92 protein-coding genes (2 of these 92 running past the window's edge) are annotated in these 115343 nt (G+C 52.1%); 53 read left to right on the forward strand and 39 right to left on the reverse strand.

Features of this window, described 5'->3' with window-relative positions:
• The 5 genes from ACFE8Q_RS25185 to ACFE8Q_RS25205 all read right to left on the reverse strand — a co-directional run.
• Positions 1 to 1046 carry the 5' portion of a DegT/DnrJ/EryC1/StrS family aminotransferase gene (locus ACFE8Q_RS25185; protein WP_375448215.1) on the reverse strand. Its footprint begins 46 nt before the window's first position, so only the first 1046 of its 1092 coding nucleotides appear in the window; its start codon is at positions 1044 to 1046; its stop codon lies beyond the left edge, outside the window.
• Between the two features lie 82 nt (positions 1047 to 1128).
• A complete protein-coding gene (locus ACFE8Q_RS25190) occupies positions 1129 to 2388 on the reverse strand; it encodes an ABC transporter ATP-binding protein (protein ID WP_375448216.1) in 1260 nt (419 codons plus the stop codon).
• An 11-nt stretch (positions 2389 to 2399) separates the two neighbouring features.
• The gene (locus ACFE8Q_RS25195; RefSeq protein WP_375448217.1) at positions 2400 to 3230 is read right to left on the reverse strand and encodes an ABC transporter permease; all 831 of its coding nucleotides are present in this window, start codon (positions 3228 to 3230) and stop codon (positions 2400 to 2402) included.
• Between the two features lie 2 nt (positions 3231 to 3232).
• Positions 3233 to 4333: a hypothetical protein gene (locus ACFE8Q_RS25200; RefSeq protein WP_375448218.1), complete on the reverse strand. Its 1101-nt coding sequence runs from the start codon at positions 4331 to 4333 to the stop codon at positions 3233 to 3235.
• A gap of 8 nt (positions 4334 to 4341) precedes the next feature.
• Positions 4342 to 7047 (reverse strand): SLBB domain-containing protein, encoded by a 2706-nt coding sequence (locus ACFE8Q_RS25205; protein WP_375448219.1) that lies wholly within the window; start codon positions 7045 to 7047, stop codon positions 4342 to 4344.
• Between the two features lie 255 nt (positions 7048 to 7302).
• Here ACFE8Q_RS25205 and ACFE8Q_RS25210 point away from each other — a divergent pair, with 255 nt between their 5' ends.
• Both ACFE8Q_RS25210 and pheA read left to right on the forward strand, forming a co-directional pair.
• The gene (locus tag ACFE8Q_RS25210) at positions 7303 to 9195 is read left to right on the forward strand and encodes a DNA topoisomerase IV subunit B (protein WP_375448220.1); all 1893 of its coding nucleotides are present in this window, start codon (positions 7303 to 7305) and stop codon (positions 9193 to 9195) included.
• Positions 9196 to 9299: 104 nt separating this feature from the next.
• Positions 9300 to 10373, forward strand: a complete 1074-nt coding sequence (gene pheA / locus ACFE8Q_RS25215; RefSeq protein ID WP_375448221.1) for a prephenate dehydratase — start codon at positions 9300 to 9302, stop codon at positions 10371 to 10373.
• Here the strand turns inward: pheA and ACFE8Q_RS25220 are convergent.
• Positions 10355 to 10765, reverse strand: a complete 411-nt coding sequence (locus tag ACFE8Q_RS25220; protein WP_375448222.1) for a GNAT family N-acetyltransferase — start codon at positions 10763 to 10765, stop codon at positions 10355 to 10357. The genes pheA and ACFE8Q_RS25220 overlap by 19 nt on opposite strands.
• 101 nt (positions 10766 to 10866) lie before the next feature.
• Here ACFE8Q_RS25220 and ACFE8Q_RS25225 point away from each other — a divergent pair, with 101 nt between their 5' ends.
• Positions 10867 to 11607 (forward strand): SDR family NAD(P)-dependent oxidoreductase, encoded by a 741-nt coding sequence (locus tag ACFE8Q_RS25225; protein ID WP_375448223.1) that lies wholly within the window; start codon positions 10867 to 10869, stop codon positions 11605 to 11607.
• A 143-nt stretch (positions 11608 to 11750) separates the two neighbouring features.
• A complete protein-coding gene (locus tag ACFE8Q_RS25230; protein WP_375448224.1) occupies positions 11751 to 13457 on the forward strand; it encodes a GMC oxidoreductase in 1707 nt (568 codons plus the stop codon).
• Between the two features lie 42 nt (positions 13458 to 13499).
• Here the strand turns inward: ACFE8Q_RS25230 and ACFE8Q_RS25235 are convergent, their stop codons facing one another.
• Entirely contained in the window at positions 13500 to 14372 is an 873-nt protein-coding gene (locus tag ACFE8Q_RS25235) for a lysophospholipid acyltransferase family protein (protein ID WP_375448225.1), read from the reverse strand.
• A gap of 791 nt (positions 14373 to 15163) precedes the next feature.
• On the opposite strand from ACFE8Q_RS25235, the gene ACFE8Q_RS25240 reads away from it, so the two are divergent.
• From ACFE8Q_RS25240 to ACFE8Q_RS25250, 3 genes are all read left to right on the forward strand, one after another.
• Positions 15164 to 15574 (forward strand): DUF2147 domain-containing protein, encoded by a 411-nt coding sequence (locus ACFE8Q_RS25240; protein ID WP_375448226.1) that lies wholly within the window; start codon positions 15164 to 15166, stop codon positions 15572 to 15574.
• A 567-nt stretch (positions 15575 to 16141) separates the two neighbouring features.
• The gene (locus ACFE8Q_RS25245) at positions 16142 to 18697 is read left to right on the forward strand and encodes a DUF5686 family protein (protein ID WP_375448227.1); all 2556 of its coding nucleotides are present in this window, start codon (positions 16142 to 16144) and stop codon (positions 18695 to 18697) included.
• Between the two features lie 70 nt (positions 18698 to 18767).
• Positions 18768 to 19343, forward strand: a complete 576-nt coding sequence (locus tag ACFE8Q_RS25250) for a Maf family protein (RefSeq protein ID WP_375448228.1) — start codon at positions 18768 to 18770, stop codon at positions 19341 to 19343.
• Between the two features lie 21 nt (positions 19344 to 19364).
• Here the strand turns inward: ACFE8Q_RS25250 and ACFE8Q_RS25255 are convergent, their stop codons facing one another.
• Positions 19365 to 20273, reverse strand: coding sequence for a mechanosensitive ion channel family protein (locus ACFE8Q_RS25255; RefSeq protein ID WP_375448229.1), 909 nt, complete (start codon positions 20271 to 20273; stop codon positions 19365 to 19367).
• Positions 20274 to 20520: 247 nt separating this feature from the next.
• Here ACFE8Q_RS25255 and ACFE8Q_RS25260 point away from each other — a divergent pair, with 247 nt between their 5' ends.
• The 7 genes from ACFE8Q_RS25260 (at position 20521) to ACFE8Q_RS25290 (ending at position 30259) form a co-directional block, all read left to right on the forward strand.
• Positions 20521 to 20886, forward strand: a complete 366-nt coding sequence (locus ACFE8Q_RS25260; protein ID WP_375448230.1) for a hypothetical protein — start codon at positions 20521 to 20523, stop codon at positions 20884 to 20886.
• Between the two features lie 128 nt (positions 20887 to 21014).
• A complete protein-coding gene (gene secDF / locus ACFE8Q_RS25265; protein ID WP_375448231.1) occupies positions 21015 to 24122 on the forward strand; it encodes a protein translocase subunit SecDF in 3108 nt (1035 codons plus the stop codon).
• Positions 24123 to 24266: 144 nt separating this feature from the next.
• Entirely contained in the window at positions 24267 to 25769 is a 1503-nt protein-coding gene (locus tag ACFE8Q_RS25270) for an APC family permease (protein WP_375448232.1), read from the forward strand.
• 81 nt (positions 25770 to 25850) lie between these two features.
• Complete coding sequence (locus ACFE8Q_RS25275) at positions 25851 to 27206, forward strand: NAD-dependent succinate-semialdehyde dehydrogenase (protein WP_375448233.1); 1356 nt, start codon at positions 25851 to 25853, stop codon at positions 27204 to 27206.
• A gap of 34 nt (positions 27207 to 27240) precedes the next feature.
• Positions 27241 to 27948: a hypothetical protein gene (locus tag ACFE8Q_RS25280; RefSeq protein ID WP_375448234.1), complete on the forward strand. Its 708-nt coding sequence runs from the start codon at positions 27241 to 27243 to the stop codon at positions 27946 to 27948.
• A 21-nt stretch (positions 27949 to 27969) separates the two neighbouring features.
• Positions 27970 to 28767, forward strand: a complete 798-nt coding sequence (locus tag ACFE8Q_RS25285) for a sulfite exporter TauE/SafE family protein (protein ID WP_375448235.1) — start codon at positions 27970 to 27972, stop codon at positions 28765 to 28767.
• Positions 28768 to 28855: 88 nt separating this feature from the next.
• Entirely contained in the window at positions 28856 to 30259 is a 1404-nt protein-coding gene (locus ACFE8Q_RS25290; RefSeq protein ID WP_375448236.1) for a rhodanese-like domain-containing protein, read from the forward strand.
• Here the strand turns inward: ACFE8Q_RS25290 and ACFE8Q_RS25295 are convergent.
• Positions 30256 to 30579 (reverse strand): hypothetical protein, encoded by a 324-nt coding sequence (locus tag ACFE8Q_RS25295; RefSeq protein WP_375448237.1) that lies wholly within the window; start codon positions 30577 to 30579, stop codon positions 30256 to 30258. The two genes, ACFE8Q_RS25290 and ACFE8Q_RS25295, sit on opposite strands and share 4 nt — an antisense overlap.
• Positions 30580 to 30857: 278 nt before the next feature.
• Here ACFE8Q_RS25295 and ACFE8Q_RS25300 point away from each other — a divergent pair, with 278 nt between their 5' ends.
• The 3 genes from ACFE8Q_RS25300 to ACFE8Q_RS25310 are packed head-to-tail and all read left to right on the forward strand — an operon-like array spanning position 30858 to position 34004.
• Positions 30858 to 31388: a gluconate 2-dehydrogenase subunit 3 family protein gene (locus ACFE8Q_RS25300; RefSeq protein WP_375448238.1), complete on the forward strand. Its 531-nt coding sequence runs from the start codon at positions 30858 to 30860 to the stop codon at positions 31386 to 31388.
• Between the two features lie 9 nt (positions 31389 to 31397).
• Positions 31398 to 33119 carry a GMC oxidoreductase gene (locus ACFE8Q_RS25305; RefSeq protein WP_375448239.1) on the forward strand — a complete coding sequence of 574 codons (1722 nt, stop codon included), beginning with the start codon at positions 31398 to 31400 and terminating at the stop codon, positions 33117 to 33119.
• 3 nt (positions 33120 to 33122) lie between these two features.
• Positions 33123 to 34004, forward strand: a complete 882-nt coding sequence (locus ACFE8Q_RS25310; protein ID WP_375448240.1) for a sugar phosphate isomerase/epimerase family protein — start codon at positions 33123 to 33125, stop codon at positions 34002 to 34004.
• A 223-nt stretch (positions 34005 to 34227) separates the two neighbouring features.
• Here the strand turns inward: ACFE8Q_RS25310 and ACFE8Q_RS25315 are convergent, their stop codons facing one another.
• Both ACFE8Q_RS25315 and ACFE8Q_RS25320 read right to left on the reverse strand, forming a co-directional pair.
• Positions 34228 to 35208: a pyruvate dehydrogenase complex E1 component subunit beta gene (locus ACFE8Q_RS25315; RefSeq protein ID WP_375448241.1), complete on the reverse strand. Its 981-nt coding sequence runs from the start codon at positions 35206 to 35208 to the stop codon at positions 34228 to 34230.
• A gap of 149 nt (positions 35209 to 35357) precedes the next feature.
• Positions 35358 to 35930: a hypothetical protein gene (locus ACFE8Q_RS25320; protein WP_375448242.1), complete on the reverse strand. Its 573-nt coding sequence runs from the start codon at positions 35928 to 35930 to the stop codon at positions 35358 to 35360.
• A gap of 387 nt (positions 35931 to 36317) precedes the next feature.
• On the opposite strand from ACFE8Q_RS25320, the gene ACFE8Q_RS25325 reads away from it, so the two are divergent.
• Together ACFE8Q_RS25325 and ACFE8Q_RS25330 are read left to right on the forward strand one after the other, a co-directional pair.
• Complete coding sequence (locus tag ACFE8Q_RS25325; protein ID WP_375448243.1) at positions 36318 to 36635, forward strand: hypothetical protein; 318 nt, start codon at positions 36318 to 36320, stop codon at positions 36633 to 36635.
• An 11-nt stretch (positions 36636 to 36646) separates the two neighbouring features.
• Complete coding sequence (locus ACFE8Q_RS25330; RefSeq protein ID WP_375448244.1) at positions 36647 to 37144, forward strand: hypothetical protein; 498 nt, start codon at positions 36647 to 36649, stop codon at positions 37142 to 37144.
• Between the two features lie 60 nt (positions 37145 to 37204).
• Here ACFE8Q_RS25330 and ACFE8Q_RS25335 read toward each other — a convergent pair whose 3' ends face one another.
• The 6 genes from ACFE8Q_RS25335 to ACFE8Q_RS25360 all read right to left on the reverse strand — a co-directional run bounded on the left by ACFE8Q_RS25335 (position 37205) and on the right by ACFE8Q_RS25360 (position 48849).
• Entirely contained in the window at positions 37205 to 39526 is a 2322-nt protein-coding gene (locus ACFE8Q_RS25335) for a GH92 family glycosyl hydrolase (RefSeq protein WP_375448245.1), read from the reverse strand.
• A 196-nt stretch (positions 39527 to 39722) separates the two neighbouring features.
• Positions 39723 to 41345: a RagB/SusD family nutrient uptake outer membrane protein gene (locus ACFE8Q_RS25340; RefSeq protein WP_375448246.1), complete on the reverse strand. Its 1623-nt coding sequence runs from the start codon at positions 41343 to 41345 to the stop codon at positions 39723 to 39725.
• Positions 41346 to 41356: 11 nt separating this feature from the next.
• On the reverse strand, positions 41357 to 44587 hold the full coding sequence (locus tag ACFE8Q_RS25345) for a TonB-dependent receptor (RefSeq protein WP_375448247.1): 3231 nt from the start codon (positions 44585 to 44587) through the stop codon (positions 41357 to 41359).
• A gap of 262 nt (positions 44588 to 44849) precedes the next feature.
• Complete coding sequence (locus ACFE8Q_RS25350) at positions 44850 to 45980, reverse strand: FecR domain-containing protein (protein WP_375448248.1); 1131 nt, start codon at positions 45978 to 45980, stop codon at positions 44850 to 44852.
• Between the two features lie 106 nt (positions 45981 to 46086).
• Positions 46087 to 46668 carry an RNA polymerase sigma factor gene (locus ACFE8Q_RS25355; protein WP_375448249.1) on the reverse strand — a complete coding sequence of 194 codons (582 nt, stop codon included), beginning with the start codon at positions 46666 to 46668 and terminating at the stop codon, positions 46087 to 46089.
• 273 nt (positions 46669 to 46941) lie between these two features.
• Positions 46942 to 48849 carry an amidophosphoribosyltransferase gene (locus tag ACFE8Q_RS25360; RefSeq protein ID WP_375448250.1) on the reverse strand — a complete coding sequence of 636 codons (1908 nt, stop codon included), beginning with the start codon at positions 48847 to 48849 and terminating at the stop codon, positions 46942 to 46944.
• Between the two features lie 413 nt (positions 48850 to 49262).
• On the opposite strand from ACFE8Q_RS25360, the gene ACFE8Q_RS25365 reads away from it, so the two are divergent.
• The gene (locus ACFE8Q_RS25365; RefSeq protein ID WP_375448251.1) at positions 49263 to 50150 is read left to right on the forward strand and encodes a C39 family peptidase; all 888 of its coding nucleotides are present in this window, start codon (positions 49263 to 49265) and stop codon (positions 50148 to 50150) included.
• A complete protein-coding gene (locus ACFE8Q_RS25370) occupies positions 50147 to 50800 on the forward strand; it encodes a hypothetical protein (protein WP_375448252.1) in 654 nt (217 codons plus the stop codon). Before ACFE8Q_RS25365 ends, ACFE8Q_RS25370 begins: the two co-directional genes overlap by 4 nt.
• Positions 50801 to 50859: 59 nt before the next feature.
• On the opposite strand, the gene ACFE8Q_RS25375 is transcribed toward ACFE8Q_RS25370, so the two are convergent.
• A complete protein-coding gene (locus tag ACFE8Q_RS25375) occupies positions 50860 to 51006 on the reverse strand; it encodes a hypothetical protein (RefSeq protein WP_375448253.1) in 147 nt (48 codons plus the stop codon).
• A gap of 138 nt (positions 51007 to 51144) precedes the next feature.
• Positions 51145 to 52068 carry a LysR family transcriptional regulator gene (locus ACFE8Q_RS25380; RefSeq protein ID WP_375448254.1) on the reverse strand — a complete coding sequence of 308 codons (924 nt, stop codon included), beginning with the start codon at positions 52066 to 52068 and terminating at the stop codon, positions 51145 to 51147.
• 93 nt (positions 52069 to 52161) lie between these two features.
• Here ACFE8Q_RS25380 and ACFE8Q_RS25385 point away from each other — a divergent pair, with 93 nt between their 5' ends.
• Together ACFE8Q_RS25385 and ACFE8Q_RS25390 are read left to right on the forward strand one after the other, a co-directional pair.
• Positions 52162 to 53598 (forward strand): NADP-dependent isocitrate dehydrogenase, encoded by a 1437-nt coding sequence (locus ACFE8Q_RS25385; protein ID WP_375448327.1) that lies wholly within the window; start codon positions 52162 to 52164, stop codon positions 53596 to 53598.
• Positions 53599 to 53674: 76 nt separating this feature from the next.
• The gene (locus tag ACFE8Q_RS25390) at positions 53675 to 53926 is read left to right on the forward strand and encodes a hypothetical protein (RefSeq protein ID WP_375448255.1); all 252 of its coding nucleotides are present in this window, start codon (positions 53675 to 53677) and stop codon (positions 53924 to 53926) included.
• Positions 53927 to 54001: 75 nt separating this feature from the next.
• Here ACFE8Q_RS25390 and ACFE8Q_RS25395 read toward each other — a convergent pair whose 3' ends face one another.
• The 3 genes from ACFE8Q_RS25395 to ACFE8Q_RS25405 form a co-directional block, all read right to left on the reverse strand.
• Complete coding sequence (locus ACFE8Q_RS25395) at positions 54002 to 54838, reverse strand: phytoene/squalene synthase family protein (protein WP_375448256.1); 837 nt, start codon at positions 54836 to 54838, stop codon at positions 54002 to 54004.
• A gap of 45 nt (positions 54839 to 54883) precedes the next feature.
• The gene (locus ACFE8Q_RS25400; protein WP_375448257.1) at positions 54884 to 56362 is read right to left on the reverse strand and encodes a phytoene desaturase family protein; all 1479 of its coding nucleotides are present in this window, start codon (positions 56360 to 56362) and stop codon (positions 54884 to 54886) included.
• 249 nt (positions 56363 to 56611) lie between these two features.
• The gene (locus ACFE8Q_RS25405; protein ID WP_085412864.1) at positions 56612 to 57127 is read right to left on the reverse strand and encodes an RNA polymerase sigma factor; all 516 of its coding nucleotides are present in this window, start codon (positions 57125 to 57127) and stop codon (positions 56612 to 56614) included.
• A 411-nt stretch (positions 57128 to 57538) separates the two neighbouring features.
• On the opposite strand from ACFE8Q_RS25405, the gene ACFE8Q_RS25410 reads away from it, so the two are divergent.
• Positions 57539 to 59878: a TonB-dependent receptor gene (locus tag ACFE8Q_RS25410; RefSeq protein WP_375448328.1), complete on the forward strand. Its 2340-nt coding sequence runs from the start codon at positions 57539 to 57541 to the stop codon at positions 59876 to 59878.
• Between the two features lie 98 nt (positions 59879 to 59976).
• On the opposite strand, the gene ACFE8Q_RS25415 is transcribed toward ACFE8Q_RS25410, so the two are convergent.
• The gene (locus tag ACFE8Q_RS25415; protein ID WP_375448258.1) at positions 59977 to 60606 is read right to left on the reverse strand and encodes an outer membrane lipoprotein carrier protein LolA; all 630 of its coding nucleotides are present in this window, start codon (positions 60604 to 60606) and stop codon (positions 59977 to 59979) included.
• A gap of 216 nt (positions 60607 to 60822) precedes the next feature.
• Here ACFE8Q_RS25415 and ACFE8Q_RS25420 point away from each other — a divergent pair, with 216 nt between their 5' ends.
• Positions 60823 to 61227, forward strand: coding sequence for a response regulator (locus tag ACFE8Q_RS25420; protein ID WP_375448259.1), 405 nt, complete (start codon positions 60823 to 60825; stop codon positions 61225 to 61227).
• 166 nt (positions 61228 to 61393) lie between these two features.
• Here ACFE8Q_RS25420 and ACFE8Q_RS25425 read toward each other — a convergent pair whose 3' ends face one another.
• The gene (locus ACFE8Q_RS25425; protein ID WP_375448260.1) at positions 61394 to 63979 is read right to left on the reverse strand and encodes a DNA translocase FtsK 4TM domain-containing protein; all 2586 of its coding nucleotides are present in this window, start codon (positions 63977 to 63979) and stop codon (positions 61394 to 61396) included.
• Positions 63980 to 64109: 130 nt separating this feature from the next.
• On the opposite strand from ACFE8Q_RS25425, the gene ACFE8Q_RS25430 reads away from it, so the two are divergent.
• From ACFE8Q_RS25430 to ACFE8Q_RS25445, 4 genes are all read left to right on the forward strand, one after another.
• Positions 64110 to 64682 (forward strand): hypothetical protein, encoded by a 573-nt coding sequence (locus ACFE8Q_RS25430; protein WP_375448261.1) that lies wholly within the window; start codon positions 64110 to 64112, stop codon positions 64680 to 64682.
• A 251-nt stretch (positions 64683 to 64933) separates the two neighbouring features.
• Complete coding sequence (locus tag ACFE8Q_RS25435; RefSeq protein WP_375448262.1) at positions 64934 to 67717, forward strand: TonB-dependent receptor domain-containing protein; 2784 nt, start codon at positions 64934 to 64936, stop codon at positions 67715 to 67717.
• A 35-nt stretch (positions 67718 to 67752) separates the two neighbouring features.
• Positions 67753 to 69027 carry a right-handed parallel beta-helix repeat-containing protein gene (locus tag ACFE8Q_RS25440; RefSeq protein ID WP_375448263.1) on the forward strand — a complete coding sequence of 425 codons (1275 nt, stop codon included), beginning with the start codon at positions 67753 to 67755 and terminating at the stop codon, positions 69025 to 69027.
• Between the two features lie 5 nt (positions 69028 to 69032).
• Positions 69033 to 70106 (forward strand): phytase, encoded by a 1074-nt coding sequence (locus tag ACFE8Q_RS25445; RefSeq protein WP_375448264.1) that lies wholly within the window; start codon positions 69033 to 69035, stop codon positions 70104 to 70106.
• Positions 70107 to 70165: 59 nt separating this feature from the next.
• On the opposite strand, the gene ACFE8Q_RS25450 is transcribed toward ACFE8Q_RS25445, so the two are convergent.
• The gene (locus ACFE8Q_RS25450; RefSeq protein ID WP_375448265.1) at positions 70166 to 70747 is read right to left on the reverse strand and encodes a hypothetical protein; all 582 of its coding nucleotides are present in this window, start codon (positions 70745 to 70747) and stop codon (positions 70166 to 70168) included.
• Between the two features lie 126 nt (positions 70748 to 70873).
• Between ACFE8Q_RS25450 and ACFE8Q_RS25455 the strand changes: the two genes are divergently transcribed.
• Positions 70874 to 71254 carry a MerC domain-containing protein gene (locus ACFE8Q_RS25455; protein ID WP_375448266.1) on the forward strand — a complete coding sequence of 127 codons (381 nt, stop codon included), beginning with the start codon at positions 70874 to 70876 and terminating at the stop codon, positions 71252 to 71254.
• A 3-nt stretch (positions 71255 to 71257) separates the two neighbouring features.
• On the opposite strand, the gene ACFE8Q_RS25460 is transcribed toward ACFE8Q_RS25455, so the two are convergent.
• The 7 genes from ACFE8Q_RS25460 to ACFE8Q_RS25490 all read right to left on the reverse strand — a co-directional run bounded on the left by ACFE8Q_RS25460 (position 71258) and on the right by ACFE8Q_RS25490 (position 80029).
• Positions 71258 to 71497 (reverse strand): hypothetical protein, encoded by a 240-nt coding sequence (locus ACFE8Q_RS25460; protein WP_375448267.1) that lies wholly within the window; start codon positions 71495 to 71497, stop codon positions 71258 to 71260.
• An 8-nt stretch (positions 71498 to 71505) separates the two neighbouring features.
• Positions 71506 to 73002, reverse strand: coding sequence for an NADH-quinone oxidoreductase subunit N (locus ACFE8Q_RS25465; protein ID WP_375448268.1), 1497 nt, complete (start codon positions 73000 to 73002; stop codon positions 71506 to 71508).
• Between the two features lie 123 nt (positions 73003 to 73125).
• Complete coding sequence (locus ACFE8Q_RS25470; RefSeq protein ID WP_375448269.1) at positions 73126 to 73944, reverse strand: TerC family protein; 819 nt, start codon at positions 73942 to 73944, stop codon at positions 73126 to 73128.
• 175 nt (positions 73945 to 74119) lie between these two features.
• On the reverse strand, positions 74120 to 74410 hold the full coding sequence (rpmA, locus tag ACFE8Q_RS25475) for a 50S ribosomal protein L27 (protein ID WP_375448270.1): 291 nt from the start codon (positions 74408 to 74410) through the stop codon (positions 74120 to 74122).
• A 115-nt stretch (positions 74411 to 74525) separates the two neighbouring features.
• Positions 74526 to 74843, reverse strand: coding sequence for a 50S ribosomal protein L21 (rplU, locus tag ACFE8Q_RS25480; RefSeq protein WP_207332418.1), 318 nt, complete (start codon positions 74841 to 74843; stop codon positions 74526 to 74528).
• 112 nt (positions 74844 to 74955) lie between these two features.
• Positions 74956 to 79209: an ELWxxDGT repeat protein gene (locus ACFE8Q_RS25485; protein WP_375448271.1), complete on the reverse strand. Its 4254-nt coding sequence runs from the start codon at positions 79207 to 79209 to the stop codon at positions 74956 to 74958.
• A gap of 40 nt (positions 79210 to 79249) precedes the next feature.
• Complete coding sequence (locus ACFE8Q_RS25490) at positions 79250 to 80029, reverse strand: YybH family protein (RefSeq protein ID WP_375448272.1); 780 nt, start codon at positions 80027 to 80029, stop codon at positions 79250 to 79252.
• Positions 80030 to 80246: 217 nt separating this feature from the next.
• Between ACFE8Q_RS25490 and ACFE8Q_RS25495 the strand changes: the two genes are divergently transcribed.
• Both ACFE8Q_RS25495 and ACFE8Q_RS25500 read left to right on the forward strand, forming a co-directional pair.
• On the forward strand, positions 80247 to 82064 hold the full coding sequence (locus ACFE8Q_RS25495) for a 7TM-DISM domain-containing protein (protein WP_375448273.1): 1818 nt from the start codon (positions 80247 to 80249) through the stop codon (positions 82062 to 82064).
• Positions 82061 to 82699 carry a response regulator gene (locus ACFE8Q_RS25500; protein WP_375448274.1) on the forward strand — a complete coding sequence of 213 codons (639 nt, stop codon included), beginning with the start codon at positions 82061 to 82063 and terminating at the stop codon, positions 82697 to 82699. The genes ACFE8Q_RS25495 and ACFE8Q_RS25500 overlap by 4 nt, the downstream gene beginning before the upstream one ends.
• Positions 82700 to 82703: 4 nt before the next feature.
• On the opposite strand, the gene ACFE8Q_RS25505 is transcribed toward ACFE8Q_RS25500, so the two are convergent.
• Positions 82704 to 83141 (reverse strand): PaaI family thioesterase, encoded by a 438-nt coding sequence (locus tag ACFE8Q_RS25505; RefSeq protein ID WP_375448275.1) that lies wholly within the window; start codon positions 83139 to 83141, stop codon positions 82704 to 82706.
• Between the two features lie 130 nt (positions 83142 to 83271).
• Between ACFE8Q_RS25505 and ACFE8Q_RS25510 the strand changes: the two genes are divergently transcribed.
• From ACFE8Q_RS25510 to accC, 9 genes are all read left to right on the forward strand, one after another.
• The gene (locus ACFE8Q_RS25510; RefSeq protein WP_375448276.1) at positions 83272 to 84033 is read left to right on the forward strand and encodes a phosphosulfolactate synthase; all 762 of its coding nucleotides are present in this window, start codon (positions 83272 to 83274) and stop codon (positions 84031 to 84033) included.
• Between the two features lie 46 nt (positions 84034 to 84079).
• Positions 84080 to 84733, forward strand: a complete 654-nt coding sequence (locus tag ACFE8Q_RS25515; RefSeq protein WP_375448277.1) for a DedA family protein — start codon at positions 84080 to 84082, stop codon at positions 84731 to 84733.
• A gap of 90 nt (positions 84734 to 84823) precedes the next feature.
• On the forward strand, positions 84824 to 85378 hold the full coding sequence (locus tag ACFE8Q_RS25520) for a DUF177 domain-containing protein (RefSeq protein WP_375448278.1): 555 nt from the start codon (positions 84824 to 84826) through the stop codon (positions 85376 to 85378).
• An 89-nt stretch (positions 85379 to 85467) separates the two neighbouring features.
• Positions 85468 to 85662 (forward strand): 50S ribosomal protein L32, encoded by a 195-nt coding sequence (rpmF, locus tag ACFE8Q_RS25525; protein WP_375448279.1) that lies wholly within the window; start codon positions 85468 to 85470, stop codon positions 85660 to 85662.
• 207 nt (positions 85663 to 85869) lie between these two features.
• Entirely contained in the window at positions 85870 to 86814 is a 945-nt protein-coding gene (gene plsX / locus ACFE8Q_RS25530; protein ID WP_375448280.1) for a phosphate acyltransferase PlsX, read from the forward strand.
• An 18-nt stretch (positions 86815 to 86832) separates the two neighbouring features.
• The gene (locus tag ACFE8Q_RS25535) at positions 86833 to 87816 is read left to right on the forward strand and encodes a beta-ketoacyl-ACP synthase III (protein ID WP_375448281.1); all 984 of its coding nucleotides are present in this window, start codon (positions 86833 to 86835) and stop codon (positions 87814 to 87816) included.
• Between the two features lie 124 nt (positions 87817 to 87940).
• Complete coding sequence (gene efp / locus ACFE8Q_RS25540; RefSeq protein ID WP_375448282.1) at positions 87941 to 88504, forward strand: elongation factor P; 564 nt, start codon at positions 87941 to 87943, stop codon at positions 88502 to 88504.
• 103 nt (positions 88505 to 88607) lie between these two features.
• Positions 88608 to 89087, forward strand: coding sequence for an acetyl-CoA carboxylase biotin carboxyl carrier protein (gene accB, locus ACFE8Q_RS25545; RefSeq protein ID WP_375448283.1), 480 nt, complete (start codon positions 88608 to 88610; stop codon positions 89085 to 89087).
• Between the two features lie 105 nt (positions 89088 to 89192).
• Complete coding sequence (gene accC, locus ACFE8Q_RS25550) at positions 89193 to 90536, forward strand: acetyl-CoA carboxylase biotin carboxylase subunit (protein WP_375448284.1); 1344 nt, start codon at positions 89193 to 89195, stop codon at positions 90534 to 90536.
• Positions 90537 to 90669: 133 nt separating this feature from the next.
• Here the strand turns inward: accC and ACFE8Q_RS25555 are convergent, their stop codons facing one another.
• Both ACFE8Q_RS25555 and ACFE8Q_RS25560 read right to left on the reverse strand, forming a co-directional pair.
• Positions 90670 to 91494 carry an outer membrane beta-barrel protein gene (locus ACFE8Q_RS25555; RefSeq protein WP_375448285.1) on the reverse strand — a complete coding sequence of 275 codons (825 nt, stop codon included), beginning with the start codon at positions 91492 to 91494 and terminating at the stop codon, positions 90670 to 90672.
• 83 nt (positions 91495 to 91577) lie between these two features.
• The gene (locus tag ACFE8Q_RS25560) at positions 91578 to 92912 is read right to left on the reverse strand and encodes an SGNH/GDSL hydrolase family protein (protein WP_375448286.1); all 1335 of its coding nucleotides are present in this window, start codon (positions 92910 to 92912) and stop codon (positions 91578 to 91580) included.
• Positions 92913 to 93171: 259 nt separating this feature from the next.
• On the opposite strand from ACFE8Q_RS25560, the gene lysM reads away from it, so the two are divergent.
• The 8 genes from lysM to ACFE8Q_RS25600 all read left to right on the forward strand — a co-directional run bounded on the left by lysM (position 93172) and on the right by ACFE8Q_RS25600 (position 102961).
• Positions 93172 to 93642: a peptidoglycan-binding protein LysM gene (gene lysM, locus ACFE8Q_RS25565; RefSeq protein WP_375448287.1), complete on the forward strand. Its 471-nt coding sequence runs from the start codon at positions 93172 to 93174 to the stop codon at positions 93640 to 93642.
• 151 nt (positions 93643 to 93793) lie between these two features.
• A complete protein-coding gene (locus ACFE8Q_RS25570; protein ID WP_375448288.1) occupies positions 93794 to 95974 on the forward strand; it encodes a bifunctional aldolase/short-chain dehydrogenase in 2181 nt (726 codons plus the stop codon).
• A gap of 83 nt (positions 95975 to 96057) precedes the next feature.
• Positions 96058 to 97332, forward strand: a complete 1275-nt coding sequence (locus ACFE8Q_RS25575) for a sugar isomerase (RefSeq protein ID WP_375448289.1) — start codon at positions 96058 to 96060, stop codon at positions 97330 to 97332.
• 120 nt (positions 97333 to 97452) lie between these two features.
• Positions 97453 to 98883 (forward strand): FGGY-family carbohydrate kinase, encoded by a 1431-nt coding sequence (locus ACFE8Q_RS25580; RefSeq protein ID WP_375448290.1) that lies wholly within the window; start codon positions 97453 to 97455, stop codon positions 98881 to 98883.
• A gap of 116 nt (positions 98884 to 98999) precedes the next feature.
• Positions 99000 to 99767 (forward strand): (Fe-S)-binding protein, encoded by a 768-nt coding sequence (locus ACFE8Q_RS25585; protein WP_375448291.1) that lies wholly within the window; start codon positions 99000 to 99002, stop codon positions 99765 to 99767.
• A gap of 2 nt (positions 99768 to 99769) precedes the next feature.
• Positions 99770 to 101134 (forward strand): lactate utilization protein B, encoded by a 1365-nt coding sequence (locus ACFE8Q_RS25590; RefSeq protein ID WP_375448292.1) that lies wholly within the window; start codon positions 99770 to 99772, stop codon positions 101132 to 101134.
• A 96-nt stretch (positions 101135 to 101230) separates the two neighbouring features.
• Entirely contained in the window at positions 101231 to 101833 is a 603-nt protein-coding gene (locus ACFE8Q_RS25595; protein ID WP_375448293.1) for a lactate utilization protein C, read from the forward strand.
• A 111-nt stretch (positions 101834 to 101944) separates the two neighbouring features.
• A complete protein-coding gene (locus tag ACFE8Q_RS25600) occupies positions 101945 to 102961 on the forward strand; it encodes a GntR family transcriptional regulator (protein ID WP_375448294.1) in 1017 nt (338 codons plus the stop codon).
• A gap of 64 nt (positions 102962 to 103025) precedes the next feature.
• Here the strand turns inward: ACFE8Q_RS25600 and ACFE8Q_RS25605 are convergent, their stop codons facing one another.
• Positions 103026 to 103904: a DNA/RNA non-specific endonuclease gene (locus ACFE8Q_RS25605; protein ID WP_375448295.1), complete on the reverse strand. Its 879-nt coding sequence runs from the start codon at positions 103902 to 103904 to the stop codon at positions 103026 to 103028.
• 114 nt (positions 103905 to 104018) lie between these two features.
• On the opposite strand from ACFE8Q_RS25605, the gene ACFE8Q_RS25610 reads away from it, so the two are divergent.
• Together ACFE8Q_RS25610 and ACFE8Q_RS25615 are read left to right on the forward strand one after the other, a co-directional pair.
• Positions 104019 to 106208: a tetratricopeptide repeat protein gene (locus ACFE8Q_RS25610; protein WP_375448296.1), complete on the forward strand. Its 2190-nt coding sequence runs from the start codon at positions 104019 to 104021 to the stop codon at positions 106206 to 106208.
• 246 nt (positions 106209 to 106454) lie between these two features.
• A complete protein-coding gene (locus tag ACFE8Q_RS25615; RefSeq protein WP_375448297.1) occupies positions 106455 to 107681 on the forward strand; it encodes an ATP-binding protein in 1227 nt (408 codons plus the stop codon).
• A gap of 6 nt (positions 107682 to 107687) precedes the next feature.
• On the opposite strand, the gene ACFE8Q_RS25620 is transcribed toward ACFE8Q_RS25615, so the two are convergent.
• The 3 genes from ACFE8Q_RS25620 to ACFE8Q_RS25630 form a co-directional block, all read right to left on the reverse strand.
• The gene (locus ACFE8Q_RS25620) at positions 107688 to 109031 is read right to left on the reverse strand and encodes a S41 family peptidase (protein WP_375448298.1); all 1344 of its coding nucleotides are present in this window, start codon (positions 109029 to 109031) and stop codon (positions 107688 to 107690) included.
• 424 nt (positions 109032 to 109455) lie between these two features.
• Complete coding sequence (gene scpA, locus ACFE8Q_RS25625) at positions 109456 to 111654, reverse strand: methylmalonyl-CoA mutase (protein ID WP_375448299.1); 2199 nt, start codon at positions 111652 to 111654, stop codon at positions 109456 to 109458.
• A 28-nt stretch (positions 111655 to 111682) separates the two neighbouring features.
• Positions 111683 to 113080: a methylmalonyl-CoA mutase family protein gene (locus ACFE8Q_RS25630; protein WP_375448300.1), complete on the reverse strand. Its 1398-nt coding sequence runs from the start codon at positions 113078 to 113080 to the stop codon at positions 111683 to 111685.
• 158 nt (positions 113081 to 113238) lie between these two features.
• Between ACFE8Q_RS25630 and dnaA the strand changes: the two genes are divergently transcribed.
• Entirely contained in the window at positions 113239 to 114645 is a 1407-nt protein-coding gene (gene dnaA / locus ACFE8Q_RS25635) for a chromosomal replication initiator protein DnaA (protein WP_375448301.1), read from the forward strand.
• Between the two features lie 138 nt (positions 114646 to 114783).
• On the forward strand, positions 114784 to 115343 hold the 5' portion of the coding sequence (locus tag ACFE8Q_RS25640; RefSeq protein ID WP_375448302.1) for an AAA family ATPase. It continues 535 nt past the right edge of the window; the window shows 560 of its 1095 coding nt (coding positions 1-560); it begins with the start codon at positions 114784 to 114786; its stop codon lies beyond the right edge, outside the window.

The following is a 115343-nucleotide window of genomic DNA, read 5'->3' on the forward strand; positions in this document are numbered from 1 at the left end:
CGGTCTACATCCTCGGCGGCCAGGCTTGGGTAGAGGGGGAGACTCAACACCCGAACGGCAATATCTTCTGAGACAGGGCAGGGCTGCGCATTTTTCACGAACGGCAGCGTGTTTAGCGATGGGTAGAAGTAGCGGCGGGGAACGATCCCTTCTGCAGTTAGTGCTTCCACCACGTTCAAGAGCACCTGTTCAGAAGCCAGCACTACGGGATAATAGGCGTAATTGTAGCGGGTCATGCCGGGCGAAAGCACCGGGCGGCTGATTCGCGTAAAGTCAAGCAGGCGGTTGTACTGCTCCGAAATGGCTTTTCGGGCGGCAATCAGCGCGTCGACTTTCGGGAGTACGCATAAACCCATTGCCGCGTGGAACTCCGAGGCTTTAGCGTTGATGCCCATGCTGTAATACTCATCACCATGATGGCCGAAGGTGCCGTAATGCTGCATTTTTGCCGCCAGTGCGTCGTCGGGCGTAATCAGGCAACCGCCTTCTACGGTATGGAAAACCTTGGTGGCATGGAAGCTACAGGTACTCACATCGCCGTAATTAAGAACCGCCTTTCCCTTGTATTCGGCCCCGAATGCGTGGGCACCGTCGTAGATAACTTTGAGGTTATGTTTCCGGGCAATGGCTTCGATCTGTTCAACCCGGCAGGCATTCCCGTACACATGGGTAGCCAGGATCGCTTCCGTATTTTTGGTGATCAGCGGCTCGATCAAGTCGGCGTCGATGCAGAAATCATCGGCTCTGATGTCGGCAAAGACGGGCGTACAGCCTTCCCAGAGCAATACATTGGTGGTGGCGCAATAAGAGAATGGCGTGGTGATAACCTCCTTCGTGATGTTCAGGGCTTTCAGGGCCAATTGAAGTACGATGGTGCCATTGGTACAATATTGCAGATGCCGGGTGCCCAGATAGGCCTGCATATCAGCCTCTAATTGACGGACCAGCGGGCCATTATTAGTTAAATGAACCCGTTCCCAAACGCCTTCTAAAAGGCGGGTATATTCAGCGAGATCGGGTAAGTACGATTTAGTGACATTGATCATGAGCAGTGGGCGGCTACGAGTGAACTATAAACAGTGTGGCCCGTAACGCCGTCAAAAATACAGTGCAATCCGGGTAAAATGCCTACCGTATGTCAATGATCGGTTCCAGTGCCTGCACCCGAAACGGAAATTGCGGACGAACGTACCCAGGCCATTTACCATACCAGGCGACTCCTTCCCGGAAGTCTTCCACATCGAAGGTGATACCCTCTTCCATGTTGTACAGCGGGGTAACGGTATCTTTCACAATCATGATGGAGATCGTGTAGGTGCCGTCGTTCAGGAAATAGCCGGGAATGACGCATTCGCCCTGAATAAGGCCTTTTCCGTAGGCGGTTGAGTCGCTGCCGACGTTGAAAATACATTCACCAGTCAGCGAATACAGGTGCAGGCTTAAATTCAGGTTGGCCCGGTCCATCATGTTCCAGAACTCAAACTGAATCCGCATGGGTGTTCGTACGTCGATATGCGTAGCGCCAGCGGGGTATTCAGGAATCAACTCGATGCGGCGCACCCGCACCAGGTCGTTACCGGGTGCTTCTTCGGGGGTCTCCCAGGCCAGCCGCAGGCGGGTTCGCGATACTTTGCTCAGGTACGAGGCAACTACCTGATTGGTCTCTCCCTGCTCGATCAGTTGGCCTTTTTCGAAGTACAACGTTTTGTTACACAGCGCCTGTACGGCTGTCAGGTTGTGACTGACGAACAGAATAGTACGCCCGCTGGCCGAATTGTCGCGCATTTTGCCGAGACTCTTCTTCTGGAAATCAGCGTCACCCACGGCCAGCACTTCATCCACGATCATGATTTCCGGATTCAGGTGGGCCGAGATGGCAAAGCCCAGCCGAACGTACATGCCCGACGAATACCGTTTGACGGGTGTATCCAGAAACCGCTCGACACCGGCAAAGGCGACGATCTCGTCGAACGCCTTACGGATTTCGTCGCGCCGCATTCCGAGCAGTGAACCGTTCAGATAGATATTTTCACGACCGGTCAACTCCGGGTGGAAGCCGGTTCCCACCTCCAATAAACTGGCTACGCGTCCTTTGATCCGAACCGAGCCGTTGGTGGGTTCAACGATTTTGCTCAGGATTTTCAGCAGCGTTGACTTACCCGCGCCGTTATGGCCAACGATACCAACCCGGTCGCCCTGTTCAACGGAGAAGTTTACATCGCGTAATGCCCAGAATTCTTCATGCGTCAGGTCATCGGCAGTTTCGTGAGAGCCAAACCAGCCCTTTACCGTACCGGTAATGGCATCGCGCAGGCTATTCGTTCCTTTGCCCCGTTTGTGGTCGATGATGTAATGTTTACTTATGTTTTCTACCGTGATGACGGACATGACGCGGACAGTTAAATGTCGTCGACAAACGTGTTTTCCCGTTTACGAAAAAAAATGATCGACAAAATTAGGCAGACGAAGGTAATGGCTACCGAATATACTAAACTCTGCGGATTGAGATGTGTTTTGCCACCCAACAGCGACCAGCGGAACCCATCGATAATACCCACCAGTGGATTCATGATGTAGTACTTCTCATACCATTGACCAGCCACGAGCGAACTGCTATAGGCAATAGGGCAGACGTAAAAACCCATCTGCACCAGAAACGGAATGAGTTGCCCCACATCGCGAAACCGTACGTTCAGGGCGGCAAAAAACAGGCCAAAGGCCAGGGCCGCGATTAAAGCTAACGCCATGAACACCGGTACATAGATGATGTGCCAATCAGGCGTGAACTGGTACCAGATCGTGATGCCAATAAACAGCACCAGTGTGATCAGAAAGTCAATCAGGCTCACGGCGATGGCACTGATGGGCATCAGCAACCGGGGAAAATAGACCTTCGTCACGAGGTTGGCATTGGCCGTGATGCTGGAGCTGACCTGCGTAAAGGCGTTAGAAAAGAGAGTCCAGATCGTGATGCCCGATAGAATCATGAGCGGGTAGGGGACACCCGGATCAACCGGCACTTTAATGAGGATACTAAAGACAAACGTCTGTACCAACATAGTAGCCAACGGACGAATCAGGCTCCACGAAGCGCCTAACGCCGTTTGCTTATAACGAACAGAAATGTCGCGAACAGAGAGAATGTATAATAACTCCCGGCTTAGCCACAGGTCACGCCAGTAATACCGCTCTGGTCGTCCTGCCTGAATAATTACTTCGTGGGTTCTCATGGTTAATTCTTCGCCATGTTACGCAACGTTTCCCGAATGAAAATAATGACGATGCCCAATACCAGACCGATGGCGAAACCTGCCTGCATGGCAATTTTAGCGGGAATGGTCGCGTATAAAGGAAGCGTAACGGGTTCTATGATCGTAAACAGGGGTTGCTCCCGAATGAGCGACAACCGCAGGTTATCGAGGCTGGAAACAGCCGTGTAGTACTGCTGAGTCAGGAACGTAGAGCTACGGCTAAGGCGGCTTTGCTTCAACTGGCCTTCAGCTACAACCACCTGCTGGTTTTGGTTCAGGTAACTAGCCAGTTGATTTTCGGTACCGCTAAGCTGCCTGTAGAGCGAATCGACGCGATGAGACAGAAAACGCTCCATTTCGGTTGTCTTTTTCGTCTGCTTCAGCCGGTAATCGTCTTCGATGGTTACGATGTGGTTTTCAACGAACGATTTGGCCAGGTCCACATTCTCCATCGAGGCTATCAAAGCCATGAATGACGATTTGCGGTCAACCTGCTTGATCGACAGTTCGTCGCTTATTCGGGCGTTGATGTCGGCCATAGCCGCAATCTGAAGCTTGTTATAGTCTTTCCGCAGTGTGGGCTGTTTGAACCTGAACTTTTGAAGCGCGGTATCTTCTTCCCACTCTTTATCGAGGATGCCGCTATGCTGAATATAGTAATTCACCAGTAGGTACGACGTATCATTGACAACCACTGTTTTCATCAGTGTTTTTTCAATAACCGGAATCGACTTGCTATACAGCATGAAGTTATCGCCCGTAAACAGACTGGCTTCCGGGGCTGCCTGGCCAAGCCCGAACGCACTGGCCAATGCCCCTAAGTCGGCCATCTGGCTGCTACCGCTACCACCGCCCAGGTTGAAGATGATTTTGGCTGCGTAGACCGTCTTCTTCGTCGACGACGCATCGATCAGGTAACCGATGAGACCGCTGATGACAATCATGCCAGCCAGCAACATCCAGTTACGCTTGATGATGTACTGAAAATTTTTGGCCCGGGCGATTACCTCTTTAGGTGAAAGCTGATCGGGCGGCAACGCGTTATTGGCTGCCAGATTACCGGTTTGATTCGTTGGAGTCATGAGGCTATTTACTTAACGCGAGTGATTAATAAAACCGTCGTGATCAGCGTCAGCAATGACGAAGCAATGCCACCAAACTGTTGCAGCAGTTGTTGCGGCGTCGTTGGCGTGGTTTTTTGTACAGGAATAATCACCTCAGCACCAGGCTCTACACGCGGATAAACGTTGAAGAACATGAATCGGCGCGTACGGTCGACAGATCCGTTGGCATACACGATAAACGATTTCTTACGCTGCGACCGCTCGGTGAAACCGCCAGCCTGTGAGATATAATCCTGAAATGTCTGGCCGGGCCGATACTTCACCGTCGTTGGCAGCAACACTTCACCCTGGATACGAACCGTTTCCAACTTCTTGGGAATGCGTAAGATGTCTCCTTCCTGGAGCAGAATATCTTCCGACGAGCCTGGACGAGAAAGAATACGCTCAAGGTCAATGCCAATGGATTCCTGCTTGTCGGGTGATACGTCTTCGATTTCAACGGCTGTTTTGCGGTTCACATCATTGGCCAGTTCATCAACAGACCGCTGGCGTTGGGCCAGTTCTTCAGGGCTAAGTTTCACCGAGCGAACCAGGGTTGCTCCCCGAATAAAGGCTTGCGGGGTGAGGCCACCAGACACGGTTACCAGATCAGACACTTTCTGATCTTTCGTCCTGATTGGATACCGGCCGGGAAGAATAACTTCACCTTCTACCGTGGCAAATGTCTGAATCTGGTAATTAGGCGACTTACGGACCATTACCTGATCGTAAGGTTGCAGGAAGAATTTGCTTTCGTTGCTTAACTCCAGATTACGGTCGATGCTAAACCGGTATACGTCAGCAATTTGTCCGGTAGTAGAGGTTGGGTCAACATCTTTTTTCCGCCGGATAACCTCCACCTGCGATACGGCCGCCGATTCGCGCAGGCCACCCACCTTAACAAAGGCATCTTCGAGTGTCATGTTCGATACGTACCCAATAGCACCAGGTTTATTCACTTCCCCCTGAATGGTAATATCGCCGAATTCGGCCAGATCAAACTTAGAGTTCAGAATAATCTGGTCTTCACGTTGAAGTGGCAGATCAGCATCGGTGCCGTTCAGAATCTTAGTCAGATCAACCGTAATGTTCTCCGTGGTCATATCCTCGCGGGTCCGAATAATGTTTACGCGGCCCATCAGGGCTTCGCCCCGTGGCCCTTCGGCGCTGGTTACCAGTTCTTTCAGTGTTTTGTTCTGATCGAGCGAGTATACACCGGGGCGGTAAATGGCTCCGCTGATCGTAACCTGGTTTTCGTACCGGTTCAGTACCTGCTCGACAGACGCTACATCACCATCCTGCATAACAAACGATTTGTACTGATCGGCCAATACGTCGATCACTTTCAGTTCGCGGTTGGTCAGACGAGTTACCTTAACGCGGTTTTTGTAGGCATTGGCTGCAAATCCACCGCCGTATGACAGCAGTTTGTCGATCGTTTCGCCAGGCAGCATCTCGAAAATGTTGTTGCGGCGGGTTGTTCCCAGAAGCTCAACGTGCGAGATAAAAGCGGGAATTCTGATATTGTCGTTATCCTGTAGGCGAACGTTATTCCGTAACACGCCGGTCAGCATCAAATCGTACAGGTCGATTGTTGCCACAACCCGATTATTCCGAATTACCTGGATATTTCGGAACGAGCCCAGATCGCTCGGCCCGCCCGATGGGTAGATTACGTTCATCGCCGAAGAGAGCGACGAAACGGTATACGTACCTGGCTTTACGGCTTCGCCAAGGACCGACACCCGAATACTACGAATGTTGCCGAGGGTAACTTCCAGGTACGTGTTTTTGGGGCCGTAGGAACTGTTTTTCAGGCCGACGTAAATTTTGGATAATCGCTCACTGATGCGGGCTTTCGCGGCCTCAATGCTTAGCCCTGATACGTGAACAGGCCCGATACCGCTGGGCAGGTAGATGTTTCCTTCCGGCGTTATCGATTGCTTGATCGCATCCTGCGAATACCCGTAGATATTGATGTCCAACTGATCATTGGTGCCCAGTACATAATTGACTGGCGTGGCAATGTTGAGGTTGGGCTGAAACGTGGTGGCCAGTGCCGGATTGTTGAAAAGCTCATAGCCAAACAACTTACGGCGGGTGGTAGCACGCTCCTGGGCTCTGAGGGCTTCCTGATCGCTCAGTACGTCGGCCGTTTTCTCTTCGGCTTCTTCGTTGGCGTTTAGTGGAACGTCTCCTATCGGCTGACCATTTGCATCAAGCATCACCTGGCCATTCTGCCCGGTACCGTTTTGCCCGGTGCCTGCCTGCTGCCGACCGGTGTTACCCTGCCCTGCGGCCTGGTTCGGGTTTACATTAGCTCCCTGCTGATTAGTGCGGCCCTGTTGGGTAGTACGTCCCGGAACCTGACCACCAGTGCCGTTTTGAATGACACCGTTCTGATTAAGCTGGGAGCCATTAGGTAGCCGTACGCCGCCAGCGGGAATCTGCACGCCTGGCGGTAACTGAATGTTTCCCTGCGAACTCGAAGGCGATGCCGCACCTGGGCGACCTGTTGTGGTGGGTGCGCTGCCGCTACCGGTCGATGGCGCAATTTGCGCAGAAGCAGTAGTAACCGTTCCGAAAAATAACCCGAGGAGTGCGATTGTGCGAGTTGTAGAACGAAGAGACTGGTCGGTAAGGCTGGCAAATAAAGAAACCCGGGAATGTTGGAAATTGGGCAATTTTTGCATATTTTTAAGATGTCAACCTCATGGTAAAGAGGTTAGCTGGATGGTAATTGGTTAACGACGTTTCTTGTTTTTATGATATTTCAGCACAATCAGCGGGCAAAGTAAACGAACTTTTGCCGGATTCTAAATAGTTTTCTAGCAAGTGGAAGGCTAGACGCCCCTGGTAGGTTGGTTATAATTTTTCTAATTTTTCGTCGACATCCGTATTTCAGTTCACAGACCGTTTTTTGCAGAACACCCCCGATTTCGTCCATTATGGCAGAACAAACACAACCGACCGTACAGTATAACGAAGACAGTATCCGCTCACTCGACTGGCGGGAGCATATCCGTTTGCGGCCGGGTATGTACATAGGTAAATTAGGCGATGGCGCCGCCGCAGATGATGGCATTTATGTTCTCCTGAAAGAGACAATCGACAATTCCATCGATGAACATGTGATGGGAAACGGTAAGGTCATCGACATTAAAGTGACCGATCATCGTATTGAAGTGCGCGACTATGGCCGGGGCATTCCGCTGGGTAAAGTCGTTGAAGTGGTATCGAAAATAAATACCGGTGGCAAGTATGATTCCGGGGCGTTCCAGAAGTCGGTTGGGCTGAATGGCGTCGGTACAAAAGCCGTCAATGCCTTATCCGGCTTTTTCCGGATTCAGTCTTTTCGGGAAGGAAAAACCGTTTGGGCCGAATTTGAGCGGGGCATACTCATGCGGCAGGGTGAAGAAGTAACCAATCAGCGCAATGGTACCCTGTCGGTGTTTGAGCCCGATGATACGATCTTCAAAAATTACCATTACCGGGGGCAGTTCGTGTCAGACATGCTCTGGAATTATTGTTACCTGAATGCGGGTCTGGTCATGAATTTTAACGGCCAGAAATTCGTCTCGCAAAACGGGTTGCTCGATCTGTTGCGAAGTAAACACAAAGAAGATGACCTGCGCTACCCCATCATTCACCTGAAAGGCAACGACATCGAACTGGCCGTGAGCCACGGAAGCCAGTACGGCGAAGAATACCATTCGTTCGTCAACGGCCAGTACACGACCCAGGGCGGAACGCACCAGAACGCGCTGAAGGAGGCCTTCGTAAAAACAATCCGTGATCACTTCAATAAAGATTACGATGCCGCCGACATTCGCGCCAGTGTGGTAGCTGCCATCAGCATTCGCGTGCAGGAGCCTGTATTCGAATCGCAGACGAAGACAAAGCTGGGTTCAGTCAATATGGCGCCAGATGATAGTGCCCCGTCGGTGCGCTCATTCGTGATGGATTTTTTAAAAGACCGGCTCGACAATTACCTGCACTACAATCCAGCGGTAAAAGAGGCCCTGAAACGGCGGATCGAGCAGTCGGAGCGGGAGCGCAAAGAGCTGGCGGGGATTAAGAAACTGGCCAACGAACGGGCTAAAAAAGCCAGCCTTCATAACAAAAAACTACGCGACTGCCGGGTTCACCTGCCCGATCCAAAGTCAGACGATCGCCTTAATACGACCTTGTTCATTACTGAAGGCGACTCGGCCAGTGGATCGATCACCAAAAGCCGCAACGTGCAGACGCAGGCCGTATTCAGTTTACGCGGAAAGCCGCTCAACTGCTTTGGGCTGACCAAAAAAGTGGTGTATGAGAATGAGGAATTTAACCTGCTGCAACACGCGCTGGATATTGAAGAAGGGCTTGATACGCTCCGGTACAACCGAATCGTGATTGCCACCGACGCTGACGTAGACGGTATGCACATCCGGTTGCTGATGCTGACGTTTTTCCTCCAGTTCTTCCCCGATCTGGTTCGCAACGGGCATCTGTATATTCTGGAAACACCCTTATTCCGGGTACGTAACCCCAAGAATCACAAGGAAACGGCCTATTGCTATTCGGAAGACGAGAAGCAAAAAGCAACGGCCAAGCTCACAAAAGGAGGCAAGAAAGTCGAGATCACCCGGTTTAAAGGATTAGGCGAGATCTCACCCGACGAGTTCGGCCTGTTTATCGGTGAAGACATGCGTCTGGAGCCGGTAATCATGGAAAAAGACGCCTCGGTGCCTAAGTTGCTCAGCTACTACATGGGAAAAAATACCCCTGACCGGCAACGCTTCATCATCGACAACCTGCGGGTCGAGAAAGACGTTGAAGACGTAGCGCTGGTGTAGAATTAAGAAGGTGGAATTAAGAAGGAGGCTCTGCAAAGCAATCAAATTGGTGCTTTGCAGAGCCTCCTTCTCAATTCCACCTTCTTAATTCTTAATTTTGCGCCATGACCCTCGAATCACTCCGTAACAATATTGATGCCCTCGACGATCAGGTGCTGGCTTTGCTGAATCAGCGAATGGACCTGGTGCGGCATGTGGGCGAACTGAAACGCTCAACCAACTCGATCATTTACCGGCCCGAACGCGAACGCCAGATCATTGACCGCCTGATTGCACAAAACAGTGGACCGCTGAATGAAGCGGCTATCGAAGCTATTTTTCTGGAAGTATTCGCCGTGGCGCGGAACATGGAACTGCCCGAACGGGTAGCGTACCTGGGGCCGGAGGGGAGCTTCACCCATCAGTGTGCCGAGAGTCGGTTTGGGGCGTTGAGTGCGTATACAGCACTGCCAACGATTCGTTCGGTGTTTGAAAGTGTTGAAACGGGCCGGGCCCGGTTTGGGGTGGTGCCGATAGAGAACAATCAGGAAGGGGTTGTCAATGAGACAATTGATCTGCTGAATGAACGGGAAATCAGCATTGCTGCCGAAGCACAGATTCCGGTTCATTTCACGTTTGCCACCCAAACGGAAGACCTGTCGGAGCTAAAATATATTTACTCGAAAGACATTGCATTTAGGCAGTGCAGCAAATTCTTGCAAGACACCTTCGACGGGCTAAAAGTTGAGCTTGTTCCGGTAGAATCGACCTCGAAAGCGGCTAAACTGGCGGCGCAACAGCCCAATTCAGCCGCTATCTGTTCACACATCGCGGCCAAGCTTTTCGGGGTGCCGGTGCTGTTCGATAATATCGAAGACAGTGATTTGAACCGCACGCGCTTCCTGATTTTGGCCAAGAATTTCCAGAATCAGCCGAGTGGCCAGGATAAAACTACCCTGATAGCCCGCCTGCCCGAAACGATGCGGCCGGGGGTACTGGCCACGTTTTTGCAGGAATTCAACGAGCGTAACATCAACATCACCAAGATCGAGAGCCGCCCACTGCGCAACGGAGCTACTTTCCAATACTGGTTTTTGCTGGAATGTGAAGGACATGCTCAGGAACCGGCGTTGCAGGAAATATTGACCAACCACTCGTCGGATCTGAAATGCCTTGGTAGTTATATCCGGGTTTCGTAGCGTTGGTAAGGAATAAGTCCTTTGTAAAAAATAGCGCCGGTCCGTTGCATGCCAAAACGTTGATAAAAAGCTGCCGCGCTTATGCGGGCGTCGCAGCAGATTGTGCGGGCACCCAGTCGACGGGCCTCGGCAAAAACATGGTGGAGTAAGGACGTACCCAGCCCCTTGTTTTGTTGATCAGGCCGAGTGGCGAACTTACGAAAACGGGCCGAGCCGCCGTCTACGAAGAGCGATATAACGGCCACCAGTTCACTGTCCAGGTACGTTCCGTAGTGATGTCCCTGTTCATCGTCGTCGATCCGTACATAGTCGAGGGGTTTATCGGGCCAGAGCACCGAGTGGCGAAGCGGATAGGTATCGGGGGCGGTAATGGGACAAATTCGGGCAGACATGACTCAGGTACGTATATATTCATTGGCAAGTACGGTTAACTGGCCCAACTAAAAAATGGCCGGGCAGTTTGATTGAAAACGGTAACCATAAAACTCATCACATGATTGCTTTAATCACCGGCGCATCGTCGGGCATTGGCTGGGCTACTGCCGAGGCGCTTGCTAAACTCAATTATCAACTCATTTTGTGTGGTCGCCGTCAGGAAAAGCTGGACGAACTAGCCGCGCAACTGCCGGTCGAAACCCATACGCTGACCTTCGACGTGCGTAACAATGAGGCCGTTGCATTGGCCATTAGCTCGCTGCCCGAAGCCTGGCAGTCAATTGATGTGCTGGTAAACAATGCGGGTAACGCCTACGGGATGTCGTCTTTTCAGGATGGCGAAATTGCTGACTGGGATGCTATGATTGACGGCAATGTGCAGGGGCTATTGTATGTGTCGAAGGCAGTAGTGCCGGGTATGGTAGCCCGCCAGCGGGGGCATATCGTCAACATGAGCAGCATTGCCGGTAAGCAGACCTATGCCAATGGAGCCATCTATTGTGCGAGTAAGGCCGCCGTTGAGGCCATCAGTACGGGCATGCGTCTTGACCTAACTCAGCACGGTATTAAAGTGACCAACATCGCCCCTGGTGCCGTAGAAACCGACTTTTCGACGGTTCGCTTCAAGGGAGATACCGCCCGAGCTGCGCAGGTATACGCTGGTTTCGACGCGCTTCAGGCCGTCGATATTGCCGATACGATCGCGTATGCTGTATCAGCCCCAGCCCACGTAACGATTGCCGATATCACGATTCTGGCCGCTGCTCAGGCCGCAGCCACAACGATCCACAGAAAGTGAGTCAGGACAAGAGCAGTGTCTAACGTCCCATGTCCAACGTTCAATGGTCAACGTTACGCTGGGTGGCATAGGCTTATAAACAGGTAGCGTAAATTTGGACGTTAATCGTTAAACCTTGAACTTTAAACATCAAACGTTAAACCATGACTATCAACGGGCCGGGGAAAGAGCAGCACACATACGATGCGATCGTCATCGGTTCGGGAATTAGTGGCGGTTGGGCGGCCAAAGAGCTAACGGGCAAAGGCCTGCGTACACTCGTGCTGGAACGGGGACGTGATGTGAAACATATCGAGGATTACCCCACGGCCATGAATAATCCCTGGGATTTTGCCCATCGCAATCGAATGCCGCTGGCGTTTGATGAGCAGAACCCAATCGCCACCAAATGCTACGCTTTAGATGAAGGAACGCAGCACTTTTTCGTGAAAGACAATGAGCATCCATACGTTCAGGAAAAGCCGTTCGACTGGATAAAGGGCTATCAGGTTGGCGGGAAGTCGCTGATCTGGGCGCGACAAACGCAACGGTGGAGCAAGTACGATTTTGAAGCCAATGCCCGTGATGGAGCTGGTATCGACTGGCCCATTCGCTACGATGAGATCGCTCCGTGGTACAGCCACGTTGAGCGTTTTGCAGGCATTTCAGGTAATAAAGACGGATTGGATACGCTGCCTGATGGTGAATTTCTGAAGCCCTGGGAATTGAATTGCGTGGAAAAAGAAGTGCAGAAAACGGTGGCCGGTCTGTATAAAGACAGGTACGTGATCATTGGTCGGTGTGCGCACCTGACCGAGCCGAAGCAGATTCATTATGATCAGGGCCGGGCGCAGTGCCAGGCGCGACATTTATGCTATCGCGGGTGCCCGTATGGTGGTTACTTCAGCAGTAACTCGTCCACGCTCCCGTGGGCGGCAAAAACGGGTAAGCTGACCCTTCGCCCTTTCTCGGTTGTTGAGTCGATCATTTACGACGACAAAAAAGGGAAGGCGACCGGCGTTCGGGTTGTCGATACGAATACGAAGCAGGTAACCGAGTATTTTGCCCGTATCATTTTCGTGAATGCAGCCGCTCTAAACACGAACCTGGTCCTGCTGAACTCTACATCAGGCCGTTTCCCCAATGGGCTTGGCAATGATAGCGGGTTGCTGGGTAGGTACGTTGCCTTCCATAATTACCGGGGTTCGCTGAATGCTACATACGATGGGTTTCCCGACGGGTATTATTATGGTCGTCGACCCACCACCGCGTTTATGCCCAATTTCCGAAATGTGCATAAGCAGGAAACTGATTTTTTGCGAGGCTATATGGTGGCCTTTAGCGCCGCCCGTAGCATGGGTGTGGAAGGCACAGCCACCTTCGGCGCTGAGTTTAAAGAAAACAGAACCAAGCCCGGCCCCTGGCATACGTATATGATGATGCAGGGAGAAACAGTGCCGCGCTACGAAAATCATGTACGGCTAAGTTCCGACCAGAAAGATCAATGGGGTATTCCTCAACTGGTGACCTCGATTGGCTACACGGATAATGACGAGAAGATGATCCGTGACTTTCTCGAACAGGGCGCGCACATGCTCGAAAAGTCGGGTCACGTCAATATTCGACCGTACGATGATAAACGCAACCCAGGTCTCGACATTCATGAAATGGGTGGCGTGAGAATGGGAAAAGACCCTAAAACATCGTTGCTAAACGCCCATAACCAACTGCACGGTGCCAAAAACGTGTTTGTCACCGATGGTGCGGCCATGACAAGCACGGGCACCCAAAACCCGTCTATCACCTTTATGGCACTCACGGCGCGCGCTGCCGCCTATGCCGTAGCCGAGATGAAGCGGAAAAATCTGTAGACCAAACCACCTATTGGAATGAGTATCAGAGCGATCTGATACTCATTCCAGTTTCGTGTTAATTTTCGGATATTCTTCGCGATGGTGTTTCCACCGCTTATGCGACCAAAGCCAATTTGACGGTTGCTTGAGGATCGTCTCTGTAAGCTGGTCACGGTATCGGTTCAGAATCTCACCGTATGGTAAATCGACATACGGTGGAGCCGCCAGCAAAATAAACGTGGCCGTATAGTATCCCCGTCGGTTTCGAATCAAATCAAGGTAAAATACGGGAAGCTGCTGGCTGCGGGCAAGCCGCTCTGTACCGGGGAAAAAGGGCGTATCACGATTGAAGAAATTGGTCCAGTAGGCCGCTTCAGGTATGTTGGGCATCTGGTCAGCCACCAGGGCAATAATTCTCGGAATGTATCTACGTTTCACCATTTCGCGGGGGAGGCGATTCATCGGAATCAGGTAGGCCCCAAACTGGCTGCGAATCTGCTGCATCACGCGTTCAGAAGAAGGGTTATGGAGCGGCTTGTAAACAGAGTCGACGGCAATACCGTTGACCAGCGTGGCTCCCGGAACCCATTCCCAGTTGCATTGATGCCCCGCAGCGCCCAGTAAGGTTTGTCCCTGACTGAGGTAATGACGTACCTGTTCACCATTGATAACCGTTACCCTTTTTCGCATGTCATCGGCTGTCATCCGGGGAAGCTTAATGGTCTCGACAATCAGATCGCAGAAGTTTCGATAAAATCCACGAGCCAACTGACGTATATAGGTGTCCGACTCATCTGGAAAAGCATGTCGGAGATTGTCAAGAACAACTTGCCTTCGATAACGGATGATATAAGCTGTTACTATAAACAGACAATCAGACAGGCGGTAAAGGACAAAGAAAGGCAGGCGGGCAATTAGGTTCAGTACTATCATGATTGGCAAAGATAGGTAGTATGCCCGCTAGTGTATATGATCGCCCTGGTAGCTGGTTTCATACTTACCATTGGATAGGAGTTATAAAATTTAATACTTTTTTAATTTTTTTATTCCTTTTACTAAGCGTGACAAAATACTTTTGCTTGCTTTTCTTTAAAAGCTGAGCCTGACAATACGTATATGAATTTGTCAGTCTTAAATGGTGTGGATATAGTCGGAAAGCTATTCAGGATTCCTGAGTAGCTTTTTTTAATGGAAATATATATTTGGTTACTTAACAGTATGGTTTTTAGCAATTATTTACCGTTTACTCGTATCAGTTTGTTCTGTACTTTTTTTTGATTCTCTTTATGTGCCGTATGAGGGCCAGATAAATAGATAGTGCAATTTTTAAAGGGAGGTTTGCGTTAATCCAGTAGAATAGAAGACTAATAAAGTGCTTTAGTACTAGTACCTCGTCAGTCATTTAATTTAAGCTTCCTGGTCTCAATACAGGCCGCTCACGTGCAATTGTCATACTTGTAGGCAAGTTCTTAAACGCATTTGCCGATGTATATAGATCCTTTACAAAGGGAAGGTTGAACATCAGAGTCAGGTGCAGCGATGTACCTACTCTGTAATGGTGTGGATAGAAGCGGAAAGCCGGCGGAGTTTCTCCGACGGCTTTTTTGTGTCCTCAAATTTTAATGGGATTAAATCTATAATAATCGTAGACTTTATTATGATTTCAACGAAACTATGTATTTTCGTTAGCTGTTTAAGTGTCAGTATACAACAAACCCGTTCTCATGCTTCTTATCACTAAACTGGGCCTCGGCCTCCTCCTTTGTTTAGTCGTTACAACCGCTGGTCAGTCGACAGACGCCAGTGCCGATCGGATTTTGGGCCGATGGCTATTTCCGAAGAAACAAACATGTGTGGAGATCTACCGGGAGAACGGCCGGTACTATGGTCGTATGGCGGCCATCAGTGCAAGTTGCGCCAGCAGCTATGGTGATATCAATAACCGGGTTGTATTAACAAATCTCTCTTATTCAGATAACGAGTGGAAAGGTGGAACCATGATTCATCCATCGTCGGGCTCTAAGTTCGATGTGGAGATGAAGATGACAAACGCCAATACTCTTGTGGCTACTGTCTATAAAGGCGTCCGGTTCATTAGTAAAGAGCTGGTATTGACCCGTCAGCCAGCTAGCTAAGTTGCTTTGACCTTATTTAGGCTTCCTTAAACTGGCTAGCCGAACTCTGAGTGCATATAACGTAGGTATAAATTACCTGGTAAAAGGACACAATGATACGTTTACGCTTGACTAACAGAACCGACCTTATTACTAATCAGCGTTTAACAACAATAAACTTGTTCCAGCGGGTAGATTAGGTCAACTAACCATCCAATATCAGGTATTTATATAAGGCAATTAATTGATTTACTGCCATCGGAAAAGACTACTCGTGAGGGTGGTCTTTTTTCTTTTCAAGATAAGAGTAAATAACAACTAAACTATTTAAAAAATTTAATGATGCGAATGTATGTAACTAGTAGTAATTTGGTCAATTGATTTTAATGAACTTACTCTGCGTAAAGTGCTTAGTAGCTACTCCGTTCAGGTTGTCGTTTACTCAATTGAAACTCGAAATCTGCCGTTTTAACTAATTGTACTCATCGCTACTTGTTGCCCTACCGTATATTAGCATAAGCATTTAAAACGCACATGTCCAAATTGTACTTTACTAAGTTAAGGATTTCATGCTTACTCTTGCTGTTTGTGTCTATTACAGGTACTTCTGTACTAGCCCAGACGCCAACGTATGTGCTAAGCGGTACGGTCGTTGATGCCCGTTCAGGAGTAGGCGTGCCGTTTGCCAGCATTGCACTGGTGGGTCGTAATGCAGGCGTTACTTCGGACGAGAACGGCCTTTTCACGCTGAAAACAACCCGGTTAACTGATTCAATCTATGTCAGTTCGATGGGCTTCGGCGTGAAGCGATTTGGGATCGACAAAAACAAACTCGTTCAACAACTTTTGTTGAAGTTACCCCCCGCCGGCAGAGTCTTGCAGGAAGTGGTGGTGCGGGCGGGCGAAAACCCAGCCTGGGGGATTCTGCGTAATGTTCGCAAGAATCTAGACAAGAATGACAGAAGCCGTATTCGAGCCTACGAATACGACAGCTACGCTAAAACCAGCATTTCGCTGACGCACATCTCGGATAAGCTGCGTAGTAATCCGCTCATCAAAAAAGTGTTGGCGGCCATGGACAAGAAAGACTCCGTGACCGACGATCTGGGGCGCAAAATGATGCCGCTGATGATGACCGAGTCGGTTAGCAAGTATTATTACCGCGAATCACCCGAACGGCGGCACGAGGATATTCTGAAGACCCGCCTGAAAGGAATGGATGTTGTTGAGCCGGAAATCATCTCGCAGTTTGTGGGAGGAAATGCGCTTAGCTATAATTTTTATCAGAACTACATCCGCGTGCTGGGCAAGGATTTTGCCTCGCCGGTTGGCGCCGACTGGAAAGGGTGGTACTCGATGTATCTGGCCGATACAACCAAAATTGGCAACTTCGTTTGCTACGAAATTCAATTCGACCCCAAGAACAAACAGGACCTGCTGTTTACCGGTAAAATGTGGATCGATACAACCACGTTTGCCCTCACCATGCTTGAGGCCAAGGTGGGCGCAGAGGCAAACCTTAATTACGTGCGTCGGCTGGAAATCGAGCAGGAACTTGAGCCCGCTCTGGATTCGGCAGGTAATAAAATTGGCTGGATGCCCGTGGCCATGCGTACTACCGCTGAATTATACGGCATCGGCAAAAATTCGATTGGCGCAATGGCCCAGCAGGTAACGCGGAATGGGGGATTTGTACTCAATAAACCCAAACCTCTAAGCTTCTACGACCGAACCGTGTCGGTGGCCGATACCGCCAAAACCAATACTGTACCAATTGAGGAACTGGAAGGCGACGCTAAAGAAGATGCCATCGCCGAAGAAATGTACTGGGCCAACGTTCGGAAGAATCTGGGCGCGGGAGATTCGCTCAGCGTGGCTGACCGCAAAGTGCAGGAATTGATCGATACCCTGCGGGCTGTGCCCCTGGTACGCACCACAGAAATTCTGACCCGAATAGCCACAACGGGCTGGTATCGCCGTGGCCCTATCGACTGGGGGCCGTATCCTTATGCACTAGCGGTCAATAATATCGAGGGGCTTCGCTTGCGCGGGGGCTTCCGGACCAATGGAAATTTCAGTAAGTCGATGGTGCTGCGAGCCTATGCCGCCTACGGAACCGGCGACGCCCGGTTTAAGGGCGGACTGGAATATGACTATATCCTGTCGCGACGGAAATGGACGATCATCGGCGCTAAAGTGGCCTACGATCTGGAACGACTGGGCTTCACCCCGGAGCTGATCAACGGCAACAAAGTGTTCTATGCTTTCAGCCGTTTTGGCCAATATCGGGGCGGCTATTACAGCAATAGCCAGGAAATCTATTTCCGTACAGAACCGCTGAAAGGGGCGATGTTTACCGTTGCCATCGGCGATCGGACGTTTATGCCGACCTTCCCGTTCCACTACCGCACTCAGCCTGACCTGGATAACAATTCGCCTACCCGCCCCGATTTCAACGACTCATACTGGTCGGTTGAAGCGCGGCTGGCCCGGAAAGAAACGTACATCATGGACGGAAACGAACGGATTCCAATTGCCACCAAACGTACCCCGGTTATCTGGCTGAAGTACACACGCGGACACCGGGCATTTGGCGGCGATTTTAGCTACGACCGGTATTCACTGCGGGCATTCCAGACGTTGAAGTTCGGTAAACTGGGCCGTTCGTCATACGTGTTGCAGGCGGGCTACACGCCATCGCGGCTTCCTGCTCCACTGCTGTTTACGCATACGGGTAATCCCACGTTCTTCTTTGCGCCAAACACGTTCAACCGCATGCAGTTCTACGAGTTTGTGAGCGATCAGTTCGCAACCCTCCACTGGCAGCACGGCTTCGACGGCTTTATCTTCAACCGGATTCCATTGATCAAAAAGCTTAACTGGCGGTTGTGGGCCAATACCGACATACTATGGGGCAGCCGCCGGGAGCCAAACCGCCGGGTCGACGCACCGCAGGATGTACGTCCCGGCGTGCGCCCTACCGTATTCGGCTCGCTCGACCCCAACATTCCTTATATCGAAGCAGGGTACGGCATCAGCAATATTTTCAAAATATTCCGCATTCAGGTTGTTCACCGCCTCAATTATCTTGGGCCAGGCGTCGACCCGTTTGTTATCAAAGGCGGTATGGAATTTAGCTTCTGATATAACACGGACTAGGCGTCCCCGACTAAAGTCCGTGTTATATCAGAAGCTAAATTCCATTTTCATAGGTATGTTCCCATTAAAATACCCATTAGTCCTGGCGTCGGGTTCGCCTCGGCGTCGGCAACTATTGGCCGATGCTGGCTTTACTTTCACGATCGAAACCCGCCCCACCGATGAGGCTTTCCCCACCGATATGCCCGTCGACGAGGTCGCCGAGTTTCTGGCTCGCCAGAAGGCGGCTGAATTTACCGCTGATAGTGGGCAACGCCTGATTCTCTGCGCCGATACAGTGGTGATTCTGGACAACCAGATCCTGAACAAGCCCGTCGATGCGGCCGATGCGCACCGTATGCTACGCAGTTTAAGCGGTCGGGCTCACCGGGTACGTACCGGCGTTTGCCTGTTAACTCCTAATGGTATAAACTCCTTTACGGATGAAGCCATCGTCTACTTCGCTGACCTTACTGACGAAGAGATCGACTATTACATTCGTATCTGCAAACCCTTCGATAAAGCGGGGGCCTATGGCGCGCAGGATTTTATCGGGCTGGTGGGCGTTCACCGGCTTGAAGGGTCTTTTTACACGGTAATGGGCTTACCAACGCACCGCGTGTATCAGGCCTTGCTGCCATTCCGGTCATAAACCTATCAGGTTTTTGAAACCTTATAGGTTTGGCTCAGGCAACGTACCTGTAAAAGTTCGCTCCTTGCTATCCACTGCACTGAACAGCTTTTGCCTAAGGTCAAACGTGTGACCAGCAAAGACCATCAGAATCTGGTTGCGATTAAATGCGGTATGAATCGCCATCATGGCCTCGCTTTGTGCCGCCGCCGGATTTGTCTTCAATGGGTCGACCCAGAACCAGAGCATAAACTGAATGTTATTGTCGCCAAAAGCCCGGTAATGCAGATCAACCGGCTGGCCTTTTGCAATGAACGGCAGGACTCGAACGGCTTCCTGCGCCACGCGCTTTGCCTTGGCCAGATCATCGATGTAAGATACACCCGATGTGATTTCGATTCGCCGTAAACCGTTTTTAGAGTGGTTGATGATCGGCTTCTGGAAAACGTCTTTGCTGGGAATTTCTACGGTTTGCCCCTGCCCGTTGTCCAGCACAACAGAGCGGATTCGTACGTAAAGCACTTTGCCGGTAAAGCCATTTGTTTCGATGGTATCACCAACCTGAATAGGCCGGGCCAGGGCTATCATAGTCCCTGAAATAAAGTTGGCCGTTAAATCCTGGAAGGCGAAGCCCACAGCCAGTGCAATCACCCCCGCACCAGCCAGCAGGGACGTCACCGTTTTTTCGAGCCCCAGAATACCCAGGGCCATAAATATACCCAAGGCCACAACCACAACCCGAACAACCGATCCGGTAAGAGAGGCAAGCGATTGATTCGTACTTACCCGATTCAGGCCGGCACGTACCCAGCGGCTGATCCAGCGGGCCACAACAACGGCCACAAGCAGGATTATCAGGGCCAGCGCCAATCTGGGAACGAGCCGAACGCCATAACGCGCCCAGCCGATCAGTTCGGTGGAGAGTAGCGAGATTATTTTTGAAAAGTCCATCCGGCAAAGGTCGGAAGAACGCCCTCAATCAGCCCGGTTTTGCCTATTTTCTGCCTGACTGGCCCGCAATGGATGGGCTGTTTTCTGATAGGGTTTGCCAGAAAGACAGGATTATTTATAGGCATACTAGCACATCCTATTGATCTCGCCCAGTCTGTCAGAACCATTTTTAACCACAGCTTCCCCAACTTTCTCTTGCTTAGGGTTGAATTTGGTGCGAAATTTGTGATTCGCATTGCCGATATACATGCCAAATCGTCTGTTACATCGTTTCTTAACCCTCTCGCTGGCCGGGTTGCTGCTTCTGCTTCATAGCGGAATCGGTCCGTCGTTGCGTAAGGCTGAACCGGCGGCAACAGCATCGGCGAAGAAAGCCCGGAAAACGGGTGAGCAGAAAGAGGAAACCGTTATCAAAGCGGCCCTCGACGAAGCGGTGGTGGCCCCGGCCCTGTCGTTTGATTTTTCGCAGGTAACGTACCTGCTGTTTGCCAATGACATTCGGCTTCTTACCCTCGACCGCCCCCTGCTGCGTCGTGTGTTCGATGTTCCCCAGTTTTATTCGTCGTATCTACGACAGGTCTTCGGCCACCTCATCGCGCCGAATGCACCATAAGGAGTTTGCAGTTTTCTGTCTTCAGTCTTCTGTTGCGCTGCTAATACACGCCTGGTGATTTAGTAGCGCAACAGAAAACTGTAACCCTTTTTATTCCTGTTTCATCCAAATTTCCAATTCGTAACATCATGCAAAACAGAACCGTCGTTTTGGTTCTGACGGGTATTATAGCACTGCTGTGCCTGTATTACCTGTCGTTTACCTTCGTTTCGCGCAACATTAAAAAAGACGCCGAGCGATATGCTACCAATGCCAAAGGGCAACTGGACATTAAAGCCAAACAACATTATATCGATTCACTCTGGAAGCAGCCCGTTTACCTGGGCAACACGCTTCAGGAAGTGACCGAGCGTGAGCTTGGTCTGGGCCTTGACCTGCAAGGCGGTATGCACGTAGTACTGGAAGTGTCGCCCGGCGATGTGCTGCGCGGCCTGGCCGGCAATACCCGTGATCCCCAATTCAACGAAGCCATTAAACGGGCTACCAAAGATCAGCAAACGAGCCAGTCGAGCTTCGTTGATCTGTTTGTGAACAACTATAAAGACCTGGTGCCGGGTGCTAAACTCGCCAGTGTGTTTGCTACAAGCTCGAACCGCGCCCGCATTAATTACCAAACGTCGGACGCGGAAGTGAAACGCTTCCTGAACGATGAAGTAAGCGGTGCTATCGACCGCTCATTCCGGGTTATTCAGGCGCGGGTCGATAAATTCGGTGTAACCAACCCGAACGTACAACGCCTGCCAGGTACCGGCAGGATTCTGATCGAACTGCCGGGTGTTGACAATCCAGACCGGGTACGTCGCCTGCTGACGGGTGCGGCTAAACTGGAATTTACGGAAGTATACAAACTCAATGAGATTTCTCCTGGTCTGGAGGCGCTGGGTACGTACCTGGCCAAAGCTGAAGCCGAACGCAAACTGGCTGCTGCCAAAGCGAAGCCAACGGCAACTGTATCTGGAACCGCTAACTCAGGCGATCTGGCTGCTCAGTTGGGTGGTACAAAAAAAACGGCTACAGCCGATACCGCTAAATCAACCGCCGATTCGGCCCAGACGCAGGCCGCGCTGACCAACCTGTTCATTCCTATTTCGCAGGACCAACTGGCCGTTGATCTGAAAGATACGGCGCGGGCCAATGCGATTTTCAACGATCCCGAAGTGCGGGCCGTATTCCCGAATGACCTCGTGTTTGCCTGGGACCGGAAGGCTACCGAAATCGCCGCGCAGGGTGCCAATCCACGCCGCGAGTTGCTGCCTCTCTATTTCGTGAAGAAGCCAAGTGGGAAAGCGCCGCTGGAAGGTGGTGTGATTTCTGACGCCGGTAACGATTACGATGAGCGTGGTCGGCCCGAAGTAACCATGCGTATGAATGCGGAAGGTGCCAAAAAGTGGCGTGCCCTGACGGCCGCCAACGTGAACCGTCCCGTAGCGATTCTGCTCGATAACCTGGTTTATACGGCTCCGAACGTACAGAACGAGATTCCGAATGGTAGCTCGAGCATCACTGGTAACTTCACCGTTGAAGAAACCAAGGATATGTCTAACGTGCTGAAAGCTGGTAAACTGGATGCGCCTGCCAACATCGTAGAAGAAAATATTGTGGGTGCCACGCTGGGTTCGCAGGCTATTCAGGCGGGCGTTGTGTCGTCGCTGGTTGGTTTGCTGATCGTACTTGTGTTTGTAGCCCTTTATTACAACCGCGCTGGTCTGATTGCCGACGTTACGCTGTTCATCAACCTGTTCTTCCTCATGGGCGTGATGGCCGCTGTGCCGGGTACAGTACTGACCATGCCTGGTATTGCTGGTATCGTGCTCACAATCGGTATGTCGGTGGATGCCAACGTACTGATTTACGAACGGATCAAAGAAGAGCTCGAACTGGGTAAGACACTCAGACAGGCAATCACCGACGGTTTCAAAAATGCCCTGTCGTCAATCCTCGACTCGAACGTGACGACCTTCCTGACGGGTATCATTCTGTTCCTGTTCGGAACGGGTCTGATCAAAGGTTTTGCCACTACGCTGATCATCGGTATCCTGACGTCGCTTTTCGCCGCCCTGCTCATCACCCGTCTGATGATCGAGTGGTATGTGAGCAGTGGTCGTACGCTGAGCTTCTCGTCATCATGGGCTAAAAACCTGTTCAAAGGATCTAACTTCGATTTCGTATCGCACCGACGTACCTACTACATCATCTCGTCGACCATCATTGCTCTGGGGGTTATCTCTTTCCTTTTCAAAGGCTTCGGTCTGGGTGTCGATTTCAAAGGTGGCCGGTCGTATGTGATCAAGTTCGAGCAGCCTATTACCACCGACCAGGTACGTGCTTCTCTGGCGCCTGTATTGGGCGGAACTGAGCCGGAAGTGAAGACCTACGGCGGCGCAGGTATCAACGCTGATCAGGTGAAAATGACGACCAGCTACCAGATCGACAATACCGCTCCCGATGCCGACAAGCAAGTATCAGACGCCGTATTGAAAGGGCTTTCGAGCATTAACGGCAATAAAGCCAGCATTGAAAGCTCGCAGAAAGTAGGCCCGACTATTGCCAAAGACCTGATTTATTCGGCCATCTGGTCGATCCTGTTGGCGGTAGCGGTTGTGTTTGGCTACATCCTGATCCGGTTTAAAAAACTGGCTTTCGGTTATGGTGCGGTTGTGGCCCTGTTCCACGACGTACTGATCATCTTGGCCATTTTCACAATTGGTAATGGCTGGTTGCCTTTCTCCCTTGATATTGACCAGGCCTTTGTCGGTGCCCTGCTGACCATCATGGGTTATTCGATGAACGATACCGTTGTGGTATTTGACCGGGTACGTGAATACCTGGCCGAGAACAAAGGCAAGAAAGAAGATATTGCTACCATCATCAACAACGCCCTGAACAGTACGCTCAGCCGCACGGCCGTAACTGGTCTGTCGACAATGCTGGTGCTGTTGGTGCTGTTCATTTTTGGTGGCGCTACCATTCGTGGCTTCTCGTTCGCGATGTTGATCGGGGTAATCGTAGGTACGTATTCGTCGCTGTTCGTGGCTACGCCAATCGTGGTTGATACGCTGAGCAAAGACACGCTCGATGCCGATAAGCCAGTAACCGCCGCACCCAAAACGGGTTACAGCGCCATTCCCGCTGATTTCACTGATAAAGAAGTTGCTACGCCCGATGAGTTTTCGCAAACGGCTGCTGGTAAAGAGAAAAAAGTAAAGACGCCCATCATCAAGCCGTCGCAGAAATAAGCTGATTAGTACCGAAAAAGCCGAATAGGGGTTTCCCTTATTCGGCTTTTTACACTTAATATGTGTGAAAAACGGTATATTTCTGCTACAATTGCCAATTATTACTTCATAGAAAGCTTAAATCACCAAACTTTATTTTCCTGCATGGAAACAGAAACTAACTATTCCGATACCACCAGCGTCTGGCGTCGCAAGCCCATGTACCTCTATGAGCGGGACATGAAAAAGAGCGAACTGAAGCGAGTACTGGGTAAATGGAGCCTGACGGCCATCGGTATCGGGGCTATTATTGGCGGCGGTATATTCGTCCTGACCGGTACGGCTGCCCACTACCATGCTGGCCCGGCTTTGGCTCTTTCGTTCGTGATTGCAGGTATAGGCTGTATTTTCGCCGCCCTTTGCTACGCTGAATTTGCTGCCATGCTGCCTGTAGAAGGGTCTGCTTATGCCTATGCCTACGGCACAATCGGTGAATTATTTGCCTGGGCCATTGGCTGGGGATTAATTCTTGAATATGCGATGGGGGCCATGACCGTAGCCGTGAGCTGGTCGGGTTACTTCAATAAACTGGTTCATTTGTTTGGGTTCGATATTCCGTTCTGGTTGCGCAACGACCCCGTTTCGGCGGCCAAATATGCCACCGACAATGGGTTAGCCGCGCCAGGATTTGCTTTCAATCTGCCCGCTTTCATTATTGTTTGGGTAGTTACGGCCGTACTGGTTCGTGGAATTAAAGAAGCGGCGGGGGCCAATAACGTCATCGTTTTGTTGAAAGTAGCGGCCGTTCTGTTTGTGATCGTCGTCGGTGTGTTTTCGGTGGTACCTGCTAACTGGGAGCCGTTTATTCCGGCCGAACGGATGATCGTTGGCGAAACGGGGGCGCCACATGCCGCCTACGGCTGGGGTGGTATTGTATCGGGTGCATCGGCCATCTTCTTCGCCTACATCGGGTTCGACGCCGTTTCGACGCAGGCAGGCGAGGCGATCAACCCACGGAAAGATATGCCGTTTGCGATTGTAACGTCGCTACTGGTTTGTACCATTCTGTACATCGCCGTATCGCTCGTACTGACGGGTATGATCAACTACAACGAAATCGTTGGTGATGCGCTGAAAGCTCCGGTTGCTGCTGCGTTTGAGAAAGCGGGGAAACCCTGGGCTGTGTTTATTATCACGGCTGCCGCCACGGCTGGTCTGGTGTCGGTAATGCTGGTGATGATGCTGGGCCAAACCCGTATCTTCCTCGGTATGGCTAAAGACGGTCTGCTGCCCAACTTCTTCCGGGTTATTCACCCAACGTTAAAAACACCCCACAAAAGCACGCTGCTCGTAGGGCTGATCGTGTCGGTAGTAGCTGCGTTCACGCCAATTAGTATCCTGGGCGATATGTGTTCATTCGGGACTCTGTTTGCTTTCGCTATGGTTTGTCTGGCTGTACTGCTGCTTCGTCAGCGGGAGCCAAACCGCGAACGCCCTTTCCGGGCACCAGCCCTAAGCGTTATTGCCCCGTTGGGTATGCTCATCAACCTGTACCTGATCGTTAACCTCAGCAAAGACGCGCAGGTGGCTGCCTTTGTCTGGCTGCTGCTGGGTTTGGTCGTGTACTTCCTGTATGGCCGCCGGAACAGTAACCTGAACGATCTGTAACGTACCTACTCACTAATTTATCCGAAGCGCAGGTTGGGGCCAAAAGCTCTAAGCCTGCGCTTTTTTACCTCACCCCCAGCTATGATTTTCACATCCATCAATCCCTATTCCGGAGAGCATTTTGCCGATTATTCGGCACACGCTGAATGGCAGGTAGAAAATCTGTTAAGCACCGCTAACCGGGCTTTTTCTGATTGGTTCATGCGCCCCTTTCCTTACCGGGCCGATTGTTTCCGAAAGCTGGCCGGTCTGCTTCATACAAAACTCGACGAACTGGCTTTATTGATGACCAGCGAAATGGGCAAAACCCTGGCCGAATCGCGGGGCGAGATCGAAAAGTGTGCGGGACAGTGTCTGCACTACGCCGATCATGCCGAGGCCATGCTTCAGCCTGATCCTGTAGCGACGGAGGCAAATTATAGTGGCGTCAGCTACGAGCCGGTGGGCGTAGTACTGGCCATTATGCCCTGGAATTTTCCGTTCTGGCAGGTATTTCGCTACGCTGTTCCGGCACTCATGGCTGGTAATGTAACGCTACTCAAACCTGCTCCGAACGTACCTGGCTGTGCAATGGCTATCGAGCAGGCCTTTCGGGAGGCGGGTTTCCCCGACGGCATAATGACCTGCCTGCTGGTCGACGTACCTGAACTCAAGGCAGTGATCGCCGACGATCGGATCGGTATGATTACGCTCACGGGTAGCGAACGGGCGGGCACCTCAGTAGCTGCCATTGCTGGGGCAAACGTTAAAAAATGTGTGCTCGAACTGGGCGGATCTGACCCGCTGATCGTACTGGCCGACGCTGATCTGGATGCCGCTGCCCGCGCTGCTGTTACCTCACGCATGGGTAACGCCGGACAGGTGTGCATTGCGGCGAAACGGTGGCTGGTCGAAGCACCGGTTGCCGACGAATTTACCCGTCGGGTGGCTCAACTTATCCGTGCAATAAAGCAAGGTAATCCACTCGACCCCACCGTGCAGATGGGCCCGATTGCCCGCCTCGATCTGGCCGATACGTTACGCCAGCAACTGGCTACAGCCCGTCAGCAGGGCGCAACCGTACTTGTTGGCGGACAGAGCGAAGGCACCGCTTTCGCCCCGACATTGCTCACCCATGTGCAGCCCAATAATGTTGTATTTCGGGAAGAAACCTTTGGCCCTTTAGCTGCGCTCACAACCGTGCGCAACGCCGACGAGGCCATCCGATACGCCAACGAATCGCGCTATGGCCTTAGTGCGGCACTCTGGACAACCGATCTGGACCGGGCAACGTACCTGGCGCGGCAACTACGTGTAGGTAGTGTGTTTGTCAATGCGGTGGTTCGCTCGGATAGTCGCTTACCCATCGGCGGTGTGAAGAAATCTGGTTTCGGGCGGGAGCTAGGTTATGTAGGTATTCGTGAGTTCTGTACCACAAAAACGACATATATCGCGTAGAAATGGGTAGTATTGTAGACAACTCAAGATCCTCATGCGCGTACCTCTATTTGTTCTTCCCGCTTTTCTCTGTCTTGTTTGTCTCACTACCGCTACGGCGCAGAATGGCGACGCCACCGTTCATGCTGGTCTGGATGCGTTCGCTGGCGGATTATTCGCTAATTACAATCCCATCAATGCAGTGCTTACGGCAAATGGATATAACGCCCTTAAGCCTAATAGTGCCCGATTTGGCGTTGGCGGGGCGCTCTGCGGTCCGCTGACAAGTAAATTGCCCTTGCGGATTGGATTACAGGCGATGTTTAATGAAAACGAGAACATTTCTGGCAATAACCGCACAGCCATCAACAGCCTGAATATGCAGTTCGCGCTGGAGCTTGATGTGATCAATAAAGGGGCCTTCCTTGCTGGGCCTCTGATTGGCGTAGGTGTGCTGACCTCTACTATCGATGCATCGAAAGATAATCAGGTGGGGAGTTTCAACGGCTACGTGTCGGGCAATGCGCGGGCTATCTCCCTCAATCACCTTACATTCCCGCTCACCTTTGGTGGCCGGATGTGGGTACGTATAAAAAACAGCAGTACCAAGCAGTACAAGCGTCAGGGCTTCGCATTGTCGGGCGGGTATTTACTGCCACTCGACGGCCAAAACTGGTACTGGGCCAACAACGTTGCCCTGCCCAATGGCCCCAATCAAAACACAGGTAGCTGGTTCCTCCAGGTTGGTTTTGGGGTAAGGTGAAACTGACGTTGTTTACGATCAATGACAATCCAGGAGCTTTTCGGGTATGGGGCTGCCGTGCTGGTTGGGCTGGTAATTGGCTTAGCCGGCGGCGGAGGCAGCATTCTGACCGTGCCCATCTTCGTGTATATCTTCGGCATTCCAACCATGATGGCAACGTCCTACTCCCTCTTTGTGGTAGGCACCACATCGTTGATTGGGTCGATTAACCACATTTGGAAAAAACGTGTCGATCTGCGCATAACGGGCACGTTTGCTGGCCCTTCGTTCATTTCGGTTTACCTGAGCCGCCGGTATCTGGTGCCCGCCCTGCCCGATCCGCTGCTCCGACTGGGCGACTGGAACGTACCCAAAAGCGACGCTATCCTCTTCTTTTTTGCCATTATCATGGTGCTGGCTGCCAGAGCCATGATCCGCGACAAGCGGCCCAGTGAAGGGCTCGCCGCCGACGGTCGCCCGCGGTACGGAACCCTGGCGCTCGACGGGCTGGCTGTTGGCCTGCTAACAGGTATTATTGGCGCTGGCGGTGGCTTCCTGATCGTGCCCATGCTGGTTTTACTGGCGGGCTTGCCCATTCAGCGGGCCGTGGCTACGTCGGTCCTGATCATTGCGGTAAACTCGTTTATCGGCTTTTTGGGCGATGTGCAGCATACTCATCTGAACTGGAATTTCCTGTTGCCCTTCACCGGCTTGTCGATAGCTGGTATTTTTCTGGGCATGTATCTGGCCAGGTACGTGCCACCCAATGCCCTCCGGAAAGGATTTGGCTGGTTTGTGCTCGCCGTCGCAACGTATATGATAGCCAAGGAGTTACTATAAATGATTGGTGTAGCATCCGGCCGCTGGACCAAAAGGTGCATAAATCGTGTTCCCCGGATTAACTGGTAGGTACGTTAATAGATAAATTATGTTTGTTGAACAGTTGTATACAGGTTGCCTGGCGCAGGGAGCCTACTATATTGAAAGCGAAGGCGAAGCGGCCATCATTGACCCCCTGCGCGAAACCACGCCGTATGTGCGGAAAGCCGATAAAGCAGGGGCAAAAATTAAATATATTTTTGAAACCCATTTCCACGCCGATTTTGTATCGGGACACCTTGACCTGGCCAGAAAAACCGGCGCAACAATCGTTTACGGACCCAATGCCAACACGGCCTACGAAGTGCACAAAGCGACTGATGGCGAAGTGTTTAAGCTGGGAAATGTGTGGATAAAAGTGCTGCACACCCCCGGCCACACCCTCGAATCGACAACGTACCTGCTGATCGATGAGAACGGAAAAGACCAGGCCATTTTCACGGGCGACACACTCTTTATCGGCGACGTGGGCCGCCCCGATCTGGCGATTAAAGGCGACCTGACCGAGCGTGACCTGGCCGGTATGCTTTATGATAGTCTCCACACCAAAATTATGCCCCTTGCCGACGACGTAATCGTGTATCCGGCCCACGGAGCTGGCTCCGCCTGCGGTAAGAATATGAGCAAGGAGACAACCGACACGCTGGGAAATCAGAAGATGTTTAACTACGCCTTGCGGGCCAAATCGAAGGCCGAGTTTGTAGAGCAGGTGCTCGAAGGCCTCAGCAAAGCGCCCGCCTATTTTGCCCAGAATGCCCGCCTGAACAAAGAAGGCTACGAGCCCATCGATCAAGTGATGCAACGGGGAACGCAGGCACTCTCGCCGGTAGAATTCGAGGCGGCGGTAAATGAAACCGGTGCCGTTATGCTCGACGTTCGCGAGGCAGCCGACTTTGCCAATGGCTTCGTTCCCAACAGCATCAATATCGGGTTGAACGGGCAGTTTGCTCCCTGGGTAGGTGCGTTGATTCCCGATCTGAAACAGCCGATTGCGCTGATAACCCCCGCCGGACTGGAGCGCGAAACAATTGTTCGGCTAGCCCGTGTTGGCTATGACCAGTGCATTGGTTACCTGGAAGGCGGTTTTTTGGCCTGGCAACAGGCTGATAAAGAAGTAGATATGATCGAATCGATTTCGGCCGATACGTTTGCCGAGCGGCTGAAACAGCAGCCCGACGCACTGGTGATCGACGTGCGGAAACCAACGGAGTTTGAGCCCGAACACGTTGAGGGTGCTGAAAACCTACCCCTCGACACGTTGAATGAACATCTGGCCCAGATTCCCCGCAATGAAACGGTTTACGTTCACTGTGCGGGAGGCTACCGGTCTATGGTGGCCAATTCAATTCTGAAAGCGCGTGGTTTCGACCAGATCGTGAATGTGGAAGGGGGCCTGGCGGCAATCAGGAAAACCGATATAGCAGTGGTAGCTACCCCGGCGGTCAATCACTAGCCAAGCACCGGGTTTTCGTCCATGCCTAGTCGGGGAAGGGGCGGGTTTAGAAGCTTAGGCAACACCTTTACCCGGAAAACACGGGTGCCGCCCACCTCGAAGTCGCAACTGTAGTAGCCCCGATCTTTCACGCCCCTGTACACGGCCGTGTAATTTACTTTGGCGGGCCAGCCATTCAGGGCTAGTTCGCCGGTAATGGCATCAACGGCTTTGCGTAGATTGGAAAAGTATACCACCGTCGGCTCGCGTTGACGGACTGTATTGAGCGAACCAACCGGCAAAACGGTCACTTCATAAATTGTAAGAGACTGGCTACGCATGTGAAACTAGACGGAGGCTACGCACTGGACAACTGAATTTTTGCGAAAAATAGCAACACCGCACGACGCAACAATATACGTAGCTTCCTAAATACGTACCCAGGCCCGCTTATCGCTTCGATGAGCGGGCTTTTTTGATGCACTGCCTATCCTCGAGTGGCGGCGCAAGTACATATGCATCATAAACTAATACTGGATTAGCGTATGCGAGTAACCTGTTTGAATTGACCGCTTTTTAGGGAAAAATAAAGCAATCTCTGTTTAACCCATAGATGCATATGGAAAGACGAAAAGCAGTTAAACAAATGGCCTTCCTTGCCGGAGGATTGCTGGCTCTACCGGCCTGGGCCAACGCCTGGACGAGCGCATCGGTTGGGCTGAACCACACATTATTGAGCGCTTCTCAGGCCGATACGCTCGTCGATATAGTCGATACCCTGATTCCAGCCTCCGACACGCCCGGTGCCAAAGCGCTGAACGTACCTGACTTCGTGCAGAAAATGCTCGCCGATTGCTATGAACCCGCCGTACAGCAGAAAGTAAGAGATGGGCTGGATGGTGTCTATACGATGGCCAAAGCCAGTTTTGGTCAATCATTCTCTGCCTGCGATACCACGCAGCGGCTCGATGTGCTGAAACAGCTACAGGCCGCTCCCGAAGCGACGAAACAGGAAATGTATGCCCTGATCAAGAATCTGACAATTCAGGGATACACTACGTCGGAATATGTGATGACTAAGTTTCTGAATTACAACATGATACCCGGTCACTACTACGGCTGCGTACCAGCACCGCTAGCTGCTAAATAACTTACCAACATGGCAAATTTTGCGATTGACGCCGTTTCTAAAAATACGTTCGATGCGATCGTCATCGGGTCGGGCATTAGCGGTGGATGGGCGGCGAAGGAACTGACCGGCAAAGGGCTGAAAACGCTGGTGCTCGAACGCGGCCGGGACGTGAAACATGTCACCGATTACCCCACCGCCAACCTCAACCCCTGGGAGTTCGAGCATCGGGGACAGGTTCCTCTGGCCGTACAGCAACAGTACGGCAACATCCGGTCGTTTATGCGCGAAGAAACCCTCCACTGGGCCATTAAACCCGACGAGCAGCCTTTCGTGGAAGAGCAACCTTTCACCTGGACACGCGGCTATCATGTGGGGGGCAAGTCGCTCTTGTGGGCCCGGCAGACCCAGCGCTGGAGCGAGTTCGATTTCGACGGCCCCGCCCGCGATGGCTTCGCCGTCGACTGGCCCATCCGCTACGCCGACCTGGCTCCGTGGTACAGTTATGTCGAAAAATTTGCGGGTATCTCCGGTAACAAAGATGGCCTGGACAGCCTGCCCGACGGTGAGTTTCTGCCACCCATCGAGCTGAACTGCGTGGAAAGTCACTTGCAGGGCGTTATTGCTCAGAACTACAAAGACCGACATTTCATTCAGGGCCGTTGCGCGCACATTACCAAGCCGCAGCCCGTCCATACGGCGCAGGGGCGGGCAAAATGCCAACACCGGGCGTTGTGCGTGCGGGGCTGTCCGTTCGGCGGCTATTTCAGCAGCAACGCCTCCACATTGCCCTGGGCCGAACGTACCGGAAATATGACGCTCCGGCCCCATTCGGTGGTGCACTCGATCATTTACGACGAGAAAAAAGGCCGGGCGTCGGGCGTGCGGGTCATTGATGCGACTACCATGCAGATGATGGAATTCTACGCCAAACTCATTTTCGTGAATGGCTCGGCGCTGAATAGTAATCAGATTCTGCTTAACTCAACGTCCAGCCGTTTTCCGAACGGATTGGGTAACGATAGCGGGCTGCTGGGTAAATACATTGCCTGGCATAATTACCGAGGTAAGATATCGGCGCAGTACGATGGCTTTCCCGATAAAATGACCGACGGTAAAAACCCGAGCAACGGTTACATTCCCCGGTTCCGTAACCTGTACAAGCAGGAAACGAGCGGTCCGGCGTCCGGGTTTCTGCGGGGCTACGCGACCGGCGTTGGCGGCGGACGCGGCTTTGCGCAGAACCGCGCAGGTATGGGCCTTGAACTGAAAGAAAACCTGCTGAATCCGCAACTTGGCCCCTGGCATATCAGTGGGTGGATGCAGGGAGAGACCGTTCCGCTGGAGAAAAACCACGTGCGGCTACACCCAAACCTGACCGATAAATACGGTATTCCTCAGCTCGTTACGTCGGCTGGGTGGTCTGAAAATGACGACAAAATGGTGAAGGACTACATGGAGCAGATGACGGAAATGTTTACGCTGGCGGGTTTCAGGAATGTTCAGGCTGTAGACACGCACGCCAATCCGGGCTCAGACATTCACGAGATGGGCGGCGTGCGGATGGGGCGCGACCCGAAAACATCGCTGCTCAACAAGTGGAATCAGTTGCACCACTGCAAAAATGTATTCGTTACCGACGGTGCCTGCATGACCTCGACCTCAACGCAAAACCCATCGCTAACCTATATGGCGTTCACTGCCCGCGCGGCCGATTACGCCGTGAAAGAACTTAAAAAGAAGAACCTTTAATTTATGTACAACAAAACCACAACCCGGCTACTTGCTGCCGCCTTACTCTCGCTTGGCCTCGCCTGTCCTGATTCGGGTCAGGTAGCTGCGCAATCGGGAAAACCCGTCTACACATTCCCGCTGGGACTGCAGACGTATACGTACCGAAACAGTTTGCCAAAAGACGTGCCAGGTACGTTGGACCTTATCAAGTCGCTGGGTTTCAAAGAGGTAGAAGGCGGGCCACCCAAAGGCGTGTCGGCGGAAGAGTATAAAAAAATGCTCGATGAACGGGGTATTAAGGTCACCTCGACAGGAGCAGATTATAATCAGATCGTGAAAGACCCCGAACCGGCGATCAAGCAGGCAAAAACACTGGGCGCGTCGTTTGTCATGGTGGCCTGGATTCCGCACGAGAAGGGGCATTTTACGCTGGAAAACGCCAAAAAAGCCGTCGAGGATTTTAACCGGGTGGGCAAAATTCTGAAAGATAACGGCCTGACATTCTGCTACCACACGCACGGATTCGAGTTTCAGCCCTATGAAGACGGAACGCTGTTCGACTATATGGTGAAGAATACGAACCCGGACTATGTCTCGTTCGAGATGGATATTCTCTGGGTGACCCACGGCGGTGGCGACCCGGTAGCGTTGCTGAAAAAATACGGCAACCGCTGGAAACTGATGCACCTGAAAGACCTGAAGAAAGGTATCAAAGGCGATTTCACCGGGGGCACACCGCCCGAAAATGATGTCGCCCTCGGCGATGGACAGGTCAATATGCCCGAAGTGTTAAAGCAAGCAAAAAAGGCTGGCGTCAAACACTATTACATCGAAGACGAAAGTAATATCGAAACTACCCAGGTGCCCAAAAGCATTGCGTATCTGAAAGGGTTGAAAGAGTAGAGGGTACGTTGGTGAGTGTGTTGCTACGCGCTACGGGCCCTTCGACAGGCTCAGGGTGACACTCCCACCCAAGTTCGTCATAAACATCTAGATGTGTATTGTCACCCTGAGCCTGTCGAAGGGCCCGTAGCGCGTAGCAACACACTCACCAACGTACCCAGCTCAATCAAAAAGGCCAGCCCGTTTGCACAGGCTGGCCCTTTTCTGTGAAATCAACTCTCAATTACTTCTTATACATCACTGTCTCAACGGCTTCCAGCGTGCGTTTCAGGCTGGGTAGAATGGCTTCGATCAGCGTTGGCGCGTAGGGGAGGGGCAGGTCGAGGCTGTTGACCCGGATCACCGGCGCATCGAGGTAATCGAACGCGTTCCGCTGAATGTTGTAGGTCAGTTCCGACGAGATGGCTGATAATGGCCACGCTTCTTCGACGATCACGCAGCGGTTGGTTTTCTTCACCGAGTTGATAATCGTTGCGTAGTCGATGGGGCGAACCGTGCGCAGGTCGATTACTTCGGCCGACACGCCGTTCTTCGCCAGTTCATCCGCCGCCGCCAGCGCCACTTTCATGATCTTACCGAACGAAACGATGGTCACGTCGTTGCCTTCGCGTACGATCTTCGCCTGACCAATTGGAATCAGGTATTCTTCTTCAGGCACCTGCCCTTTGTCGCCGTACATCAGTTCCGACTCCATGAAGATAACCGGGTCATTGTCGCGGATCGAGCTTTTCAGCAGGCCTTTAGCGTCGTATGGGTTCGAGGGAACCACCACTTTCAGACCCGGCGTGTTGGCAAACCAGTTCTCGAAGTTCTGCGAGTGCTGGCTTGATAGCATCCCGGCGTTACCCGTTGGCCCCCGGAACACGATCGGACACGAATACTGGCCTCCCGACATTGACATGATCTTTGCGGCTGAGTTAATAACCTGATCAATAGCCACCAACGAGAAGTTGAAGGTCATGAACTCGATGATTGGACGCAGCCCGTTAATGGCCGAACCAACCCCGATACCGGCGAAACCAAGCTCGGCAATGGGCGTGTCGATTACCCGTTCTGCGCCGAATTCATCCAGCATTCCCTGACTGACTTTGTAGGCTCCGTTATACTCGGCCACTTCTTCGCCCATCAGGTAGACCTTCGGGTCAAGGCGCATTTCTTCCACCATAGCTTCCCGTAGGGCCTCGCGGAATTGTATTTCTCTCATGGATCAGTGCGTTGTAATCTTCTTACAAACCGAACGGCCACGTAGCGTGAGCCGTTCAGAAGAACGCGCAAAATTAGGCAAGGATAACCAGAGTGGCAATGCACGAATGCAGGTACGTTTCAGGTACGTTGCTTCTGCCAACAAATGCGTCATTTTTTTGGCAATCCGGCGATAAACCGCCCTTTCCGAAACCGGGCCACACGGCCGCTGGAAGCAGTTAGTGTGACCTTAAATGTGCCCGTGACTGTTCTGGCAGCCGAATCAATCTTTATGATACGAACCTGGCCTACTTGCTTAGGTTGTAGAAAATAGGGCTCTATCAGTGCCGACCCGTTTCCCAACAACGCGTAATTGCCCTGGCTCACCACAATGCCTCCGCACTGGTTCAATTCATTTATGCGGTAGGATCCTCTCTTAGCTGGGATATTATATAACGTTATTCGTTGTCTGGCCACAAACTCACCTGCTTGCATAGCTACCTGTTGGGGCGATAAGCGCAACCGATCACCAGGATAGCCGACGTTAGAATCCAGAAACACCGTAAAACGTCCGGTGGCGCATGGGTTGCTATTGAGTGCCGCCGCTTCAGCCACATAGGCCCGGCCAAACCAGATCGAATCATTCAGCATAGCCGTCACGCCATACGGGTTGTTAAACGTCGCAGGTGGCCGTGAACAGGCAATGCAGCAGACAAGGGCGAGTAGCAGAAGAAGTTTTTTCATAGAGCCTGCTCGTACAGTGGTTAATATACACGATGCAACACCGAGCATTATTCCATACGCTGCCACGATTGATGGCAGTGCCGACGGATGAGCAATACCCTGTACCAGAACCAGATAATAATGGATTGAATTGGTTGCTATATAGATATAGTATATTATTTTTGAGCTAGTGTTACCCGTCTGTTGTTTTCCGACACGCTCATCAGCCTCACAGTGAGTGAAACGGACGGGGGGCTACACTGATACCACTAAGTAGTGACTATAAAAATTATGAACGTGCTCAACCGGTCTGTGAGGAAGTCCCTGGTATCTGATAATACGGCTGTGAACAGCTTATCGCTGTATGATCAGTACGGATCGGTGGCGTATGGGGTAATCTTACAAATTTTGCCGCAACAGCAGCAGGCACAGGAAGTACTAGTTGACTTGTTTGCCTCGTCCGAACTGCCTGGAAACATTTCTGCGGCGGCAAATCCTACCTGCACTATCGTTCGATTGGCGAGGGCTAAAGCACTTCATTACCGGCAGAAACAGCAACTTCCTGTTCCTGCACGCCCAACTCCGGCCCGGCAATCTGAACTTATTTTTAATCTTTTATTTTACCAGAATCAAACGCCCGACTCTGTTGCTGAACAGTTGCAGATTCAACGTTCGGCTGTTTTTGGTGCAGTGCGTGAATTTTTCACGCATCTTCTTCCGTCCTAACCATATTGACTGTGAAAAATTATCAATATCTGTCAGATGGCCTGCTTGAGTCGTACATGCTCGGTGTACTGTCTGACAATGATCGGAAAGAAGCTGAGCAACTCATTGCAACAGACCCCGACCTGGCGATGCAACTCGAGGAAATTGAAGCCGGTTTAGAAACGTACTTTCTGGAGAATGCTGTGCCACCTCCACCATCCATCAAGTCGGCACTTCAGCAGCGGCTGGTGGGTGCTGAAATTCAGAAGTGGGAGGAGCAGACTATTCCTGAACCGCCCCGACCAGAACCTGCCAATGCTCATCAGTATATCGATGTTGAAGTTGGTGATCCAACCCACATCAGGGTGCATAAATACTGGCGGGCTGCCTTCATCGGCGTGTTTATTCTTGGAAAAATCTTCCTCGCTTTCGGTCTCTATCAATACTTCAAAGCGAACAGCCTGGAGCAGGAAATTGAACGACTGAAAGCTACGCAGCAAGTGACGTCTCCATTGCCACAAGGCAGATAACTGTAACGCGGACTTGAGTCCGCATTTGTGGCGATAGACAAATGCGGACTCAAGTCCGCGTTACAGTTTATCCGTCGACATCGAATACGGGAAATCGGTGGCTGCTGTGCCTCTTTGTTTGTTTGGCGTTGGCGACATCATGAAGTCGATGGTCGCGCCCTGAAGCAGTTCGCGATGGCTGAGCCAGTTTTTGCTGTACGGCTTGCGGTTTACCTGCATCGAACCGATATACCGATTTTGATCGCTGTTGCCGGCCGCGTTGACCACGATCTGTTTGCCGTTTTCCAGGGTCGCAGTCACCTTCCTGAACAACGGGGCACCCACTACGTACTGATCGGTAGCCGGACAAACCGGGTAAAATCCCATCGCCGTAAACACGTACCAGGCCGACGTTTGGCCGTTGTCTTCATCACCGCAGTAGCCGTCGGGCGTGGGGAGGTACATGCGGTTCAGCACCTCGCGGAGCCAGTATTGGGCTTTCCAAGGCTCCCCGGCATAGTTGTAGAGGTAGATCATGTGTTGAATGGGCTGGTTACCGTGCGCATACTGGCCCATGTTGGCAATCTGCATTTCCCGAATTTCATGGATCACACCCCGGTAATAGCTTTCGTCATATACCGGTGGAATGGTGAAGACCGAGTCCAGTTTAGCTACGAATTGCTGCCGCCCGCCCATCAGATCGACCAGGCCCTGCACGTCGTGGAAAACCGACCAGGTATAATGCCAACTGTTGCCTTCTGTAAAGGCATCACCCCACTTGAACGGATTGAACGGTGTCTGGAATTGCCCGTCCTTGTTTTTGCCGCGCATTAATCCGGTTTGCGGATCGAACAGGTTGCGGTAATTCTGGCTGCGTTTGGCAAAGCGGTCGATTTCAGCCTGTGGCCGTTTCAGGGCTTTGGCCAACTGATATATGGCAAAGTCATCGTAGGCGTATTCCAGCGTCCGGGCGGCGTTTTCATTGATCTTCACGTCGTAGGGAACGTACCCAAGCTGGTTGTAATACGCTACGCCTTTTCGGCCAACGGCGTCCATTGGCCCTTCGTTTTCTGAGTTTTTCAGCACTGCTTCATACAGCGCGTTGATGTCGTAGCCGCGTGCGCCTTTCAGGTACGCATCGGCAATGACGGAAGCCGAATTGGAGCCAACCATCACGTTTCGCAGGCCGGGGCTACCCCATTCGGGCAACCAGCCGCCTTCTTTATACGCGTTGGCCAACCCTGCCTGCATCTGCGCGTTCAGCGAGGGATACATCAGGTTCAGAAACGGAAACATCGACCGGAACGTGTCCCAAAACCCCGTGTCGGTAAACATGTAGCCGGGCAGCACCTGCCCATTGTAGGGGCTGTAGTGCACCACTTTTTTGTTGGCATCGAACTCGAAGAATTTCCGGGGAAACAGCAGTGACCGGTACAGGCAGGAGTAGAACGTCTGCATCTGCGCCAGGGAGCCACCTTCGACCCGAATCCGGCCTAATTCCTTATTCCAGGCCGTTTTTGCTTTCTCTTTTACCGTGTTGAACGAGTCGTTGCCCAGTTCTTTCAGATTCAGTTCGGCCTGATCATAGCTGATAAACGAAGACGCGATACGTACCTGAACCTGTTCGCCTTTGGTTGTTTTGAAGCCGACCACAGCCCCCGCATGTGCTGCCTGAAGTTCGATTGTGTCCCTGGCGAAGGTTTTGCCATGCCATGTGTGCGTGGTTGTGAAGGGCTTATCGAAATAGGCGACGAAGTAGTTTTTGAAGTTGGCCGGTACACCGCCGCTGTTCCGGGTTGTGTAGCCGATGATCTTTCGCTCGCTCGGAAAAATCTTTACGTACGACGCCTTGTCAAACGCATCCAGGATCACGTATGAACTGTCTGTTTTCGGGAAAGTAAACCGGAACATGGCTGCCCGTTCGGTGGGCGCAATTTCGGTCGTAATGTCATGGTCGGCCAGATAAACGCTGTAGTAGTAGGGTTTGGCTACTTCTGCTTTGTGCGAAAACCAACTGGCGCGTTCGTCTTCGTCGATGCGCAGTTTACCGGTAATGGGCATGAGCGAAAACTGGCCGTAATCGTTCATCCAGGGCGATGGCTGGTGCGTTTGCTTGAAGCCCCGGATCTTGTCGGCTGAGTAGGTATAGGCCCATCCGTTGCCCATCTTGCCGGTTTGCGGCAACCAGAAGTTCATGCCCCAGGGCAGAGCAATGGCTGGGTACGTGTTGCCGTTCGACAGGCTTGGCTTGGAATCGGTGCCGATCAGGGGGTTAACCAGTTCGACCAGGTCAGGCAATACCTGACCTGCCTTAGCGGGGTTGCCACGTTGATTGCCGGCCGATTGCGCAAGGGCAGCGAATGAACAGGTACTAAGTAAGAGAAACGAAAGCAGGTTTTTCATGCGGGGGTATAGCAACGAATTGATAAGGTGATTTGAACTAATTGAACCGCTTGGCCATGCGTCAGTAACGTACCTGGCCGGGCAATACAACATGGAACAACGAGCGAAAGTAAGGTACTAACCAGAGAGATACCAGAAAACTGGCCTGTTAACGAGAAGGGGCAAATCAACAACATTGATTCACCCCTTCATCACTTTACTTTTCCGGATACCCCGGATTCTGCTTCAGATTGGGGTTCGCGGCCAGTTGCCGTTGCGGAATCGGGAAGATCGTTTTCGTTGGGTCGCTGGGCTGGTGATCCCACCAGGTGTTGGTGGTGAAGGCCCCGAACCGGATCATATCGGTGCGGCGCTTCCCTTCGAACACAAACTCACGACCGCGTTCGGCCAGTAGTTCTGCCGGGGTGAGCGTAGTGGCTGTGTAAGGTATGTAATCGGCCGTAGCAAACGCCCGTTTCCGTATCGCATTCACCAGTTCAAGGGCTTCCGGCGTGGCAACGTTGCCGTTTTTTCGCATCAGTGCCTCCGCCTTGTAGAAATAAATGTCGGTGAGGCGGTAGATGAGCCAGTCGTTGCTCCAGTATTTGGCTTCCGACTGCTGACCGGGCCGGTATTTGTTGAACCGGGCACCGCTGTTCTCTTCGCCATCAATCATTGTCGATGACGTTTTATTTTCGCTGGCCCGGCGAATTTCCTTCACAAATACCAGTTGCTTGTCGCGGTATTCTTCCGTGCCCAACACCGGCTGTGTGGGGTTGGCCGCCTGAAACTGTGGCCCGATCAGGAACCATGTCGATTTGCGCAGGTCTTTGTCGTTGTAGGCATCGTAGGCGCTTGGAATCACCACCACACCATTGTTTCCGTTGGCATCGCCGTTGTAGATCAACCGCTGGGCGAAATGGTAGAAATCGCTGTTCCAGCCGCAACGCGTGGGCGTGGCCTGGAAGTCGTAGGTCAACTGAAACAGCGCTTCCCGCGAGTTGTCGTTCGTGTTGTTGAACGTGCTGATCAGGTCGGCGTCGAGGGCGGGGGCACCGTTGAGGCCACCGGTCTGCCCGCCAATGATCTTATCGCAGGCGGCAATGCAGTCGTCCCAGCGGGGGGTTCCGGTCCAAACCTGTGCGTTCAGGTACAGTTCGGCCAGCATGGCATACCCGGCTGCTTTGGTGATCCGGCCAATCAGGGATTTGCTCAGGTTGGGTAGTTGATCGACGCTTTCTTTCAGTTCTTTTTCTACGAAAGCAAACACCTCGGCGCGGGGAGCCGTGGGTGGGCTGAGCGGCGTGCCCACGGTTGTTACGATGGGTACGTTGCCGTAGAGGTCCATCAGCTTCATATAATGCAGCGCCCGGAACACGCGCAGTTCGGCCGTGAACGCTGCTTTGTCGGTGTCGCTGACACCAATCTGCGCAAAGTTGAGCCGACTGAAATCGCCGAGGGTACTGTTGCAGAAGCCAACTCCCGTAAACAGCAGGCTCCAGGGGTTCCAGATGTTGTTTTCGGTATATACCCAGCTATGACCGTGAAGCCGAATCCACTGGGCGTCGTCGTAGCCGTGGCGGCCTTTCTGCGGCCAGGCCAGTTGGTCGGCCGTCAGCTCGTTCAGTCGCCAGTAACTCTGCTGGCTGGTGGGGGCGATCCAGGCGTTTGCGTGGGTGTAGGGGCGCAATACGGCCGCGAGTACTTCCTGCCGGTTGTTGTAATATTGTTCGGCGTTGATCTGGCTGTAGAGGGTTTCAGTCAGGTTGGTGCAACCACTCAGGCTGGTTAATGTCAAGGTGACGCCGCTGATCAGTAGCGCTTTATAAGAACGATTCATGGTTGGTCAGATTAAAAGCCAATTTGAAGACCTGCTGTGTATGACTGGGTACGTGGGTAGAAGCCCCGCCCGTCGATGCCCGGAGCCAGGCCGGTATCATCGACTTCCGGGTCAACGCCCCGGTAGCTTGTGATGGTCAGCAGGTTGCGGCCCGTAGCATACAGACGCAGGTTACGGATGACTTTGGTTTTGAACTTGAAATTGTAGCCCAGCGTCACGTTATCGAGCTTCACAAAACCACCCCGTTCGAGGTAATAATCCGAGTATTGCAGGGCGTCGTTGATCTGGCTGTTGCGCGTGATGGCATCCTGGAGCACGTTGTTGGGCAAGTACACTTTGTTGCCGAAGAACACCTGTTGCAGGTTCAGGATGTCATACTTGAACTTGCCCCGGAAGAAGAGCGTCAGGTCCAGATTCTTATACTGGAAGCGGTTCGTCCAGGACGCATAGTACTTCGGAATACCGTTGCCGATGTAGGCGTAGTCGTCGTTGGGAACAATCTTGTCGGCAGTAACAGCCTCACCGTTGGCTTTGTAGAACAGCCACTTTCCTTCGGTCGTGAACCCGGCAAAACGTTTGCCGTAGAAGCTGCCCAGTGGTCCGCCTTCGATGGTGCGGATAGCTGGCCCGAGGGCACCGAAACCGCCAATGTCGCCAAAGGTCAGGAAGGTTACTTTGAAGACGTCGTTCGAGAAGGACGCCAGTTTGTTCGATTGCGTGCTGGCGATCAGGTCCATGCTCCAGCTAAAGTTGTCTTTCCTGATGACCGTGCCGCTCAGCGAGAGTTCAACCCCGTTGTTGTCGATGGTGCCTACGTTGGTGTATAGCGTCGACTGGATGTAGGGAGGCAACTGCGTATTGAAGCTGCCCAGCAGGTCGGTAGTGCGGCGGCGATACACGTCGAGCGTACCGGTGAGCCGGTTTCCGAAGAGGCCAAAATCCAGCCCTACGTTAAATTCGGCTTTCCGTTCCCAGCGCAGGTTGGGATTGGGGTTGTTGCTTGGGCCGTAGGTTTGTCGCCAAACGCCATCGTCGTTGAGGTACTGGTTGCCCGTGCTGAGCCGTACCAGCGACTGATAGTTTGGAATGCCCTGGTTGCCCGTGACCCCATAGCCGGCCCGTAGTTTCAGGTTGTTGACAACCCGCACGTCACGCATGAACGATTCCTGGCTGATGGTCCAGCCCACCGATGCCGCCGGGAAATTACCAAACTTGTTGTTGGCTCCGAACCGGCTCGACCCTTCGCGCCGCAGAATGAACTGGGCGATGTATTTGTCTTTATACGAATAGTTCAGGCGGCCAAAGAAGGCGATCAGCGTATTGTCTTCCTTGAAACTATAGAGCGACGACTTGCCCAATTGCAGGAAGTTACCCGCCCCGAGGTTGTTTTCCTGGAAGACGTTGTTCAGGAAACCGCTGTTACCCGCCGAGAAATCTTCGGCCGTGCCATACTGATAACTATATCCTGCCAATGCCCGTACCGTATGGTCGTTGGCGATGGTCCGGCTGTATTCGGCCGTTGGTTCAAAAGCGTAGTAGTTGGTAATGTAATTGCGTTTATAAGCGTAACCCGTTCCGTTGACAGACGTACCGTTCAGGGTGCCAATCTGCGAAAAACGCGAATCGGTACGGCGGTATTCGTTGTCGTTCCAGCTATCGCGCACGTATGAGCCGAAAGCCGAAAGCCGCAGGCCGTCGATGGGTTCCAGCGTGAGGCGGGCATCTGCCGACGTCGTTATCTGGTCGCGGCGGTTGCGTTCCTGCGTCAGCCGACCGATGGGGTTGGTTGTTGAGCCTTCTTCATAAAACGTACCATTGGGGTTATACACCGGCTGCGTCGGGTTCCGACCCAGGGCATTCTCAAAGTCGCCGCCCTGACCGCCGAGCAGGTTGCCCTTGCTCAGGTTCGTTGCCAGGTTGATCTGCGCCGACAGGCGGTCGTTCAAACCACGTTGAAACATGCTCAGACGCCCTCCGTACTGCTTCCGGTCATTCTGGAGCGTGATGGGGTCGGCCCCGTTGAAATACACTGACGCCCGATAGTTGCTGGACTGCGTTCCGCCCGACAGCGCCATGTTGTGGTACTGGCTCAGGTTGCTTTTGTTGATCAACAGATTGTACCAGTCCGTCGAGGCACCCAGGTCTGCCATTTGGGCTGCTTTCAGGTTGGTAGGGTCGGCTTTGTAAGCCCGCCACTCGTCGGCCGTCAGAAAGCGTGGGCGACGGCTAACAACTTCATGCTGCACATAGGTCGAGTAGTCGAAGCGCGGGGCTCCCGATTGCCCTTTCTTTGTGGTGATCAGAATAACCCCGGCGTTGGCCCGCGTGCCGTAGATGGCCGCTGCCGATCCGTCTTTCAGCACGTCGAACGAAGCAATGTCATCCTGCTGGAGCAGGTCCAGATTGCCACCCGGAATACCATCGATGACGATCAGCGGTGATCTGTCGCCGCTGACCGATACGATACCCCGCAGTTGAATCGAAGCCCCGGCGTTGGGGTTATTGCCCTGGGTACGGGTGATTGTCAGGCCAGCCACTTTCCCCTGAATCAGGTCGAGGGGACTGCGTACGCCGCCCTGGTTGAAATCTTCGACCTTCACCGTCGACACCGCCGAGGTTACTTCGGCCCGGCGTTGCGTACCGTAGCCGACGACCACCACTTCGCTCAATGATTTAACGTCAGTGCGGAGCGTCACGTCGATGGTGCTGCGATTGTCGATGGCCACTTCCTGGGTAGTGAACCCAATAGACGATACCACCAGTATTCCCGTTCCGTCAGGTACGTTCAGCGTATAAGCGCCATCAGCGTCGGTGACGGTTCCTGTGCTCGACGTGCCCTTCAGCAAAATGGTAACTCCCGGAATGGTTTTACCCAACTCATCCAGAATACGGCCGCGAATGGTAATGGGCGGAGCCGCTTCTTCGGGCCTTGTTAGGTCAGTTGTGGCTCTGCTGCGCGTCAGGATCAGCCGATTCCCCACCATTTCGTACTTCACTTTCAATGGGTCGAGCAATGCCGACAACACCTCGCTGAGCGGCTCATTGACGCTCGACATCGAGATGCGCTTGTCGGCCTGAATCAGGTCCGGGCTGTACGAGAATTTGACGTCGGCCAGTTTCTCAATGCGTGAGAGAACGGCGCTAACGTTTCTATTCGTAACCTGTAGGGTAATTCGCCGGTTCAAGACATCCTGGGCACTGCCGTCGATGGCCAGCGACGCATTGACGAAGGCAATGGCCAATAGTAGTTGACATAGTGTTAACCTCATGACTCTTCTCCCAATATCCTTGGTAAATAAGTAAGTATTCATAATTTTGACGAGGGTTTTGTTAAGAAATTAAGGGCAAAATCTTCCCATTCATCCGCCAAAACGGATGTAGGTTCGCAACCGGGACTAGTACCGGAGTCGGTCGTGTTGGCGCATGACCGACTCTTCTTTTACTGATTCTTTTGGGGCATAGCGTTTAGGTTAGAAATGAGTAAGATAGGTTGGCACAAACTGGTCAGGAGCCACAGCCGGGTCCCGAAACAGCCAGTTGTGTATCGGTGATTGTGTAGGTGGCTTCAATACTTTTGCAGATAATCAGCATCTTGTCGGCCAGTGGTTCGTCGGTCAGGTCGGCGGTTAACCGGCATTTGCCCAGCGTTTCTTTGTCATACACAATGCTAATTCCGTAGGTCTTTTCCAGCAGCGCGAAGACCTCGCTTACCGGCGTGGCATCGAACAGAAAACTGGCCTGATTGAGTACGAAAACATCGCGGGCAACGGCTGGAGTTATGCCTTTCGGGGCAGATAACCGTACCGGCTGGCGCGCAAAAACGAGTTGCTGATTCCGTGTCAGCACGACCCCATCCAGCGTAGGCGAACTTATTTTCTGATTCCGATTTTTGTCTGACTGCGTAAACACCGCCACCCGGCCAGAGCGAACCGTAACGACTACGTTTTTGTCTGAAGCATAGGCTTTTACTGTAAAGCTGGTGCCTAATACCTTGGTAACTAGCTCATTGGCATAGACGAAGAAAGGGTGTTTGGCGTCTTTGGCTACTTCAAAGAAGGCTTCACCGGTTAAGTAGACCATGCGTTTGCCGCCGCTAAACTGTTTGGGATAGCGCAGATGGCTTCCCTTCTGAAGGAGTACAGAACTACCGTCGGGCAGGGAAATCAATCGTGGCTTTTCGGCTATGTTTGTCTGGTCAACGTGTCGCTGTAGGTGCGTGTTGGCCAATTGACCCGTTTTGTTGGTTGCCTGTGGTGAATAACTGCGCTGTAGCCACCAGCCGACACCGATCACCGTAAGAACAGAAGCCGCCACCATCAGCCACCGCCGACCGGTGCTACGATGCCGGGTCAGAAAAGGCGATTGTCGGCGGTCTTCCTGCGCCAGTACCTGCTCCCTGATGTTGCTCCAGATGGTGGCTTCATCAACAGCATTTGGCGATTCGGACAGAGCGGCCGTAGCCTCCGATAACTTTCTGACCAGATCGGCGGCCTGTTGAATCAGGTCAGCCTGTTCGGGATGGTTGGCCAGGTACGTATGCCAATAACGCGACGAGGGGCCGTGGGGCTGCTTGACCCATTGCCGGAAATGATCGTCGGCCACGAAATCCTCAAGTGTATAGTAGTTATCGTTCATGGTTGCAGTCCGTCTACCTACAATAGGATGAAAGGGCTGCTTTTAACTCACCAGTTTATAAAAAAAATTAAAATATAACGGGATATTTATCAAAACAGTCTGATAATCAGGCGAATTGGCTGATCAAAAAGGCTACCATCGGGGCTTTCAGTACTAGTTCTCTCAGTGAAGACAGCGCTCGGTTCAGGTGGTTTATAACCGATTGATGATTGATACTCATGATTCCCGCAATGTCTTCGTTGCTGAAATCATGGTAAAAGGCGAGCATAATGGCTTCGCGCTGCCGACCGGGGAGTTGTGTGATGGCGCGTTGTAACTGTGAAATTTGCTTCGTACTGGTTTCCTGCTGGGTGATCAGAAACTCGATCGAAGGTGTAAACAGATCGTCATCATCGGCCAGATGGTCGTCGCCCACCAGCAGCGATGTTTTATGGTGCAGCTTCGCCAGCCTGTTCCGCATAATTTTGAACAGGTAATACCGGATCGTGTGCAGGTCGCGCAGGGTTTTTCTGCGTGTCCAGATATCGATAAAAATATCCTGAACGAGATCTTTTACCAGATGGTGATCAGGGCACAGTCGTTTCCCGTAAGCGATCAACGTTGACGAGTGCAGGTCATAAATCGCCTCGAAAGCCTTGATATCGCCTTGCTGAAAAGCGTTCCAAAGTCGCGCTTCATCTTGAAACATCGTAGCTGTTTACCATGTAAACGTGTTTAATTTCTAAAGCAAGTAGCAACCGGATACTAATGAGCACAATATTAATTTGGTCACACTAAATAGACGCATACCCAAGTATTTTCTGATTGTATGGCTGAAAAAAATAACCTGGTTGAAACCCTAATTAACAACGGCGATACACATGAAGATTGGCTGCCCGATGCCCCAGGTACGTATACAAAACGAGCGGCCTGTCGTATGACAAGCCGCTCGTAATCAATTGATTGATTGCTGTAATATCTATTAATAGGCCCGGACTACCTTGCCTTCCATGAAGTTGACAAAGGCTTTGTTAACCACTTTGTTGCCGCCGGGCGTGGGATAATTACCCGTGAAGTACCAGTCGCCCGAATGATTGGGGCAGGCTACGTGCAGGTTTTCAACGGTTTGGTAGATCACGGCTACCTCAGCGTTCAGGTCGACCTCATCGTTGCGGCGGGGCGTGATAATATCGGCTACTTTGCGCGAGACCTCGTCATGTGTAAAGGGCGCGAAGAGGGCTTTCACGTAGTTTTCACTCACTGCATTACCCGACTCGATCGCGGCCACAGCCTGCGCATACACCTCATCGGCGATGTGGTTCAGGCCGCGTTCATTGAGCAGTTGCAACACCGCCCGAAACGCCACAAACTCCTTTACCTTCGACATATCGATACCGTAGCAATCGGGGAAGCGAATCTGGGGAGCCGACGAGACGATCACGATCTTCTTGGGACCTAGCCGGTCTAGCATCCGTAAAATGCTCTTTTCCAGCGTTGTACCACGAACGATCGAGTCATCGACAACGACGATGGTATCGATGCCTTTCCGAATTACTTCGTAGGTAGTGTCATAGACGTTTGCCACCATTTCGTCGCGGTGTGCATCGTCGGTAATGAACGTGCGGAGTTTAACGTCTTTCGATACCAGCTTTTCAATGCGGGGCCGGAACGAGAGCACCTTGTCGAGGTCCTGCTCGAAGAGGATACCTTCCATGATCGCTTTCTTGCGTTGCTTGGCCAGGTAATCTTCCAGGCCTTCGACCATACCAAAGAAAGCTGTTTCGGCCGTGTTTGGTATGTAGCTGAAGACCGTGTTTTCGAGGTCGTAGTTGACTTCTTTCAAAATCTGCGGCACCAGCAGGCGGCCCAGCATTTTCCGCTCGTTATAAATATCGGGATCGGTGGCGCGGGAGAAATAAATGCGCTCAAAGCTGCACGACCGCTTTTCGATAGGCTGAATGAACTCGTATTCGCCATATTCGCCATACTTATCCACGATCAGTGCGTGGCCCGGCTGAACTTCCTGAATCTGGCTGTATTCGACGTTGAAGGCTGTTTTGATAGCTGGTTTTTCCGAGGCCACCACAACTACCTCATCGTCGGCGTAATAATAGGCGGGGCGAATACCAGCGGGGTCACGAGCCACAAATGAAGCACCGTAGCCCGTCATGCCCACCATGGCGTAACCGCCATCGAAATCACGACAGGAGCGATAAAGTACACGTTGCAGGTCGAGGTTGTCTTCGATAATGTCCGACAGGTCGGGGTTTTCGTAGATGCCTTTGAACCGTTCAAATACGCGTTGATTCTCTTCATCGAGGAAGTGGCCGATCTTTTCCATGACCGTTACCGTATCCACAAAATCTTTCGGGTGCTGCCCCAGCGAGACCAGTTTGTTGAACAGTTGATCAACGTTGGTCATGTTGAAGTTGCCCGCCATCACCAGGTTCCGGCTGCGCCAGTTGCTTTGGCGGAGCATGGGGTGGCAATTTTCAATGTCGTTGTTGCCGTGCGTACCGTAGCGCAGGTGGCCCATCCAGACCTCGCCGGTGAAGGCTACGTTTTCCTGGAGCCACTTGGCATCACGAGCTTTGTCTTTATTCTTCTTCAGTGCCTTGGCAAACTTCTTATTGATTTTGCCAAACACATCGGCTACAGGCTGTGGCTCAACGGAGCGGTAGCGGCTGATGTAGCGATGACCCGGTGGAACCTCGAGCTTGATATTGGCTACCCCAGCCCCATCCTGACCCCGGTTCACCTGCTTTTCCATCAGCAAAAAAAGCTTGTTGGCAGCGTAGAGAGGTGTCCCGTACTTGTCTATGTAATACTGATAGGGCTTACGAAGGCGTAGCAGCACAATGCCGCACTCGTGTTTAATAGCGTCGCTCATGAGCAGCGTTGACCAGTTAAGCACCGGCACAGACCAGTGCAGTTGGAAGTGTATGCGTAACTAACAGGCTAACGCAGTCATTGCGCCAAATCGTTCGTGACTGCGCCTCATCTGTTTCGCTAAAGTAACTCCGTTTGGGCGAAAGCCCCTACCACATACTGGTTTATACACGTATATACATGAATTTGTCTACCAAACTAATTGTGCTTACAAGCACACAACCGGGTGACCATGTGCTGTACTCAGCCGATGACTCAAACGTACCTATGACCGTTAAATCAAAAGTGGTGGCTGGTAATAAGCTACAAGTAATTGGAAATGAAATCGTAACTACGTATATTAATAAGTATATATAACTGTGTAGATTTGTTTCATGTTGCTTGATTCTTACGTTTGCGTAAGAATCAAGCAACATGAAACAAATCTACACAAAACGCGCATTAACCCTATTCTTCATGGGGATGTTAGCCATTGCTCCGGCACTGTCGCAGTCAGTCTACTCCGTTGAGCCACCTTCTAAACAGAAGGCGAACGAGCCCTATATTGGGTTCTCGGTCAGTGTTCCTCTGGTTAAGGTATTCAAACCCATTAGAGCACTTTTTACGAAGAAAAAAATTCCGATCAGTCAGTCAAAGCCTTGGGAAGCTGAGGGCCTTACTCCACTTAATCTTGCGATTTTTATACCGGACCCAGGATATGCTGAATTTGATTATAATGGAGGTTTATCACCTCGCAATCCTGATTACCGGGGCATTCCATGTAATGGATGCGGGGGCGGTGGCGGCTCTGCGGGCGGTGGTGGCTCTGTACCAGTGGTGCCAGCAGACGACAAGTACCGTATTCCAGGTTATAGAAATATGGATCCTCAAATCTCAAACTTATGCGTTCCCTCTGTTATGGCTAAAGTTCTCCAGACAATGTGCCATAAAGACATTAATGTCGGAGCTTTAGTTTTTGATTACTACCGTAAATATGCTGCACCAGATAATAATATCCTTCAGGATGGAGTCCCCAAGGAACGGCTTATAGATTTCGTCTCAGATTATTTCAACTTAAATGCAGGGGACATAGAGATGCGAGGAAGTATGGCTGAAAAAGTAAAGGCAGATGTACTTGCTGGAACGCCGATCATGGTTGGTATCATCCATTATAGCGGACTTGGTCATAATATTCTGGTTACAGGTTATAATAATACAAAGTCTAGATTCATAATACTTGATCCTGAAACTGGGTTTGAATCTGAGATGAATACCGAGCAAATGAATGAAGTTTTGTATAGAGTTCCACTTTTTTGTAAATGATTAAAAGTATGAATGTGATACACAAATTGATTGTTGTCATCGTGATGTTAGCTATGATAACAGTTAACTATTCGCAGGTTTTTGCTCAAGGAAGTCAAAGCCCTGTAAGTACTGGAAATGAACCTTTACGGTTGACAATGGAGCAAAAATTGGGTCACTTCGGAAGTGTTGAGCTTTTTATAGAAGATTCTCTACTGCGTAGATGGAGAAAAGAGGAATTGAAGAAAGTGGAAAACTTGGATTATGCTAAGCATGTGTATAGCTCAAGTTTATCAAAATACGTAGAGATTTATCCCACTGATACTGCTGAAATTACACGACGATTTATCGTTCAGCTGAAAGAAGCGTCCAGCATTACGCCAATCCAAGAAGTAATGATTAAACAAAAAATAAAGGCTCTATCGCGGAGCCTTGGAGAGGGAGATAGCTACTTTAAACTACTCGTAATGGTACAGGATAATGTTGTTTTTTCAACGTTGCCAGCCGAGCAATATGGTCGTTACTTAAAGAACAAAAGCCAACGATTAAATTGGTTAGTAAACGTCGCCGTTACGACTTTATTTTTGCATTACTCCAGAGACTTGCATTTAAACGAGTCGCAAAAACTCGTAGAGTTGCGAAAATTAGTGGAGGCAAGTAAGCCGCGTTAAGCTAGTTTGATCTGAATCAAAAACGCCCCGCCTGAACTAGTATGGTGGGGCGTTTTTAGTCAAATCAAATTCAGTCGATACTGAAGCATGGTTTGTGCAAGTAAGTCCAGCTTTTGCGGATTGGGTACCCGAATACGCTCTTCCTGAATGCGGGAGGCGGGCAGGTTTTTGATCTTGTAGAACAGCAGATCCTCGTTTTTATACAAAAAAAGGCTTTAAAGGTAGCCGAAATCGCGTACGACACCAGTCTTGTAACCTTGTCAGATGAGGTGAGTTGCGGAGCGGGTACATCAATCAGGATCATACAGTTCATCAGGCTATATAGCTGGTGCCATGTGCAACTACTAAAACCGCTCGTACCAGTCAAAATGGTGTTGAATAATCAGTTCTTTGTTGGCTTCCAGGTACGTTAAGTAAGCTTTGGCTACCGGCGATAATTGCTTGTCTTTATGCCAGATGAGCATCCAGGTGGTTTGCCGGGGCAGGCCATCCAGGGGAACAATCCGCAGCTCGTCTGTCAGCAGTTCATTTTTCAGGCCAATCAGCGGCATGATGGAGTAGCCCAGGCCTGCCAGCAGGGCCTGCTTAACGGCCTCGTTGGAGGTAAGCTCCAGCCGCTTGCGCACCACAAGCTGGTGATCGTCGATAAACTTTTCCATCATCGAGCGGGTGCCCGAACCGGCTTCGCGGAAAATGAGCGGCAACGTTTCGAGTAGCTTCGGCTCATTGCCATTGGGGGCAGTATCGGGTTGGCCGCTGCCCAACAGGTACAGTTTATTCGGCATTAGCTTCAGATGATTGACATGCAGATGCTGCGGGAGAATAGACACGAGCGCAAAATCTACTTCGTTATTGGCGAAGCTATCGACCACCTTTTGCCGATTTGTGACGTCGATGGCCAACTCGATGCCTGCATGTTGTTGCATAAACCCCGACAAAAAATAAGGCATCACGTATTTGCCCGTTGAGACAACAGACAGGGTCAACTTGCCATAGAGCAACCCTTTATAAGCCAGCGTTTTATGGTTGATGGCCTGGGCCGCCTGAAGAATGGTTTCGGCAGCCTGGGCTACTTCCCGCCCAAAATCGGTCAGGTAAATCCGTCGGCTGATGACCTCCGTGAGGGGAATATCGAACTGATCCTGAAAGTTTTTTAACTGAATCGATACCGCTGGCTGGGTCAGATTGAGTTCTTCGGCGGCTCTGGTAACGCTCTGATTCTGTGCGATCCTGACAAAGACGTGTAGTTGATGGAGGGTATAGTTCATAAAAATTATTTATGTAAACCATCAAAAGTATAAATAAAAATTTATACCTGGCTTCACGGACCTTTGCGGCAGATGAGTATCAAAAACAAACAGATGAAGCGAATTACGGTAGCGAAAGGCGATGGCATTGGGCCGGAGATTATGGAGGCCACGCTGGCCATTTTACAGGCGGCGGGTGCGCAAATTGAGGTAGACGAAATTGAGGTGGGCGAACAGGTCTATCTGGCTGGTAATAAATCGGGCATTGCCGAGGATGCCTGGGACGTGATCCGGCGCAACAAGGTGTTTCTCAAAGCCCCTATTACTACGCCACAAGGCGGCGGCTACAAGAGCCTCAACGTTACGATTCGTAAAATGCTGGGTCTCTACGCCAATGTTCGGCCCTGCTTGAGCCTTCATCCATTCGTAAAAACCAAGCATCCGGGTATGGATGTGGTGATCATTCGTGAAAATGAAGAAGACCTGTACGCGGGTATCGAACACCAGCAAACCGACGAGGTTGTCCAATGCCTCAAACTGATCAGTCGGCCCGGATGCGAAAAAATTGTGCAGTACGCCTTTGCTTATGCCCGCCAGTACAATCGGTCGAAGGTGACCTGTTTTACTAAGGATAACATCATGAAGCAGACGGATGGCCTGTTTCATCGGGTGTTCGATGAGATTGCACCGAACTACCCGGACATTCAGAACGAACACTGGATCGTTGACATTGGAGCGGCCAAACTAGCCGATACGCCCGAAGCCTTCGACGTGATTGTGATGCCTAATCTATACGGCGATGTGCTCTCAGACGTAGCGGCCCAGATTGCGGGGTCGGTGGGGCTGGCTGGTTCGGCAAACCTGGGCGAGAAGTGCGCCATGTTTGAAGCCATTCACGGGTCGGCACCCCGGCGCGCCGGGCAGAACCTGGCTAACCCGTCGGGGTTATTGCAGGGAGCCATTATGATGCTCAATCACATTGGGCAGGCCAACGTTGCCGAGCGGGTGCAGAATGCCTGGCTTAAGACGCTGGAAGATGGCGTACACACGTATGATGTGTATCAGGAAGGCCTCAGCCAGCAAAAAGTTGGCACAAAGGAATTTGCAGAGGCAGTTATCGCCCGGCTTGGTCAGCAACCTACTACCCTGAAAGCCGTATCCTATGCCAATACGCAGGCACTCGACATTCCAAAATACAAGCGTAAGCCACTGATAGATAAACAGTTGTTGGGCGTTGATGTGTTTGTTCACTGGCCGGGCAATGATCCTGATGAACTGGCTGCCTTGGTAAATCGCGTGTCTACTCCGGCTATACCGCTTAGCCTGATCACCAACCGGGGGATCAAAGTATGGCCCAACGGGTTCAGTGAAACCTCTTGCACCGACCACTGGCGGTGCCGTTTCCTGCCTACAGATGGCCAACCGATCAACAAACAGGCGATCATTCATATTCTATCGAATGCGCTGGAAGTTGGGATCGACACCATCAAAACTGAAAATCTGTACGCCTTCAACGGGCAACCCGCTTTCTCGATGGGGCAGGGACAATAAATGCTGCTCAGTCTACACTAATTGCGCCTGCCAGCGGGCATTCTGACCACTTTTTATAGCACAAACCAGTTTCCGTATGCAACTTCAATTGATAAAAGGACATTTTACGCCACAGGACGCCCTGGAAATGCTGACCAAAATGACGCATGTCAAAGTAGGTTACCACGAATACCAGATTCAAGCCTCCGACAGTGAAGAGGATGTGAAATTTCGCGAGCAGCGGATCAAAGAACTGCAACACAATCTTCGGGAAGCCCGGCAGTATATCGCCGAAAATGGACAGCGTAGGGTGAGTTTACAAGCTAACATCGTCATGGCTTTTGAGTGACCCGTCAACTTCACCTATATAGCCTAACCCTAACCAAAGTGCCTCGCCTGCTTAGTTCAGGCGGGGCACTTTCAGTTAAATCAAATTCAGTCGATATTGAAGCAGGGTTTGGGCGAGTAAAGCCAGCTTCTGGGGGTTGGGCACCCGCACGCGCACTTCCTGAATGCGGGAAGCGGGCAGGTTTTTGATCTTGCAGAATAGTTTCAGGTAATAAATATAGGCCAGGTGAACGCCCATTCTGGCTCCTTTGGGCAGGCCCAAAATACCCTGATAGGCATCGTCGAAGTCGCGTTGAATGTCTTCCTCGATCAGTTGTTTGGCATCGCGCGAGAAATCGGTGAAGTCAACGCCGGGGAAGTAGGTACGTCCCCGTTCCTGATAATCGCTCTTGATGTCGCGGAGGAAGTTCACTTTCTGGAAAGCGGCTCCCAGTTTGCGGGCGGGTTCGCGGAGGCGGTCGAATTCAGCATAGTCGCCTTCGCAGAAAACGCGCAGGCACATCAGGCCCACGACCTCGGCCGAACCATAGATGTATTGCGAATAACCGGCTTCATCGTAGTCGTGCTGATGCAGGTCCATTTCCATACTGCGCAGAAAGGCATCGATCAGGTCACGCTCAATGCTGTACTGCCGCACCACCATCTGAAACGAATGTAGCACTGGATTCAGGCTGATACCCTCCTCAATGGCCAGGTACGTCTCTGCTCTGAACCGATTTAGCAAAGCCTGCTTGTCGTAGTCGTGAAACGTGTCGACAATCTCGTCCGCGTAGCGGACAAACCCGTAGATGGCGTAGATTGGCAGGTGGTACTTCTTGTCTAATGTTTTGATTCCCAGTGTGAACGAAGTGCTATAGCGCTCTGTGATGAGTTTGCTGCACTCCAGCGCAGTCTGGTTGAAAAGGGACATCATAACCAAAAGGGTTTAGATACGGTCTGGGTTTAGGAATGTAGCTGGTTAGGCCACTGGATACTCTTTGGCAACTTCATCGGCAACAACCAAACCGGAAATCAGTGAGGGCGGAACTCCCGGTCCGGGAACCGTTAACTGTCCAGTATAAAACATATTATGGACTTTTTTGTTTTTAAGCGATGGTTTTAGAATAGCCGTTTGTAGTAACGTATTCGCGAGGCCATAGGCATTTCCCCGGAAGGCGTTGTAATCGTTCTTGAAGTCACGGTGCGCGTAGCTTCGTTTATAAACCACACAGTCACGGACCGACTCACCAACGTAGTTTTCAAGCCGTTGCATGATCAGGTCGTAGTAGTGCTCGCGGGTCGCTTCATCGTCTGTCAGGTCCGGCGCCACAGGTATCAGCAGAAATAAATTTTCGCTTCCTTCAGGCGCTACGCTGGAATCTGTTTTCGAAGGAGCCGACGCGTAAAAAAGGGGTTTGCTCGGCCATTTTGGCGTTTCATAAATCTCCTGGGCGTGCAGGCCAAAATCTTCGTCGAAGAACAGGTTATGATGCTCCAGCTTCGGAATCCGCTTATTTACACCCAGATAGAACAGGAGAGACGAGGGTGCCATGACCCGCTTGGCCCAGTAGGCATCGTCGTAGTTCCGATTGGCGGGATCGACCAGCGCCGTTTCAATATGGTTGTAGTCGGCACTGCCAACGACCACATCGGCCTCGAATATACCTTTGTCGGTACGCACACGTTTGGCCAGGCGGTTTGTTGTTTCAATCTGTTCAACCGTTTGACCCAGCAGGATTTTTACGCCCTTTTCTTTTGCCAGAGCCACCATGCCCTCAATGATCTTGTACATGCCACCCATCGGATACCACGTACCCAGCGCCATCTCGGCGTAGTTCATCAAGCTGTACATCGCCGGCGTGTTCTGCGGCGTGGCGCCGAGAAACAGGATCGGAAATTCGATCAGTTGAAGCAGCCGGGGATGGCTGAAAAACTTTCGGGCGTGACTGGCGAACGATTGAAAAACGTCGAGTCGGGTAACATCATAGAGCAACTTCAGGCTCATGAATTCTGAAACGGAGCGGCTCGGCTTCCAGACGAAGTTGTGAATACCCACGTCGTATTTATAAGCCGCCTGCCGGAGAAACTCGGTAAGCTGTTTGCCGCTGCCGGGTTCGATGCTGTCGAAGAGGGATTTCAGCTCGTCCAGATTGGCGGGCAGATCAACGGCTTCGGCAGGGCCGAACACTACTTTATAGGAAGGGTCTAACCGGACCAGGTCGTAATAGTCGGCGGGTTTTTTGTTAAAACGGGCGAAATAGGTTTCGAATACATCGGGCATCCAGTACCAGCTTGGGCCCATATCGAAGGTAAACCCCTCTGCCTGAAAGGTTCTGGCCCGCCCGCCGGGCATCTCGTTTTTTTCAACAATTGTTACATCGTAGCCTTTGTGGGCCAGGCTCGTCGCCACAGACAATCCGGAAAAGCCGGCGCCAATGACTAGTACACGTGGGGGCATATTTACAAGTTAAATGGTTTACCGTTTGCTGTTATCAGTTGCTTCGCCAATTGAGGTGATCAAGTCTGAGCGAAGCAACTGATAACAGCAAACGGTAAACTGCAAACTTCTTCTGTAAAGCACAAAAAAAGTTAGATGCATGGCATCTAACTTTTCGGAACCTTCCTCTTTTTAACCAAAAACTACTCAATCAATTCGTTTGTTTAGGAAAAGATAAACAAATTTCCTGATGATGTGGGTTGCAACAGTTTACGAAGCGAAGTGTGCGTAAACGTGTAGTTTGCTTTTCAGCTCTTTACGAGCAATATGGATGCGGTTTTTAACCGTTCCGATGGGTATGTCGAGTTTAGCGGCAATTTCGTGGTACTTGAAACCCCGGAAGTGCATCATAAATGGAGTCCGGTACGTATCGTCAAGGTTGTTTACTGCCCGAGCAATGTCTTCCTGAGCAAACGACGAGTAGGCCAGGTTATCGGTGCTGCTGTCGGTTGAATTTATGTAGTGCAAATTGTCAGTCGTGTCGATAAACGTGTTCTTACGAACCATACGCTGATAATTTGTGATGAAAGTATTTTTCATGATTGTATATAACCACGCCTTCAGGTTGGTACCATCAGTGTACTTGTCGCGATTGGTGTATGCTTTCAAAAGTGTATCCTGCAACAGATCGTTAGCGTCTTCCGAATCTTTCGTCAAACGGAGCGCAAATGGGCGCAGTGATTTTGATACTTTGCCAATGTGATATGTGAATTCGAGCGCAGTCATGAGTACGAAAAGTTTTGTTGAATCAATCTTGATGACACTTAGACAAATTCTCGACCAAGTTTTACGACGACCAGCCAATTGCAGTGGCTTTTCGGCTAAGAGGCTAAGAAACAGGTTCTTAAAAGTGTAAACATAGGCGTGCCAATTCGGTGGCCAGGTATCCTTGTTAAGATCTGTGAGTAATAAATTCCCCAGTTTGTGGAATCTCACCGGGTCGTTTTGTTGAACTATTACACCCCAAAGATTAAACAAAAATAACGGTTTACAAAAAAAATTACTAAAACAAGGACTATTGGCTCGAAATTGCGTTACCATTCTGTTGCAACTTTGTTGCGAATACACAGACAAATGGGAGGCAGAGCACAACCAGGTTTAATTACACCACAACTACTAGGGTTTGCAGGCTTGCTGATGACTCTACTGGGTAATCCGTTCCCCAGTTCCGGCCAAGGCAATTGTGGCTGTTTTGTAAAGGGGCAGGTGCTGGATCGGGAAACTAACCAGCCTATACCGGGAGCTACCCTGTTGATCAAAGAAACCGGCCTGGGTACTGCTACAGACGCAGCAGGCCAGTACCGTATCGATCGCCTGTGTGAGGGAACATACACCCTCGTAGCGCGCATAGTAGGGTATCGCGAAATTCAGCAGCGGCTCGTTCTCTCGCACCAGACCAGCGAGGCGCATCAGGACGTGTTGCTGTCGGAAGAGGTGCAGCATCTGCAAAATGTGACGGTGACGGCTCAAAAAACAGACGCTCTCACAAGTCAGGCTGTGGTGGCTTTGCAGGGTCTTGCCCTGGAACAAACCCGCGGGCAAACGCTGGGCGATGCCCTCAGGAACGTAACCGGGGTAACGACCTTACAAACTGGTTCTTCGGTGGTTAAGCCGGTCATTCATGGCATGCACAGCAGCCGCGTGCTGATTTTAAATAACGGTATCAGGCAGGAGGGCCAGCAATGGGGCTCGGAACATGGGCCAGAAATAGACCCGTTTGTGGCCAGTCGCCTGTCGGTGATCAAAGGGGCGGCGGGTGTACGGTATGGTTCCGACGCCATCGGCGGGGTGATTCTGGTTGAGCCCGCTTTATTACCCACATCGGGCGTGGTGCATGGGCAGGTCAATCTGGCGGGTTTTTCCAACGGTCAGCAGGGTGTTGTCTCGGCTCAGACAGAAGGAACATTCGGTCGGTTACTGACTGGCGGGGCCAGTCGCTTTGCCTGGCGATTGCAGGGGACAGCGAAAGAAGGCGGTAACCTAAACACGCCCACCTACTACCTGGACAATACGGGAGTGCGCGAACGCAACGGATCGGCGGCGCTGATCTATCGGGGCGAGGGCTGGCAGTCGGAAGTGTTCTACAGTCGGTTCTCCTCGCAGATTGGCATCTTCTCCGGCTCGCATATCGGTAGCCTCACCGACCTGCAACAGGTACTCGACAGCGGCGAACCCCTTATAAAATCGGGTTTCAGCTACACCATTGGGCGACCAAGCCAGGACATAACCCATGATCTGCTCAAATGGCGAACGGCGTATACGGCGGCATCGGGCACAAACTGGAATCTGACGCTGGCCCGGCAGACCGACGACCGGATGGAATACGATCTGCACCTGCCCCGCAACGACTCACTGGCGGCCCTCAACCGGCCGGAACTGCAATTTCAACTCACTACCTACTCGGCTGACCTTGTGCGGGAGAGCCCAACGCGAAACAACCGCAGCAGCACGATGGGCGTCAGTGGACTGTACCAATATAATATAATGACGGGTCGGCCGCTGATTCCCAATTTTCAGATGGGTACGTTCGGTGCTTTCTGGATTGGTAAACAACGGCGTGGCTCCTGGGAATATGAACTCGGGCTGCGCATGGACTGGCGGCGGCTACAGATTTTCAGGTACGTGAACAGGGTCTACAACGACCCCGTGTTTGTTTTTGCCTGCCCCTCAGGTACGTTGGGGGCTACCCATTACCACAACGATCACTGGATTACCCGGCTCAATCTGGGTACAGCCTGGCGTCCACCAAATATCAGCGAACTCTTCAGCGACGGAGTTCACCACGGAGCCGCGGCTTATGAGCAGGGGGATGCCAGCCTGCGGCCCGAAACGAACATCAGTTTGAGCATTACGTCGGAGTGGCGCAGCAATCGCGTGCAGGCCGGAGTAGATCTGTATTACAACTACATACGGAACTACATGTATTTGAAGCCGCAACCCGAGCCAATCCTGACGGTACGCGGCGCATTTCCTTTCTTTAAATATACCCAGACCGATGCCATCTATACTGGTATCGACGCCACGGTTGATGTGAAACTGGCAACCCGCTGGAACTGGACCACGAAGCCGTCTTACCTTTACGTGCAGAATGTTGGGGCTACTCAGGCCGGGGGGGGAAATGCCATTGTGATGATTCCACCAAGCCGGTGGGATAACAGCCTGCGCTACTCGCTGACCCGTACGGGCGGGCGTAGTAGTCGGTGGCATGATCCTTATCTGAGTGTAGGTAACCTGCTGGTAGCCAGGCAAAATAGGGTTCCGGCAAACAGTGATTTTAGCCCACCGCCACCAGCCTACAGCCTCTGGACAGCCTCGCTGGGTAGCACTATTTCCATCTCCGACAGGCAGAGCGTAGACATCAGCCTGACTGCCACCAACCTGTTTGACGTGCAATACCGCGATTACCTGAACCGCTTTCGGTACTATGCCAATGACCTGGGGCGCAACGTGGCCCTTCGGCTGAAGTGGGGATTCTGACCGGTATTGAAACGATTTTCCAGGTACGTATAGACGTAAAAAAGCCCGTCGAACACAGCGTTCAACGGGCTTTTTTACGTCAGGTAAAGCGCAGTTGCCTAGCGTAGGTCTACTACTTCAACGCCAGGGTATTTCGATTTATCGAAGACGAAATAACTGTCGGGCAAATTAGGGTTGGGCGTAAACTTGCTGATCGTATACTGGGTACGTTTGCCATTCTTGTCGGTGATCTGCCAGTTGCGGATAGACTTGTCGGCCCGGTCAACGCTGATCTGCACCGTGGTAATCTGCGTGTTCTTTTTCTCCGGTTTTAACTCAATCACATCCAGCACCCGCCCGGCGGTTTTCTGCTCGCGGACATAGGCGTAGTTGAATCCTTTCTTATACATGGTGTAGAGCTTGGTCGGGTTGAAATCGCCGGTTGCACTGGCATCGTAGTCCTGCACGTTTACTTCATTCGACTCTTTTACGTAGGTCGACATCACTTTGCCGTCGGTGAAGACTTCCTGCCCCGCGGTTTTGAGGCGGAACATTTTGCCTTTGACAGAAAGATCACCTTTGTAGGTTTCGCGGTCGGTGCTATAACTGAAAGAAGCCTGGAAGCTACTTAAGGCTTTGTACCTGGCGCTCATACCGTCAAGTATAGTTTCGGCACGCTTATCTTTCTGAGCCATCAGTGACCCTGTGGTAGTGAGCAGGATAAAGCTAATAAATGCTAATTTTTTCATTTCCTGGATGATTCTATCTGGTTGGGTAAGTAAAGCACAAAGTTGACAAGTAGCGCTATTAGTTAGACGTACGAACCTGGTTAAAAGTTTAACGAATTAGCTGTAACGGGTGGTCGTTGCCTGGCTCCATATCCTCATTTACTCCCATGCCCGGAAAAAATTGATGTGTATATTAGCAGTATTGAAATGCACCGTAACAACTTGATAATAACTAAAATGAAAGAGCCAGCAATTTTTCTGGTCGATGATGATGATGACGATGTGTATTTGGCTCGATTGACCTTTGCCGCACATTTTCCAGAATGGACGCTGACCAGTTTTGACGATGGGCAGGCGTTGATCGACCATTTTGCTACCCATCCCGACAACGCGTTACCTGATCTGATTATTCTGGATTTGAACATGCCACGCCTGACTGGCTTCGAAACGTTAACTATTTTGAAGCGGCATCCCAAGTGGAAAAAAGTACCCGTGGCGATCCTGAGCACATCGAGTAATATCGATGACCAGACCCGTAGCCAGGCGATGGGCGCCTGCACATTTCTGGTAAAGCCGCCGTCAGTCGATCAACTGGCGTTATTGATTTCGGAAGGGAAATCCATTTGCGATTCAGGTCAGTAGCGAGCCCATTGCCTGAGTTCATCTACTTAGTACCTGCGTCTGTTTTGCCTTACTTATATTACCTGAATTGGCGGGCAAAAAAGACACCGTTTCCCACCACAGCAGACGGCTGAATGTTAACTGATCCAGGTACGTATGCTCTGGTTCATCGTTCGTTGGCTACGTTCTAGCCCAGGTTTTTCAGCATCTCTTCCAGGTGGACCATGTCGTGAACCAACACATCGCGGGCTTTGCTGCCTTCAAACGGGCCAACGATTCCCGCTTTCTCCAACTGGTCGATGAGGCGACCGGCGCGATTGTAGCCCAGCTTCAACCGCCGCTGAATGAGCGAGGTGCTACCTTGCTGATGCGTGACGATGAGCCGGGCGGCCTCATCGAACATGGCATCGCGGTTAGCCAGGTCCACATCTTTATCATCGGTGGTGCTTCCTCCGCTGTCTTCGCCGTAAAACTCGGGTAGGGGATAGGCATCGTCGTAGCCGCGCTGCCCACCCACGAAGCCGCAAATCTCCTCGATCTCGTTGGTGTCGACAAACGGACATTGCAACCGGATGATGTCGGAGTTCGACGAGAGCAGCATGTCGCCCATGCCCACGAGTTGCTCTGCGCCACCGGCATCCAGAATGGTCCGGGAGTCGATTTTCGAGGTCACTTTAAACGATAGCCGCGCCGGGAAGTTGGCCTTGATCAGACCCGTGATCACGTTGACGGAAGGCCGTTGGGTAGCCACAACCAGGTGAATGCCAATGGCCCGCGCCAACTGGGCCAGCCGGGCAATGGGCTGTTCTACTTCTTTACCGGCGGTCATCATCAAGTCGGCCAGCTCATCGATGATCAGTACGATGTAAGGCAGGTAGCGGTGTCCTTTTTCGGGGTTCAGGCGGCGATGGGTAAACTTGGTGTTGTACTCCTTGATGTTCCGTACTTCCGCATCTTTCAGCAAATCGTAGCGGTTGTCCATCTCGATGCACAGCGAGTTCAGCGTGTTCACTACCTTCTTGGTATCGGTAATAATCGCTTCTTCGGCATCGGGTAATTTAGCCAGAAAATGCCGCTCAATTTTATTGAACAGGGTGAGTTCTACCTTCTTGGGGTCGACCAGGACAAACTTTAGCTGGGCCGGGTGTTTTTTATACAGTAGACTGGTTAAGAGCACGTTAAGGCCAACAGATTTACCCTGGCCCGTTGCGCCGGCCATCAGGAGGTGAGGCATTTTGGCCAGGTCGACCACCAGGATTTCGTTCGAGATCGTTTTGCCCAGAACAACGGGTAAATCCATACTGGCCTTCTGGAATTTCTCTGAATTCATCATCGACCGCATCGACACCATTTCGCGGTTCTTGTTGGGCACCTCGATCCCGATCGTTCCTTTGCCCGGCATGGGGGCAATGATCCGAATACCCAGAGCGGCCAGATTGAGGGCAATATCATCTTCCAGGCTCTTGATCTTCGAGATACGAACCCCGTCGGCGGGCACAATTTCGTACAGCGTCACCGTTGGCCCAATGGTGGCGTGGATGCGTTGAATACCAATGTTGAACTTCGCCAGGGTGTCGACGATGCGGTCTTTGTTGGCTTCGAGTTCATCCGCAGAAACCTGAGCTTTACTGTTTTCCGGGTAGTTTGTCAAGAGGTCTACGGTGGGGTACTGGTAATTGGGCAGGTCGAGGGTGGGGTCATACAACCCATGCTGCGCCACCAGATCGCCGGTAAACATATCGGGTTCAAACGTGGGTGTTACCACGGGCGGGGCCTCGGCTGGCTCGGCTTCTGAAAGCGCCAGGCCTTCAGCTACGGTCAGCACCAGGTTTCCGGCGCCAGCACTCACCGGCGGCTGTTTAGGAGTGGGGTAAGGCGAAAGCAAATCGAGCGCAGGGGTGGGCTGGTCATCTGCCAGCGGAAACTCCGCCGCAGCCGTGTATACCGGCTCGTCGGCCAGTGGTTCTTCCTGAGAGGCGGCGTACCGTGGTTCAGCGGTTGCCGGCTCGTCGTAGCCGTCGGTCTCATGTCCATACGTGGTGGATGGCCGCGACCGGGGAGCTACATAATCGTCGGCTTCGTCAACTGGCTGCGACCGGTTGAAGATCGGCAGACTGGTAATGTTGAAAAAGTACAGGACGAAAACGAACCCCAGAAAGCCGATCAGTACGATACTGCCAAAGCCCAGCAGGCCGTATAATAACCGGTTAAGTTCGTAACCAAGACCCCCACACCAGACACTGGCTGTGCTGACGGTTCCGGTCGCCATAACAACGTACCCAAGCAGGAGGCTAAGCCAGACTGCCAGAAACAAAACGACCTGAGTTGTTCGGGCGAGCGGGAGTGGTTCCCGACCCGATGTGAGCTTGAAGCCCGCCAGGAAAACAACCAGGGGAATGCCCAGCGCGCCAATGCCAAACCAGCGGAACATGAATACATGAGCCACATGGGCACCTAAAAGGCCCACCCTGTTCTGCACGTCTTTACCCACCTCTTTAATCGATTCGTCGGAGCCGAGCAGGCTCTGATCGGCGGGGCCGCTGAACAGATACGACACGAAAGCGACCACCAGGCCCACGCCGAGCAGCATGAGCAAAACGCCCGCGGCCAGGTTGGTACGCCCGTCGGACCGCACGCGGTCGAAGGGTAATGTCCAGTTACGGTTGGGTACGTCGGTGGCTTTGTCACGTTTGGAGCCTCCACGGCGAGGCCCTTCAGCGTTTTCGGAACGGCGTGTATTCTGTCGGGGTGTGGCGGTAGTGGACTGGGCCATTTTCTGCTTCAGGAGGTTGGGGTCGGCTATGTAAAAGTAACGTCTGTTGGCCCGTTCAGCGTTGACGTTAGCTAAATTTTTGGCTAAATCATTTCACCTTTGCCAAACAGTACATACTTCTCAGCTACTTATGACGATTTTCGATTCGCTGACGTTTAACCGATCCGTTCCTTCTCTACTAAAGCCTGTTTACGGCGAAACAACCACGTTTGCATCCGTACTGATCATTCATGGAGGTACGTTGCTGGCGACGGGGTTACTCTGGTGGCTTTTCCGGCACGATCCTATTCTTCAAACGGCGGAGTCAGGTCAGATAGCTATGTGGCTGCTGTGGGATTTAGTGGGTGGTAGTCTGGCGCATCTCACCGCAACCAATCACCGATACTGGGCGCGACTGCCTGCCGAAATGCGCCTGCTGGCACTGGCCAGTATGGCCTGGCAACCGCTGGTACTCGTAACCGTGTATAACCAATCGATGCTGTTACTGGTTGAACTACACCTGTTTGCCGGTACAACTTACTGGCTACTGACCCGAACGCCGGTTTATATCGTCCTGGCGCTGGGCATTGGTGCCTGCGCGTGGCTTACCTACCAGTTGAGCCTGACCGCGCCAATAGCTGTTCTGTCGCTGTTTTATTGCCTGAAAGCCGTTCTCGCCTATCGGCCCGAGCAGGCAGAACCGGAGGGGTTGGGGGTGGGGTAGATTACCAAAATGTGACACGGGACTTTTCTCTAAAGAGTTCTAAACGAATTAGTTGGCTGTGCGTCAGGTTTAGCAGGGCTCAACGCCAGGCCTTATGTGTAGCCATTTTGTTAAAAAACGACCGCGTTTCTTTGCACATTCTTAACGGGACTAATTGATCAATAGCGACTTAGCTGCATCAATTTTGCGGGTCTAAACACCGATTTATAGCTGGATTACTGGCTGTAACAGCGGTGTTGACTACCCCCTGTATGCAACGAACGCTCTACTTTCTTCTTTATAGCTGTTTACTGACACTACCAGCCTGGGCTGGCACCATTCGTGGCAAAGCCATCGACGCCGCCACCGGGGAGCAACTGATCGGTGCCGTAATTCGACTCGAAAACACCAGCTTCAATGCCGTTTCAGAACTCGACGGTTCGTTTCAGCTTCGGAACGTACCTGACGGTAGTTATCAACTGAAAGTCAGCTACATCAGCTATAAAACCAGTGTTCGGACCGTGCTTGTTGCGGGCGCAGAGCCATTGACGCTTGTTCTCGCGCTGGAATCAGACGAACAGCAGACGCTGAGCGAAGTGGTAGTGACCCAGAAACGCGACGGGTTCAGCGACAATACCGCCCGCGCCCTGGAACGAAACGCCCTACAGGTTACCAACATGGTATCGGGCCGAACCATCGAACTCTCGCCCGACCTGACCGTTGCCAACGTAATCCAGCGTGTATCGGGAATCTCGGTGGAGCGAAACAGCAATGGTGACGGGCAATACGCCATTGTTCGGGGTATGGACAAACGATACAACTACACGCTGGTCAACGGGGTGAAAATTCCGAGCCCCGATAACAAGTACAGGTACGTTCCCCTCGACATTTTTCCGTCCGAATTGCTGGAACGTCTGGAAGTGTACAAAGCGTTGATTCCCAGCCAGGAAGGTGATGCCATTGGCGGGGCCGTGAACATGGTCATGCGCGATGCGCCCAGCCAGCGGTACGTGCAGGCCAACCTCGCAACGGGTTATTCGGGCCTGTTTTTCAACCGCGATTTCACCAGTTTCGACACAAAGAACATCGCCGCACAGTCGCCGTACGAGCGTTTTGGCAATCAGTATAGTGCCACGCCCGGCGATTTTAATAAGGCATCGGCTACGTATACTACCGGTCGGCCGTTGCCAAACCTGATTGGCGGATTTGCCATTGGCGACCGGTTTTTCGGGCAGAAACTGGGTATCATGCTGGCAGGCAGCTTTCAGAATACGTACCGGGGTAGCAACAGCCTGTTTGCCGACGGCGACGTGGCCGATACCCTGCGCGGCATTGTGCTGACCAAGCAAAGTGAACGCATTTACTCAGAGCAACAGACACGCTATGGCCTTCATAGCAAAATCGATTTGCGGGTGAGCCCCCGCACCAAGTTGCAGTGGTACAACGCCTACATTAACCTTACCAACGCGCAGGTTCGCGAGACTAAAACCACCGAACTCGCCATTGGCGGCTATAATCCTGAACTGGGCAACGCATCGCTGAACTACTCGACCCGCTCGCGGCTGACTAAACAGGATATTCTGACCAGCACTTTGCAGGGAACCCATAAACTTCCCGCCAGCCTCACGGTCAACTGGTCGGCGGTGTACTCGAAAGCCACCAACGACGTGCCCGACCAGACCAACGTCCCCTTGCTGGGCATTCGGAAAGCGTTCGTAGATACCCGCACAACGGTAAACGATGGCTACCGCCGGTGGGAACACAACGCCGATCAGGATCTGGCAGGTTACCTGAATATTACCTGGAACGTACCTGTGGCGGGCTTACCCATCGAATGGATGGTTGGCGGTTTGTATCGGGATAAAACACGCACCAATTTTTATAACAATTACACGGTTCGTCCGTCGAATGTGTTTGCCCAGTACGGCGTCGATTTTACGAATTACAATCAGATCAACTGGGTCATTCAGAACCCGCTCGGATCAGTGGCTTCGGCTCTGAATTATGATGCTACGGAGCAAACGTCGGCCGGGTACCTGCAATTCCGCACCACCGGCCAGCCGCTCGAACTGGTAGGCGGGTTGCGCATTGAACATACCGATCAGGGATACGCCATGAAATTCCCGATTGGCGAAGATTTTCCGACCGGAAGCCAGGTTTACACCGATTTTCTGCCCAGCCTGCACGCCCGGCTGCAACGCGGCAACACCAACTGGCGCGCCTCTTACTTCCGGTCGCTGAACCGCCCCGGATTTTTTGAGATCGTGCCCTACCGCATTGTCAATGAGGAATATCAGGAACGGGGAAATCCGAATCTGAAACGGGCCATCGCCGATAACTTCGACCTGCGCTATGAATTGTTTCCCCGCCCGCTCGAGCAATTTATGGTTGGCCTGTTCTACAAGCACATCCAGGACCCGATAGAATACACGCTTCAGAAAGACGCCATTCGGGGGCAGGATATTTACTATTCACCCGGCAATTTCGGCACGGCCCGCAACTTTGGAATCGAGATCGACGCCATCAAATACATCCGGCGCTGGGGGCTGAAGGCAAACTACACCTACACGAATTCGAGCATTACCACGCCGAAATCGAAGCGCATTCGGAATGCGCAGGGCGACCTGCAAACGATCAGCGTGGGCCAGACGCGGCCACTCTACGGGCAGTCGGCGCACGTGGCCAATGTATCGCTGCTCTACAAAGACAGCGACCACGGCCTGGACGTGCAACTGGCCGGGAGTTTCACTGGCGAGCGGATCAGTACGGTGGCGCAGTTTGTCGATAATGACCTGTGGCAGAAGGGATTTATACAAATGGATGCCTCGCTGGAAAAGCGGCTGGGCCACTCGGCCACAAACGGTGGCGCTGCCGGTGGATTCATTCTCTTCATTAAGGCCAACAACCTGCTGAACACGCCCACCGAAATTTTCATCAAGAATACCAACGCCAGAAATGCGGGTGTGCCCGAACAGGACCTCACCTCAGGACAGACGCTGATTCGGCGCGATTTCTACCAGCAATCATACCTTATCGGTGTGCGCTATAAGTTGTGACTAACTCATAATCAATTGTTTAAACCAAGAATATCATGAAAAAGGCAATTTTTTCAGCCCTTGTGCTGGTTTCAGTCATCGTTGGCTGTAAAAAAATGGACGACCCGGTTGTAACTCCAGTTGTGGTTCCACCCGTTGTGCAGGAAAACGTAGGCGGTGATGTGTCGGGCGTTTGGACAAAAGGCGGAACGTATAAAATCACCAACCACCTACAGATCTCGGAAGGTAAATCGCTGACCATTCAGGAGGGCGCAACCGTTATTTTCAGCGACTCGACGGTCAAGCCGGAGTTTATTGTAAAAGGTAATTTATACGTATTGGGCACCGACCAAAACCCAGTTAAATTTACCGTACCGGATGCCTGGAAAGTTGCCCGTAACGAGTTCGGTAATCTATGGGGCGGCATCATCGCCAGTCCAAAATCGGAGGAGTTGGTGCTGAAAAATGTGATCATGGAATACGGTGGTGCGGTGACTACCGAGAGTTCACCATCGGTAAAAGCGGGTTTGTACAAAGCCGTTGCAGGTAGCCACGTACCGGCGGTGAATTTCACGAATGTGAACGGTAAAGTGGTGATTATCAACAGCCGTCTGAACAACCAGAATGAAGATGGCATTTACCTGGAAGGTGGTAAAGTTATCATTGCCAATAATGTGATCTACACGCAGGGTGTTTCGGGAGGCGATGCCATCAACATCAAGTCAGGCGTGCAGGCCGATGTGGCGTATAACCTGGTGTACAGCCCCAATACCAACGCGCTGAAACTCTCGAACGCAGGCGACCGTCCGGTACAGGCTTATGTGATTGCGTATAACAACACGATTGTCAATGCTGGCTGGCGTCGGCCGAGTATAAAGGGTGGTTCGATATGGGTAGAGGCTGGCGTTCGGGCCGAGCTATATAACAACCTTTTTGCAAATGACCGTTTTGGTATCAAGCGTGACACGAAACTTACTGAAGATCAGGTGCAGGGCCGCAGCAAGTTTGCTAATAACTACTACTACGGCTACACGCAGCAGGGCGTTGACCAGTTCCAGCCGACAGCGGAGATTATTGCCGGTACCAACGACGTGATTGGCAAGAAAGCCGGTGATAACGATCCGAAATTTGTGAACTTCCCGCTCGATAACCCGTCGCTGAACCAGACGTTCAACACGGCCTGGAGTTTTAAACTACAGGCTGGTTCACCGGCGTTGGGCAAAGGTAACACGACCTTTACCCGTTTATTTGCCGATGGCATCACGGTTGGTGGCGTACTGTATCAGTCACCGGCTCCCGCAACCTACGTAGGTGCCTACGGAACAAACTAAGCAGCATGTATCGATATAGTGTCATTTGTTTGATTGGGTTAGCTGCCGCTGCCTGCCAACAACCCGCTGGCCGGGTTGGGCAGACAGCGGCCGATTCAAGTCAGGTAGTTCAGCCCGTTGCCGTAACCGATTCGGTACAGCATGATTCCGACGATCCGGCCGTTTGGGTAAATGCGAAGGACCCGGCGCAGAGCCTGATTATAGGTACCGATAAAGACTCGGACGGCGGTCTGTACGTGTATGATTTGGCCGGTCATTTACAGGCCAACAAAACGGTTCGCGGGTTGAAGCGGCCCAACAATGTGGATGTAGAGTATGGCCTGTTACTCAACGGTAAACGCACCGACATTGCGGTGACGACCGAGCGCGAAACGCATAACCTCCGCATCTTCTCCCTACCCGACATGAAACCCATCGACGGAGGTGGTATTCCCATGTTTGAGGGCGAGACCGGAACGGGTTTCCGCGACCTGATGGGCATTGCGTTGTACCGCACCAAATCAGGCGATATTCAGGCGATTGTGGGCCGAAAGAGCGGCCCCACCGATGGAACGTACCTGTGGCAATATCGGCTGGCCGACGCGGGTAATGGGCAGGTGAAGGCGACGTTGCTCCGCAAGTTTGGCGAGTATAGCGGCCGAAAAGAGATTGAATCCATTGCCGTTGACGATAGGCTTGGGTACGTCTATTATTCGGATGAAGGCATTGGTGTTCGGCAGTACTTCGCTGATTCAGAGCGCGGTAACAAGCAGTTGGCTCTGTTTGCAACGCAGGGGTTTGCCGAAGACCATGAAGGTATTTCGATCTACGCCACCAGCGATACCACAGGCTACCTGCTGGTATCGGATCAGGGGGGAGACCGGTTTCAGATCTTCCGGCGGGAAGGGCAGGCCGGGCAGCCCTATGCGCATCCGTGGGTACGTACCACGCGGGTGCTGGCCCATCAAAGTGATGGCTCCGAGACCATCACGCAACCGCTGAACAGTCAGTTTAAACACGGATTATTCATCGCGATGAGCGATAACCGGACGTTTCAGCTCTATCGCTGCGAAGATGTGCTGGGTACGTTGCTGAAATAGGTTGGCATGAACAGAGCCAGTTAGGCCATCTCTACAAGGTATGGCCTAACTGGCTCTGTTTATTTCACCGTTAGGGTAAAGTTCAGATTCACATCGTCGGAGCCGGGAGCACTTGTCCCATTTTTAACCGCTACCCCGTTGATTGGGGGCTGATGCCGAAGGCGCACGGTCAATTGACCGGTCCCGGCGGCTCCTGTGCGGGCTGTGCCGGTCAGGCCCACCGGAAAGTTGCGGCTATCCAGGTCGCCGTACGTATATGTCAGCAAAGTAGTAGGGCTGGCTGTATACAGGAACAGGTGCTCGTCCTGTTTCGCCTTTATCTCATTTGTAACATTGTCGGTGGGCGTTTTGCTTTCGTCCAGCACCTCAACTGTCACGCTATAACTGGTGTTGGCGGTCAGCGTAACGGCATCGAATTTGGTTGGTGCTGCGCCACCGTCGCCGTCTTTATCCTGATAACTAAATGCCTGCGTGTTGGTGGTGCCTTGCTGGGTGAAGCGCAGTGTCACGGTAGTTATCAGTTCGTTTTCGTCGGCGGGTTGGGGGTCGGTCGCTTTTTTGCAACCGTTCAGTAAGAGTAGACTGCCTATCGCCAGAACCCAGCCTGTGTACATAATGTGCTTTTTGTGAAGTTGATGCATCGTAATCCTGTTGAGTTTGATGATGCAAACATACGTAAACGCAACGTTGTTGCAAATTAATTTGCAACCTTATTGCATTTGACCTGGTTACCATCTTACTTTTGTTCCACAGAACTAAGCGTGATAATGAAGTTGGACGTTGTTGATAAGAAAGCGGATTACATTGGCATTACGGGGTCAGTGCTATGCCTTATTCACTGCTTAGCTGCGCCCGTATTGGTGATGACGTCAAGCCTGCTTCGCGACGACACGCTGCGGGCCGGGTTTCTGAGCCTGGATTATATTTTTATCGCCGTCAACATTGTGGCTGTTTACTTCGCCACCCGAAATCATACGTCATCGGCTATTCGCACGGCTCTGTGGAGTTTCCTGTTTGTATTTGCCGTAGGGTTGCTGCTCGAAGAGGTGAGTCCTGTGTTTGAGTACCTTGCCTACGCGGCATCGACAGGCCTGGTTATCTCCCATCTGTTTAATCTACGCCAACACCGGATAGCACATTCGAGATAGGTTTTAACCCTTTGCTCTTGTCAGGGAGAAGACAGCAATTAACACCCAGACCACGTTTACCAGGGCCGACGGATAGGCGCCGTGGTAGTAGGTGTTTACGATGAAGAACAGGCCACCAATCAGATTGGCCCATATGTACCGGGGATCTTTGGCGTCCAGCCGACCCTGCATATTCAGAAAATAGGCACCGACAATCAGAACGGAAGCAACCCAGCCCAGGGTTTCGATGAGGTAATGGAGCATGGTCTAACTTAAAAAGTGGCGATGAACTGAAGGATCCAGTTGGGCTTGATAAACAGGAGCACTACGGGCGGTACCGTTATGGCCAGGGCTACCCACTGCGCCAATGTTAACTGCACAGGTACGTTGCTGGCAACGGCATTGGTTGGTAGCGGGCGGAAAATCAGCAGGAAGGGAATGCGCAAATAATAGAATAGCGAAATAACGGCATTGGCCAGACCCAGCCCGAATAGCCAGATCAACCACGGGTTACCCGATGATTGATAGGCACTAAACAACGCTGAAAAGGAGAGGAGTTTCGCCGTAAAACCAACGGTGGGCGGCAGGCCCGTTAACGCCAGTGCAACTATCACCAGGCCGACCGTCAGGAGGGGAGCTACTGCACCCCGCCCGGCAAAATCGGCGATTCGCAGGGAGCCATTCGGAGCCAGCGCATCGATGAGGAAAAAGGCCGCCAGTGAAATGAACAGGTACGTTGCCATATAGAACACCGCTGCCTGAAATCCTGTATCAGACAATGCCACAACGCCAACCAGCAAAAAGCCCGCCTGCGCAATGGTTGAATAAGCCAACAGTCGCTTGGCATCGGTTTGCCGCAGGGCTGACAGGTTCCCGATCAGAATACCCGCCAGTGCTATAACGGCCAGCGGCGTTTGCAGGCCAGCCACAGGAATGGCCGATAACAGGCGCATCAACACCAGCAAGGCAGCGGCTTTGGGGCCGATGGAGAAGAAAGCCGCCACCGGAACGGGTGCCGCTTCGTAGGCATCCGGCGTCCAGATCTGGAACGGCACCGCTGATAGTTTAAACAGAAGACCCGCCATGGTCAGTAGCCCGGCTACAAGCGTAATACTTCCGCCTTTAGCCAATTCTACACCAAATACGGTGCTGGTAATATCGAGCGTACCGGTCAGGCCGTAGAGCAGTGACATGCCGTAGAGCATGACCGCCGAACTGACCGCGCCAAACAGCAGGTATTTCAAGCCGCCTTCCGACGCTTTCCGGTCACAAACAAGGCCCGTGAGCAGGTATGAACTGATCGAAACCAGTTCGAGGCTCAGGTAAATCGACAGCAGGTTCACGGCCATCGACAGGAGAAACAGGCCCAATACCAGCGCCGTCAGCAAGGCGTACCATTCGGTGGGTAGCTTTCGTTTCGCCAAATCGTGCCTTGCATCACCGCTTTGCCAGGTTCCGGTCTCCCACAAGACCACGCAGAAGGCACCTAACGCCACCACGCCTTTAATCAACACAGCCTGGTTGTCGAGGAAAAGCAAGTCCAGGAATAAGCCACCCCGGTAGGCTTCGTTGACGGCCAGCCCGCCGGCAACAAATAGGCCAACAAGGGTTATGGTAGTTAGCCAGGTACGTGTCTGTTGTTCACCTACTCGCCGTAGCAGGACCACTTCGGCAAGCAGCAGGCCGCAAAAAACAAGAGCCAGCCACCCTTCAGCGCCAACGCCGCTGAGGCTATCAATAATGTTTCGTAATTGGTCGGTGAGGGGCAATGGGCAAGAATTGAGAGTGACGAGTTAAGAAGTAAGAGTTGGCTGACGTAAGTTTACTAATGTGGCATTTCGGTGCGCACCAGTAAACTTGCGTCAGCCAACTCTCACCTCTCAATTTTTGATTTAAATCAGTCCTTCGCGTTCAGCTTGTTCTTCGTAACCCCGCATGTGGATCGGCTTCTGATTCTTGCGGAGTTTTATGTTCAGCACCTCAACCATCAGTGAGAAGGCGATGGCAAAGTAGAGATACCCTTTCGGTACGGTTCCAACGGGTGAGTTGAAGAACGTTACTTCTGATAGGTGCGCCCCCTCGGCAATAAGCATGAAACCGATCATGATCAAAAACGACAGGCCCAGCATCTGAATGCTAGGGTGTTCATTGACAAATCGGCCGACTGGGCCAGAGAAGAACATCATGATCAGAACCGACAAAACAACGGCTATAATCATGACAGGTACGTTCTGGGTAAGGCCAACAGCCGTTAGGATCGAGTCGATCGAGAATACAACGTTGATAATGGCAATTTGCGTCACAACGCTTGAAACGGTTGATTTGCCACCTTTCTTGTCGTCGCCTACTTCGTCATTTTGTGGGTCGCCTTCCAGCTTGTGGTGAATTTCTGAAGTTGCTTTGTACAAGAGGAACAGCCCACCAACAACCAGAATAATACTCTGTCCAGTAGGCGCAGCCACTAACCAGCCCGTATCGACATGGGTAAATGGCTTGCTGAGCGAAATCAGGAAGGAAATGCCAAACAGCAAGGCCACCCGAAAGAGCATAGCCAGCAATAAACCGATGTTACGCGCTTTTGCCTGATCGGCTCGAGCTAGTTTATTGGCGGCAATGGAGATGAAAATGATGTTGTCTATACCCAGTACGATTTCCAGGAATGTGAGGGTTAACAGACTGACAATGGCTTCTGCCGTAAACAGTTGATCCATGAAGGTTGGTTGTATGATTGCCCGAAGTTACCGGTGACAGGGGAGTGGTGCAACCCATTTATAGAAATGGCCCCAGGCTGCCAGGAAAGGTTCGTAAGCTGGATGGCACCGAATGGGCATGAAAAAACCGCCTGTTGGTGAAACAAGCGGTTCGTTCCGTTGATGAACTTAAAGCTTACTCAGCAGCAACGGCTACCGGAGCAGCAGCTACTTCAGATGGAATAACGTTCACCATCGACCGGTCTGCGCGACCTTTCGAAAAGGTAACGGTACCGTCGATAAGCGCAAATAGGGTGTGGTCTTTGCCAATACCCACGTTCTTGCCAGGATGGTGTTTCGTGCCGCGCTGGCGGACGATGATGTTACCGGCGATGGCCACCTGACCACCGAATAATTTGACGCCCAGTCGCTTGCTGATGCTGTCACGGCCGTTCCTTGAACTACCGACGCCTTTCTTGTGTGCCATTTTTAGAAATGGTTTACAGTTCTCAATTTACTGTCTTCAGTTGCGCTGCCTATCAGACGTGTAAGTGCGGAAGGCGGAGCAACAGTAAACGGTAAACAGTAAACAGTAAACTGATTTAGACGGTGATATCGTTGATTTGAACTTTGGTCAAGTATTGACGGTGGCCATTTTTCTTCTTGTAGCCTTTCCGACGTTTCTTTTTGAAGACGATAACTTTTTCGCCTTTCAGGTGCTCGAGGATGGTTGCCGATACGGTTGCGCCTGCCACGGTAGGAGCGCCAACGGTAATAGCACCTTCGTTGTCAACCAGAAGAACTTTAATCTGGTCGGAGGCAAGTGCAGCGTCCACGTCACCTCCCAGCCTGTGGGTATAGATGAAGCGGCCCTTCTCGATTTTAAATTGCTGCCCTGCGATCTCTACGATTGCGTACATGATCTTTGTGTATATTGAAAATGAGGGTGCAAAGGTAGAAAAAACTTTTCAGTTTTCTGCCCCGTTTTTAGTTCAATTCTATGACGTAGTGTATGGCTTCGCAACGGGTAGGTTACGGACCTACCCTTAACCGCCCGCCCGACAGGTGACGCAGTTGCCCATTGGCTCCGTAACGTACCTGCAAAGCAGTAGCGGCGAAACTTGCCGGAATAATAATGGCATGGTTGAGCGTGACCGCATCGGCACTGGTGGGCACGCGACCGCACGACCAAACGGTAGCGTCGTTCCAGTTGCCGGTTTTCACCGTCGTGTTTTCTGTGTATAAGGTGACCATGACCGGGTTGCTCGCCGGACTACTACAGCCGTTGAGCGTGCAGGTGGCCGTATAACTGGTTGACTGACTAGGCGATACAATAAGCTGATTCCCAGTCGCCCCCGTTGACCAGGTAGTGACTCCCGCGCAGCCCGTAGCCGTAAGCGTTGTGCTTTGGCCTGCGCAGATGGAGAGCGGAGCGGGTTGATTTGTATTTGCCAGTAGAGCGATTTCTGAGTCGGTTAATGCTCGGTTATAAAAGCGCAGATCATCAATGTGTCCTGTCATTCCATCATAAGAAGGAATTGGTTTGCGACCTATATTGAGCGTAGTGGCAGTATAATTTGGCATGCTGAGTGAGCTAAAAGTATTCTGGGCAACCAACGCTCCATTGATATATAATTTAAGCGTATTGCCAGTACGCACACCTGTTATGTGCCGCCATTGCGTGCCGGTTATTGGCGTAGCATAGCTGATTAGCTTACAGCCAAAACTAAATTGAATGGCTGGTTGGGCCACACCTACACTGGCAAAGGCAATCAGGTAACCGCATCCATCACCGTTATAGTCGAACAGGCGTGGGTTAAAATAACCACCCTGATAGAGCGACCACGATGATATGGTAAAGTCACCAGTCAGGCGCAGGGCAGGATTTGAAAAGTCAAGATAGCTGGTGCCTGCTCCCGTTGTGGAGTTTGTAAAGTGTATTGCTTTGTTAGCCGCGCCAAATCGATTTGGTACATAGGTTGTATTGGGCGAAGCAGTTGGATTGATACCGTTGCCACTCTCGTCGTTTAGTCCTCCATCAAATGGGTAATAGGCAATCAGGCCCGTTTGTGGTATGGTCGGCGACATAGGGCCAATCGTTGGTGCTTCTGGCGTTGTGCCGACCCAAATTGCCAGACTATTGGCGGGGCTGGCGCAACTGCCTGCCAAACAGGTAGCCGAGTACGTTCCTGCGCTCGACACCACAAGCACATTGCCGGTGGCTCCCGCGTTCCAGGTTACCGTACCCGCGCAACCCGTTGCCGTGAGCGTGACGCTGGAACCGGCACATAATGTAGCCGATGGGCTGGCCGTGAGCGTGGGCGAACCGGGCGAAGCCGTAATGACAACGCTGGCCGAGACCAGGGCGAGGGCCGGACAGGCATCGGCCGATGGCGAAAGGCTTACCGAATATACATCGCCCGCCGTTGCCGCTTGTACTGGGTACGTGCTGGCGGGCCGTTGGGCAATGCTGACACCGTTGCCTGGGCTGCTGCTGGTGGCGAGGTAGATGGTCTTGTCGGGCGTAACGTGTATTCCCTGTACATAGGTGGCTCCCAGGCCGCTGGCGGTGGTGTAGTTCACGAATGTCTGTCCGCCGTTGGTCGAAATACTCAGCCCTCCACCGCTGCCGGCATAGACTGTTCCGGTAGCATCGACAAAAACAGCTTCAGTATACGTATTGCCCAGACCATTGGCCGTAGTTCGGTTCACAAAGCTGTTTCCACCATCGGTCGAGATACTCAGTCCGCCGTTGGTGGCGACGTAGATTCGTCCGTCGCTGCCGATAGCCACTTCATTACAAACGTTATCGCCTAACCCGTTAGCTACAGTCCTGTTGCTGAATGAATTGCCGCCATCTGCTGAGATACTCAATCCGCCGTAGGTAGCGGCATAAATTTTTCCATCGGTGCCAGCCGCCAGGCCAATAACCGTTACGCCTCCCAGGCCATTGGCGGTTGTCTTGTAGGCGAACGTATTCCCCCCATCCGTCGAAATGGCTAAACCCGCTGCTGTACTGCCTCCGGTGGCCACGTAAATTTTACCCGTGCCATCTACATACACCGAATTGACCGTCCGGGTGCTGATTTTATTGCTGAATGAGTTGCCGCCATCGCTCGATATACTCAGGCCCCCAAACGTGGCAGCATAGATTTTCCCGTCGGCACCAACGAAAGCATTAAGTACCAGGTTAGCGCCCAATCCATTCGCCGTTGTGCGGTTCACAAAGGTTTGTCCGCCATCGGTCGAGATGCTCAGTCCGTTCGTAGTAGCGGCATATATAGTCCCGTTGGCGGCCACATAGACACCAAGTACATTGGCCGAACCCAGCCCGTTAGTGGTTGTGCGGTTCATCGCGCTAAGTATAGGTACGTTGTTACGCGTCCATTGGTAGGCCGGTATGCTCCCGCCGTTGGTGGGCGTTGCCGTGAGCGTTTGGCTGCTGCCCGCGCAGACCAACGGGGGCGTAAGGCCAACCGTGGCGGACGTTGACACGGCGATAGCCTGCACCACCGCGCTACCGGGACCGGTGCAGTTATTGACCGTGCAGGTGGCCGAATAACTACCCGTTGCCGATACCAGCAAAATGCTCCTCGTTGCGCCCGTATTCCAACGTACCTGACCACTACAACCACTGGCGGTGAGCGATGTGGTTTGCCCCAGGCAGAAACTAACCGAACCCGCCGGGCTGATGGTGGGTGCAACGGGTGGGCTGGTGGCTAGCAGGGTAAGCGTAGCACTGTTGGGGCTGGTGCAGCTTTCGGCGGTGCAGGTGGCGAAGTAATCTGCCGTACCTGCCGAGGGCGCAAGAATCAGGCTGGGCCCGGTTGCGCCTGTATTCCAGATAACGCCGCCGGCACAACCAGAGGCCGTCAAGGTAACGCTCGCTCCTGCACACACGCTCGCGCTGGGGCTGGCCGTGAGTGTGGGCGGGGCGGGAACAGCGCAGGTTTTATAGAGTTGTGAGTTGCCATCCGCCGCTTGCCCCCGGAAATAAAGCCGCCCGTTGTAGACCATCGAATAATAAGAAAGGCCACTGTTGCCGGTGTTTACAGCGGCTGAACCGCCATTTGGTCCGGGCCATAAATCCTGCACCAATTGTGTCCCGGCGGTTGATCCGTCGGACCGCCATATTTCGTTGCCAGTGGTTTCGGAGTAGGCGTGGAAATAACAGATGCCGTTGATACAGGCAAAGTCGAGTGGCGTTGACCCCGTTGCGCCGGGGTTGATGTCACGTACCCGGAACGTACCCCCCGCCGTGCCGTCGCTGCGCCACAGTTCGGTGCCGAAGGTAGCATCGTCGGCCGGGAAATACAGGATGTTCTGATACCCTTCGGGATTGTTCTGATAGGTTCGGAAATAACCCGGAACAGTAGCCCCCATGGTCGCGACCAGTGCGGTTCCGGCCTGCGTACCATCCGTTTTCCAGAGTTGATTTAGCGCCGATGTGTTGCCGCCAGCTTGTACGGTGGTTGTAGTGCCGAAAAAGTAGAGGGCGGTAATTGTTGGAATGAATCGCTCAACATTGATGAAAGGCGTTGAGTTGGTTGTGGGCGATTGAGCAATCGACGCGAGGACAACAAAGGCGCTTCCGGTCCATTTTATAATCTGCTCTGTACCGTCTGCCAATCTTGTACAGAAATACGGTAAGCCATTCCAGAGGGTCAGGCCCCGAATACCGTACCCGCCCGTGTTGAGCAGGGCCAATGTACCTGCCGTGGTGCCGTCTGTTTTGTACAAAATAGCATCGCCCGTTGCCTGGAAATAAGCCGTGGTGCCATCCGAAACTACCTGCCCAATCGAGGTAAACTCACTCCTGATGGCATACGTACCTGCGGTGGTGCCGTCGCTGCGCCAGAGGCCATTGCCGTTGTCGGTGAAGAGCAGCACGCCCCCGCTCACTTCAGCCATGTACCTTGGAACGCCACTGAACCCACTTTTTACCAGTTCAACCGCCCCGGTTTGTCCGTTAATCCGCTTCAACTGACCAGCTAGTGTACCAAAATAAAGATGTCCCCCGGCCACACAGCGCCCTGTAGGGTTTCGGTCGAATACATCATTACTAACGAATACGGTGCCCGCCGCCGTACCATCTGTGCGGTAGATGCCGTTAACGTCGCAACTACCACCGCTTGTGTTGAAATAAAGCTGGTTATTGAAGCGACTGAATGAGTTGGGATTGACACTGCAACCAAACTCGTTGACCAGCGAGATCTGGGCAAACGTTTGGCTAAACAGCCCCGTCAATAGCAGCAGGCACAGGCTTGAGCAGATGACTTTATGCATTGACAGGGCCAGAAAATGGGATGGATAGAGAGTAGCGTACTTACTTAGCCGGTGCCTGGCTGGTATTCCAGATGTCGCGGTAGAGTTTCCACTGGCCGTTGTCGTTTTTCCAGACCACGATGTACTTGCCCTTATCGATGGCTTTGCCGTCGGCTCCGGCCAGCGAATAGCGACCGGTTTCTACAATCTGGTCGCCGACCCGCTCTGTTTCGGTCGTTTCCAGCGTGGCTTTCTTGATGCCCATATCAAAAGCACCTTTCCAGAACGGGCCAATGGCTTTGTTGCCGCGAATCACGTCGCCGTTGGGCGGAAATAGCTGAGCATCAGTCGTGTAGAGGTCGCCTAGCGCGGTGGCTCCTTGCTCGAAGGCCCGCATAAATACCTGATTGGCCGCCAGAATGCCCTTGTCAGGTACGTTGGCAGGTGTTTCGGGGGCATAATACATGGCTCCCACATGAACGATCTTCCACTGCCCGCCCATTTTTTCCAGATAGCGCGTTTCGCGGGCATGGTCTGTTGTTCCATCGGTATCTGAAAACACCTGATCGAACTGCGCGAAGGCCGCGTTGCCGTTGACCCGGATTTTGTAGTTGGTATTCTGGAATTTGGCGTTGGAAGGCTTCTGGTTGGCGAACCTGCTGGCCTTATCGCCCGACATATCGATCTCATGAACCTTACCGTTGGGTTCGCTGTAATGCAGGCGGGCCTCAGGTACGTTGGCCCAGGCGTTGGCGTAGGCTTTCTGGTCAACGTTGAGCCAGGCTTGCGTTTCGCCTTCGATCACCGCCTTAATGGCTTTCACGTCAGCAGATTGAGCCATAGTCAGTTGGCTGGTTAACAGCGACAACGTCGCCATAATCCATAAAGAGGAGAGGTGCTTTTTCATCGTGTACGCAGAAATAGGGTTAGCATAATCGGTTGATTGCGCCTTTGCGCTTTAAGGTGATTAGGTACCAAAATTGGCTTGTGCATTCTTTGTACACTATCCCCCGGTTGGGGGATATTTTTAGCCGGGTATTTCTCTTTCATTTGTCTTGATGATGAACCGATTGACCTGCTTCAAGCCGATTCTACGAGGGGTCATAATGGGCCTGCTCCTGTGCCTGACGGCTGTCGGCGGGTGGGCGCAGCCTTGCCTGCGACTGGATACCCTGCAACCGGGCAACTACCTGTCTACCTGCTTATTGACGTTTACGGATTCGACCGGCCAACTCAATGTGAGTCAACTGAATCTGAATTTGTTCAAACCAACTGGCACCGATCACCCCGGCTTTGGTACCGACGGGCTGGTTCACTGGCTCACCTTCACCTGTCAGAACGGCGCTAAACAGGCCCGGAAATTCGTGCTGGAAGTGGATATTGTCTACGCCGACGAGATGAGTTTCTATATGCTCGATGGCAAAAAAATCACCTTCCAGATCGAACACGACAGTTGGCATGTGCCGCTCTGGAAACGAAAAATTGCGTCGCGTTACTTCGCCTTTCCGCTCGATTTAGCTCCTGAACAGGCTGTTCGGGTGTTTATCCGGGCTCAGGAACAGAGCGGTACGCTCATTACGCCGATCCGAATCTGGGAGCGGTCAGCCTATGAACGCTATTATTCCACCGAAACCAACATTCTGATTCTCCCGCCAATCATCCTGCTGTTTCTAGCAGCGGTTGGGCTTAGCTTATTTGTAGCCTCCCGTCACCTGATCTGGCTATTTTATGCCGTCTATGCGTTTGGTACGGCGGTGTACAACCTGAATATTGAGGGCGTCATGGCCCATTACCTGCCAACTCCATTCAACAGCATAAAAGGCTACTCTCTGGGTATTTCGCTGGGGTATATAGGAAGTCTGCTCTTCACACATGAGTATGTGTATAAACGGCTTTCGCAGCCAATTCGCTGGCTCCGGCAAGCCACCTACGGGCTGATCGCTGTTCAGACTGCCTGGTTTTTGTATGTACTGGTCATGCCGTTTCGATACGGTACGGCCGATATGGTCCTGCTACTGACAGCCCTCACGGCTGCCTTTTTGCTGATGCATCTGTTGGTGTGCCTTGCCAGGGGGAGCTACGAAGCCCGCAACTACCTGCTGGCTATCGCCCCATTTCTGCTGATTGTGCTGATTAGAGTATGCGATAGAGTGGGTCTGCTGGAAACGCAGGATTGGCATTACTACCTGCGGTATTATGCACCTTTGGTTGAGATACTTATCCTGGGCGTAGGGGCTGTTCGGCAGTTGATGCGTGAACGAGAAGCTACGCTGTTGCAGTTAAGCAATACGCAAAAAGAAGTAATTTTAAGTCAGGAAGCCGAACGTCGCCGCATTGCCCAGGATTTGCATGATGACATTGGCACCTCCCTGATTGCCCTGCGCGGCCGACTGTCGGTGAGTAATCCAGAAGCGCATAGCTTGCTCGATCAGATCATTTCCGATGTGCGGGCTGTATCGCATAACCTGATGCCCGATGAATTGGCGAACCTCGGCCTGCCCGGTGCTGTCGCTGAAGCTGTGCGTCGGTTTCAAGAGTCATCCACTATCAAATTTATGGCGGTCTGCGCAGGTGACGTAGTGGTGCTTGCCGATACGACCGAACTGGCTATATACCGGGCTGTGCTGGAACTCATGCACAACGTAGTTCGGCACAGTGGGGCCACCGAGGCGGTAGTGCAGTTAGTTTATCATGCTGACCTGCTGAACGTTACGGTCGAAGATAATGGAAAGGGATTCGATGCTGAAAAGAGGGCAGACAGTGGTGGAATTGGCCTTAAAAATGTAGCTTCACGGACTGATTGGTTAGGCGGCAACATGGCCATTGACTCATCAGGAGTGGGTACCACAATTCGGATCGACATCCCTTACTCATGACCCTTGACAGTTCATCACCTGTCCGAATTTTACTGGCGGATGACCATGCGTTATTCAGCGATGGGCTGGCCCTGCAGTTAACTCAGGCTAACCCTGCTGTGACGGTGGTTGGGCAGGTATTCAGAGGAAGTGATGTGGTACCGGCTGTGCAGCGCTATTCGCCTCATGTGGTGCTTCTGGATATAAATCTGCCCGTGCCAAACGGGATTGATTGCCTTCGTCAGCTTTCAGCAACGTACCCAGCCGTTAAAACGGTTATGCTGACGATGTATGCCTATCAGCATTTCATCAATGAATGTCGCGAAGCAGGAGCGGCTGCATACCTGCTTAAACATGTTCGGGTGCCTGTGATGCTGGATACCATTGCACGGGTGCTAATCGGCGAACGCGTTTTTCCCGTGCCAACTGTTCCCGACATGCATGCGGCAGACAGCTTCGTGACGCGCTTCAAACTAACGCCCACTGAGTTGAAAATTATTGCCCTTATTCGGCAGGGAAGAAATACTCAACAGATTGGAGAACAACTGTTTGTTAGTTTTGAAACGGTTAAATCGCATCGCAAAAACATCTACCGTAAACTCAATATTACCCACCTGTCGCAATTGCTCGACTTCGCCCATGAGCAGGGGTTGTAAATACTTATAATTTAAACCCCGTCTGTATCAGATTTGTGCTGCACTTGGCCATGAGTTTACCGTCGACGTTGGTAATGCGGCCCTCTACATGAATAATGGTACGCCCTGCCCGCACCACATTGGCCTCGGCAAGGAGCACATCGCCTAACCGGGCCGGATTCAGGAAATCCATTGCCAGATTAACTGATGTATACCCATATTCTCGCCCCATCGCAAATACCGTCAGGCCACACAGATCGTCGAGAATGGCGGAGGCTGCCCCTCCGTGAAGCACCTGCATCGGGTTCACCATATCGTCGCGAACAACGTACCTGGCCACTGTTCGTCCCGCTTCTACAGCGACCAACGTGCCATTTAGCCACCTCCCTAACCCCGACGGGCTCTGGTTCATTGGCAGCTCGATCATCGACTGAAACAGGGCCAGTCTGGGGTTCATTTCCATATCGCAAAAATAGCATTTAACTAAGCCATACTGCCTGAAACAGCGTGTATATGTGTATTTAATTGTGAGTTTCTGGTAAGTCTTGCTACTTTTGCGCGACTTACGATAACATGTATCCGTACAAGATCGAATGAATTATACGTTAACTCAGATTCCTGACCGTACTCCTAAACCGCGCCACAGCGGCTTCACGATGGTTATGGATAAAGGCCTCAGCCTGCGCGAAGTTGAAGATATGCTGTCTATGTCGGCAGATTATATCGACATCGTTAAACTTGGCTGGGCCACTTCCTTCGTCACGCCAAACCTCCAGCAAAAACTCGACGCCTACAAAGCAGCAGGTATTCCTGTCTACTTTGGCGGAACGCTGTTTGAAGCTTTCGTGGTCCGTAATCAGTTCGAAGATTACCGCCGGCTGCTCGATAAATATGATCTGAAATTCGCCGAAGTATCCGACGGTTCTCTGGAAATGGACCCCGACGAGAAGTGTGAATACATTCGTACGCTGGCTCAGCAGGTGACCGTTCTGTCTGAAGTGGGGTCGAAAGATGAAGCGAAGATCATTCCACCCTATAAGTGGATCAAACTGATGACAACCGAACTCGAAGCGGGTGCCTGGAAAGTAATCGGTGAAGCCCGTGAAGGGGGCACAGTTGGCCTTTTCCGTGCCAGCGGCGAAGTTCGTCAGGGGCTTGTTGAAGAGATTCTAACCCAGATTCCGTCAGAAAAGATTATCTGGGAAGCACCGCAGAAAGAGCAGCAGGTTTGGTTTGTCAAACTGCTGGGTGCCAACGTAAACGTTGGTAACATTGCGCCAAACGAGGTTATTCCGCTCGAAACGATCCGGTTGGGCCTGCGTGGAGACACGTTCAGCTTTTTCCTGGATAAATAAAACATAAAATAGGCTGGTAAGAGCCATTTATCAGGCTACTCACTTTATGGAAATCATCAAATCGCTCCTCGACTTTCTGCTCCATCTCGATAAATTTCTCGACTTGTGGGCCAACGAATATGGCGTGTTGCTATACGCTATTCTGTTTCTAATTATTTTCACCGAGACAGGTCTGATCGTGATGCCACTACTGCCCGGCGATTCGCTGTTGTTTGCGGCTGGCGCACTAGCGGCCCGCGACACCAACGAGTTGAGTGTGGCCGTGATTATCCCGCTGTTGATCGTGGCCGCTCTACTAGGCGATAATGTCAACTATTTCGTGGGTCGCAAGCTAGGAACGCAGATCAAATCGCGGGAGCGAATCCTGTTTTTCAAGCGCGAATACATTACCGAAACCGAGAAGTTTTACGCCAAACATGGCGGCCGCACCGTAATTATTGCCCGGTTTATTCCGATTGTGCGCACGATTGCTCCGTTCGTGGCTGGTGCAGGAAGTATGAATTACGCTACCTATATAAAGAACTGTATTATCGGAGCGGTACTATGGGTGGTTAGCATCACACTGCTGGGCTACTTCTTCGGTAACCTTGACATTGTACAGAAGAACTTCGAGATCGTCGTGTTTGGCATCGTCGGTTTATCGCTGATGCCTATCCTGGTGCAGTTCATCAAGCAGAAACTGACGAGCAACGCGGCTTAGGAGAGTTCGCCCCTTGAACTTTAGCCAGCGAAGCTTTCTGTTTCCGCACGGAGTTTCGTATCTTTGCGGCCTTGTTAGCGAATGATTGAGGTGAACGAACTACGTCAATACGATATTAACATCATTGGTTTAGAGCCGAAACGCTATGAATATGACTATTCGTCGGGCAAAGCGTTCTTTCAGGCCCTTGATCAACAGTTGATTAGCAAAGGCGATGTGCAAACCCATCTGATTCTCGACAAGTCGGAGACAATGATTCGTCTCGACTTTTCGATTACCGGTGTGGTGGAACGTACCTGCGACCGAAGCCTCGATTTATATGACGAACATGTGGATACGCGCCAAACGCTATTCCTGAAATTCGCCGATCGAAACGAGGAGCTGACCGATGAAATCGAACTGATTGAGCGGAATACCGCAACGATCAACGTAGCCCGCTACATATTCGATTATATCGTATTGTCGATGCCCATGAAAGGGTTGCATCCCCGATTCCGCGAGGAGGAAGACGATGACGACTTGTCGGACGGTAAACTAATTTATTCGTCGGGTGCTGTTGCCGAAACAGACAGTGACGAAGTAAAAGAAGAAAAAACCGCAGTGGATCCCCGGTGGGAGGCCCTGCGTAAATTGAGTAATAACTAACGAAACGTTCAACGTCTTAGTGTCCAGGGGTCAACGTCGTTGTGGCCTTTTGCACACTGGACATTAAACATTAAACTGATTTTTTAACAATGGCACACCCCAAACGCCGCCACTCGACCACCCGCCGCGATAAACGCCGGACGCATTACAAAGTAGAAGCCGTAACGCTGGCGACCGACTCAGCAACGGGCGAAGTTCACGAGCGTCACCACGCCCATGTATTTGAGGGTAACCTCTTTTACCGGGGCAAAATGGTAATCGAAGGGTACCGACCTACGGTTTAAACCCAGTTGGTTACCGACCTTGCCGGGGAGGTTTTTTGTTAAAAAAGTACCTTCCTACGGTACATTCATTCTATGAAGTAAACGAGTATTTCGCCGACATCGGGTCTAAGATGAACGCGGAATACTTTTTTATTGCCCCCCGGCTACTAATTTTACGCGCCCAATACCGAACTCTGCTGGTGTTGGCTCATTAAGCTGCTCGATAAAATGAAGATTGCCGTGGATGCCCTGGGTGGCGATTTTGCACCAGAAGCGATTATTGAAGGCGTTGCCGCTGCTGTAAAAGACGGTTTGCCCCAAGACGTCACCATTGTGCTCATTGGCCCGGAATCGGTGCTGACCACGCAGTTGAGCAAACAGGGCCTGGTTAATCACTCTGCCATTGAGTTCGTTCATGCAGAAGATGTGATCGGTATGGGCGAACACCCGACCAAAGCGCTCTCGCAGAAACCAAATTCAACCATTAGTGTTGGTTTCAAACTGTTGAAAGAGCGCCAGATCGACGCTTTCTGCAGTGCTGGCAATACGGGCGCTATGCACGTGGGCGCCCTATTTAGCATTAAAGCCATCGAGGGTGTCATTCGCCCCTGTATTGCCGGGTTTGTGCCGCAGATGGATGGCAAAACAACGATCATGCTCGATATAGGGGCCAATGCAGACTGTAAACCCGAGATGCTGGCCCAGTTTGGCGAACTTGGTTCGATCTATGCCAAACACATGTTCGACATCGATTCGCCCCGGGTGGCCCTAATGAATATTGGCGAAGAAGAGCAGAAGGGATCATTGGTGGTGCAGGCTGCTCACCAACTCCTGAAAGATTCACGCCGTATCAACTTTGTCGGTAATATTGAAGGCAAAGACATGTTTATGAACCGGGCCGACGTCATCGTCACCGACGGTTTTACCGGAAATGCACTGTTTAAATTAGGCGAGTCGTTCTACGAAGTGGCTACACAGCGTGGGCTTAAAGACGATTTCTTCGATAAAACAGATTATGCATCCGTTGGTGGCAGCCCAATAATTGGCGTAAATGGCAATGTGATCATCGCGCACGGTATTTCATCGGCCAAGGCTATAAAAAATATGCTCAATCTGGCTATTCGGCAGGTGCAGGCAGATGCCCACACTAAAATTGCCCAGGCGCTTAAGTGAGTATCCCGTAACAGATTTATGATAAAAGCAGCAATTACCGGTGTTCATGGCTACGTACCTGATTACGTATTGACCAACGCTGAACTGGAGCGGATGGTCGATACCAACGACGAATGGATCACGTCGCGCACTGGCATCAAAGAGCGACATATTCTTAAAGGTGAGGGTATGGGAAGTTCGCATATGGGAGCCGAAGCCGTGCGCGGACTATTGGCCAAGACCAATACTGCCCCTGAAGATGTCGACCTGCTGATCTGCGCCACCGTTACACCCGATTATGTATTTCCGGCCACGGCCAATCTTATCTGCGATATGGTTGGCATTCACCATATTGGAAGCTTCGACATTCAGGCTGCCTGCTCTGGCTTCCTTTACGCACTAACCGTTGGTACTCAGTTTATTGAAAGTGGTAAGTACCGGAAAGTGATCGTTGTGGGGGCTGATAAAATGTCGGCCATTACCGATTATACCGACCGGACAACCTGCGTTCTTTTTGGCGATGGCGCGGGAGCAGTGCTGCTGGAAGCGGCCGAAGAAGGGTACGGCATCCTCGATTCAATTATCCGGTCAGATGGTGTAGGTCAGTATCATCTTTTCCAGAAAGCGGGCGGAAGCCGCTACCCACCCAGCCACGAAACCGTTGAGAAGCGCTGGCACTACGTGTATCAGGATGGCCCGTCTGTTTTTAAATTTGCCGTGAAAAACATGGCCGATGTATCCGCCGAAATCATGCAACGCAACCACCTCGATGGGGGCGATGTGGCGTGGCTGGTACCGCATCAGGCAAACAAACGCATTATCGATGCCACCGCCAACCGCATGGGAATCGGGTCGGATAAGGTGATGCTTAATATTCATAAGTACGGCAACACCACGGCCGCCACTATTCCATTGTGCCTGTTTGACTACGAATCGCGGTTACAAAAAGGCGATAACCTTGTACTGGCTGCCTTTGGGGGCGGTTTTACCTGGGGGGCGGTATACGTGAAGTGGGCTTACTAAACAGGTCATTCGTAGTCATTAAATGGTCATTGATAGTCATTCACTTGTTGACGTCTGCGATTATAGCTAATGACAGAAAATGACTATAAGTGACCATTAATGACAATTAATTACATTTCAAAATATGGCAACGACCGCAGATATTCGGAACGGCTTAGTTATTAACCACAACTACGACCTTTTTCAAATTGTTGAATTTCAACATGTTAAGCCCGGAAAAGGGGCCGCTTTCGTTCGTACGAAACTAAAAAGCCTGACAACGGGCCGGGTTATCGATAACACATTTAACTCAGGAGTAACAATTATTCCTGTTCGGGTTGAGCGTCGGAAATTCCAGTACCTCTACAAAGATGAAGCTGGTTATAACTTCATGGATCAGGAAACGTTCGATCAAATTAATATCGACGAAAAAATTCTTGACCAGGCTGATCTGATGCGTGAAGGGCAGGAGGTAGAAATACTGATGAACGCCGAAAACGACACGCCATTGACTTGCGAACTACCCGTTTCGGTTGAACTTGAGGTAACTTACGCCGAACCCGGTTTGAAAGGTGATACGTCGAGCGGTGCTAAAAAGCGCGTAGAAGTAGAATCAGGTGCGATGATCAACGTACCCCTGTTCATTAACCAAGGTGATAAAATCCGTGTCGACACCCGCACACGGGAATACCAGGAACGAGTGAAGTAGAAGAAGTTTACCGTTTTCAGTTGCGTTGTCTTAAAGACACGCTACTTAACAGCAGAGCAACTGAAAACAGCAAACTGAAAACGGTAAACCCTTTTTTTAAGATATGAGCACACAAGACATTCAACAACTGATCGATTTCATCTCGAAATCAGGCCTCGACGAGGTGAAAATCGAGACTAGCGAGCTGAAAATCAACGTGAAGCGCTCTGCAGCTCCGGCTGTAATTGCGGCTCCGGTACCAGCTATGCTGCCAGCAGCGGCTCCAGTAGCAGCCCCCACCGCGCAGCCAGCGGCGGCTCCCGTTGCTACGCCAGCGCCTGCCGCCGAAGCGCCAGCCACGAACCATGTCACGATCAAATCACCGATGATAGGTACGTTCTACCGGTCGGCCAATCCTGAATCGCCCATGTTTGCAGAGGTAGGCGACGAGATCAAACCTGGTAAAGTGGTGTGTATCATTGAAGCGATGAAACTTTTCAACGAAATAGAAGCCGAAATATCGGGTCGCATCGTGAAAGTGCTTGTTGAGAATGCGACGCCTGTCGAGTACGACCAGCCGTTATTTATTGTCGAACCACTATAAGTTTTCTGTTTTCTGTCTTCAGTTTTCTGTTGCTCCACTGGCTGGAGAACTGTGAATCAGCGGAGCAACAGAAAACTGAAGACAGAAAACAGAAAACTGTTTTTTATGTTCAAGAAAATCCTAATTGCAAATCGGGGCGAGATTGCGTTGCGGATCATACGTACCTGCCGCGAAATGGGCATTCGTACGGTGGCCGTTTACTCAACAGCCGATCGTGACAGCCTCCATGTGCGATTTGCCGATGAGGCGGTCTGCATTGGTCCTCCGGCTAGTCGCCAGTCGTATCTGAATATTCCGAGTATTATTTCGGCTGCTGAAGTGACGGGAGCCGACGCTATTCACCCTGGCTACGGCTTTTTGTCAGAAAACGCTGAATTCTCGCAAATCTGTGCCGACTACGGAATCAAGTTCATTGGCGCCACGGCTGATCAGATCAACAGCATGGGCGATAAAGCTACGGCGAAGGCCAGTATGCGGGCAGCCGGTGTACCTGTAATTCCCGGTTCAGAAGGTCTCTTGGAATCGATTGAGCAGGGAAAAGAACTGGCAGCGGGTATGGGTTATCCGGTCATCATCAAGGCAACAGCCGGTGGTGGTGGTCGTGGCATGCGGATCATCAAAGCCGAATCCGACTTCGAGAAAGCCTGGAATGATGCGCGCACTGAGGCCGGGGCAGCTTTTGGTAATGATGGTCTTTATCTTGAGAAATTCGTTGAAGAACCCCGCCATATCGAAATCCAGATTGTAGGTGACCAGTACGGTAAAGTGTGCCACCTGTCGGAGCGTGATTGCTCCATTCAGCGGCGGCACCAGAAACTACTGGAAGAAACGCCTTCGCCAATTATGACCGACGATTTACGGACACGGATGGGCGAAGCAGCCATCCGGGGCGCTCAGTCGATTGGGTATGAAGGGGCTGGTACGGTTGAGTTTCTGGTGGATAAGCATGGCGAGTTCTATTTCATGGAAATGAACACCCGGATTCAGGTAGAGCACCCGATTACGGAAGAAGTGACGGATTTTGACCTGATCAAAGAACAGATCAAAGTAGCCGCTGGCGTGCCAATTTCGGGGGTCAACTATACGCCGAAACTGTTTGCGCTGGAGTGCCGGATCAACGCCGAAGACCCAGCCAACAACTTCCGCCCATCGCCCGGTAAGATCACAAACCTGCACTTCCCCGGCGGTCACGGTGTTCGAATCGATAGCCATGTGTATACTGGGTACGTTATTCCACCAAACTACGACTCGATGATTGCCAAACTGATCGTATCGGGGCAGTCGCGGGCAGAGGTGTTAACGCGCATGAAGCGGGCTTTGCAGGAATTTGTAATTGAAGGAATCAAAACCACAATTCCGTTCCACATCAAGCTGATGGACGATCCCGGTTTCCAGTCGGGTAATTTCACGACCGCATTTCTGGAAACGTTCGATTTCTCTGATCTATAGTCTGTAAAAAAAACTATAAGGTCTAACCAGGACCTTATAAGCTTAAAAAAAGCCGCTCCTGAACAGTCAGGAGCGGCTTTTTTGTGGAAGCCAGGTACGTTGTCAGCAACAGGTTGTTGCGCTGCTACTTGCTCTACGGAAGCTTGATGCCTGCTGTGACGCTGGCAATGCCCAGATACCCTTTGATATTTGTATCCTTATAAACGCCACCAGCGGGAACAGCATAGCGAATGTCAAGGTCAAGCCAGGAGAGAGGCGATACGCCCAGGCCTACTTCCAGCGCCCAGGTAAATCGTTTCACTTCCAGGTTGGCTGCTTCCCGGCTGCTCAGCAGATTGGTCGTCTCCGGCGTTGGCGGAATGGCAATGGCCGCCGCAAAACCGATGGCCGCATTGGGGTTAACCTGGCCAACCGTACTGCGCTCAGCCTGCGACTTGTTGACAAAAATCAGCGTCGGCCCCATGTACGCACGGAGCTTATTGTTTAACAAACGCCGCCCGAAAAGTACAGGTACGTTGAATGACTCGATAGACGACTCAGACGTGATATCGACCGTTGCGTTGAGCAGACCCGGCGCGAAACTGATTGGTAGCTGTGCCGCCAGACTTGGTTCGGCATTCACATCGAGTGTAACGTTCGTTTTCTGCTTCAACAGATACCGGTTGTAGGTCAATTCAACCTGAACGAACCCTTTCCGGTTATAGCTATTGAACCGAACAAACGCCCCGCCTGTGTAGCCTACACCAGTACCGTTGCGCTTGTTATCGATTTGCGGTATCGTTACACCCGCAATACCCGTTGGCTGGGCCGGAATAGTCGTATAACCATGTACAAAGGTGGGGCCACCTTTTAAGCCTACTTCGATTGAGCGAATGGGCGACTGAGATGGCGACTGCGCCAGTACGGCCGTTGATGTCAACAGCAGGGCAGCAGCTATGTTGTGTACTGAATATTTCATAGGGATCAATGCAGGTTGAACGCTGACTATCAGATACCGGTAATGAACCGCATCTATGTTAATCAAGGTCTACCCGCTGTGCTTTAAGGTTGAACCAGAACTTTGCGGTAGCGCGTGGCGTCAACCAGCGGAATAGTGGAGCTATACTTGGCGTTGATGCTTTTGATGATCTCATTGGCCAGCAGGGCATACCCGGCCGGTGTAAAGTGAATACCATCCAAGCTCATTACACCGCCCAGGATGTAGCTCAGCGAGAAGTTTACGCCATTCTGCGCCAGGCCAGTTGATAACTGATTCGTCAGCGTGCTAACATCGACCCAGGCAAGCCCACGGCTATCCGCCTGCGCCTTCATGATCCCGTTATACTCATCGATCTTGGCATTCAACGCCGCTACCTCTTCGGCATCCAGTACCAGTTCGTTGGCCAATGGATTGGTCAGCGACAGACCGTAGGGGCCAATTTTTGTGCCAACATCCGTGCGGCCAATGGTAGCGTAGGCCGCCTGCTGCGCCAGCAGTAGCAAATCACCAGTTTTGGAGGCCCGAATACCACCCGGTGCCAGTGGTGCCTGAATGACCAGCGCCGTAACGGCCGGGTTAGCCGCCGCAATTTTGGCGATTACCTGGGTAAGCGTAACCGTCTGGAAGAAGGCAGCCGTCGTCACCTTAGGAATACCGATGACCACACCCTGCCGACCGTTGGCGTTGAGCGTACTGATCAGCGCATTGTAGTTGGCAGTAAACAGCGCAGTTGGTGTAAACGGAGTAACACCACCCGTGGTAGCGTATCCAAGTGCATCGTTATTTCCCATAAAGCACGAGAAGAACGTCGCATCGGTCACGTTATCACCCACAAACTGCTGGTAAGTCCGTAATGCAGACACATCGGGTAGTAACCGCTCGAAATACGGATTACCGGCGGCTGATCCATAACCGGGCGTCTGGGTGTCGCTCATCCGAATACCGGGTACACCAAGGTTGTTGAGGGGACCGATAAATTTGGTAAAGAGCGGTTTACCGTTGACCAGGCCGCGTACTGCCTGCGGAGCCACTTGTGCGGTAACAGGCAGTCCGCCTGAAGCGGCGGTGGGGAGGCTGGTTAGCTTAAGGTAACCGGTTCCGGCAGCCTGTTCAGGAGTGAACAGTGGCTGGACAAACGTGCTGCCACCGCGGACCAACCGAAATTGTTGGGCCAGAATGCTCGGGTACGAATTAAGCTGCCCGTCGCGATACAATCCATTGTCGGCATAACCTGCTGTAAGTGAATTGCCAACTGCAACATATTTGGTGAAATTAGCTGTACCAGGTAAGAGCGGGTCAATAACCCCAGGCTGGTCGTTTTCATAGCATCCTGCCGTACTAACCATAAGGCCCATGAGGGCTATCCAGCGTAGGGGATGGGTAAAGCGAAATTGCATAAGCATTGTAACGATTATATGAAGACACTTTGGTCGTGTTCACACAAATATAACAGGCTTACAGGTGCCTCTAGGTGCATTGAATAGTATTTAGCAAGGTTTTTTTGTGAATCTGGTCATCTCTCCTGTATGCCAATAGAGCAAATTCAGATGTGACAATAGAATAATAAGCTCGTCTGTATGTTGGTTTGTTTGGGGAAAACGCGTTGTTTGTGCCTGTATAAAACCAATGTCTCACACTTAATCTTTTTTTACACACATGGGTCTATTAAGTTTTTTCAAAGGTGTTGGTGAAAAAGTCTTCGGAAAAAGCGAAGACGCACCTGCTGCAACGCCCGCCGCTGCCGATCCGGAGCCGCTGAAAGCCAGTGCTTTACTAAGTCACGTTAAACAGTTAGGCCTCGCCTACAAAACGCTGACAATTAAAACCAAAGGCGACACGGTGACCATCGAAGGTGAGGTGGCCAAGCAGGAAGACGCCGAGAAAATTGCGTTGGCTGTAGGTAACGTAGAGGGCGTAACGGTCGTTGACAACCAATTGGTGGTCGATAGTCCTGAGCCGGAAGCTAAGTTTCACACGGTTGAAGAAGGCGATACATTATCGGCTATTTCTAAGAAAGTATATGGCGACCCAATGAAGTACGGCATCATCTTCGAGGCCAACAAGCCTATGCTGAAAAGCCCTGATCTGATCTATCCGGGTCAGGTTCTGCGGATTCCGCAATTATAGGCTGATTAAAAGCCTAACGGAGAAGCCTGTCGCCAGTATGGTGACAGGCTTTTTTGGCTTATACCGGTAGGGAGGAGGAGGAAACTAAGCCTGATGGCAGTAGGTACGTTTGTGTTGAATCTTCTTTAAAGCAACACATCGAGTTAGTTGTATGCTAAACCAAACTCACGTTTCCCAAACTCACGTTTCCCAAACTCACGTTTTCAACCACGTCAGTTACCTCTGGGACGAGGCTAAGGCTGCCGAGCTACTGGCCACTGGCGAACCCCACGACCGTGAGGTGGCCCTGCTTATTTACCGGTCTAACCTGCTGGGTGCCGATCTGCGGCTAACCAACTATGGCGGCGGAAACACATCCTGCAAAGCAATGGCGAAAGACCCGCTAACCGGCAGATCTACAGAGGTAATGTGGGTGAAAGGCTCTGGTGGTGATATTGGTACGCTCACCCGCTCCGGGCTGGCCGCCCTTTATGTCGACCGGCTACGAAGCCTGGAGGGGATTTACCGGGGTATCGAGCAGGAAGACGAGATGGTTGACCTATTCAACTACTGCCTCTACGACCTGGCCTCCAAAGCGCCTTCTATCGATACACCCCTGCACGGATTTCTTCCCTTTGCGCACATCGATCACCTGCACCCCGATGCGGCGATTGCCATTGCGGCGGCCAAAGACGGTAAACGCATCACCGAGGAACTGTTCGACGGACAGATTGGATGGGTTGACTGGCAGAAGCCCGGTTTCGATCTGGGGCTGCAACTGCGTAACTGCCTCGACGAAAACGCCGCCAATGGCATTCAACTGCGGGGCATTATGCTCGGGTCGCACGGCCTGTTTACCTGGGGTGATACCGCCTACGAAAGCTATATAAATACGCTCGAAGTGGTGGAGCGGTGTGCCGAGTACATTGAATCGCAAACGGGGAAAAAAGGTCCGGTCTTTGGTGGACAGCGCATCGAAAGTGAAGCTCCCAATACCAGAAAAGAACAGGCGGCTTCGTTGGCACCGATCCTTCGGGGCCTGTGTAGCACAGAGCGCCACATGATCGGCCATTTTACCGATGATGAACGCGTGCTGGAGTTTACCAACTCGAACGATCTAGCGCGGTTGGCTCCGCTGGGTACGTCCTGCCCCGATCACTTCCTGCGCACCAAGATCAGCCCACTCGTGCTCGACCTGGCACCCGACGAAGATGTGAGCGACATTGCCGCCATTCAGGCGCGGCTCGAACCCGCATTCAACGCTTACCGGGTTATGTATCAGGCTTATTATGATACCTGCAAGCACCCAAACAGCCCGGCCATTCGTGATAAGAATCCAGTGGTATTGCTGTGGCCCGGCGTGGGCATGTTCACCTTTGCCAAAGACAAACAGACGGCCCGCGTAGCCGCCGAATTCTATATCAACGCCATCAACGTGATGCGCGGTGCCGAGGCTATTTCGGAATACACGTCACTGCCTCGTCAGGAAGCCTTTAACATTGAGTACTGGCTGCTCGAAGAAGCAAAACTTCAGCGCATGCCCAAACCGAAGCCCCTGTCGGGCAAGATCGCGCTCGTGACGGGCAGCGGCGGCGGGATTGGTAAGGCTATCGCCAAGAAAATGGCGCAGGAAGGAGCGTGTGTCATTTTGAACGATATTGACCAGGAACGACTCGACGCGTCGAAGGCGGAATTTATCAAAGCATTCGGGGCTGATGCCGTGGCCACGACAACATTGAACGTGACTGACGGCGGTAGCATCGGCGACGCCTATAAAGCGGCTTGCCTGGCGTTCGGGGGCGTTGATATCGTCGTTAACAACGCGGGTATCAGCATTTCGCGGCCTATCGCCGAGCATACTATCGAAGAATGGGATCGGCTATATGATATTCTGGTGAAAGGCCAGTTTATGGTTACTCAGGCGGCCGTAGCTGTCATGCGGAAGCAGAAGCTGGGCGGTGATATTGTGAACATCGTATCGAAAAATGCGCTGGTTGCCGGACCAAACAACGCTGGTTATGGCTCGGCGAAAGCGGCGCAACTGCACCTGAGCCGCCTGAATGCGGCCGAACTGGGCGGCGACCACATCCGGGTCAACACGGTGAATCCCGATGCCGTTATTTCCGACTCCAACATCTGGGCGGGCGGTTGGGCCGAAGGTCGCGCCAAAGCGTATGGCATCACGGTGGAGGAACTCCCCGCGTATTACGCCAAACGGACCCTGCTGAATGAAGTGATCCTCCCCGACGATATTGCCAACGCCTGCTTTGCGTTCGTGGGTGGCCTACTCAATAAATCAACCGGTAATGTACTGAACGTCGATGGCGGCGTTGCCATGGCGTTTGTACGGTAAAGCAATGAACAATTGTCACCAATTCAATTGCAAGACAGAGTTGTTGATAATTGTTCATTGATAATTGATAACTGACTACTCCCATGAACCTGAATCATAACCAACTACAAGACCATAACGCCAGCTTGCTGGCCGGGCACCAACGCAAACTAGCTCCCTGGACCGGTGAACTGGAAAACGCGGAGGCTGTTATTCAAAAACTCATTGATTTTCAGATCGCTATTCCAAGCTGGGCGCTGGGCACCGGCGGAACGCGGTTTGGCCGTTTCCCCGGTGGTGGTGAGCCCCGTTCGCTGGAAGAAAAGATGGACGATGTGGGCCTGTTACACGCCCTGAACCGGAGTAGCGGCGCTATCTCGTTGCACATTCCGTGGGACGTACCTGGCGATGTGGCGGCTATTCAGCAACGCGCGGCACAACTGGGTTTGCGTTTCGATGCCGTCAACTCCAATACGTTTCAGGATCAGCCCGATCAATTGCTGAGCTACAAATTTGGGTCGCTCCAACATGCCGATGCGGCAGTTCGTCAGCAGGCCATCGATCACAACATCGAGGTTATCCGGCACGGCGTGGCACTGGAGTCAAAATCACTGACGGTCTGGCTATCAGACGGGTCGTGTTTCCCCGGTCAGCTCAATTTCCGCAAAGCGTTTTCGCGCACCCTCGAAAGCCTCCAGGCCATCTATTCAGCGTTGCCCGACGACTGGAAAGTGTTTGTCGAGTACAAAGCGTTTGAACCCAATTTTTATTCGATGACAGTTGGTGATTGGGGAAGCAGCTATCTCTATGCCAGTAAGTTAGGGCCAAAAGCATATACGCTTGTCGATCTGGGTCACCACCTGCCCAATGCCAACATCGAGCAGATCGTGGCTATTCTGTTGCAGGAAGGCAAGCTGGGCGGGTTTCACTTCAACGACTCGAAATACGGCGACGACGACCTGACTGTAGGCAGCATCCGGCCCTACCAACTGTTCCTGATCTTCTGCGAACTGATCGAAGGCATGGATGCGCGTGGCATGAACCACGCCGACGACCTGGGCTGGATGATCGACGCCAGCCATAACGTGAAAGACCCGCTCGAAGACCTGTTGCAGTCGGTCGAAGCCATTCAACTGGCCTACGCCCAGGCATTGCTCGTTGACCGGGCCGCGCTGGAAGAAGCCCGCGAAGCCAACGACGTGGTTCGGGCGCAGGAACTGTTGCAGGATGCGTTCCGTACCGATGTGCGCCCGCTGGTGGCCGAAGCTCGCCTCCGGGCGGGTGGGGCGTTGAATCCGCTGGGGCTGTTCCGCCAACTCGACGTGCGCGGGCAACTTATCGGCGAACGCGGACTGAAAACAGTAGCCACAGGACTTTAAAACTAATGAGTGAAAGAGGAAAAGAGTGAAAGAGCGAACGCTATCTTAGGCTAGCTGTTCGTCCTTCTCTTCGTTCCGGCATAAGACAGTCGCTCTTTCACTCTTTTCCTCTTTCACTCTTTGAAAACGCCCGTAATTGCTATTGTTGATGTTGGCAAGACGAACAAGAAGGTGTTCCTTTTTGATCGCCAGTACCAGCTTGTGTGGGAACGGTCAGAGCAATTGACTGAAACGGTTGACGATGATGGCGATCCCTGTGAAGACCTGGAACGCCTGATTAACTGGGCATTAGAGGCTGTCAAGGACGTAATCAGCCTGCCAGATTATGACGTGCAGGCCCTGAATTTTACCACCTACGGCGCCAGTTTTGTCTACGTCGATAAAGATGGTAAACCGGTCGGTTGCCTCGCCAACTACCTGAAACCGTTTCCCGATGACCTTCGGGAGCAGTTTTACAACCAGTACGGCCCGTCGGACAGGCTTTCGGTTGGAACAGCTTCGCCCGCACTGGACAGCCTGAATTCGGGCCTACAGCTATACCGCCTTAAGCACGAACGGGCCGATCTGTTTGCTCAGGTTGCCTATGCCCTGCACTTGCCGCAATACATGAGCTACCTGGTTACCAGCCAGCCAGTGGCCGAAATGACCAGCATTGGCTGCCATACCATGCTTTGGGATTTTCAGCAGGCCGATTACCACGATTGGGTAAAACAGGAACAACTGGATAGCTGCCTTTCGGTGCTGGCTCCGTCTGACAGTGTGACCTCAGTGTCGGTTGGAGGGAAGACATTGAAGGTTGGTGTCGGTTTGCATGATTCCTCATCGGCGCTGATTCCCTACCTGGCCTCTTTTCGGGAGTCGTTTGTTCTGATCTCGACAGGTACGTGGTGCATCAGCATGAATCCGTTCAATACCGATCCGCTGACGGCCGAAGAATTACAGTATGATTGCCTGTGTTACCTGACCTATAAAGGAAAACCCGTAAAAGCGTCGCGGCTCTTTGCGGGTAATGAGCATGAGCAGCAGACCAAACGGTTGGCCGCCCATTTCAACGTACCTGAATCCTACTACAAGCACGTTGGCTATAACGCCGACATTATCAGCCAATTACAACGTACCCACGCGAACGAAGCCGAAACGGATAGTGATTGGCTGGGCATGACCCCGCCCGCAACCATTCCGCCCTTCACCCAGTCGGCGTTTGTGCGGCGCGATCTGGCCGATTTTCCTGACTATGAAACGGCCTACCATCAGCTAATGCTCGATCTGATGGCGCAACAGTTGATTTCAACGGCGCTGGTTATTCCGAGCCATTCGGTTGGTCCTATCAGCCGCATCTTTGTAGATGGCGGATTTAGCCACAACCCAATCTATATGAATTTATTGGCGGCGGCGTTTCCTGATGTCGACGTTTGGGCGGCATCGGTGGCACAGGCAACGGCGTTGGGCGCAGCACTGGCTATCCACGAGCACTGGAATCCCGATCCGGTTCCGGCAGATTTGATTAATTTAACATATTATCCGGCCCCGGAAGTTGAGCCAGAGAGTTAAGTAACTGGTTGAGTGGTTAACTGGTTAATTACATATTCTTAAATCACTCTTGACTAGCTAATTGTCCAATTAACTAATCAACTAGTACCTAAGAACCTCCTTTGTTAGGGTCTCCCATGAAAATAGGCTTATTCATTCCCTGTTACGTCGATCAGTTTTATCCGCAGGTAGCCAAAGCAACGCTGGCACTACTTGACCAACTGGGTTGCTCCGTCGATTACCCCCTGAATCAAACCTGTTGCGGACAACCAATGGCCAATTCGGGTTATGCGCATCTGGCAGGCGGCTGCGATGAGAACTTCATTCGAAATTTTGCGGGTTACGATTACGTCGTGTCGCCGTCGGGTAGTTGTACGCTGCATGTCAAGCAGCACCTGCATGGCCACGATGCCGCCACCGATGCCGATGCAGCGGCCATTCGTGGCCGGGTGTATGAACTCACTGAATTTCTGACCGACGTGCTGAACGTAAACGCGTTGCCGATCCAGAGCCAGGTACGTCCGGCCGGGGTACGTCGTCCCCTGCGCGTAGGACTGCACCAAAGTTGCCACGGGCAGCGGGGGCTACACCTGTCGCCCATGTCTGAACTAATGGGAAAGCAGGGCGTCTCGAAACCGGCCCGGCTGATCCAGATGGTGGACGGACTTGAATTAGTGGACCTTGACCGTCGCGATGAGTGTTGTGGGTTTGGTGGCACGTTCTGTGTAACGGAAGAAGCCATCTCGTCGAAAATGGGTAAAGACCGGGTTGCCGATCACCTGCGGCATAATGTTGATGTGATCACGGGTGTAGACGTATCCTGCCTGATGCACATGGAAGGAATCCTGCGGCGGCAGGGAAGTACCGTAGCTGTAAAACATATTTCGGAGTTGTTAGCCGTCTGATCATGAATAAGATATCGCATGCTGAAGCCGCCGCCGTCTTCAATAAAGATGAAGCCCGCGTTGACTGGCACGACGAAACGCTCTGGTTTGTGCGGAGCAAACGCGACCGGGCAGCGCAGTCGATACCCGAATGGGAGGGGCTGCGCGAAGCGGCCTCGCAGATAAAGAATCACGTGCTCTCCAACATGCACGAGTTACTGGTACGGTTTGAAGAGAACGCCTTGCGCAATGGGATCACCGTACACTGGGCCGCCGATGCCGCTGAACACAACGCCATTGTCCACCAGATACTGACAGATAACAAGGTACAACAAATGGTGAAATCGAAGTCGATGCTGACGGAGGAGTGCCACCTGAACGAGTACCTGAAATCGCACGGTATCGACGTGATCGACTCTGATCTGGGCGAGCGAATCGTGCAGATGCGGGAAGAGCCACCCAGCCATATTGTGTTGCCGGCTATTCACCTTAAGCGGAGCGACGTGGGCGACACGTTCTATAAACACCTGGGCACCGACGCGGGCGCTACTGATCCGCAATACCTGACCGAAGCGGCCCGTCTACACCTGCGCGACACGTTTCTGACCCGGAAAGTAGCCCTCACCGGCGTTAATTTTGCCATTGCTGAAACGGGCGGATTCGTTGTGTGTACTAACGAAGGCAACGCCGATATGGGCGTGCACCTGGCCGACGTACATATCGCCTGTATGGGTTTCGAGAAGGTCATTCCAAAGGCCGAACACCTGGGCGTTTTTCTGCGGTTGCTGGCCCGGTCGGCTACTGGTCAGCCCATTACCACGTTTTCGAGTCATTTTCACAAGCCCCGGAAAGGCCAGCAGATGCACCTGATCATTGTGGATAATGGCCGGAGCCGTCAGCTTGGACGGCCCGATTTTCGGAATTCGCTGAAATGTATTCGGTGTGCGGCCTGCTTCAACACTTGCCCCGTTTACCGGCGTAGCGGAGGCCATAGCTATCACACCGCCATTGCCGGACCAATTGGGTCTATTCTCGCGCCCAACCTCGATATGCGCCAGAACGTCGATTTGCCTTTTGCCAGTACGCTTTGTGGCTCGTGCAGCAACGTGTGCCCGGTGAAAATCGACATCCATGAGCAACTGTATAAGTGGCGGCAGGTGCTGATGCAGGAAGGCTACGGCCCAGCCGCCAAGACCATCGCCATGAAAACGATGGCGAGTGTACTGGAGTCGCCCCGCCTGTACCGGATGGCCGGAAAAGTAGGGCGGGGTGTGTTGCGTTTTGCGCCCGTGGTAGCCGAAAACGGGCTGAACCCCTGGTATAATCACCGCGAAATGCCTGAGCCCCCGGCCGAGAGCTTCCGCGACTGGTTTATAAATAATCATTAAATTTCAATCAACAATGAGTAGTTACCAGTCACCATATTACTTAACTTAGTGCGTTCCTAAGCTGAGCAAACGAACATTGCTCATTGTTCACTGAAAATGGCTTCCCGCGAAACGATACTGGCAGCAATTCAGGCTAATCAGCCTGACCGGTTGCCGTTGCCTGAACAGTTTACATTTGAGACTACGTACCCCGATCTGGTTACGCAATTTGCCGATGTGCTGGCGACTGTAGGCGGACGGGCGGTGACCGTACCCGATTATACGGCCATTGCCACGTACCTGGACGAAACCTACGCCGATGTACTCAATATTGGCACTACGATTCCTGAACTAGCCCATGTCAGCGATATAGACCTGACGCTTATTACGGTGCCCCACGACCTGGCTGGCCTGAACCTGGCCATTATTGGCGGACAACTGGGCGTGGCCGAAAACGCCGCCATTTGGGTCGACGAACAACATATACCATCACATTTCCGCGCCCTGCCCATGATTACGCAGTACCTGGCAATTGTGATCCGGCAGGCCGATCTGGTAACCAATATGCACGAAGCCTACCGCCGTATCGATGTGGCGGCTACTGGTTTCGGCACGTTCATATCAGGCCCATCCAAAACGGCTGACATTGAACAAAGTCTGGTCATCGGCGCCCACGGTGCACGTGGCCTAACGGTATTTATAATGATGAGTGATGAATAAGGAAGGATGAATGAATAGTGATGAATAGCTTTGCACCATAAAAGGCGTTAGTAGTCCGCAAAGTTATTCATCCTTCATCCGCTTTGGCGGCCCGCCTCATCCTTGTCCGTAATGCTTCAGCAGATTGCAATCAACGACTTTTCGAGTACGCCCAAGTACCTCCAGATCTACAATTCCATCACGGAAGGAATACGGAACAAGGACATACTGCCGGGCGATAAACTGCCGTCCATTTTCGAGGTATGTGCCGAGTTCGACGTGTCGAAGCGGACGGTGGAACGGGCCTATGACCTGCTGAAAGAAAAAAAAATAATCGAGTCGACGAAAGGAAAGGGTTCCTATATCAGTGATCTGGAAATAAACCGGGCGTTGAAGGTTTTCCTGCTCTTCAATAAGCTTAGTGCCCACAAAAAGATCATCTACGACGCCTTCATCGACGAGCTTGGACCGGACGTACCCATCGACTTTTTTATCTACAACAACGATTTCCGGCTTTTTAAAACGATTCTGCCAAATCACGCGCACGGTTATACGCATTACGTCATCATTCCCCATTTTTATGAAGGTGGCGAACGCGCCGTTGACCTGATCAACACGCTGCCCAAGCATAAACTGGTGGTGATGGATAAGCTTATTACCGGCCTTACTGGTCGTTATTCGGCTGTCTATCAGGACTTTGAGAATGACCTTGTGCAGGCCCTGACCGATGCGCTACCCTTGTTGCGCAAATACGCCACGTTGAATATCCTGTTCCCGGATTACACCTACCACCCCGAAGGAATTCTGGCCGGATTCCACCGCTTTTGCACCGATTACGGCTTCAGAGCACACGTAACGCCCGCTATTAAGGCGGTCGACATTATGCCCGATTGTGCCTATATCAACCTCATGGAAGAGGACCTGGTTACGTTGATCAAAAAAATTAAAGAGACGCCATATCAGGTAGGTCGCGAAGTCGGGATTCTGTCGTACAATGAAACGCCACTGAAAGAACTGCTGCTGGATGGCATCACCGTTATCTCCACGGATTTTGCCCAGATGGGCCGCACAGCCGCTCAGTTGGTGACGGGTAAAGTAACGGGGCAGATCAAAAATCCATTCCAGCTAACCGTTCGGAAATCGCTGTAGGTACGTTGTACCACGGACTTTAGTCCGTTTTTGTTTAAAAAAACGGACTAAAGTCCGTGGTACATTAATAGCCTGTGCCGGTTTGTTTTTTCAGCGCAATCTGTACGTCGGGTGGTAAGTTGGAGAAAAAGGTCAGGCCCGTCTTTTTCTCCAATTCATTGACTGACAGTCGATAGCTGGTCCATTTCTGGGCAGACACCGACTGGTCGTTAGCGATGTACACGGCGACAACTTGTGTGTTAACGCCAATCCGGTTTAGGTCATCAGTACCGTTTGGCAACACCAGCAACACTTTCCACATGGCGGCGGGAACCGTGATTTTTCCATTGCCTATGCTGCTGGCAAAACCCTGTTCGCCAGTACCGCCAACGCCGGTTGCACCAGCCACCAGATACACTTCGTTGCCACTGTCGAGCAGTTTTCGGGCATATTCTTCCAGATACTTCCACGTTTCCCGGTTAAATTTCGGTGCTTGCGGCACGACGTTTGATAGGACGAACGTGGCTGCGTTGTCGGTTGGGTTACTGTCGCGGTCTTCCGATGGGCACAGGTGGCCCCGATCGAAGCCCGTCTTCTCATAATCGCTTGATTTGATCGTTGAATAACCAGCGGGTAAATCAGGATCAGGGCGGAACGTTTTGGTTCGGGCCGCATCGCCGCGCCACTCAGGGCTGAGGTGCCAGCTTACCCAGTTGGCAATACCCCGGCTACGATTGTAACTTATGGCGAACTGCGGTTTTTCCAGCAGGTAATTGTCAGGATCGACTGTGCTGGCCTGGCTTGGATTACCTAAGGTAAGGTGCTCGCTAACGAATTGGACCGACCGGCTGGGAGGCTTTGAGCCGGTAGGGGGTGGCAAACAGCCATTCAGCGTTACGAGCAAGCTGCTGAAAAGCAGGATTGTCAGTAGCCGATTTTGCGTGAACGTTGATTTTGTTAGCATACTTGCGGAACTTTACTTGACTAAAATACCAGTAAACCCGGATTTACTGAAAACAGACCAGAAACCACAATGTAGCCTGTTTTTTAGGCATATTTAGTATCACAACCCATACGTATGAGTAAAAAGAAACCGGCCGTACCGCAACGTACCGGCTACACAGCCCCGCAAACCGCCGCGCCTCGTCCGGTGGTGGCAACTCCCCCGCGACCGCAGCCTGTCGCCGCACCCCGACCATCAACGCCTGCTGTCTCTGATTTACCCATCGACCCCAGCCCGGTAGCCTGGTGGCCCATGCTGGCCCTGGCAGCAATTGGTCTGCTTCTGTACGCCAATACATTCGGGCATCAGTACGCCCTTGACGACATTGCTGCTATCGGGCAGAACCTGTTTGTGAAGCAGGGATTAAAAGGATTGCCCGACCTGATGCGAACCGAATTCTGGCACTTCAGCAACATTTCGCTGGGGTATTACCGCCCGCTTTCGCTGATTACGTTTGCGTTGGAACAGGAATTCTTTGGCGATAAGCACCCTGAATACAGCCACATGATCAACGCTGCTTTGTACGGCCTTACCGGCCTTAGCATCGGCGCGTTACTGCAAAAATGGTTGCCTGGCAAAGTGGTTGTCGCTTTCCTGGTCGGGCTGGTGTTCATTACGCACCCGCTTCATACCGAGATTGTGGCCAACATCAAAGGCCGCGACGAACTGCTGAGCTTTCTGTTCATCTCGCTCATGCTGCTGACCTATTGGAAGCACCTCGAAGCTAAAACGTCGTTCTGGTATCAGGGACCAACGGCTGATATTGCCCTTGGTGGTTTGTTGACCGTGTTTTCGGTAGTAGCGGGCTGGGTTATTGGTAGTAGCCTACTGGTCAATTCATTCGGGTCAACGGCGGGTGGTATCATTGGCGTGGTTATCATGGGTGCGTTGTCGACAAGTTGGGTTGGCCTGGCATGTGCCTCGCTGTACTTCGCGTTTCTGTCGAAAGAATCCTCGATCGTGAGCCTTGCGCTGATTCCGGCCATGCAGTACTGGTTTGCCCGCCGTAATGTCTTTAACTCAATGATCAGCCTGTGGCCGTTCCTGATTATTTCAGCCTTGTTTTTCTATCAGAAACAGAAGATGATTGGCACGCTAAGCGGTAACCCACCGGTCGACTGGGCTAACTATCCGTACGCCATCCTGAATACGAAGACGTCGACCATGTTCAAGTTCTTCATGTACTACCTGAAGCTGCTGGTGTTGCCCCATCCGCTGGTCTATGACTATTCGTTCAACGTAATTCCAACGGGCGGTAAAGGGGATATTATGTCGTGGCTGGGCTTCTTCTCAATGGTTGGCATGGTTATATTAACATGGATTGGTTTCCGGCGGCGTACCCTTTGGGGGTTTGGCCTGTTCTGGTTCTTTGTCACGATGGTGCCTGGTCTGGGCTTTATCTTCAGCCGGGGTGGTATTCTGGCCGAGCGTTTTACCTACGCCGCCGTGATGGGCTTCGCCTTTGTGCTGATTTGGGCCGTTCAGGCAGCCGTTGCCCGGTTTGGCCTGGATAAAGCCAAAACCAACGTACCCGACAACGTACCTGAAACCGACAGCCAGTCAGTACTCGATTCATTTCGTGCACCACGGCCTGCTATGGCGCAGGTAGCTCTCAATTACGCGCCGCTGGCGCTGGTTGTTGGCCTCACGTGTGGCCTGTATTCGTTCAAAACCATCACCCGCAACCCCGATTGGGAAAACAACTTTGTGCTGTTCAACTCGGCCCTGCCCTACGCGCCTACGAGTTGCCAGGTACAGCGCCACGTGGCCAACGAATGGATCGAGAAAGGCCTGAAAGAACGCGCTAAAATCGACTCGGCCAACGTGCGGATGGCGCGCTACAAAGCCAAAGCCGATTCGATTAAAAAATATCAGGCTATGCTGCCGGAATACAATAAGGAAGCTGGTAAATATGCTCGTCTGGCGTTGGATCACCTCCAGGAGTCGTGCAAGATTTACCCGAATTTTGGTGAATCGTACTTCTCGATGGCCTACGTTTTCCAGCGGATCACGCCCAACGTCGATTCGGCCAAGCATTATTACAAGCAGACCATCAAGGCGGCTTCGTCGTATGCGCCCGCTTACAATAACCTCGGGGTTATTTATCAGAACGAGGGTAAATACCAACTGGCTTCGTACTATTACAACAAGTCGATGGAGGTGAATCCGGCTTATCAGGATGGCAAGAACAATTACGCTGCGCTGAAAAAAGCAACTGGTCTCGATGTTCGTTTCCTCCCTGATTCGGTGATTACCCGCAACTAAAAATAGCGAATACATAAGCGTGGCGTCTTTCTGATAGCGAGCTTCTAACAGGCTCATTATCAGAAAGACGCCACGCTTTCTTTTAGGAGTGGCTACGTGTCCAACACCTGTCATGAAGGCGTATCGTTACAGGTATGTAAATACAACTCCATGTGCATACGTCATTGAACTTGTAGATGTGTATCTTCATGGCTTCGTATACTTAATTGTCCGTAACCACCGTTTGTTCTGCCAAGTTGATTACGTATGTCGCTTACTCCTACAACCAGCCCTGCGCTGACCGGCCTGCCTGGTTCTGAGGCGCAGGCTTCCTCAGATCAGGAGCGAACCCTTCGCGAGAAACTGCTCTTGCGCGAAGCCCAGTTAAGTCAGGCGCAGCGTATGGCAGGCATGGCCAGTTGGGAGTGGTATTTTGGAGGAACTGAAATACGATGGAGCCCGGAGATGTATCAGTTCTGGGGATATCAAACGGGCGAAGTGAGCGTTGACCTGGACAGCGTTGCCAGATCGACCCATATCGACGATCTGCCAATTCTACAAACAGCCGTGGAACGGCTGCTGCAAGGCAATGATGTGGAGATGGAGTACCGGCGGTATGATAAGCTGGGGCGCGAGATTTATATCTACACCAACGGGCAGATCATGCGGAACGAAGCCGGGGAAGCCATCGGCGTATTTGGGATCGACATGGACATTACCAAACGCAAACAGCAGGAACAACACCTGATTGATCTGAACCGGCTACTCGAAGAGAAAAACAAGAAACTGGAGCAGCTTGTTGCTGAGGCCAATACGTTTACGTATATCGCCAGTCATGATTTACAGGAGCCGCTACGAAAAATAAAAAGTTTCAATCAACTCATCCTCGACCAGGAGTCGGATCGGTTGTCGGAGCAGGGGCAGGAGTTCTTCCGTCGTTCCACCGCCGCCGCCGCCCGAATGCAGCAACTGATCACTGACCTCACTGCCTACTCGCAGGTAAATGCCGCCCGGCGGACCAATGAAGATGAAGTCGTAGATCTTACTGAACTGGTCAATCAGGCACGGGCAACTCTCCATGAGCCAATATTGTCGAAGCAGGCGCAGATGCAGGTTGATCCGCTGCCAACGGTAGCCGTTAACCGGCTTGCTTTTCAACAACTGTTTACTAATCTGATCAGTAACGCACTCAAATACCATCGTCCCGGTCATGCACCCAGCGTCACCATCACGTACCAGCGCCTGGCTAGCGGAGACGTACCTGAGCAACACCAGCTAACGATTGCGGATGAGGGAATCGGCTTTGATCCCGTGTATAGCGATCGGATTTTCAACTTATTTCAACGGCTTCACAGCCAGCAGCAGTACGCTGGCACCGGCATTGGGTTGGCCATTTGTCGACGCGTGATGCAGAACCACGGCGGAACCATCCAGGCCATTGGCAAACCCGGCGAAGGAGCCACCTTCATCCTTCGCTGGCCGATGAATCTGTAGGCCCAGTTAATGGCCGTGGCTAAGCTCAATGGCCCGTTCAAGCACCTCATCACGGCCTGCCCGGATCCCCTCACTGGAAGGGTGTACCACTACGTCAGGCACGATGCCAATACGTTGCGTTTCCCGCCCGTCCGGGTAATATACGCCAATGCCGCTGAAGGCAGTACGGTAGCCGCCTGGCAAAGGCACCCACGAAATGTTGCCATCAGCGCCGGCAGTGGGGCTCCCGACAACGGTTACCCGGTCGAGTGTCTGGAAGGCCATCGCGGTAAATTCCGCCTGACTTTGGGTGTCTTCATTCACCAGAACAATAACATTTCCAGTGTATGGTTTCACCCTGGCCGACGGCAGCTTGGATGAGCCCATTTGCTCAAAAACACCCGGGAAGGCCAAATTGGGACGGGTAAACTGCGCAAATGTTGGCCGTTTATCAGTCAGGTACAAGCCCACCAGAGACAGTGTTCCCTGTGGGTAATTGCGTAAGTCGAAAATAATGGTGCGGGCTGTCAGCAGGGGCGTCATTACACTATCGATCTGACGCTGAGTTAGATGTCCCATATTGACATACCCAATACTATCAGGCAGCCATCGGCTGACCGGGTAGTGAGCGTTAAGCGACAGGGAAGCACTTTTGCCGAACTCCTTGTAGGTGTACCGTGAAACAACTATTGTCGTATCCCGACCATGCTGGTTGATTGTGAGCCTGGCTTGCTTGTCGGTACCAACGCCAATAAGATTCCTGACGTTGCGCAGCAAAACCAGTTCGTTAGAGGCCGATACATAGGGCCGAAGCCGATCAATGTGTGCGCGAATGGGTTGCCCATCAATGGCGCTGATCACTGTGCCAACTGTCAAGGCGGGTGATTGGCTGAGTGAGTCATTATAAAACCGGGTAATAACGGCTCTATCGTTTATTAGTTTAAGCTCGAACGGCAGCCATAACGTACCCAGGTTGCAGCGCAAACAGCGTGACTTATCGGTTGAGGTTACAAATCCGTGGCTGTCTTTGATGCTGGCAACGAGTTGATAAATAGCTTGTTGATACGTGTCAGGCGTGTTTGCCTGTTCAAAAATCGGAATCATCTGAATCAAAACGTCATCCCAGCTTCCATCAATAGCGTATTTGTATGGAAAGAAATAGTGAATGATAGTCCAGTACCGAAACAGGGCCAGCAGTCGGTAGGGCTGATCTGGAATAGACATATCTGCGTAGCCCTTCTCGCTCTCGAAGCTTGTGTTCCCAATCCCTTTCTGCTGTTGTACATACTGGTTGTCACCCTGATTCCGGTTGTCTTTCAGGTACGTTAATCGGCTTCGAACGGCTTCTGTGAAGAGAAGGGAATCTGTCAAAAACGATAGGTCCAGATTCTGCCGGCCAAGGGTGGGCGGTGCAGCTACCAATTGGCATTTCCGACATCTTTTTACCACGCCCAGACTATCAATTAATCTGACGTAGACAGCGTTAAGCGCCCGCTTATTGTTAACCTGCCGGATAACAGGAAGCAATTGAATTAGCTGTTGATCCCAGTCCCGCTTTCCCGATGCTACAACAGGGTGGTAATATTTCAGAAAGCCCCAGACTTTACAAAGCGACGAAAGCTTTTGCGTGTCGGTTAGCGGTTGGGCAAGGGAAGTTGTGACTGCTAAACACAGGAGAACGAGGCAGCGCATACGTTGAGCAAGTACAGATAGGTTCACCACACAGACCAAAGCCACTGACCGGAGGTTGGCAGTGGCTTTTCATAAAAAAATATAAAGAGCATTGATTGGCCACTCAACTGCCCGGAACGCCTGGTGCCATCAATTCGACCAGAATCTTCTGGGCGGCGATGGAAATGATGGTGCCAGGGCCAAAAACGCCCTTTACGCCCGCATCGTATAGAAACTGGTAGTCGCCCGCCGGAATAACGCCCCCGGCAATGACCATGATATCGTCGCGGCCAATGGCTTTCAATTCGTCAATGAGTTGAGGCACCAGCGTTTTGTGCCCGGCCGCCAAACTGGAAACGCCCACGATATGCACATCGTTTTCGGCGGCTTGCCGGGCTACTTCGGCGGGCGTTTGAAAAAGAGGGCCCATATCCACGTCGAAGCCCAGGTCAGCAAAACTCGTGGCGATGATTTTAGCCCCACGGTCATGCCCATCCTGCCCCATCTTAGCCACCAGAATCCGGGGGCGACGCCCGTCAACAGCGGCAAACTGATTGGTCATTTCGCGCGCCTGTCGGAAGTTCTCATCATCCGACACCTCGGCCGAATACACGCCCGATACAGAACGGATCGTGGCCTTATGACGTCCAAACGCTTTTTCGAGCGCATCCGAAATTTCGCCCAGCGTAGCCCGGTGACGCGCGGCTTCAACGGCGAGAGCGAGCAAGTTTGACCCCACCCCCGTCCCCTTCCCGTTGGAGAGGGGTGAATCTCCTGTTGTGCCCCTCCCCGTTGGGGAGGGGATAGGGGTGGGGTTATGCGCCGCCGCTGTCAGTGCCGACAATGCCTCGTCAACCTGCGCCTGATCCCGGTTGGCACGTACCTGCGCCAGCCGCGCCACCTGCGACTCGCGCACCGCCTGGTTGTCAATGTCCAGCAAGTCAATGATGGTATCGGTGGCAGGTTTGTAGCGGTTTACGCCCACAATCACATCTTTACCACCGTCGATGCGCGCTTGCTTACGGGCAGCGGCCTCTTCGATACGCAACTTGGGTAACCCCGTATCGATGGCTTTTGTCATGCCTCCGAGCTGTTCCACCTCGTCGATCAACGCCCACGCTTTCTCGACGAGTTCGTTGGTCAGGTACTCAACATAGTACGAGCCGCCCCAGGGGTCAACGGCGCGGGTGATGTCGGTTTCGTGTTGCAGATACAGTTGCGTGTTCCGGGCAATGCGGGCCGAAAAATCGGTAGGCAGGGCAATGGCTTCGTCGAGTGAGTTGGTATGCAGGCTTTGCGTGCCACCCAGTACCGCCGCCAGCGCCTCAATGGCCGTTCGGGCCACGTTGTTGAACGGGTCCTGCTCGGTGAGGCTGTAGCCCGACGTTTGGCAGTGGGTACGTAAGGCCAGCGATTTGGCGTTCTGCGGTCCAAACTGCTTCACGAGCGTAGCCCAGAGTAAGCGCCCGGCCCGAAGCTTGGCGATCTCCATGAAGTGGTTCATGCCGATACCCCAGAAAAACGATAGGCGCGGCGCAAACTGATCGATGCTCATGCCCGCCGCCAGACCCGTACGGATGTATTCCAGCCCGTCGGCGAGGGTGTAGGCCAGTTCGAGGTGAGCCGGTGCACCCGCTTCGTGCATATGATACCCGCTGATACTGATCGAATTGAACTTGGGCATGTGTTGGCTGGTGTAAGCGAAAATATCGCCGATCAGCCGCATCGATGGTTCGGGGGGGTAGATGTAGGTGTTCCGCACCATGAACTCCTTCAGAATATCATTCTGAATGGTACCCGACAATTTTTCGGCCGCAACGCCCTGTTCTTCGGCCGCCACGATGTAAAACGCCATGATGGGGAGTACGGCCCCGTTCATGGTCATCGACACCGACATCTGATCGAGCGGAATCTGATCGAACAGGATTTTCATGTCTTCGACCGAATCGATGGCCACACCCGCTTTGCCCACGTCGCCCACCACGCGCGGATGGTCCGAATCATAACCCCGGTGCGTAGCCAGATCAAAGGCAACCGACAGGCCTTTTTGTCCACCCGCCAGGTTGCGCCGGTAAAAAGCGTTCGACGCTTCGGCGGTCGAAAAGCCGGCATACTGGCGAATTGTCCACGGCTGACGAACGTACATGCTGCTATACGGCCCACGCAGATAGGGCGGAATACCCGCCTGCCAGTTCGAGACGTTTTCAGGTACGTCGGCCAGCGTAAAACGCGGTTTTAGTCGAATTCCTTCAGACGTGGTGAACAACTGGCTCGAAGGTGATCCAGAATCGGAATTTTGCTTGTTGAGGAAGGTTGGTTGCATGATGCTGAATGTCTTGGGGAGTAAACAGCTATTCAAATTCGTTTGCTAGCCGGCGGGTTTTTAAACCTATATCATCTCCTTCAGACGGTATAGGGTTGGTCTCGGCACCTTCTTCGTCGTGCCGAAATTTAGTCACACCAACCAGTATCCGGCCGTTTCGAACAGCATCGACTTTCGCTGCAAATGCCTTGTCGAGATGTTGCTGAATAAAGCCGTTTTCCAGTGCCTTCGTAAAACCGCCCATCGCTTCAACTTGTTGAAATAAGGCCCAGGCGGCTTCAGTCAGTTGATGCGTCAGGTTTTCGATGTAATAACTGCCGGCGGCCGGGTCGGTTACTTTGTCGAGGTAACTTTCGGCTTTTAGCAGGGTCGACACGTTGCGGGCAATCCGCTCGCTAAATTCGGTGGGATGGCTTTCTGGCAACGTACCCAACGTGCTCAGTACGGCATCGTAGGGCCGGACTGTCAGCGCATCGATGCCGCCAATGATCGCCGCCATGGCTTCGGTGGTGGCCCTAAGCAGGTTCGTATAAGGCGTGGCGGTGGCTTCGTAAAAGGTAGACGTCTGCCCATGAATCAGCAGAGTCTGGCTAGCTGCCGACGGTGCGAAACGGGCAAACAGTACGCGCAGTGCCCGGAGTTTAGCCATTTCCATGAAATAGCTCGTTCCAACCGAAACCGATAACACCGTTTTTGAGGCAAGCTGCTCAACGGTCAGCCCTGACTCAAGTAGCTGGCCATACACCTCGGCGAGGCGGGCCAACGTAAAGGCCAGTTCCTGAGTGGCCGTACCGCCCGCCGCGTGAAAATCGTGGCTATTGATGCCAATCACCCGAAAATTAGGTGACTCACTGCTCTGCTCGATCAGCTCAGCAAGCGCACCAATGGGCAACCCCGCTGTAGGGGGGTGGGCTGTGCCTGACTCGGTCAGCATGCCGCCCTTAAGCTGATACGGAGCCACCTGACGAAGTGTTTGTAGGAACGATACGGCCTGATTGCCAGCACCCAGGCGAAAGAAAACAGGCGTATTGCTCAGTTTAATGCCGTCGAGCAGACGAGTCAGCGAAAGGCTATGTGGCGATCCTGCCGAAGCGTCGGACCAGTCAGGTACGTTCAGCACCAGTGCGTCGGCACCGTTGGCAAGGGCATCGCGCAGCCGGGTGTTCAGCGACCTCTCCTGGCCCGGTAAAGCAAAATAGTGGGGCGTATTGAGCCAGCCGGGGGTTGATTTCTGGACATTATGGACAAATGCAAGTTGCTGCGGATCGAGCCCGGCGTCTGTATAATAAGGTTCAACCATAAACCCTTCGGGCGACTCCCAACGTAAACTTTCGTATATGTTGCTGTCTTTCAGGTCTTTTTGCACCTGATTGAGCCAGTCGGCACGAGAGGCTGGGGGGAAGGGTGGCGAAAATGGAGTTGGCATACGGCTTAACAAAGTCACAGAACAGGCTAAAGGTACGCACTGTTTTTTCTCGGTTCGTAATTCGTAAATTGTGCTACTTTTGTCTCCCTTTTGGCAACCGTAACCGCACCACTTCATCTAACGTTTATTCAGTGACCCACCCCGTACCACCAGGATCCATGCAACGCGAAGTACAAATTGTCTGGAACAATTGTCTGCGTGTTATTCAGGAAATTGTGCCCGAACCAAGTTTCAAGACCTGGTTTGAGCCGATTATACCGTTGCGGCTCCACGGGAAAGTATTGACGATTCAGGTGCCGAGTGAGTTTTTTTACGAGTGGCTGGAAGAGAACTTCGTCCATGCGCTCAGAAAGGCCCTCGATTACGCTATTGGCCGCGACGGGCAGCTTGAATATTCGATTGTGGTGGATCAGGGCGACGCCCAAAACCGGCCGATCGCGGTAAGTATGCCGACCACCAAAAGCCCGCAGTCGGCCAAGCCCGACAATGTGAGCCCGGTGCTACGATCGCCGTTTGTATTGAAAGACCTCGATTCGCTTACCCTCGATTCCTACCTGAACCCGACCTATACGTTCGATAATTACGTAGAAGGTGACTGCAACCGGCTCGCCCGAAATGCAGGCTATGCCGTAGCCGCGCGGCCGGGTGTAACGTCGTTTAACCCGTTGATGATTTACGGCGGTGTGGGTCTGGGTAAGACGCACCTGGTGCAGGCTATCGGTAATTTCATCAAGAATAATAATCAGGATAAATTCGTCCTGTACGTCACCTCCGAGAAGTTCACCAACCAGTTTCTGAATGCCATCCGCACCGACGGTATTCGTGATTTCACCTCGTTCTACATGCAGGTCGACGTGCTGGTGATCGACGATGTGCAGTTTTTGCAGAAAAAAGAGAAAACGCAGGAAATTTTCTTCCACATCTTCAATCACCTCCATCAGTCGGGTAAGCAGATCATTATGACCTCCGACCGGTCGCCGCGTGCGCTCGACGGGCTGGAAGACCGCCTGCTCTCCCGCTTCAAGTGGGGCCTGACGACTGACCTGCAAACGCCTGATTTAGAGACACGTATTGCCATTATTCAGAAGAAATTGCAAGCCGAAGGCGTCTACATCGACGATGGCGTGATCGAATACCTCGCCCACAGTATCAACACCAACGTGCGTGAACTCGAAGGCGTGGTGGTGTCATTGATGGCGCAGGCGTCGCTGAATCGCCGCGAGATTGACCTTGATCTGGCCAAAGCCACGTTGCGCAACATCGTTGTCAACGACGAGAAGGAAATCAACATCGACACGGTGCAGGAACTGGTAGCCGATTTCTACAACACCACCATCGCCGACTTAAAGTCGAAGAGCCGCAAGCGCGAGATTGTCTATCCGCGTCAGGTGGCGATGTACCTGGCCAAAGAATTGACCGAACTATCGTTGAAATCCATCGGCTACCATTTTGGCGGCCGCGACCACAGCACCGTCATTCACGCCATTCAACTGGTAAACGACCTGCTGAAAGAAAACCCCGATACCAAAGAGCAGGTAGCAAAACTGAAGGGGTATTTTAAATGAGTCTGTGGTTTGTTGTCTGTCGTTTGTAGTTGCGCTGCTTCTCTGGCGTGCATCTGTATTGCCATGCCAGCAAGTGAACAGCGCAGAGCACGCTACTCTAAAAATTCGTACTATTGCGTAAACTGACTCCTGTTCGTTATGCTCAAACGCGTCTCCATACAAAACTTCAAAAGCCTGAAAGACGTAACGCTTGATTTACAAAAAGTAAATCTGTTAATCGGTCCGAACAACTCAGGAAAGAGCAATTTTTTGAAGGCGTTGGAGTATATGACCAAATTAAATGCGAATACTGTTGAGTTGGATTACAAAAATTTAGTTTTTAGTAAGGATGAACTTTACGAAATAAAAATTGAATTAGTAGAAGAAAGTAAACTTCTTAATCACGAGAGGTACTTTTTGTGTACAATTAACGATAATCTAACTGTACATAAGCAAAGAGGTACCCAAATGAATGATGGAATAGTGTATAGTGATCCGTCAACTTACGATGTTAATCATACAATAAACTTCATAGGGAATTTAATTATATATAAACCTGATCCTAATAAAATAATAGCTCCTGGACCTGTTGGTATTGGCCAGGAGTTTGTTAATTCTGACGCCTCAAATTTAGTTGGATTTTTAGATCTGCTACTTGGCAAATATAGGAAGAGTAACTTTCAAAGGATCGAAGCTGACCTTAAGACATGTTTGCCAGA

Origin of the sequence: uncultured Fibrella sp., assembly GCF_964250085.1 — a bacterium.
In the GTDB taxonomy this organism is placed as follows: domain Bacteria; phylum Bacteroidota; class Bacteroidia; order Cytophagales; family Spirosomataceae; genus Fibrella.

Bases quoted from the DNA above. Each gene is read 5' to 3' on its own strand.
- ACFE8Q_RS25435 (WP_375448262.1), top strand. From the start codon at position 64,934: ATGCAACGAACGCTCTACTTTCTTCTTTATAGCTGTTTACTGACACTA.
- ACFE8Q_RS25315 (WP_375448241.1), bottom strand. From the start codon at position 35,208: ATGAGAGAAATACAATTCCGCGAGGCCCTACGGGAAGCTATGGTGGAA.
- ACFE8Q_RS25460 (WP_375448267.1), bottom strand. From the start codon at position 71,497: ATGCTCCATTACCTCATCGAAACCCTGGGCTGGGTTGCTTCCGTTCTG.
- rplU (WP_207332418.1), bottom strand. From the start codon at position 74,843: ATGTACGCAATCGTAGAGATCGCAGGGCAGCAATTTAAAATCGAGAAG.
- lysM (WP_375448287.1), top strand. From the start codon at position 93,172: ATGGGTCTATTAAGTTTTTTCAAAGGTGTTGGTGAAAAAGTCTTCGGA.
- ACFE8Q_RS25395 (WP_375448256.1), bottom strand. From the start codon at position 54,838: ATGATGTCCCTTTTCAACCAGACTGCGCTGGAGTGCAGCAAACTCATC.
- ACFE8Q_RS25515 (WP_375448277.1), top strand. From the start codon at position 84,080: ATGGAAATCATCAAATCGCTCCTCGACTTTCTGCTCCATCTCGATAAA.
- ACFE8Q_RS25405 (WP_085412864.1), bottom strand. From the start codon at position 57,127: ATGACTGCGCTCGAATTCACATATCACATTGGCAAAGTATCAAAATCA.
- plsX (WP_375448280.1), top strand. From the start codon at position 85,870: ATGAAGATTGCCGTGGATGCCCTGGGTGGCGATTTTGCACCAGAAGCG.
- ACFE8Q_RS25575 (WP_375448289.1), top strand. From the start codon at position 96,058: ATGAACCTGAATCATAACCAACTACAAGACCATAACGCCAGCTTGCTG.
- ACFE8Q_RS25380 (WP_375448254.1), bottom strand. From the start codon at position 52,068: ATGAACTATACCCTCCATCAACTACACGTCTTTGTCAGGATCGCACAG.
- ACFE8Q_RS25385 (WP_375448327.1), top strand. From the start codon at position 52,162: ATGAAGCGAATTACGGTAGCGAAAGGCGATGGCATTGGGCCGGAGATT.
- ACFE8Q_RS25505 (WP_375448275.1), bottom strand. From the start codon at position 83,141: ATGGAAATGAACCCCAGACTGGCCCTGTTTCAGTCGATGATCGAGCTG.
- ACFE8Q_RS25200 (WP_375448218.1), bottom strand. From the start codon at position 4,333: ATGACTCCAACGAATCAAACCGGTAATCTGGCAGCCAATAACGCGTTG.
- ACFE8Q_RS25605 (WP_375448295.1), bottom strand. From the start codon at position 103,904: ATGCTAACAAAATCAACGTTCACGCAAAATCGGCTACTGACAATCCTG.
- rpmA (WP_375448270.1), bottom strand. From the start codon at position 74,410: ATGGCACACAAGAAAGGCGTCGGTAGTTCAAGGAACGGCCGTGACAGC.
- ACFE8Q_RS25300 (WP_375448238.1), top strand. From the start codon at position 30,858: ATGGAAAGACGAAAAGCAGTTAAACAAATGGCCTTCCTTGCCGGAGGA.
- ACFE8Q_RS25630 (WP_375448300.1), bottom strand. From the start codon at position 113,080: ATGCCAACTCCATTTTCGCCACCCTTCCCCCCAGCCTCTCGTGCCGAC.
- ACFE8Q_RS25305 (WP_375448239.1), top strand. From the start codon at position 31,398: ATGGCAAATTTTGCGATTGACGCCGTTTCTAAAAATACGTTCGATGCG.
- ACFE8Q_RS25610 (WP_375448296.1), top strand. From the start codon at position 104,019: ATGAGTAAAAAGAAACCGGCCGTACCGCAACGTACCGGCTACACAGCC.
- ACFE8Q_RS25230 (WP_375448224.1), top strand. From the start codon at position 11,751: ATGACTATCAACGGGCCGGGGAAAGAGCAGCACACATACGATGCGATC.
- ACFE8Q_RS25280 (WP_375448234.1), top strand. From the start codon at position 27,241: ATGCGCGTACCTCTATTTGTTCTTCCCGCTTTTCTCTGTCTTGTTTGT.
- ACFE8Q_RS25360 (WP_375448250.1), bottom strand. From the start codon at position 48,849: ATGAGCGACGCTATTAAACACGAGTGCGGCATTGTGCTGCTACGCCTT.
- rpmF (WP_375448279.1), top strand. From the start codon at position 85,468: ATGGCACACCCCAAACGCCGCCACTCGACCACCCGCCGCGATAAACGC.
- ACFE8Q_RS25420 (WP_375448259.1), top strand. From the start codon at position 60,823: ATGAAAGAGCCAGCAATTTTTCTGGTCGATGATGATGATGACGATGTG.
- ACFE8Q_RS25535 (WP_375448281.1), top strand. From the start codon at position 86,833: ATGATAAAAGCAGCAATTACCGGTGTTCATGGCTACGTACCTGATTAC.
- accB (WP_375448283.1), top strand. From the start codon at position 88,608: ATGAGCACACAAGACATTCAACAACTGATCGATTTCATCTCGAAATCA.
- ACFE8Q_RS25235 (WP_375448225.1), bottom strand. From the start codon at position 14,372: ATGATAGTACTGAACCTAATTGCCCGCCTGCCTTTCTTTGTCCTTTAC.
- ACFE8Q_RS25205 (WP_375448219.1), bottom strand. From the start codon at position 7,047: ATGCAAAAATTGCCCAATTTCCAACATTCCCGGGTTTCTTTATTTGCC.
- ACFE8Q_RS25335 (WP_375448245.1), bottom strand. From the start codon at position 39,526: ATGAAAAACCTGCTTTCGTTTCTCTTACTTAGTACCTGTTCATTCGCT.
- ACFE8Q_RS25560 (WP_375448286.1), bottom strand. From the start codon at position 92,912: ATGCAATTTCGCTTTACCCATCCCCTACGCTGGATAGCCCTCATGGGC.
- ACFE8Q_RS25285 (WP_375448235.1), top strand. From the start codon at position 27,970: ATGACAATCCAGGAGCTTTTCGGGTATGGGGCTGCCGTGCTGGTTGGG.
- ACFE8Q_RS25485 (WP_375448271.1), bottom strand. From the start codon at position 79,209: ATGCATAAAGTCATCTGCTCAAGCCTGTGCCTGCTGCTATTGACGGGG.
- ACFE8Q_RS25490 (WP_375448272.1), bottom strand. From the start codon at position 80,029: ATGGCTCAATCTGCTGACGTGAAAGCCATTAAGGCGGTGATCGAAGGC.
- ACFE8Q_RS25450 (WP_375448265.1), bottom strand. From the start codon at position 70,747: ATGCATCAACTTCACAAAAAGCACATTATGTACACAGGCTGGGTTCTG.
- ACFE8Q_RS25410 (WP_375448328.1), top strand. From the start codon at position 57,539: ATGACTCTACTGGGTAATCCGTTCCCCAGTTCCGGCCAAGGCAATTGT.
- ACFE8Q_RS25255 (WP_375448229.1), bottom strand. From the start codon at position 20,273: ATGGACTTTTCAAAAATAATCTCGCTACTCTCCACCGAACTGATCGGC.
- pheA (WP_375448221.1), top strand. From the start codon at position 9,300: ATGACCCTCGAATCACTCCGTAACAATATTGATGCCCTCGACGATCAG.
- ACFE8Q_RS25220 (WP_375448222.1), bottom strand. From the start codon at position 10,765: ATGTCTGCCCGAATTTGTCCCATTACCGCCCCCGATACCTATCCGCTT.
- ACFE8Q_RS25510 (WP_375448276.1), top strand. From the start codon at position 83,272: ATGAATTATACGTTAACTCAGATTCCTGACCGTACTCCTAAACCGCGC.
- ACFE8Q_RS25260 (WP_375448230.1), top strand. From the start codon at position 20,521: ATGCCAAATCGTCTGTTACATCGTTTCTTAACCCTCTCGCTGGCCGGG.
- ACFE8Q_RS25290 (WP_375448236.1), top strand. From the start codon at position 28,856: ATGTTTGTTGAACAGTTGTATACAGGTTGCCTGGCGCAGGGAGCCTAC.
- ACFE8Q_RS25555 (WP_375448285.1), bottom strand. From the start codon at position 91,494: ATGAAATATTCAGTACACAACATAGCTGCTGCCCTGCTGTTGACATCA.
- ACFE8Q_RS25370 (WP_375448252.1), top strand. From the start codon at position 50,147: ATGATTAAAAGTATGAATGTGATACACAAATTGATTGTTGTCATCGTG.
- ACFE8Q_RS25570 (WP_375448288.1), top strand. From the start codon at position 93,794: ATGCTAAACCAAACTCACGTTTCCCAAACTCACGTTTCCCAAACTCAC.
- secDF (WP_375448231.1), top strand. From the start codon at position 21,015: ATGCAAAACAGAACCGTCGTTTTGGTTCTGACGGGTATTATAGCACTG.
- dnaA (WP_375448301.1), top strand. From the start codon at position 113,239: ATGCAACGCGAAGTACAAATTGTCTGGAACAATTGTCTGCGTGTTATT.
- ACFE8Q_RS25495 (WP_375448273.1), top strand. From the start codon at position 80,247: ATGATGAACCGATTGACCTGCTTCAAGCCGATTCTACGAGGGGTCATA.
- ACFE8Q_RS25195 (WP_375448217.1), bottom strand. From the start codon at position 3,230: ATGAGAACCCACGAAGTAATTATTCAGGCAGGACGACCAGAGCGGTAT.
- ACFE8Q_RS25445 (WP_375448264.1), top strand. From the start codon at position 69,033: ATGTATCGATATAGTGTCATTTGTTTGATTGGGTTAGCTGCCGCTGCC.
- ACFE8Q_RS25225 (WP_375448223.1), top strand. From the start codon at position 10,867: ATGATTGCTTTAATCACCGGCGCATCGTCGGGCATTGGCTGGGCTACT.
- ACFE8Q_RS25590 (WP_375448292.1), top strand. From the start codon at position 99,770: ATGAATAAGATATCGCATGCTGAAGCCGCCGCCGTCTTCAATAAAGAT.
- ACFE8Q_RS25470 (WP_375448269.1), bottom strand. From the start codon at position 73,944: ATGGATCAACTGTTTACGGCAGAAGCCATTGTCAGTCTGTTAACCCTC.
- ACFE8Q_RS25425 (WP_375448260.1), bottom strand. From the start codon at position 63,979: ATGGCCCAGTCCACTACCGCCACACCCCGACAGAATACACGCCGTTCC.
- ACFE8Q_RS25400 (WP_375448257.1), bottom strand. From the start codon at position 56,362: ATGCCCCCACGTGTACTAGTCATTGGCGCCGGCTTTTCCGGATTGTCT.
- ACFE8Q_RS25595 (WP_375448293.1), top strand. From the start codon at position 101,231: ATGGCTTCCCGCGAAACGATACTGGCAGCAATTCAGGCTAATCAGCCT.
- ACFE8Q_RS25320 (WP_375448242.1), bottom strand. From the start codon at position 35,930: ATGAAAAAACTTCTTCTGCTACTCGCCCTTGTCTGCTGCATTGCCTGT.
- ACFE8Q_RS25500 (WP_375448274.1), top strand. From the start codon at position 82,061: ATGACCCTTGACAGTTCATCACCTGTCCGAATTTTACTGGCGGATGAC.
- ACFE8Q_RS25455 (WP_375448266.1), top strand. From the start codon at position 70,874: ATGAAGTTGGACGTTGTTGATAAGAAAGCGGATTACATTGGCATTACG.
- ACFE8Q_RS25585 (WP_375448291.1), top strand. From the start codon at position 99,000: ATGAAAATAGGCTTATTCATTCCCTGTTACGTCGATCAGTTTTATCCG.
- ACFE8Q_RS25340 (WP_375448246.1), bottom strand. From the start codon at position 41,345: ATGAATCGTTCTTATAAAGCGCTACTGATCAGCGGCGTCACCTTGACA.
- ACFE8Q_RS25250 (WP_375448228.1), top strand. From the start codon at position 18,768: ATGTTCCCATTAAAATACCCATTAGTCCTGGCGTCGGGTTCGCCTCGG.
- ACFE8Q_RS25430 (WP_375448261.1), top strand. From the start codon at position 64,110: ATGACGATTTTCGATTCGCTGACGTTTAACCGATCCGTTCCTTCTCTA.
- ACFE8Q_RS25365 (WP_375448251.1), top strand. From the start codon at position 49,263: ATGAAACAAATCTACACAAAACGCGCATTAACCCTATTCTTCATGGGG.
- ACFE8Q_RS25390 (WP_375448255.1), top strand. From the start codon at position 53,675: ATGCAACTTCAATTGATAAAAGGACATTTTACGCCACAGGACGCCCTG.
- ACFE8Q_RS25415 (WP_375448258.1), bottom strand. From the start codon at position 60,606: ATGAAAAAATTAGCATTTATTAGCTTTATCCTGCTCACTACCACAGGG.
- ACFE8Q_RS25310 (WP_375448240.1), top strand. From the start codon at position 33,123: ATGTACAACAAAACCACAACCCGGCTACTTGCTGCCGCCTTACTCTCG.
- scpA (WP_375448299.1), bottom strand. From the start codon at position 111,654: ATGCAACCAACCTTCCTCAACAAGCAAAATTCCGATTCTGGATCACCT.
- ACFE8Q_RS25615 (WP_375448297.1), top strand. From the start codon at position 106,455: ATGTCGCTTACTCCTACAACCAGCCCTGCGCTGACCGGCCTGCCTGGT.
- ACFE8Q_RS25190 (WP_375448216.1), bottom strand. From the start codon at position 2,388: ATGTCCGTCATCACGGTAGAAAACATAAGTAAACATTACATCATCGAC.
- ACFE8Q_RS25240 (WP_375448226.1), top strand. From the start codon at position 15,164: ATGCTTCTTATCACTAAACTGGGCCTCGGCCTCCTCCTTTGTTTAGTC.
- ACFE8Q_RS25210 (WP_375448220.1), top strand. From the start codon at position 7,303: ATGGCAGAACAAACACAACCGACCGTACAGTATAACGAAGACAGTATC.
- ACFE8Q_RS25355 (WP_375448249.1), bottom strand. From the start codon at position 46,668: ATGTTTCAAGATGAAGCGCGACTTTGGAACGCTTTTCAGCAAGGCGAT.
- ACFE8Q_RS25350 (WP_375448248.1), bottom strand. From the start codon at position 45,980: ATGAACGATAACTACTATACACTTGAGGATTTCGTGGCCGACGATCAT.
- ACFE8Q_RS25275 (WP_375448233.1), top strand. From the start codon at position 25,851: ATGATTTTCACATCCATCAATCCCTATTCCGGAGAGCATTTTGCCGAT.
- ACFE8Q_RS25295 (WP_375448237.1), bottom strand. From the start codon at position 30,579: ATGCGTAGCCAGTCTCTTACAATTTATGAAGTGACCGTTTTGCCGGTT.
- ACFE8Q_RS25600 (WP_375448294.1), top strand. From the start codon at position 101,945: ATGCTTCAGCAGATTGCAATCAACGACTTTTCGAGTACGCCCAAGTAC.
- accC (WP_375448284.1), top strand. From the start codon at position 89,193: ATGTTCAAGAAAATCCTAATTGCAAATCGGGGCGAGATTGCGTTGCGG.
- efp (WP_375448282.1), top strand. From the start codon at position 87,941: ATGGCAACGACCGCAGATATTCGGAACGGCTTAGTTATTAACCACAAC.
- ACFE8Q_RS25270 (WP_375448232.1), top strand. From the start codon at position 24,267: ATGGAAACAGAAACTAACTATTCCGATACCACCAGCGTCTGGCGTCGC.
- ACFE8Q_RS25440 (WP_375448263.1), top strand. From the start codon at position 67,753: ATGAAAAAGGCAATTTTTTCAGCCCTTGTGCTGGTTTCAGTCATCGTT.